At 53.6% G+C, this 115,343-nt stretch carries 83 protein-coding genes, 1 other RNA gene, 2 pseudogenes and 1 other annotated feature (1 of these 87 running past the window's edge); of the genes and pseudogenes, 41 read left to right on the forward strand and 45 right to left on the reverse strand.

All coding sequences use genetic code 11. The annotated features are described in order from the left end of the window. From ACJHX3_RS16215 to ybbA, 3 genes are all read right to left on the reverse strand, one after another. Positions 1–939: DUF6531 domain-containing protein (locus ACJHX3_RS16215; RefSeq protein ID WP_407631326.1), on the reverse strand; the 939-nt coding region annotated here is incomplete at its 3' end. Positions 940–1,367: 428 nt separating this feature from the next. After that, positions 1,368–3,782 carry a putative ABC transporter permease subunit YbbP gene (gene ybbP / locus ACJHX3_RS16220; protein WP_000561852.1) on the reverse strand — a complete coding sequence of 805 codons (2,415 nt, stop codon included), beginning with the start codon at positions 3,780–3,782 and terminating at the stop codon, positions 1,368–1,370. Then, entirely contained in the window at positions 3,779–4,465 is a 687-nt protein-coding gene (gene ybbA, locus ACJHX3_RS16225) for a putative ABC transporter ATP-binding protein YbbA (protein WP_001110573.1), read from the reverse strand. Before ybbA ends, ybbP begins: the two co-directional genes overlap by 4 nt. Here ybbA and tesA point away from each other — a divergent pair. The 3 genes from tesA to cnoX are packed head-to-tail and all read left to right on the forward strand — an operon-like array spanning position 4,436 to position 6,773. Next, positions 4,436–5,059: a multifunctional acyl-CoA thioesterase I/protease I/lysophospholipase L1 gene (gene tesA / locus ACJHX3_RS16230; protein WP_001295836.1), complete on the forward strand. Its 624-nt coding sequence runs from the start codon at positions 4,436–4,438 to the stop codon at positions 5,057–5,059. The genes ybbA and tesA overlap by 30 nt on opposite strands. Further along, positions 5,049–5,858: an NADP(+)-dependent aldehyde reductase gene (ybbO, locus tag ACJHX3_RS16235; RefSeq protein ID WP_000148930.1), complete on the forward strand. Its 810-nt coding sequence runs from the start codon at positions 5,049–5,051 to the stop codon at positions 5,856–5,858. Before tesA ends, ybbO begins: the two co-directional genes overlap by 11 nt. A 60-nt stretch (positions 5,859–5,918) precedes the next feature. Continuing rightward, a complete protein-coding gene (gene cnoX, locus ACJHX3_RS16240) occupies positions 5,919–6,773 on the forward strand; it encodes a chaperedoxin (protein WP_063086088.1) in 855 nt (284 codons plus the stop codon). Between the two features lie 62 nt (positions 6,774–6,835). Here cnoX and fetB read toward each other — a convergent pair whose 3' ends face one another. Next, positions 6,836–7,615, reverse strand: coding sequence for an iron efflux ABC transporter permease subunit FetB (fetB, locus tag ACJHX3_RS16245; RefSeq protein WP_001295323.1), 780 nt, complete (start codon positions 7,613–7,615; stop codon positions 6,836–6,838). After that, a complete protein-coding gene (gene fetA / locus ACJHX3_RS16250; RefSeq protein WP_001157538.1) occupies positions 7,602–8,279 on the reverse strand; it encodes an iron efflux ABC transporter ATP-binding subunit FetA in 678 nt (225 codons plus the stop codon). The genes fetB and fetA overlap by 14 nt, the downstream gene beginning before the upstream one ends. 145 nt (positions 8,280–8,424) lie before the next feature. Between fetA and ACJHX3_RS16255 the strand changes: the two genes are divergently transcribed. Together ACJHX3_RS16255 and ACJHX3_RS16260 are read left to right on the forward strand one after the other, a co-directional pair. Further along, entirely contained in the window at positions 8,425–9,342 is a 918-nt protein-coding gene (locus tag ACJHX3_RS16255; RefSeq protein ID WP_000904502.1) for an SPFH domain-containing protein, read from the forward strand. Next, the gene (locus ACJHX3_RS16260; protein WP_094308360.1) at positions 9,339–9,797 is read left to right on the forward strand and encodes an NfeD family protein; all 459 of its coding nucleotides are present in this window, start codon (positions 9,339–9,341) and stop codon (positions 9,795–9,797) included. Before ACJHX3_RS16255 ends, ACJHX3_RS16260 begins: the two co-directional genes overlap by 4 nt. Positions 9,798–9,982: 185 nt before the next feature. Here ACJHX3_RS16260 and ACJHX3_RS16265 read toward each other — a convergent pair whose 3' ends face one another. Next, positions 9,983–10,345 carry a hypothetical protein gene (locus ACJHX3_RS16265; RefSeq protein ID WP_001001643.1) on the reverse strand — a complete coding sequence of 121 codons (363 nt, stop codon included), beginning with the start codon at positions 10,343–10,345 and terminating at the stop codon, positions 9,983–9,985. A 1,470-nt stretch (positions 10,346–11,815) separates the two neighbouring features. Here ACJHX3_RS16265 and ACJHX3_RS16270 point away from each other — a divergent pair. From ACJHX3_RS16270 to ACJHX3_RS16280, 3 genes are all read left to right on the forward strand, one after another. Next, a complete protein-coding gene (locus ACJHX3_RS16270) occupies positions 11,816–12,865 on the forward strand; it encodes a YadA-like family protein (RefSeq protein WP_251302193.1) in 1,050 nt (349 codons plus the stop codon). Positions 12,866–12,950: 85 nt separating this feature from the next. Beyond that, the gene (locus ACJHX3_RS16275; protein WP_001301626.1) at positions 12,951–13,373 is read left to right on the forward strand and encodes a lipoprotein; all 423 of its coding nucleotides are present in this window, start codon (positions 12,951–12,953) and stop codon (positions 13,371–13,373) included. Next, complete coding sequence (locus ACJHX3_RS16280; RefSeq protein WP_000664216.1) at positions 13,370–13,573, forward strand: hypothetical protein; 204 nt, start codon at positions 13,370–13,372, stop codon at positions 13,571–13,573. The genes ACJHX3_RS16275 and ACJHX3_RS16280 overlap by 4 nt, the downstream gene beginning before the upstream one ends. A gap of 3 nt (positions 13,574–13,576) precedes the next feature. Here the strand turns inward: ACJHX3_RS16280 and cueR are convergent, their stop codons facing one another. From cueR to glsA, 7 genes and pseudogenes are all read right to left on the reverse strand, one after another. After that, positions 13,577–13,984, reverse strand: coding sequence for a Cu(I)-responsive transcriptional regulator (gene cueR, locus ACJHX3_RS16285; protein WP_001026747.1), 408 nt, complete (start codon positions 13,982–13,984; stop codon positions 13,577–13,579). Next, complete coding sequence (locus ACJHX3_RS16290) at positions 13,981–15,156, reverse strand: HlyD family type I secretion periplasmic adaptor subunit (RefSeq protein WP_094321866.1); 1,176 nt, start codon at positions 15,154–15,156, stop codon at positions 13,981–13,983. The genes cueR and ACJHX3_RS16290 overlap by 4 nt, the downstream gene beginning before the upstream one ends. Next, the gene (locus tag ACJHX3_RS16295; protein ID WP_000739064.1) at positions 15,153–17,315 is read right to left on the reverse strand and encodes a type I secretion system permease/ATPase; all 2,163 of its coding nucleotides are present in this window, start codon (positions 17,313–17,315) and stop codon (positions 15,153–15,155) included. The genes ACJHX3_RS16290 and ACJHX3_RS16295 overlap by 4 nt, the downstream gene beginning before the upstream one ends. A 3-nt stretch (positions 17,316–17,318) precedes the next feature. After that, positions 17,319–38,104: pseudogene (siiEA, locus tag ACJHX3_RS16300) on the reverse strand (BapA-related adhesin SiiEA). A 108-nt stretch (positions 38,105–38,212) separates the two neighbouring features. Further along, positions 38,213–39,568: pseudogene (locus ACJHX3_RS16305) on the reverse strand (TolC family outer membrane protein). Between the two features lie 337 nt (positions 39,569–39,905). Next, complete coding sequence (locus ACJHX3_RS16310) at positions 39,906–41,198, reverse strand: APC family permease (protein WP_000982142.1); 1,293 nt, start codon at positions 41,196–41,198, stop codon at positions 39,906–39,908. A gap of 2 nt (positions 41,199–41,200) precedes the next feature. Then, positions 41,201–42,133 (reverse strand): glutaminase A, encoded by a 933-nt coding sequence (gene glsA / locus ACJHX3_RS16315; RefSeq protein WP_000883024.1) that lies wholly within the window; start codon positions 42,131–42,133, stop codon positions 41,201–41,203. Positions 42,134–42,395: 262 nt separating this feature from the next. Here glsA and copA point away from each other — a divergent pair, with 262 nt between their 5' ends. The 3 genes from copA to ybaK all read left to right on the forward strand — a co-directional run bounded on the left by copA (position 42,396) and on the right by ybaK (position 46,549). Beyond that, positions 42,396–44,900 (forward strand): copper-exporting P-type ATPase CopA, encoded by a 2,505-nt coding sequence (gene copA, locus ACJHX3_RS16320; RefSeq protein ID WP_000083991.1) that lies wholly within the window; start codon positions 42,396–42,398, stop codon positions 44,898–44,900. A gap of 171 nt (positions 44,901–45,071) precedes the next feature. After that, positions 45,072–45,866: a TraB/GumN family protein gene (locus ACJHX3_RS16325; protein WP_024044650.1), complete on the forward strand. Its 795-nt coding sequence runs from the start codon at positions 45,072–45,074 to the stop codon at positions 45,864–45,866. A gap of 203 nt (positions 45,867–46,069) precedes the next feature. Continuing rightward, the gene (gene ybaK, locus ACJHX3_RS16330; RefSeq protein ID WP_000186631.1) at positions 46,070–46,549 is read left to right on the forward strand and encodes a Cys-tRNA(Pro)/Cys-tRNA(Cys) deacylase YbaK; all 480 of its coding nucleotides are present in this window, start codon (positions 46,070–46,072) and stop codon (positions 46,547–46,549) included. A 36-nt stretch (positions 46,550–46,585) separates the two neighbouring features. On the opposite strand, the gene ushA is transcribed toward ybaK, so the two are convergent. Further along, positions 46,586–48,238 (reverse strand): bifunctional UDP-sugar hydrolase/5'-nucleotidase, encoded by a 1,653-nt coding sequence (gene ushA, locus ACJHX3_RS16335; protein ID WP_024044651.1) that lies wholly within the window; start codon positions 48,236–48,238, stop codon positions 46,586–46,588. 217 nt (positions 48,239–48,455) lie between these two features. On the opposite strand from ushA, the gene fsr reads away from it, so the two are divergent. Beyond that, positions 48,456–49,676 (forward strand): fosmidomycin MFS transporter, encoded by a 1,221-nt coding sequence (fsr, locus tag ACJHX3_RS16340; RefSeq protein ID WP_001251634.1) that lies wholly within the window; start codon positions 48,456–48,458, stop codon positions 49,674–49,676. A 237-nt stretch (positions 49,677–49,913) separates the two neighbouring features. Beyond that, a complete protein-coding gene (gene ybaL / locus ACJHX3_RS16345) occupies positions 49,914–51,590 on the forward strand; it encodes a YbaL family putative K(+) efflux transporter (protein WP_000546224.1) in 1,677 nt (558 codons plus the stop codon). Between the two features lie 129 nt (positions 51,591–51,719). On the opposite strand, the gene gsk is transcribed toward ybaL, so the two are convergent. Beyond that, the gene (gene gsk / locus ACJHX3_RS16350; RefSeq protein ID WP_000671570.1) at positions 51,720–53,024 is read right to left on the reverse strand and encodes an inosine/guanosine kinase; all 1,305 of its coding nucleotides are present in this window, start codon (positions 53,022–53,024) and stop codon (positions 51,720–51,722) included. Between the two features lie 151 nt (positions 53,025–53,175). On the opposite strand from gsk, the gene aes reads away from it, so the two are divergent. Continuing rightward, complete coding sequence (aes, locus tag ACJHX3_RS16355) at positions 53,176–54,135, forward strand: acetyl esterase (protein ID WP_000801806.1); 960 nt, start codon at positions 53,176–53,178, stop codon at positions 54,133–54,135. Here the strand turns inward: aes and hemH are convergent. The 8 genes from hemH to ACJHX3_RS16395 all read right to left on the reverse strand — a co-directional run bounded on the left by hemH (position 54,132) and on the right by ACJHX3_RS16395 (position 62,163). Then, complete coding sequence (gene hemH / locus ACJHX3_RS16360; protein ID WP_001250117.1) at positions 54,132–55,094, reverse strand: ferrochelatase; 963 nt, start codon at positions 55,092–55,094, stop codon at positions 54,132–54,134. The two genes, aes and hemH, sit on opposite strands and share 4 nt — an antisense overlap. A gap of 131 nt (positions 55,095–55,225) precedes the next feature. Then, positions 55,226–55,870, reverse strand: coding sequence for an adenylate kinase (gene adk, locus ACJHX3_RS16365; RefSeq protein WP_001220233.1), 645 nt, complete (start codon positions 55,868–55,870; stop codon positions 55,226–55,228). Between the two features lie 180 nt (positions 55,871–56,050). Then, complete coding sequence (gene htpG, locus ACJHX3_RS16370) at positions 56,051–57,925, reverse strand: molecular chaperone HtpG (protein ID WP_000678197.1); 1,875 nt, start codon at positions 57,923–57,925, stop codon at positions 56,051–56,053. 109 nt (positions 57,926–58,034) lie between these two features. After that, a complete protein-coding gene (gene recR, locus ACJHX3_RS16375; RefSeq protein ID WP_001195025.1) occupies positions 58,035–58,640 on the reverse strand; it encodes a recombination mediator RecR in 606 nt (201 codons plus the stop codon). Beyond that, positions 58,640–58,969, reverse strand: a complete 330-nt coding sequence (locus tag ACJHX3_RS16380) for a YbaB/EbfC family nucleoid-associated protein (protein ID WP_000467098.1) — start codon at positions 58,967–58,969, stop codon at positions 58,640–58,642. Before ACJHX3_RS16380 ends, recR begins: the two co-directional genes overlap by 1 nt. A 52-nt stretch (positions 58,970–59,021) precedes the next feature. Then, on the reverse strand, positions 59,022–60,953 hold the full coding sequence (dnaX, locus tag ACJHX3_RS16385; protein ID WP_000122015.1) for a DNA polymerase III subunit gamma/tau: 1,932 nt from the start codon (positions 60,951–60,953) through the stop codon (positions 59,022–59,024). Further along, positions 59,625–59,689: a sequence feature (DnaX frameshifting element), on the reverse strand. It overlaps the preceding gene by 65 nt. Positions 60,954–61,081: 128 nt before the next feature. Then, positions 61,082–61,633, reverse strand: a complete 552-nt coding sequence (gene apt, locus ACJHX3_RS16390; RefSeq protein ID WP_000127356.1) for an adenine phosphoribosyltransferase — start codon at positions 61,631–61,633, stop codon at positions 61,082–61,084. Positions 61,634–61,785: 152 nt separating this feature from the next. Continuing rightward, positions 61,786–62,163 (reverse strand): DUF454 family protein, encoded by a 378-nt coding sequence (locus ACJHX3_RS16395; RefSeq protein WP_001188905.1) that lies wholly within the window; start codon positions 62,161–62,163, stop codon positions 61,786–61,788. 69 nt (positions 62,164–62,232) lie between these two features. On the opposite strand from ACJHX3_RS16395, the gene priC reads away from it, so the two are divergent. Further along, complete coding sequence (gene priC / locus ACJHX3_RS16400; protein WP_000844861.1) at positions 62,233–62,760, forward strand: primosomal replication protein N''; 528 nt, start codon at positions 62,233–62,235, stop codon at positions 62,758–62,760. 13 nt (positions 62,761–62,773) lie between these two features. Continuing rightward, entirely contained in the window at positions 62,774–62,935 is a 162-nt protein-coding gene (rsmS, locus tag ACJHX3_RS16405; RefSeq protein ID WP_000051157.1) for a pleiotropic regulatory protein RsmS, read from the forward strand. Positions 62,936–63,146: 211 nt separating this feature from the next. Here rsmS and mscK read toward each other — a convergent pair whose 3' ends face one another. Further along, positions 63,147–66,509 (reverse strand): mechanosensitive channel MscK, encoded by a 3,363-nt coding sequence (gene mscK, locus ACJHX3_RS16410; protein ID WP_094308356.1) that lies wholly within the window; start codon positions 66,507–66,509, stop codon positions 63,147–63,149. A gap of 127 nt (positions 66,510–66,636) precedes the next feature. Further along, positions 66,637–67,284, reverse strand: coding sequence for a multidrug efflux transporter transcriptional repressor AcrR (gene acrR, locus ACJHX3_RS16415; protein ID WP_000101737.1), 648 nt, complete (start codon positions 67,282–67,284; stop codon positions 66,637–66,639). Positions 67,285–67,425: 141 nt separating this feature from the next. On the opposite strand from acrR, the gene acrA reads away from it, so the two are divergent. From acrA to pdeB, 7 genes are all read left to right on the forward strand, one after another. Then, positions 67,426–68,619 (forward strand): multidrug efflux RND transporter periplasmic adaptor subunit AcrA, encoded by a 1,194-nt coding sequence (acrA, locus tag ACJHX3_RS16420; RefSeq protein WP_001295833.1) that lies wholly within the window; start codon positions 67,426–67,428, stop codon positions 68,617–68,619. A 22-nt stretch (positions 68,620–68,641) separates the two neighbouring features. Further along, a complete protein-coding gene (gene acrB / locus ACJHX3_RS16425; protein WP_001132480.1) occupies positions 68,642–71,791 on the forward strand; it encodes an efflux RND transporter permease AcrB in 3,150 nt (1,049 codons plus the stop codon). Positions 71,792–72,336: 545 nt separating this feature from the next. After that, positions 72,337–72,711, forward strand: a complete 375-nt coding sequence (gene tomB, locus ACJHX3_RS16430; RefSeq protein WP_000344800.1) for an Hha toxicity modulator TomB — start codon at positions 72,337–72,339, stop codon at positions 72,709–72,711. 25 nt (positions 72,712–72,736) lie between these two features. After that, the gene (locus ACJHX3_RS16435) at positions 72,737–72,955 is read left to right on the forward strand and encodes an HHA domain-containing protein (protein WP_001291435.1); all 219 of its coding nucleotides are present in this window, start codon (positions 72,737–72,739) and stop codon (positions 72,953–72,955) included. A 171-nt stretch (positions 72,956–73,126) separates the two neighbouring features. Beyond that, entirely contained in the window at positions 73,127–73,678 is a 552-nt protein-coding gene (gene maa, locus ACJHX3_RS16440) for a maltose O-acetyltransferase (RefSeq protein ID WP_000102564.1), read from the forward strand. A 115-nt stretch (positions 73,679–73,793) separates the two neighbouring features. Further along, a complete protein-coding gene (locus ACJHX3_RS16445) occupies positions 73,794–74,264 on the forward strand; it encodes a YlaC family protein (RefSeq protein ID WP_000136192.1) in 471 nt (156 codons plus the stop codon). 163 nt (positions 74,265–74,427) lie between these two features. Beyond that, positions 74,428–75,978 (forward strand): cyclic-guanylate-specific phosphodiesterase PdeB, encoded by a 1,551-nt coding sequence (pdeB, locus tag ACJHX3_RS16450; RefSeq protein WP_001366446.1) that lies wholly within the window; start codon positions 74,428–74,430, stop codon positions 75,976–75,978. Positions 75,979–76,019: 41 nt separating this feature from the next. Here the strand turns inward: pdeB and ACJHX3_RS16455 are convergent, their stop codons facing one another. Beyond that, positions 76,020–76,373 (reverse strand): DUF1428 domain-containing protein, encoded by a 354-nt coding sequence (locus tag ACJHX3_RS16455; protein WP_000878140.1) that lies wholly within the window; start codon positions 76,371–76,373, stop codon positions 76,020–76,022. Positions 76,374–76,492: 119 nt separating this feature from the next. After that, an RNA gene (gene ffs / locus ACJHX3_RS16460) (signal recognition particle sRNA small type) lies at positions 76,493–76,589 on the reverse strand. Between the two features lie 162 nt (positions 76,590–76,751). On the opposite strand from ffs, the gene ACJHX3_RS16465 reads away from it, so the two are divergent. Then, positions 76,752–77,063: an MGMT family protein gene (locus ACJHX3_RS16465; protein WP_000409911.1), complete on the forward strand. Its 312-nt coding sequence runs from the start codon at positions 76,752–76,754 to the stop codon at positions 77,061–77,063. A gap of 30 nt (positions 77,064–77,093) precedes the next feature. Here ACJHX3_RS16465 and ACJHX3_RS16470 read toward each other — a convergent pair whose 3' ends face one another. Further along, positions 77,094–77,666 (reverse strand): YbaY family lipoprotein, encoded by a 573-nt coding sequence (locus tag ACJHX3_RS16470; protein WP_000779831.1) that lies wholly within the window; start codon positions 77,664–77,666, stop codon positions 77,094–77,096. Between the two features lie 217 nt (positions 77,667–77,883). Between ACJHX3_RS16470 and tesB the strand changes: the two genes are divergently transcribed. Then, positions 77,884–78,744: an acyl-CoA thioesterase II gene (tesB, locus tag ACJHX3_RS16475; protein ID WP_001305492.1), complete on the forward strand. Its 861-nt coding sequence runs from the start codon at positions 77,884–77,886 to the stop codon at positions 78,742–78,744. Positions 78,745–78,792: 48 nt separating this feature from the next. On the opposite strand, the gene amtB is transcribed toward tesB, so the two are convergent. The 6 genes from amtB to cof all read right to left on the reverse strand — a co-directional run bounded on the left by amtB (position 78,793) and on the right by cof (position 85,633). Continuing rightward, complete coding sequence (amtB, locus tag ACJHX3_RS16480; protein ID WP_000685029.1) at positions 78,793–80,079, reverse strand: ammonium transporter AmtB; 1,287 nt, start codon at positions 80,077–80,079, stop codon at positions 78,793–78,795. A gap of 29 nt (positions 80,080–80,108) precedes the next feature. Continuing rightward, positions 80,109–80,447, reverse strand: coding sequence for a P-II family nitrogen regulator (glnK, locus tag ACJHX3_RS16485; RefSeq protein ID WP_000780338.1), 339 nt, complete (start codon positions 80,445–80,447; stop codon positions 80,109–80,111). Positions 80,448–80,627: 180 nt separating this feature from the next. Further along, positions 80,628–82,409: a SmdB family multidrug efflux ABC transporter permease/ATP-binding protein gene (locus ACJHX3_RS16490; RefSeq protein WP_001256201.1), complete on the reverse strand. Its 1,782-nt coding sequence runs from the start codon at positions 82,407–82,409 to the stop codon at positions 80,628–80,630. Beyond that, positions 82,402–84,174 carry a SmdA family multidrug ABC transporter permease/ATP-binding protein gene (locus ACJHX3_RS16495; RefSeq protein ID WP_001235589.1) on the reverse strand — a complete coding sequence of 591 codons (1,773 nt, stop codon included), beginning with the start codon at positions 84,172–84,174 and terminating at the stop codon, positions 82,402–82,404. Before ACJHX3_RS16495 ends, ACJHX3_RS16490 begins: the two co-directional genes overlap by 8 nt. Positions 84,175–84,203: 29 nt before the next feature. Next, positions 84,204–84,662: a DNA-binding transcriptional regulator DecR gene (gene decR, locus ACJHX3_RS16500; protein ID WP_000884589.1), complete on the reverse strand. Its 459-nt coding sequence runs from the start codon at positions 84,660–84,662 to the stop codon at positions 84,204–84,206. A 152-nt stretch (positions 84,663–84,814) separates the two neighbouring features. Continuing rightward, a complete protein-coding gene (gene cof, locus ACJHX3_RS16505; RefSeq protein ID WP_057698921.1) occupies positions 84,815–85,633 on the reverse strand; it encodes an HMP-PP phosphatase in 819 nt (272 codons plus the stop codon). 99 nt (positions 85,634–85,732) lie between these two features. On the opposite strand from cof, the gene ACJHX3_RS16510 reads away from it, so the two are divergent. Continuing rightward, on the forward strand, positions 85,733–87,433 hold the full coding sequence (locus tag ACJHX3_RS16510) for an SgrR family transcriptional regulator (protein ID WP_001238251.1): 1,701 nt from the start codon (positions 85,733–85,735) through the stop codon (positions 87,431–87,433). Between the two features lie 64 nt (positions 87,434–87,497). Next, a complete protein-coding gene (gene queC, locus ACJHX3_RS16515) occupies positions 87,498–88,193 on the forward strand; it encodes a 7-cyano-7-deazaguanine synthase QueC (RefSeq protein ID WP_000817245.1) in 696 nt (231 codons plus the stop codon). 51 nt (positions 88,194–88,244) lie between these two features. Here the strand turns inward: queC and fadM are convergent, their stop codons facing one another. The 9 genes from fadM to bolA all read right to left on the reverse strand — a co-directional run bounded on the left by fadM (position 88,245) and on the right by bolA (position 98,573). Continuing rightward, on the reverse strand, positions 88,245–88,643 hold the full coding sequence (fadM, locus tag ACJHX3_RS16520) for a long-chain acyl-CoA thioesterase FadM (protein WP_053877762.1): 399 nt from the start codon (positions 88,641–88,643) through the stop codon (positions 88,245–88,247). Between the two features lie 93 nt (positions 88,644–88,736). Further along, positions 88,737–89,108: a helix-hairpin-helix domain-containing protein gene (locus ACJHX3_RS16525; protein WP_094308354.1), complete on the reverse strand. Its 372-nt coding sequence runs from the start codon at positions 89,106–89,108 to the stop codon at positions 88,737–88,739. A gap of 150 nt (positions 89,109–89,258) precedes the next feature. Next, on the reverse strand, positions 89,259–91,130 hold the full coding sequence (gene ppiD / locus ACJHX3_RS16530; protein ID WP_000969372.1) for a peptidylprolyl isomerase: 1,872 nt from the start codon (positions 91,128–91,130) through the stop codon (positions 89,259–89,261). 191 nt (positions 91,131–91,321) lie between these two features. Next, complete coding sequence (gene hupB, locus ACJHX3_RS16535) at positions 91,322–91,612, reverse strand: nucleoid-associated protein HU-beta (RefSeq protein WP_254892905.1); 291 nt, start codon at positions 91,610–91,612, stop codon at positions 91,322–91,324. 190 nt (positions 91,613–91,802) lie between these two features. Beyond that, a complete protein-coding gene (gene lon / locus ACJHX3_RS16540; RefSeq protein WP_001295325.1) occupies positions 91,803–94,157 on the reverse strand; it encodes an endopeptidase La in 2,355 nt (784 codons plus the stop codon). A 187-nt stretch (positions 94,158–94,344) separates the two neighbouring features. Beyond that, complete coding sequence (gene clpX, locus ACJHX3_RS16545) at positions 94,345–95,619, reverse strand: ATP-dependent protease ATP-binding subunit ClpX (protein WP_000130305.1); 1,275 nt, start codon at positions 95,617–95,619, stop codon at positions 94,345–94,347. 125 nt (positions 95,620–95,744) lie between these two features. Further along, positions 95,745–96,368: an ATP-dependent Clp endopeptidase proteolytic subunit ClpP gene (clpP, locus tag ACJHX3_RS16550; protein ID WP_000122253.1), complete on the reverse strand. Its 624-nt coding sequence runs from the start codon at positions 96,366–96,368 to the stop codon at positions 95,745–95,747. 245 nt (positions 96,369–96,613) lie between these two features. Beyond that, positions 96,614–97,912 carry a trigger factor gene (gene tig, locus ACJHX3_RS16555; protein WP_001198386.1) on the reverse strand — a complete coding sequence of 433 codons (1,299 nt, stop codon included), beginning with the start codon at positions 97,910–97,912 and terminating at the stop codon, positions 96,614–96,616. Between the two features lie 343 nt (positions 97,913–98,255). Further along, complete coding sequence (gene bolA / locus ACJHX3_RS16560; RefSeq protein WP_000973448.1) at positions 98,256–98,573, reverse strand: transcriptional regulator BolA; 318 nt, start codon at positions 98,571–98,573, stop codon at positions 98,256–98,258. A gap of 304 nt (positions 98,574–98,877) precedes the next feature. Between bolA and ACJHX3_RS16565 the strand changes: the two genes are divergently transcribed. The 8 genes from ACJHX3_RS16565 to ACJHX3_RS16600 all read left to right on the forward strand — a co-directional run bounded on the left by ACJHX3_RS16565 (position 98,878) and on the right by ACJHX3_RS16600 (position 107,743). Continuing rightward, positions 98,878–99,456: a lipoprotein gene (locus ACJHX3_RS16565; RefSeq protein WP_000473501.1), complete on the forward strand. Its 579-nt coding sequence runs from the start codon at positions 98,878–98,880 to the stop codon at positions 99,454–99,456. A gap of 43 nt (positions 99,457–99,499) precedes the next feature. Continuing rightward, positions 99,500–100,975, forward strand: a complete 1,476-nt coding sequence (gene ampG, locus ACJHX3_RS16570) for a muropeptide MFS transporter AmpG (RefSeq protein WP_000098434.1) — start codon at positions 99,500–99,502, stop codon at positions 100,973–100,975. A 459-nt stretch (positions 100,976–101,434) separates the two neighbouring features. Beyond that, on the forward strand, positions 101,435–102,382 hold the full coding sequence (gene cyoA / locus ACJHX3_RS16575; RefSeq protein WP_001239436.1) for a cytochrome o ubiquinol oxidase subunit II: 948 nt from the start codon (positions 101,435–101,437) through the stop codon (positions 102,380–102,382). A 21-nt stretch (positions 102,383–102,403) separates the two neighbouring features. After that, positions 102,404–104,395, forward strand: coding sequence for a cytochrome o ubiquinol oxidase subunit I (cyoB, locus tag ACJHX3_RS16580; protein WP_000467180.1), 1,992 nt, complete (start codon positions 102,404–102,406; stop codon positions 104,393–104,395). Beyond that, the gene (locus ACJHX3_RS16585; protein WP_000179819.1) at positions 104,385–104,999 is read left to right on the forward strand and encodes a cytochrome o ubiquinol oxidase subunit III; all 615 of its coding nucleotides are present in this window, start codon (positions 104,385–104,387) and stop codon (positions 104,997–104,999) included. Before cyoB ends, ACJHX3_RS16585 begins: the two co-directional genes overlap by 11 nt. Next, complete coding sequence (locus ACJHX3_RS16590) at positions 104,999–105,328, forward strand: cytochrome o ubiquinol oxidase subunit IV (RefSeq protein ID WP_000019869.1); 330 nt, start codon at positions 104,999–105,001, stop codon at positions 105,326–105,328. The genes ACJHX3_RS16585 and ACJHX3_RS16590 overlap by 1 nt, the downstream gene beginning before the upstream one ends. 11 nt (positions 105,329–105,339) lie before the next feature. Next, positions 105,340–106,230: a heme o synthase gene (gene cyoE / locus ACJHX3_RS16595; protein ID WP_000971336.1), complete on the forward strand. Its 891-nt coding sequence runs from the start codon at positions 105,340–105,342 to the stop codon at positions 106,228–106,230. 148 nt (positions 106,231–106,378) lie between these two features. Then, entirely contained in the window at positions 106,379–107,743 is a 1,365-nt protein-coding gene (locus tag ACJHX3_RS16600; RefSeq protein ID WP_001000955.1) for an MFS transporter, read from the forward strand. 122 nt (positions 107,744–107,865) lie between these two features. Here the strand turns inward: ACJHX3_RS16600 and yajQ are convergent, their stop codons facing one another. Beyond that, entirely contained in the window at positions 107,866–108,357 is a 492-nt protein-coding gene (yajQ, locus tag ACJHX3_RS16605) for a nucleotide binding protein YajQ (protein WP_001138904.1), read from the reverse strand. A gap of 167 nt (positions 108,358–108,524) precedes the next feature. Here yajQ and panE point away from each other — a divergent pair, with 167 nt between their 5' ends. Next, positions 108,525–109,436, forward strand: a complete 912-nt coding sequence (panE, locus tag ACJHX3_RS16610) for a 2-dehydropantoate 2-reductase (RefSeq protein ID WP_000705837.1) — start codon at positions 108,525–108,527, stop codon at positions 109,434–109,436. Continuing rightward, positions 109,399–109,989: a protein deglycase YajL gene (yajL, locus tag ACJHX3_RS16615; protein WP_001276309.1), complete on the forward strand. Its 591-nt coding sequence runs from the start codon at positions 109,399–109,401 to the stop codon at positions 109,987–109,989. The genes panE and yajL overlap by 38 nt, the downstream gene beginning before the upstream one ends. 53 nt (positions 109,990–110,042) lie before the next feature. On the opposite strand, the gene ACJHX3_RS16620 is transcribed toward yajL, so the two are convergent. After that, positions 110,043–111,491: a tRNA 4-thiouridine(8) synthase ThiI gene (locus ACJHX3_RS16620; protein ID WP_000668662.1), complete on the reverse strand. Its 1,449-nt coding sequence runs from the start codon at positions 111,489–111,491 to the stop codon at positions 110,043–110,045. Positions 111,492–111,696: 205 nt separating this feature from the next. On the opposite strand from ACJHX3_RS16620, the gene xseB reads away from it, so the two are divergent. The 4 genes in view from xseB to yajO are tightly spaced (at most 54 nt apart) and all read left to right on the forward strand, a layout consistent with a single transcriptional unit that may run on beyond the window. After that, positions 111,697–111,939: an exodeoxyribonuclease VII small subunit gene (gene xseB / locus ACJHX3_RS16625; protein ID WP_001124935.1), complete on the forward strand. Its 243-nt coding sequence runs from the start codon at positions 111,697–111,699 to the stop codon at positions 111,937–111,939. Next, complete coding sequence (ispA, locus tag ACJHX3_RS16630) at positions 111,939–112,838, forward strand: (2E,6E)-farnesyl diphosphate synthase (protein ID WP_000347217.1); 900 nt, start codon at positions 111,939–111,941, stop codon at positions 112,836–112,838. Before xseB ends, ispA begins: the two co-directional genes overlap by 1 nt. A 24-nt stretch (positions 112,839–112,862) precedes the next feature. After that, positions 112,863–114,725, forward strand: coding sequence for a 1-deoxy-D-xylulose-5-phosphate synthase (gene dxs / locus ACJHX3_RS16635; RefSeq protein ID WP_000006831.1), 1,863 nt, complete (start codon positions 112,863–112,865; stop codon positions 114,723–114,725). Positions 114,726–114,779: 54 nt separating this feature from the next. Further along, on the forward strand, positions 114,780–115,343 hold the 5' portion of the coding sequence (gene yajO / locus ACJHX3_RS16640) for a 1-deoxyxylulose-5-phosphate synthase YajO (RefSeq protein WP_001199800.1). 411 nt of this gene lie beyond the right edge of the window; only the first 564 of its 975 coding nucleotides appear in the window; its start codon is at positions 114,780–114,782; its stop codon lies beyond the right edge, outside the window.

Below are 115,343 nucleotides of genomic sequence, written 5' to 3' on the forward strand. Positions count from 1 at the left end.
CAGGCTCTCCGGGTATGCCGGGTCGTGCATCAGCCACACCGCCGAAAGACGGATGCCCCTGTCGGGGCCGTATTCGGTACCGGGCAGTGTGTCGGGGAACGCTGAGGCTGAAAGAGGGCGGGGGGTGTCAGGGGAAAATAAGGAAGCGGTGTGCTGTTTACGGGCCTCTTCCGCCCGCTGCGCCTGCGTGGTCAGCACCAGACGGAACTCCCGCCCGGCACCGTCCGTCACGCCGGTGATTTCCCCGGCCAGGTCACCGGCGGCCTCACGCCGGTACGTCAGCGTCCGCCCGAAGCGGTCCGCCAGCCCGGTAAGCACCCGGTACGGCGGCAGCGGCGCTGGCAGTACGTCCTCAGCACCCGGCACCCGCTCTGACCACCCCAGTATCCACCACGGTCCCTGTGCGCTGCTGGTCGCCAGGTAAAGATGCGGGCTTAACCGGATATCCGGCGACAGCGCCCCCCACAGCCGCGCCAGCGTGTGGCCGTCCGGCTGCGTTGCCTTACCGCCACGCACCAGCCACAGGGACTCGCTGCGGCTGTACACCGCCTCCCCCGGCAGCAGCGGCTCAAAGTGAATGCTCCGTCCGCCGTTGTCGTTGAGTACCAGTGCATCATCGCGTATCTGTAAGCGGATATCAGAAGGCGCTTTCCAGCCGGGGCCAAAAATCCCCACCGGCGCAGGCGTCTTCGTCCGGTAGCTGCTGTAGGTGCGGGAGAGAATGAACGGCAGCGGGCCGGGCAGCGCAAGGTCCGTCTCGCCGGGCAGCACCTTCGCCCCCAGCAGCGGATTTACCGGGTTGCCCGAAGTCATCCTGCCCGGACACACCGAGCACGCCACGCCGGTGGGCGCGCCAATTCTTACACCTGCCGAACCCTGGACAATGGGACCGCCATACTGAGTCATATCTCCCTGACGCGCCGCTGGTTTTCCGCTCATATAAAGTGCCCTTTTAGTTATTGTTCATATTCCTGTGTTAGCAACAAAAAAATAAAATGACACACAAGACCAGCTAATGTATTTATATATTTTTCACATAAACTTATTTGTTCTCAATCAACAACAACTGTTATTACAGGTCACTTTCAATATTTTATTAAACTAACATTTTTAGCACAGATGAATTCATCATCAACAAATTCACTATATGGATAATATCCATTCAACGCATATGGTTTATGATTTTATTAGTCTGAGTTATTTTTGTAGGGCTATATTTAAAATTATTAAACTCCACCGATTCAGATTAATATCACCAATAGAAAGATAGGAAATCACCAATTCAATAACATCATCAATGAAACATATTGTAGAATTAATTTAAACAAGGCGTTCCATTCAACCAGAACGCCCCTTATTTACTCTCATCACCCCGCAAACTGCCTGAACAGCGCCTTACCCTTAACCAGCCGCGCACCCAGCCAGCCGCCGAAAAGCGACAGCAGCAGCGCACCGCTGCACGGCAGCACAATCCACAATCGCCAGTCTGGCTCCCACGGGAAATCAAACACTTTCGCCTGCAACACTGCCAGCGCCGTTTCCGCACCAATTGCGGCCACCAGGCCAGAAACAAACCCGAGCATGGCGAACTCACACCACAACGTGGTGCGCAGCAGTTTTTTCCCCGCACCGAGTGTGCGCCACACCACCAGCTCCTGATGACGCTGACGCATTCCCACCTGCACCTGTGCCAGCAACAGCAACATACCGCAGGCGGTGACCAGCACCACCATCACCTCCAGCGCCCGACTTACCTGCTCCAGCACCTGGCCGACCTGTTTTAAAATCGCGCCAATGTCTAACAGGCTAATGGTCGGGAACTGGCGGTTGAGTTGCGTCAACATGCCGTTGCCATTCTCCCAGCGGAAACTGGTAAGCCAGCTCTGCGGTTGCCCGTCTAATGCCCCTTCAGGGAAAATAAAATAGAAATTAGGCCGCAGACTTTCCCAGTCAACTTTGCGCAGGCTGGTCACTTTAGCGCGGAACTCCTGGGTATCGCCCATAAAAGTCACAGTATCGCCGAGGGCAACGTTTAAGCGTTTCGCCAGCCCCTCTTCCATTGACACTTCATCGGCTTTTGGCGGCCAGTTACCGGCGACAATCGGATTATGATCGGGCCGCGTATTTTGCCAGGTAAGATTGAGTTCGCGGTTAAGCGCCTCATCTTCATTGCCTTCTGTCGGCTTGCCGTTAATCGCCGTCAGTCGCGCCCGCACCACCGGATAAAATGATTCCGGGACTATCTGATGTTCCGCGAGGAACGTTTTTAGCGGCATAATCTGTTCTGTGGCGATGTTGATTAAAAAGTAGTTCGGGCTTTCTGGCGGTAGCTGCTGTTGCCAGCGGTCGAGCAGATCGCCACGCAATACCAGCAACAGCGCCAGCAGCATAAAGGAGAGCGAAAATGCCGAAAGCTGGCTTAACGTTGACCACGGCTGACGTAACAGGCGGCTAACCGCCAGGCGCAGAGGTAGCGATCTCAGCGTCATGCGGCGAAGTACATTCAGCAGCATCCAGCCCAGCACACCGCATAGCAAAGCCAGTACTACCGCGCCCGCCAGCACCGCCCAGAGCAGCATACTGCCACCCATTAATCCGGCGAGCAGCAGCACAACCACCACACTGACAATCGGCAGATAAAACTTGAGCGGCCAGACGTTCGCGACCACATCATTACGTAATACGCGTAAAGGCTGCGTTGCCAACAACAGGCGGTACGGTCGTAGCCCCACCAGCAGCGAGATGACCGTCATGGTGCCCAGCGCCCACAACCACGGCCAGAGGCTGGCTGGCGGTAGTGCAGCAGGCAGAACGGGCTTGAGCAGCACCATCAACACGTTTTCGAACAACAGGCCTATCGCCCCACCGGTAACGGCTGAAAGCGCCAGCACCATCAACCACTGACCGACGATTAGCTTACGCAGTTGCGCTCGCCCTGCCCCCAGCGTTTTGAGGATCGCCACCAGATCGTAGCGACTGCGACAGTAATGATTCATCGCCACCGCCACCGCTGCCACTGCCAGCAGCAAGGTCAGAAGCGCCGAAAGCAGCAGGAACTGTTGCGAGCGTTCCATCGAGCGCCCCAGCGCGCCTTCGTCCTGTTCCAGACCGTACCAGCGTTGTTCGGGTTTAAGCTGGGGTAACAACCATTTCTCATAGCCGTCGAGCTGGTTCTCGTTGCCGCCGAATTTATAGCGCCAGGTGACCCGACTTCCCGGCTGCACGGCTCCGGTTTTATCGACATCCGCCAGATTCATCATCAGACGCGGAGCCATCTGGAAGGGGTTAAAACCGGAATCCGGTTCCTGAATCACTTCTCCGGCAATCCGCAAGGTGGCATCACCCACGTCGATGGTGTCGCCTGTTTTCAGGTTAAGCAGTGCCATCAGGCGTGGGGCCAGCAATACGCTGCCCGCCTGCGGTTTCAGGCCTGGGGGATTGGTTTGCAGATCGCCATACATCGGATAGATATCATCCACCGCTTTGACGTTCGCCAGCTGCGGTGTGTCGCCTGCAAATGTCATGGTGGCGAAAGTCAGCTGCTTGCCGACTTTCAGGCCGCGCTTTTGCGCTTCCTCCAGCCACGCTTGCGGCACTTCGCGCGAACTGCGCAACGCCCGATCGCCCGCCATAAACTCCCGGCTTTGCTGGCTTAAGCCCTTCTCCATGCGATCGCTGATATTGCCCAGCGCCAGCACGCAGGCCACCGCCAGGCTTAGCGCCAGCCAGACAATTAATAGCGACGGCGAGCGCCATTCGCGCCAGAACCAACGTGCAATCATGCTTCCTCCTGCAACTGCCCGTTCACCAGCCGTAAGCAGCGGTCGCAGCGTGCCGCCAGTTGCAGGTCGTGGGTCACCATAATCAACGTGGTGCCATGCTCACGGTTGAGGGAAAACAGCAAGTCGGCAATTTTATCGCCCGTCTGGCGGTCAAGGTTGCCGGTGGGTTCGTCGGCAAACAGCACATCAGGTCGACCATTAAAGGCTCGCGCCAGCGCCACTCGTTGCTGTTCGCCGCCGGAAAGCTGTGCCGGAAGATGATCAAGACGTTTACCCAGCCCTAACTGTTCGAGCAACGCTTTCGCCCCGTTACGACTTTCCGCGCTACTCTCACCGCGCAGCAGCGCCGGAAGCTCGACGTTTTCCAGCGCGTTAAGGGTAGGAATTAACATAAATGACTGAAAAACAAAGCCTACGTGCTTCGCGCGCAACTTTGCCCGCGCTTCTTCGTCCATATTATGTAGAGGTTGTCCCACCAGACTCACTTCGCCACTGCTGCCGTCATCCAGCCCGGCGAGGATCGCCAGTAAGGTTGACTTACCCGATCCCGACTCACCCACCAGTGCGATGGTCTCGCCACGTTTGACAACCAGCTCAACTCCGGTGAGGATGGAGAGTTCATGCTCCCCCTGACCGACGGACTTCTTAAGATGATGAACTTCAACAATGTTTTCCGCTGGCATTTGCCCTTCCTGTTCCTGGTCCTGTTAACCTTCCGTGCCGCCGCAGCGGACACGTTATTGATTCTGGGTGATAGCCTGAGCGCCGGGTATCGAATGTCTGCCAGCGCGGCCTGGCCTGCCTTGTTGAATGATAAGTGGCAGAGTAAAACGTCGGTAGTCAATGCCAGCATCAGCGGCGACACCTCGCAACAAGGGCTGGCGCGCCTTCCGGCTCTGCTGAAACAGCATCAGCCGCGCTGGGTGCTGGTAGAACTGGGCGGCAATGACGGTTTGCGTGGTTTTCAGCCACAACAAACCGAGCAAACGCTGCGCCAGATTTTGCAGGATGTCAAAGCCGCCAACGCTGAACCATTGTTAATGCAAATACGTCTGCCTGCAAACTATGGTCGCCGTTATAATGAAGCCTTTAGTGCCATTTACCCCAAACTCGCCAAAGAGTTTGATGTTCCGCTGCTGCCCTTTTTTATGGAAGAGGTCTACCTCAAGCCACAATGGATGCAGGATGACGGTATTCATCCCAACCGCGACGCCCAGCCGTTTATTGCCGACTGGATGGCGAAGCAGTTGCAGCCTTTAGTAAATCATGACTCATAAAGCAACGGAGATCCTGACAGGTAAAGTTATGCAAAAATCGGTCTTAATTACCGGATGTTCCAGTGGAATTGGCCTGGAAAGTGCGCTCGAATTAAAACGCCAGGGTTTTCATGTGCTGGCAGGTTGCCGGAAAGCGGATGATGTTGAGCGCATGAACAGCATGGGATTTACCGGCGTGTTGATCGATCTGGATTCGCCAGAAAGTGTTGATCGCGCAGCCGACGAAGTGATCGCCCTGACCGATAATTGTCTGTATGGGATCTTTAACAATGCCGGATTCGGCATGTATGGCCCCCTTTCCACCATCAGCCGTGCGCAGATGGAACAGCAGTTTTCTGCCAACTTTTTCGGCGCACACCAGCTCACCATGCGCCTGTTACCCGCGATGTTACCGCACGGTGAAGGGCGTATTGTGATGACCTCATCGGTCATGGGATTAATCTCCACGCCGGGTCGCGGCGCTTACGCAGCCAGTAAATATGCGCTGGAGGCGTGGTCGGACGCGCTGCGCATGGAGCTGCGCCACAGCGGAATTAAAGTTAGCCTGATCGAACCCGGTCCCATTCGTACTCGCTTCACCGACAACGTCAACCAGACACAAAGCGATAAACCGGTCGAAAATCCCGGCATCGCCGCCCGCTTTACGTTGGGGCCGGAAGCGGTGGTCGACAAAGTGCGCCATGCTTTTATTAGCGAGAAACCGAAGATGCGCTATCCGGTAACGCTGGTGACCTGGGCGGTAATGGTGCTCAAGCGCCTGCTGCCGGGGCGCGTGATGGACAAAATATTGCAGGGGTGAGTTGAAGCGCGCGCTTAAGCCCCCATGTCAAAGAAAATATCGACAACAGAGAGCGACTCCATGTCCGTAGAAAATATTGTCAACATTAACGAATCTAACCTGCAACAGGTTCTTGAACAGTCGATGACCACTCCGGTGCTGTTCTATTTTTGGTCTGAACGTAGCCAGCACTGTTTGCAGTTAACCCCAATTCTGGAAAGCCTCGCGGCGCAGTACAACGGGCAATTTATTCTGGCGAAGCTGGACTGCGACGCGGAGCAGATGATTGCCGCCCAGTTTGGTCTGCGCGCGATTCCGACAGTGTATCTGTTCCAGAACGGGCAACCGGTAGACGGCTTCCAGGGGCCGCAACCGGAAGAGGCGATCCGCGCCCTGCTGGATAAAGTGCTGCCGCGTGAAGAAGAGCTGAAAGCGCAGCAGGCGATGCAGCTGATGCAGGAAGGCAATTACACCGACGCCCTGCCATTGCTGAAAGACGCCTGGCAGTTGTCGAATCAGAACGGGGAGATCGGCCTGCTGCTGGCAGAAACGCTGATTGCGCTGAACCGTTCTGAAGATGCTGAAGCGGTACTGAAAACCATTCCGTTACAGGATCAGGACACCCGCTACCAGGGGCTGGTGGCGCAAATCGAACTGCTGAAGCAGGCGGCAGATACGCCGGAAATTCAACAGCTGCAACAGCAAGTGGCAGAGAATCCAGAAGATGCCGCACTGGCGACGCAACTGGCGCTGCAACTGCATCAGGTTGGGCGCAATGAAGAGGCGCTGGAGTTACTGTTTGGGCATCTGCGTAAAAATCTCACTGCCGCAGACGGTCAGACACGTAAAACATTCCAGGAGATCCTCGCTGCGCTGGGTACCGGTGATGCACTGGCGTCGAAGTATCGCCGCCAGTTATATGCGTTGTTGTATTGAGTTTCCGTTGATCGGCACATGAACCACAACGCCGGATGCGATGCTGCGCATCCGGCATTGCATCATTTCTTCTTCAATTGCGTCACCACCAACTGGTGGCGCGAATTGTAAAACTTACGATAGGTTAAATAGCAGGCAATAATGGTCGACAGGCTGGCGGTTGAGAGCAGCATAAAGGTCACCATAATCTGATATTTAATCGCCTTCACCGGATCAATCCCGGCAAATATCAGCCCGGACATCATTCCTGGTAAACTCACTAAGCCAACCGTTTTTGCTGAATCGACCGTCGGAATTAAAGCCGCGCGAATACTGTCGCGAATCAATATCGCTGAAGCCTGTTTCGGCGTCGCGCCAAGACTCAGTTTCTCCTGAATCTGTTGCTGTTCGCTAATCACCCGTTGCCCTAAATTGTTGTAACACAACCCCACCGCTACCATGGCGTTACCGGCTATCATCCCGGCGATAGGGATCACCTGCATCGGGATAAATTCAATCGACCCTGAGAGAATCAGCACCGCCAGGGTAATTCCCGCCCCGACCGTAATGGCAATAAACGATGAGATAAAAGCTTTAGCAATATATTTACTGCGTTTTTGCGCGTTCCACGCCGCATTAAAGCAGATAAATAACACCATCAATAATGTCAGGCTGGCATCATCCACGCTGAAAATATACTTCAGCACATAGCCGACAATAATCAGCTGAATTATCGCGCGCCCGACGCTCCAGAGAATATCTTTCTCCAGCGCCAGTTTTTCTTTATGGCTAATTAAGATTGCCACCACCACCAGCATTAATGCCAGTGCCAATGATTCGTTAGTAATATTATGCGAGTTCATAGCGTGCTTCCTGCATTTCTCCGGCATGCGGTTGCAGTGTAATCACTTTATCCGCATGATTAATTTCGTCTTTATCGTGTGTCACCCACAGCACGGCAATATTTTGCTCGCGCACATAGCGATGGATCATCTCATTAACGTTATGTTTATTACTTTCATCCAGCGCACTGGTGATTTCATCCAGCAATAAAACCTTCGGCATAAATTGCAGGTTACGAATCAATGAGATGCGTTGTTTTTCACCACCAGATAGCTCGGCGATATTCTTCGTCAAAATGGTGTCCGGTAAGGCGAAGCGTTCGAGAAAATCGAGAAAAATGGCTGGGTCAGGCTGCTGGTTACGGATCTGCCAGGGAAAGATCAGATTATCGTATACCGTATCGCCAAACAGCGTCGGCGTCTGGGCGCAGTAAGACACTTGCTGGCGGTAGATTTCTGGCTTTAGTGTGCTGACATCCTCACCTTCAAACAGTAACGTTCCGCTGGTTGGGCTGATCAATGAAGCAACTATTTTTAGCAGCGTACTTTTGCCACAACCAGAAGGACCGGTAATTAACTTAAATTCGCCAGCACGCAGCGAAAAATTGATGTTATTAAGAATCTTCGCATCACCCGCCAGATATCCTACGTTTTGTAGCTGAAGCAAAGGACTATTTTCCTGCATCGCTGTTCCCTTTTTCTGATTTTTACTAAAAACAGTTTATCCTTCCCAGGAATAAGGGGGAACTCTCTTTCAGTAATCAGGTATAATTTGTTTAATCAAGCAGCAATTTTGCTGATTATGGACGGTACAACAGGAGGTTTTTCCGATGCTTATCTTTATCCCGATTCTCATTTTTGTCGCGCTGGTCATTGTCGGCGCGGGCGTCAAAATCGTGCCGCAGGGCTATCAATGGACGGTAGAACGTTTTGGTCGCTATACCAAAACGTTACAGCCGGGGCTCAGTCTGGTGGTGCCGTTTATGGATCGCATTGGTCGCAAGATCAATATGATGGAGCAAGTGCTCGATATCCCTTCCCAGGAAGTTATCTCGAAAGATAACGCCAACGTTACCATCGACGCCGTGTGCTTTATTCAGGTGATTGACGCGCCGCGCGCGGCTTATGAAGTCAGCAATCTGGAGCTGGCGATCATCAACCTGACCATGACTAACATCCGTACCGTGCTGGGTTCAATGGAACTTGACGAAATGCTCTCTCAGCGCGACAGCATCAACTCACGCCTGCTGCGTATTGTCGATGAGGCCACCAACCCGTGGGGGATTAAAGTCACCCGTATTGAAATTCGCGACGTGCGCCCACCAGCAGAGCTTATCTCTTCAATGAACGCGCAAATGAAAGCGGAACGTACCAAACGCGCTTACATCCTCGAAGCGGAAGGGATCCGTCAGGCGGAAATCCTCAAAGCCGAAGGTGAAAAACAGTCGCAAATCCTGAAAGCGGAAGGCGAACGTCAGTCGGCGTTTTTACAGGCTGAAGCGCGTGAACGTTCCGCTGAAGCAGAAGCCCGCGCCACCAAAATGGTGTCTGAAGCCATCGCCTCCGGTGATATTCAGGCGGTGAACTACTTCGTCGCACAGAAATACACCGAAGCGTTACAGCAGATCGGTTCGTCCAGTAACAGCAAAGTAGTGATGATGCCATTAGAGGCCAGCAGCCTGATGGGGTCGATTGCCGGGATTGCCGAGCTGGTGAAAGACAGCGCCAACAAGCGGACTCAGCCATGATGGAGTTAATGGTCGTTCATCCACATATTTTCTGGCTCAGTCTCGGCGGGTTGCTGCTGGCAGCCGAGATGCTGGGCGGAAATGGTTATCTGTTGTGGAGCGGCGTGGCAGCGGTGATTACCGGCCTGGTGGTCTGGCTGTTGCCGCTGGGTTGGGAGTGGCAAGGGGTGATGTTTGCCGTCCTGACGCTGCTCGCCGCCTGGCTGTGGTGGAAATGGTTGTCGCGGCGGGTGCGCGAACAAAAGCACAGCGACAGTCATTTAAACCAGCGCGGGCGGCAGCTGATTGGCCGACGTTTTGTGCTGGAATCTCCGCTGGTCAACGGGCGCGGTCATATGCGCGTCGGTGACAGTTCATGGCCTGTCAGCGCCAGCGAGGATCTCGGCGCAGGTACGCATGTTGAAGTCATTGCGATAGAAGGGATAACGCTGATCATCCGTGCGGTCATCGCCTGATGCGACGCTGACGCGTCTTATCATGCCTCCAAAAATATGCCCGAATCGTAGGCCGGATAAGGCGTTTACGCCGCATCCGGCGGTTATGCGCTGATGCCTGATGCGGCGCGGGCGCGTCTTATCATGCCTGGAAGTCTGCGCCCGAATCGTAGGCCGCCTCCGCTATATTAACTGGCATTGGCAAATTACTCGTCACTACCTTTATTCATGTTTTTTTGGTCTTCATCCGGATAATGTTTTTTTAGATATTCCAGGACGTTTTTATTGACCTTGTGTTGCGTATACACCCACCCTTTCCAGTAATCAGGCTGGTCCAGGTAAACTTCTGGCGGAATGGTGAAATCAGAAAGCGTTAACCATTCGGCTAACAGATCGGGGTTTCGTTTCTGGATTAACTGCAACAGCATAATCAGTGACATAGCTGAGGCAGGAGCCGTACTATCACCACTCAAATATTTCCACACTGTTGACCGGTTCGAACGAAAAAGGATCGGTAGCAATGCCCGGTCCAGATTCATTTCATTAAAAATCTTCTCAAATTCATTCATTTAAATTTTCCTGCCTGGCGTAAACCTCTTAAAAATTGAGATTTATCAAAGAAACGCATTTTAGCACACATCAGGAACCGCTTCACGTTTAGTCCAGAAACAGAATTTATTTCGCTTATCAAAACAAGTCTTTACTCTTTTTTACATTGAAAGAGCACAAAATGATTTTCTATTTTATTTATATAAGAAACATTTTTTGTTTCTTATTGGTGATGTTTACGCTTACACCAGACAAAAATGCGCTTTACATCACACAAATGGCGGCGTAGATTTCGATCAAATTGCAACGCAGATTAATTCTTATAACAACGTTTTACGTTGCTTATAGAAACAAATATATGACTTACTTTGAAAGAGAAAAAATGCATGAAAACTGTAAAGCTGTCTTTACTGGCTGTCGTTGTTGCTACCGCGGTAAGTCCATCTGCGTTTGCGGGTGATACTGTTGAGGCGGCAACGACAGAATTAACGGCAATCCAGCCAGGAATGTCGCAATCGGAAATTGATCAGAAAATTGGTCGATTTTTAGAAAGGACAGGGAATAGTGCAGCCGCACAAAATTATCTGATTGCGCATGATTACCGGACAACGACACCTCAGGAAAATACAGCTGCCTCTCCCGTACAGCCCGCCAATACGCTGAACCCGATAACCAATCAAGCGCAGACCGACCGCGACAACGGGCAGGATACCGCCATTCAGGACGCACAACATGCCACCAACTGGGCTTCACTGAAAGCTGATGACGCGCAACACGCCATCACGGTGGCGCAGACGGATATTGATGCCAATAAAGCCGCCATCACCGACATCCGTAATGATGTCTCCGCAGTGCAGTCAGACGTCACCAACATAAAAGGCGATGTCGCACATGCCCAGTCAACGGCTGACCATGCCAACGCTAACGCCAACACCGCTCTGATGAACGGCGTCAAACTCTCCTCTGCTGTGACAGAAAACAAAAATAATATCGAACAGAACCGCAGCGATATTGCTGACCAGCAGAAACTGTTGGCATCAAACGAGCAAAAACAGATCGTCCGCGACAACGGGCAGGATACCGCCATTCAGGACGCACAACATGCCGCCAACTGGGCTTCACTGAAAGCTGATGACGCGCAGCACGCCATCACGGTGGCGCAGACGGATATTGATGCCAATAAAGCCGCCATCACCGACACCCGCAGTGATGTCTCCGCAGTGCAGTCAGACGTCACCAACATAAAAGGCGATGTCGCACATACCCAGTCAACGGCTGACCATGCCAACGCTAACGCCAACACCGCTCTGATGAACGGCGTCAAACTTTCCGGTGCTGTGACAGAAAACAAAAACAACATCGAACAGAACCGCAGCGATATTGCCGACCAGCAGAAACTGTTGGCATCAAACGAGCAAAAACAGATCGTCCGCGACAACGGGCAGGATACCGCCATTCAGGACGCACAACATGCCGCCAACTGGGCTTCAATGAAAGCTGATGACGCGCAGCACGCCATTATGGTGGCGCAGACGGATATTGATGCCAATAAAGCCGCCATCGCCGACACCCGTAATGATGTCTCCGCAGTGCAGTCAGACGTCACCAACATAAAAGGCGATGTCGCACATGCCCAGTCAACGGCTGACCATGCCAACGCTAACGCCAACACCGCTCTGATGAACGGCGTCAAACTCTCCTCTGCTGTGACAGAAAACAAAAACAATATCGAACAGAACCGCAGCGATATTGCTGACCAACAGCAACAACTCGACGAAACCCGGAAAACCGTTGCCGCCACCGGTGATGTACAGACTGCTGCCCGATATCAGAGCATGATTGACGCCAGACAGACAGCCGCTGCCAATGCGCAACAGGCACAAGCGGACACCCAGCAGCAACAAATGGACGATCAGCAGAAACAAATCGACGCGACGCAAAAAACGGTTTCCGCACTTGGCGATGCCCAGACCAACGCACATTATCAAGAGATGGTTAACGCCGGACTGAGAGCACAAAATGATGCGAATGCGCGTACTGCAGCAGAACAAAAACAAAAAATAGATACTCTGGCGACTAACCAGGCAACACAACAGCATATCGATAGTGTGCAGTACGGGGAACAAATTCAGCGTCTGGCGCAAGACTCAACGCAAACGCATGAACAAATTGACAGCCTGACACAAGACGTAACCCAAACGCATCAGCAGTTAAGCAACACGCAAAAACGAGTAGCGGATAATAGCCAGCAGATTACTACGCTCAATAACCATTTCAGTTCGCTGAAAAACGAAGTTGAGGACAACCGTAAAGAAGCCAATGCGGGAACTGCATCAGCCATCGCTATCGCCTCACAACCACAGGTGAAAGCCGGTGACTTTATGATGATGTCAGCGGGAGCGGGAACCTTCAACGGTGAATCTGCGGTGTCTGTCGGAACATCTTTTAATGCCGGAACGCATACCGTGATTAAAGCCGGTGTCTCTGCGGATACGCAATCTGATTTCGGCGCGGGTGTCGGCGTGGGATATTCTTTCTAATATTCCAATCCTCAATATAAATAAGAGCAAGGAAGCTTGCCGGGTTTCACCTCTTCATTAATTTGTACATTATTTAAGGTTAACAATGATGAATAGTTCCATTAAATCGTTTTCCCTGCTGGCGGTTATATTACTGGCTGGCTGTAGTTCACCCACTTCCCGCATCGCAGATTGCCAGGCGCAGGGCGTCAGCCATGATACCTGTTACCTCGCAGAACAGCAGCGTCAGGCGGCTATTTTAAGTGCATCCGAAGCGCAGGCATTTAAAAATGCAGAAGCCGCACAACATGCCCAGGCGGCAAAGAAAGCCATTTATAAAGGATTTGGCATGACCTTTAGAATGAGCAGTAAGAACTTTGCTTATCTCAATGATTCATTATGTGCAATTGATGAAGACAATAAAGATGCCACTGTTTATCAGTCAGGTCTTTATAACGTCATTGTTTATCACCACACGGGAAAAGTCGCCTTAATGAAGGAAGGTCAGTTTGTGGGTTATTTAAAATGAAGGAGCAAAGGAAAATCCCTCTGACGCATATTATGATTATCGGTGCGTTTATTTTTGCCTTCTTGCAAGTGGTGTTATTAGCCTCCCTGGTTCACGCTGTGAATGTTAACAATGAAATCCAGGAAGGCTTATTTCAATCGGGGCGCATAATGGTAGAAAGTTTGCAGCATATTCTTTCAGTGCAAACGGGGATTAACTGATTTTCACCCCGCCCGATGATGACAGCAGCCGGAGAGATTTTCGATAATTGGGCAGTCGGCGCTGTCATCACCGGGGCAGGCATTCGCCAGCGCCAGTAGCTGGTCGCGCATGGATTGCAGTTCTTCAATGTGCCGTTCGATCTCCGCCACTTTCTCCAGCGTGCGCCGTTTTACATCGGCGCTGTGACGCTGCGGGTCGTTAAACAGATTCACCAGTTCGCCGCTCTCTTCCAGGTTAAAGCCCACCTGGCGCGCCTGGCGCAGTAAGGTCAGTTCGTTGAGATGCTGCTGCGTGTAGGTTCGATAACCATTTTCGCTGCGCATCGGCGGCGTCACCAGACCCTTTTCTTCATAGAAGCGAATGGCTTTGCTGGTCAGGCCGGTAATTTTTGCTACATCGCTAATGTTCATCGTTCGCGCAACGCCTCCTGTGCTTTGTTAAAGGGTTTCAACAGATAATCCAGCACGCTTTTTTTGCCGGTGCGGATATCGACCGTCGCCACCATACCGGGGAATATCGGAAACTGCTGTTTGCTTTTATTTTCCAGATGGTTGCTGAAAGTGCGAATGTACACCCGATAGTAATAAACATCGCGCCGTACTTCATCCTGCACGGTGTCTGGTGATATCACCGCCACTTCTCCCGGCAGGCCGCCGTAGATGGAGTAATCGTAGGCAGTTATTTTCACCAGCGATTTTTGCCCCGGGTGGATGAACGCCACATCGCGCGGGGAGATTTTTGCCTCAATCAGCAGTTGCTCATCCAGCGGCACGATGGTCATCAGTTTACCACCGGGGGCAATGACGCCGCCAACCGTGGTGACGTCAATGTCCTGAACAATGCCTCGCACCGGCGCGGTAAAGTTGAGCCTGGTGAGGGAGTCTTCCCGTCCACGGATCACCGAACGCTGGGTTTCCACTTCCGCATTGGCTTTTGCTAACTCTTCGCGCGCCTGAACGTAGTATTGCGTGCGCACGTCGCTAAGTTTGTTTTCCAGTTCATTGGCCTGGCGTTGCAGGCGCAGCACTTCAACGCTGCTCGCCGCCCCCTGTTTTACCAGCGGCTGGGTCATCGCCAGTTCACGGTTGACCAGGCTAATCCCCTGCGTCAGCCCGGTGGTGGCTTTGTTCAACCCGTCGCGGCGAGTGTTGTACAACGCCGTTTCCGACTCGATAAGTTCGGGGAATTTATTCAGTTCGTCAGGGAAGACCAGCGGTTTATTACTCACTTCCGCCCGCAGCCGCGCCGAGGTTGCCAGCGCCGCGTACAGCCGCGACATTGCTTCCTGGACGTCGGATTCCGTTTTGGTGCGGTTAAGCTGCGCCAGCGACTGGCCCTGTTCAACAATATCGCCAACCTTGACGTCGAGATGATACAGAATTCCGCCTTCCAGCGACTGCACCACCTGTTCGCGCCCGGAGGGTTCTACCGTGCCGCTGCCGGTGGTGACTTCATCAAGCTGGAAGTACCACGCCCAGCCGAGAAAACAGAGCAGCATCACAGCGGTAACGCGTACCGCCAGCGCCGAACGCGGCAAGCGGGGTTCAGTCAGGCCACGGTTGTATTGCAGTTGTCCGTTCATGCGGCAGACCCCTTATTCTTCTCCTGCAACACCACCCGTCGCGCCGTGGGTTCGCTCTGTTCACGCAAAATGGCCTCTTTCGCGCCATCCATCACAATCCGCCCCTGATCCATCACGATGATCCTGTCCACCAGTTGCAGCATCGCCGTGCGGTGAGTAGCGATGACCAGCGTGCGATGCCCAATCCACTGTTTCAGTTGTTCGATTAAATACGCTTCCGCCATTTCGTCCAGCGAGGCGCTGGGTTCATCGAGCAGCACGATATTGGGTTGAGAGATGAGTAGCCGTGCCAGCAGCAGCGTTTGCCGCTGACCACCAGAGAGGCCAAATCCCCCTTCCTGAATCATGTAGTTGAGGCCGTTTTTCTGCTTCTGCACAAAGGGCAGCGCGCCACTTAGCGTTAACGCGCGTTCGATATCTTCATCGCTGGCTTCCGGCATCCCCATGGTGAGGTTTTCCCGCAGCGAACCGAAGAACAGTCGCCCGGTCTGGCTCAGCAGCCCCATGTCGCGGCGCAGATCCGCCGGATCAAGCTGACCGATGCTGATGTTATCCAGCAGCACCTGCCCCTGCTGTGCGATACGCATTCCGGCGAGCATTTGCAGTAGCGTTGATTTACCCGCGCCGTTGCGCCCAAGAATGGCGATTTTCTCTCCGGCCTGAATGTTGAGTTTGCCAATCGCCACATCGGCAATTTTCTCTTCTTCGTCGTAATAAAAGATAGCGTTGCTGAACTGATAATTGCCGTGTAGCACCGCTTTATGCACCAGTTTGCCGTGTTCCGGCTGATCCACCGGGCGCTTCATCAGTTCATCAAGTCCGTTGCGCGCCACTTTCGCCTGCTGCCAGCGCGAGAGCACGCCGGATATCTGCGACAGCGGCGCGATGGTGCGCGAAGCCAGGATCGTCGTCCCGACCAGTGCGCCGGTAGTCATGTCGCCGTTCATCACCATAAAGCAGCCCACCAGAAGCACCACCACGTAAACGATGGACTGCACTTCCTGGGTCCAGGTGAGCAGTAGCCCGGTGAGAAAACGTTGCCTCATGCTGATAGATGACGCCACGTCGTTGGTGTGGTTCCACTGATTCTGAAAACGCTGTTCGGCGCGCAGCAGTTTAATGTCTTCAATCGACTGCACGGCCTCCACCAGCGTAGCGTTGCGTACCGCTGATTCGCGCATCCCTTCGTTCGCCAGACGCGCCAGCGGGCGTTGCACCAGCAGGCCTGGGATCACCAGCAAGGGCAGCGCCAGTAAAACCACCAGCACCAGCCAACCGCCGATCATCCACAAAATAAAAACAAACAGCAGGAAGAACGGCAGATCCGCCACCGCGCCGATGGTGGTGGAAGTAATCAGCTCCCGCACCGATTCCAGTTCGCGGATCTGCGAGATAAACGATCCGGTGGATTTCGATCGCACGTTGTTTTTAAGCCGTAGCGCATGACCAAAAACGCGATCCGAAATACGCAGATCCGCCCGCTTGCCGATCACATCCGAAAGATGTGTGCGCACCATGCGCATACAGAACTCAAACAGGATCGCCATCATCACCCCGGCGAACAGCACCCATAGCGTCGGGTACGATTGCGCCGGAACGACGCGGTCGTAAACCTGCATCGAGAAAATCATCGCCGCAAGCGCCAGCACGTTCGCCACCAGTGACGCCAGCATAATATCGCCATAGCGCCGCCAGTCTTTTAGCGAGAGATTCCAGAACCAGTTCGCCTGATACGGGCGAATATAGTCGTCTACCCGCGCGTCAGGAATAGCGCTGAGCGGGCGCAACAGCGCCAGTTCGACGATGTTATCTTCAATATCCGTAACGTTAAGCGTGGTTTCCAGCCCTTCGTCACCGCTGAACTGAACGCTGATATTGTCGTGATTATCGCGGCGGGTGATCACGCCAATCTGCTGATTATCAAATACCGCGATCAGCGGCAGCCGCCAGGGGTTAAGCGAGTCGGCGGAGAACTCCACCAACCGTAACCCCATTCCCAACTGCCGCGCCATATCGGTGAGCAACTCTTCCCGCTTGCTGTCGCGCTCCCAGTTGACGGTTGCGCGCACGTTCTCCTGAGAAAAATCGAGGCGGTAATAACGCGCCACGGCGATCATCGCCTCCAGCCAGGCTTCCACGGACTGGGCATTTTTTTTCATTATCTACACCACCATCAACTGATGATTCGCCAGCAAAGTGGCGAGGTCGGTGTGCACGCCCGTCAGCGTGACCACGTTAGTTGTCGCAAAAGTGCCGCCCGTGCCGTCGCGGTCGATCTGTACGATGGTGTCGCTGCCGCTCTGGGTGACTTTGACAAAATCACCGATGTTTCCGGCCTGCGCATCCAGCGTTGCCACGCCGTTGACGTAGCTGGCTTTACCGTTGCCGGTGTAGCCGCTGCCCTGTAACAACTCGCGGATATCAATGCGATCGGTGTCGGCGGTGCCTTCCCATGTCCCTACCGTAAAGCCATTCACCACGTCTGAGCCGTTGCCGCCGGTCGCGTCGCTGGCGTTGAGCAGTTTATAGAGCAAGGTGTCGTGGCCGCCGTTGCCGATGTTGAGCGTGTCGTTACCGCCGCGCCCTTCCAGTTGGTTATCGCCGCTGCTGCCGGTCAGAGTGTCGTTAAAATTCGAGCCGGATATCCCTTCGATATTGGTAAATGTCGAGGTGTTAAAGCCGGTGGCCTGCGCGGCGGTGCTGCTTAAGTTCGCGGTCACGCCCACCGTCGAGAGGCGGAAATCAACCACATCCATGCCGCCGTTCGCAAGCCAGGTTCCGGTGCCGGAGCTGTACACCCAGCCGCCGGAGCCGTCGTAAGTGTCGGTGCCTGCGGTGGCAAAGAAGGTGTCGTTATAACCGGTGCCGACGAACTTGCCGTTGTTGCTCGCGGTACCCGCTTCGGCGCTGAGATCGTAAGCGTGAGTGGCATCGGTGGCCTGTAAACCGCCCCAGCTGGTGTTGACCGTCTGGTCGATATTGCTGGCGGTGGTGCCGGTGGATTTGATCAGCACCGCGTTGTAGGTTTCTCCGGCATTCAGCCCGTAGAAGTTGACCAGCGCCGAGGTGTCGTTAACCCCCATCCCCGACTGCGGGTTAATGATTTGCGTGGCGACCAGCACCCCCGCCGAGTTGTACAGCTTCACGGTATTGCCGTAATAGACGTTAATGCCGTTGGGATCGGTGATGCGCAGGTGTAGCGAAGTGCCGTAGCTCACCGTGTTGGTGTTGCGGATCAGGAACACGCTGCCCGACTGTTTGGTCACCAGCACATCCACCGCGCCGTCCCAGTCGTAGTCCATTGCCGCCACGCCGCTGGTGGTACCGCTCTGGCTGCCGCCGAGGGCTGATTGTGTCCAGTTGCTGGCACCACCAACGTTGGTGTAAAGATACGATTGTCCGGTCTGGGCGATACGGGCGATATCCATCAGGCCGTCGTGGTTCCAGTCCACCGCCACGCTAAACTGGCTGGCGTAGGTGGTTGCCGTTGCGCCCACCGCCACCGGACTGCCCAGCACGCCGTTGGTGTTGAATAACTGCGAGCCGTAGTTAGCTCTTCCCTGGCTGGCAGGCAGGAAGAGGTCCATATCGCCGTCGCCATCGAAATCGGCCCAGGTCATGGAGACAGACGTCGAGTTACCACCGCTGCCCGCCGTGCTGCCGTGCTGAGGAAGGTGTTAATGGTGTTCTGCCCCCAGACAAACGTCCCATTCCCCTGGTTGATGAGCGAAGATAGCGTGTAATAGTTGTTCAGGTTATAGGTGTGCTGAACCAGGTCGATCCTGCCGTCATTGTTCAGATCGACGCCAGAACCTTCGTTGAGCGAAAGATACCCCGTCACCGCCCCGCCCACCGTGGCGCTACCGCCGCTGTTCGACGTGGTGGAGTTACCTACCAGCGTACCTGCGTTGTTCCACAGGAAGGTGTTGGAGTCCGGCCCGCCCGCGTCACCAATCCAGAAGTCGAGATAGCCGTCGCCCTCTTTATCAAATGCCACAATCGAGCCGTACCACGTCAGGGTGCCGACGGTGACCTGAATAGCGCTGGAAAAGGTGCCATCGCCGTTATTGGTAAAGCCGTTGATATAGCCTGTACCGTAGTCATCACGGGTGATAAACAGATCGCCCGTACCGTTACGGTCGTAATCGGCGATGGAGCTGGTGGCATAGTTGTTGCCGCTCTGATACAGCGTCAGCGCGGTCTTCGACCAGGTGAGTGGGTCAGTCGATTGCATTACCTGCTGGTTTGCCAGCACCGTCCACATCCCGTGCGAGTCGAGGCCGTAGGTCAGCCCCCAGGCGGTGGTTTTGCTGGCGGTGGTCCAGGTCGGTGTGTAATCAATCGCCGCGTTAACCGTCACCGTGCCATTGCTAATATTGGCGTTATTGCCGTTGCCCGCCGAGCTTTTTACCTGCGCGGTGACGTTATAGGCGGTCGCAGAAGCCGCCAGCGCGTCGGTATCCGGCAACTGTACATACCAGGTGTTGTGCGCCGGATCGACCACCACCGCACCGCCCGGTTCAGAGGTGTAGGTTTTGCCGTTGATCACCACTTCAACATACTGCCCGCTGGCAAGCGCGGCGGTGATCACCCCGCTGATAATCGGCGTGGTATCGCGCGTGGTCTGGCTGGTAATTTGCGCCAGCGTGGTCGGAATAGAGGTATCGACCGTCAGGACAAAATCACTGGAGGAGGTGATATTCCCCGCCAAATCCACCACTCGCGCGCTGTAGGTGTAGGCACCGCTGACCAGCCCGCTGTCGCTGTAGGTCCAGTTCAGCGCGCCGACCATCGTCACCGCGCCTAACAGCAGGCCGTTGCGGTAGAGGTAAACCACTTCACCGCTGGCAAGCGGCGCGGAGAGCACGCCGTTCAGCAATGGCGTAGTGTCGTCGGTGGCCTGCGAACTGCTTAATGTCCCCTGCCGCTGCCCGACGTCATCAGTGTACGACACAATGGTCGGCGTCGCGGTGGGGTTAATCGTATCGACCACCACCGTTTTCGACACCACCGGACCGGTATTTCCCGCCAGATCCAGCACCCGCACCTGATAAACGTAGCTGCCGTCGGTCAGCGTGCGGCCGTCGGTGTAGGTCCACTGCGTGCCGTTGGTGGTGAGCGTGATCCAGGTCGCGCCGCCGTCGAGGCTAATCTGCGCCACTTCGCCGCTGGCAAGCCCCGCCCCCAGCGAACCAGTCAGCGTGAGCGAGGTATCGCTGGTGATAAAGTCAGTTGCCGAGCTACCCGTGTCGGTGCTGATGCTGGCGATGGTGAGCACCTGCGCCGGGTTCACGGTGTCAATCTGCGCCGACTGGCTGCCGGTTGCGCCAACGTTGCCCGCAAGATCGACTACCCGCACCTGCCAGGTGGTGGTGCCGTTGGTGAGCGTACGCCCGTCAACGTAACTCCAGTTAAGGCCGTCTGCGGCGACGGTCACGTTCACCCAGGTTGCGCCGTTGTCGGTACTGATTTGCGCGAACTCGTTAGCGCCGAGCGCCGCCCCCAATACGCCGCGCACGGTAAGCGAGGTGTCGCTGGTAATAAAATCGCTGCTGCTGGCTCCGGTGTCATCGCTGATACCGGTAATGGTGATACTTTTCGCCGCTTCCGGGCTGGTGGTGTCGACCACCACATTTTGCGTTGCGGTCTGCCCAACGTTCCCCGCCAGATCCACCACCCGCACCGTGTAGTTCCAGGTGCCGTCGGTCAGTGTGCGACCATCGGCATAGCTCCAACTGGTGCCGATAACGGTTAACGTGGTCCAGGTGACACCGCCGTCGAGGCTGATTTGCGCCCGTTCGTCTGCCGCCAGCGCCGCGCCGAGCGTGCCGCGCACGGTCAGCGTGGTGTCGCGAGTAACAAAATCGCTGCTGCTTAACCCGGTGTCATCGCTAATGCCCGCAATGGCGATGGTTTTGCTCGCCAGCGGCGCGGTGGTGTCCACAGTGACTATCTGGCTGGCGGTCGCGCCGATATTTCCGGCGGTGTCGATCACCCGCACCTGATAGTTGTAGTTGCCGTCGCTCAGCGTGCGCCCGTCAAGATATGTCCAGGTTAAGCCGCTTACCGAAAGATTCTGCCAGGTGGTGCCGCCGTCGATGCTGATTTGCGCGAACTCACCAGCAGAAAGCGCCGCGCCCAGCGTGCCGCTCACCGCAAGCGTCGTGTCGCTGGTGACAAAATCGTTAGTGATCAAGCCAGTATCGGTGGTGATCGCGCTAATGGCGATGGTTTTCACCGCTGGGTCTGGCGCGGTGGTGTCGATCACCACATTCTGGCTGTCGGTGGCACCGACGTTGCCCGCTGCGTCAATCACCCGCACCTGATAGAGATAGTTGCCATCGGTCAGCGTGCGGCTGTCGTTATAGCGCCAGGTCGTGCCGGTAACGGTGAGCGTGGTCCAGGTTACGCCGCCGTCGATACTGATTTGCGCCGTCTCGTTACTGGCAAGCGCGGCGGTGAGCGAGCCGTTGACCACCACCGGACTGACGCTGGTGATAAAGTCGCTGGCGCTAAGCCCAGTGTCGGCTTGCAGGGAATCGATATTAATGCCCATCGCCGGGGCGCTGAGATCGACAGTAATGGTGTGATTGCTGCTACCGGTATTGCCAATGGCGTTGCTCACCGAGGCGTTAATCACATAGGCATTGCCGTCCGCCAGCGCGGTGACATCGGCGCTGCCGAGGGTGTAGCTCCAGCTACCGCCCGTTTGCACCGTAGTGGTGTAGGTTTTGCCGTTTAAAGTCAGGGTCAGCGTCTGCCCGATGGGTGCGGTGGTGGTGCCGCTGATCACCAGCGACGAGCCGTGCTCCGCTGCATTCACCACATCATCGCCCGCAAAGGTGTTGATGGTGACGGAGGGGACGTCGCCGTTCAGCGTCACGCCACGGCTGGCGCTGCCGGGGTTTCCGGCCTGATCGCTAACCGTCGCGCTAATGGTGTAGCTGCCGTCGCTTAATCCGGCAAACTGCTGCGCCGGAATAAACATCGACCAGCTTCCGCCGCTGCCGACCGTTGCAGTCCAGCTCTGACCGTTAAAGGTGACGGTCACCGTCTGGCCCACTTCAGCGGTGGTGGTGCCACTGATGGTCTGCCCGGCAAGCTGCTCGGCGTTGTTGATAATATCGTCACCCGCCACCGTGGCGATGGTCACCGTGGGCGCAACGGTATCGACGGTCAGGGCGTGCGTGGTTTGACCGGGATTGCCCGCGCGATCGTTCACGCTGGCGGTAATAGTCTGCGCGCCCTGCCCGAGCGCGGCAAGATCCGCCGCAGGCACGTTAAGCGCCCAGGTGCCATTGGCGGCAACCGTGGCGGTATAGGTTTTGTCGCCAAAGGTGACGGTGACCGTCTGCCCTACTTCCGCGCTGGTCGAGCCGTTAAGGGTTAACGGCTGCTGTTGTTCGGCGGCGTTGAGTCGGTCGTCCGTCGAAACGGTGTTGATGCTGATAACCGGCGCGGTGAGATCCACCGCCACGCTGCGCGAGGCCGTGGCGCTGTTTCCGGCGCTGTCCTGCGCGGAGGCGCTAACCGTGTAGCTGGTGCCATCCGCCAGTGCTGCAACGTCCGCCGCAGGCACGTTCACACTCCAGCTCCCGTTGTTCTGAATGGTAGCGCTGTAGCCTTTGCCGTTAAGCAATACGGTCACTACTGTACCTGCGGCAAAGTTCGTTCCTGTGCCGATCAGGGTCAGCGCACTGCCCGCTTCGGCGGCGTTAATAATATTATCGCCGCTGATGGTGCTGACCGAGAGCGACACTGCCGCCGTGTTTACCTGCACGTTGTGCGTCTGCGTGCTGCTGTTGCCTGCGCTATCGGTAATGGTGGCGCTGATGGTCACCGTGCCGTCCGCAAGGCCGGAAATCACGCTGGCAGGCACGCCAACGCTCCAGTTGCCGCTGGCATCGGTGCTGGTGACATACTGCTGCCCGGCGATGGTCACCACCAGGCGGTCGCCCGCGACCGCACCCGAGGCGGTGCCGCTGATAATCTGCGCCTGAGTGTGTTCGACGTTGTTAATCACATCATCGCCCGCCACGGTGTTGAAACTGATCACCGGCGCAGTGGTATCAACGGTCACACCTTTGCTGGCGCTGCCAGGGTTACCCGCCTGATCGCTGACCGTGGCGGTCAGGGTGTAGCCGTTATTGGCAAGTGCGGTTAAGTCGCTGGCGGGCAGCGTTAAACTCCAGCTGCCGTCTGCCTGCACCGTGGTCTGGTAGTTAGTGCCGTTAAGCGTGACGGTCAGCGTCTGCCCCGTCTCCGCCGTGCTGGTGCCGGACACCGTTACGCCCGCCGCCGCTTCGCTGGCGTTGATGATGTTATCACTGGCAATGGTGTTGATGGTCACCGTTGGCGCGGCGCTATCGACGCTGTATTCATGCGTTGCCGTGGCGCTGTTGCCGTTGACGTTAGTCACCCGCACCTGGGCGCTGGCATCGCCGTCACGCAGGGCCGCCATATCCGCCGCCGGAACGGTGGTGCTCCAGCTACCGTTTGCCGCCACCGTGGTGGTGTAGGTTTTACCGCCAAAAGTAATGGTAACGGTTTGCCCCGCTTCGACGCCGGACGTGCTGCCGGAGAGCGTTAGCGCCGCGCCTTTTTCGGCGGCGTTAATCACATCATCGCTGGTGATGCTGTTTATGCTGACGGCGACGGTGGTGAGATCAACTGTCAGCGGATGGGTAATGCTGGTTTGCGTTCCGGCACTGTTCGCGCCGCTAACGGTAATGTTCAGCGTTCCCGCAGGCCAGTTGCTGACATCCGCCGCCGGAACGCCGACGCTCCAGCTGCCGTTCGCCAGTACCGTGGCGGCGTAAGTTTGGTTATTTATCACCACGGTCAGCGCCGTGCCTGCCGCAAAGCCGGAGCTGGTGCCGGTGATCACCTGCGCCTGAGCGTGTTCGATAATATTGACCACATCATCACCCGCGACGGTATCCACCCGCAGGCCGGGCAGACTGGCATCGATGGTGATATCGCGCGTGCCGCTGCCGGTGTTGCCAACGGCGTTGGTTACCGAGGCGTCAACGGTTAACTCACCGTTACCCAGCGCCTGCCAGTCGGCGGCAGGTACGCTCACACTCCAGCTTAAATCAGCCTGGACGGTGGCGGTGTAAGTTTTACCGCCCAGTTCAACGGTGACGGTGCTGCCCGCCGCCGCACCGGTTACCTGGCCGCTGATAGTTTGCGCGCTGCCTGCTTCTGCGGCGTTAATAATATCGTCCGTCGCCACCGGATTAATGGTAACGCCCGGTAGCGCGGTATTGACCTGCACGTTATGGCTGGCGGTGCTGCTGTTACCCTGAGCATTGGTGACGCTCGCCGTCACGCTGTAGGTGGCTTCGCCCAGCGCACTGACCGCCGAGGCGGGCACGGTTACGCTCCAGTTGCCGGAGGCGTCGGTAGTGGCGCTGTAGTTTTGTCCGTTCAGCGTAACGGTGATCGCCGTACCCGCAGGCTGATCGCTGGTGCCGGAAAGCGCCAGATCAGATCCTTTTTCCGTCGCGTTGATCACATCATCGCCCGCGATGGTGTTGATGCTAATCACTGGCGCGCTGAGGCTGACGGTCACGGTGCGGCTGGCGTCGTCGCTATTACCCGCCCGATCGCTGACGCTGGCTGTGATGGTCTGCGCACCGCTACCGAGTGCCGCAACATCCGCCGCTGGAACGCCAACGCTCCAGTTGCCGGAGGCATCCAGGGTGGTGGTGTAGGTTTTGCCGTTGAGCACAACGCTCACCACATCGCCCGCTTCCCCGCCCGTGCTGGTGCCGGAAATCACCAGCGCCTGAGCGTGTTCAGCGTCGTTGATGATGTCATCGCCTGCCACGGTGTTAATGGTAAGAACCGGCGCGGTGGTGTCTACCGCCAGATTATGGCTGGCGCTGCCGGGGTTGCCCGCTTTGTCGTTGACCGTAGCGCTGACGGTATAATTGCTTGCACTTAGCACGCCCAGGGCTGAAGTGGGAACGCTGACGCTCCAGCTACCGTCCGCCTGCACATTACCGCTGTAGGTTGCGCCGTTAAGGGTCACGGTGACCGTCTGCCCGGTTTCGGCGGTGCTGGTGCCGCTGATGGTGAGCGGGTTTCCCGCCTCCGTGGCGTTAAGAATATCGTCGCTGGCGATGGTGTTAATGGTGAGCGTCGGTGCGCTGGCGTCAACGCTATACGCATGGGTCGCCGAGGCACTGTTACCGCTCGCGCTGCTGACACTAGCCTGCACGTTCGCCGCGCCGTCTGGCAGGGTTGCCAGATCTGCCGCTGGAACGTTCACACTCCAGCTCCCGTTGGCGGCGACGCTTGCAGTGTAGGTTTTACCGCCAAAAGTGACGGTAACGGTTTGCCCGCTTTCAATTCCGCTGGTGCTGCCAGAAAGGGTCAGGTCGGCACCTTTCTCGGCGGCGTTAATTACGTCATCGCTGGCAACGGTGTTGATGCTGATTGCCACCGCCGTTAAATCGACGGTGAACGGATGGCTGACGCTGACCGGATTTCCGGCGCTGCTCTGGCCTGTCACGTCAACGGTTAACGCCCCCGCAGGCCAGGCGCTAACGTTTGCCGCTGGAATGCCGACACTCCAGCTCCCGTCTGCCTGTACCGTGGCGGCATAGGCCACACCGTTGATGGTGACCGTCAGCGCTGCGCCTGCATTCAGGCCGCTACTGCCGCCGGTGATTACCAGCGCCTGCCCGTGTTCAATGCTGTTGACAATATCATCGCCCGCCACCGTATCCACGCGCAGCCCTGGCAGGTTGGCATCGATGGTGATATCCCGCGTACCGCTGCCCGTATTGCCATTCGCGTTGGTAACCGAAGCGTTAATGGTCAAATCGCCATTGCCCAACGCCTGGAGATCGGCTGCCGGAACGCTGATACTCCAGCTTAAGTTGCCCTGTACCGTGGTGGTGTAAGTGTTGCCGCCCAGCGTCACGGTGACCGTATCGCCTGCCGCCGCGCCCGTCACCTGCCCACTGATGGTCTGGCCCGCACCCGCTTCGGCGGCGTTGATAATATCGTCGCCCGCGACGGTGTTAATGGTGACACCCGGCAGGCCGCTGTCGACCAGTAAATTCGCCTGGCTACTGGCGGTGTTGCCTGCCGCACTGGTGGCGCTGGCGCTGACGATATAGTTGGCCTGGCCTAGAGCCGCCAGATCGCTCACCGGCACGGTTAACGTCCAGTTGCCCGCCGCGTCGGTGGTAGCGCTGTAGTTATGACCGTTGAGTGTGACGGTAACCTCTGCGCCGGTCGCCAACCCCGTACTGCTACCGCTAATGGTCAACGGCTGGCCTTTTTCATCGGCGTTCAGGACGTTATCGCCGCTGATGGCGTTAAAGGTAATTGACGGCAGGCCAGTATTGACCATCACCTGATGCGTGGCGCTGCCGCTGTTTCCGGCGGCATCGGTGACGCTGGCGTTAATGGTCACCGTGCCGTTCGCCAGCGCCGAGACGACGCTTGCCGGGACGCCGACGCTCCAGTTACCGCTGGCATCCAGTACCGTGGTGAAGGTATTTGTGCCGATAGTCACCGTCACGGTGCTACCGGTTGTAGCACCCGTGGCGGAACCGCTGATAATCTGCGCCTGGGCGTGTTCCGTCGCGTTGATCACATCATCGCCTGCCACCGTGTTGATGGTGACGACCGGAACGGAAGTATCCACCGTCAGGTTGTGATTAACCGAGGCCGGGTTTCCGGCTTTGTCGCTCACCGCCGCACTAACGGTGTAGTTGCTGGCGGTCAGGGCGCTTAAGTCGGCTGGCGGTACGCTGACGCTCCAGCTACCGTCCGTTTGAACCGTGCCAGTATAGTTTTCGCCATTGAGGGTGACGGTCACCGTCTGCCCCGCTTCCGCCGTGCTGCTGCCAGTGATAGTCAGCGCAGCACCCGCTTCGGCGGCGTTAAGAATATCGTCGCCTGCAATAGTGTTAATGGCCACCGTTGGCGCGCTGGCATCGACGCTGTAAGCGTGAGTAGTGGTGGCGCTGTTGCCGTTAACATTGCTGACTCTGGCCTGTGCGCTGGCATCGCCATCACGCAGGGCCGCCATATCTGCCGCCGGAACCGAGGTGCTCCAGGAACCATTCGCAGCCACCGTGGCGCTGTAAGTTTTGCCGCCAAAGGTGACGGTGACCGTTTGCCCGGCCTCCACACCAGAAGTGCTGCCAGAGAGCGTTAACGCCGCGCCTTTTTCGGCAGCGTTAATCACGTCATCGGCAGTAATGGCGTTGATGCTGACCGCCACCGCAGTGAGATCGACAGTCACCGGATGCGTAACGCTGACCGGATTTCCGGCGGTGGTGTTGCCGCTCGCCGTAATTGTGACCGTCCCCGCAGGCCAGGCGCTGACATCTGCCGCCGGAACGCCGACGCTCCATGAGCCATCCGCCAGTACCGCCGCAACATAGGTTTGCCCGTTAATGGTCAGCGTGACGTTGCTGCCCGCTGCCAGATCGGAGCTGCTGCCGGTAATCACCAGCGCCTGTCCGTGCTCGATAATATTGACCACGTCATCGCCCGCCACGGTGTCAATCCGCAGACCGGGCAGATTCGCGTCGATGGTGATTTCACGCGTGCCGTTACCGGTATTGCCTACGCTGTTCGTTACCGAAGCCGAAATGGTCAGCTCACCGTTGCCCAACGCCTGTAGCGCGGAGGCCGGAACATCGACGCTCCAGCTTAAATTCGCCTGCACCGTGGCAGTGTAAGTCGCCCCGCCGAGCGTGACGGTCACCGTATCGCCTGCCGTAGCCCCCGTCACCTGCCCGCTGATAGTTTGATCTGTCCCTGCTTCGGCAGCGTTAATAATATCGTCCGTTGCCACCACGTTAATGGTGACGCCAGGCAGCGCGGTATTAACCTGTACGTTATGGCTGGCGGAACCGCTGTTGCCATCGGCGTCAGTGGCGGCGGCAGTCACCGTATAAGTGGCTTCACCGAGGGCGCTCACCCGTGACGCCGGAACGGTCACGCTCCAGTTCCCGGAAGCATCGGCAGTGGTGGTGTAATTTTGCCCGTTGAGCGTAACGGTAATCTGCGTGCCTGCAGGCTGGTCGCTGGTGCCGGAAATAGCCAGATCTGTGCCTTTCTCCGTGGCATTAATAATGTCATCGACGGCGATGGTGTTTATAGCGAGCACCGGCGAGCCGAGCGCCACGCTGACAACGTGCGAGGCTGTGCCGCTGTTGCCGGCGGAGTCGGTGACCGTGGCGGTAATGGTTACATCGCCCTGCGCCAGTGCGGAAATCACGCTGGCAGGCACGCCGATGCTCCAGTTGCCGTTGGCGTCCAGCACGGTGGTATAGGTAGTCGTGCCAATCGTCACGGAAACCGTGTTACCCGTCGTCGCGCCCGTTGCTGAGCCGCTGATAATCTGCGCCTGTCCGTGTTCCGTGGAGTTAATGATGTCATCGCCCGCTACCGTGTTGATGGTAACGACCGGCGCAACGAGATCCACCGTCAGGTTATGCGTCGCCGAAGCCGGATTTCCGGCTTTGTCGCTGACCGCCGCGCTCACCGTATAGGGGCTGGCGGTAAGGTTGGCTAAATCGCCAGTTGGTACGCTAACGCTCCAGCTTCCGTCTGCCTGCACGTTCCCGCTGTAATTAACGCCGTTTAGCGTCACGGTCACCGTCTGCCCGGCTTCCGCCGTGCTGGTGCCGCTGATGGTCAGCGCCGATCCGGCTTCGGCGGCGTTAAGAATATCGTCGCTGGCGATGGTGTTGATGGTAACGGATGGCGCGGTGGCATCGACGCTATAAACATGCGTTGCCTGGGCGATGTTGCCTGCGACGCTGCTGACGCTGGCCTGGACGTTTGCTGCGCCGTCCGGCAAGGTTGCGAGATCGGCGGCTGGAATCGTTAGCCCCCAGGTGCCACCCGTGGCAACCGTGGTGGTGTAGCTTTTGCCGCCGAAGATAACGGTGATGGTTTGCCCCGCTTCCACGCCGGAGGTGGTGCCGGAAAGCTGCAAATCGCTGCCTTTTTCGGCGGCATTAATTACATCGTCAGTGGAAAGTGTGTTGATGGTAATCGCCACGGTAGCGAGATCGACCGTGACCGGATGAGTAATGCTGGTTGTGGTTCCGGCAGTGTTAGTGCCAGAGACGGCAATATTGACCGTCCCCGCAGGCCAGTTTGTGACATCTGCCGCCGGAACACCGACGCTCCAGGTGCCATCGACGAGTACCGTTGCGCCATAGGTGACGCCGTTGATCACTACCGTCAACGCCGCCCCCACCGCCAGTCCGGTACTGCTACCGGTGACTACCAACGCCTGACCGTGCTCGATAATATTGACCACATCATCGCCTGCTACGGTATCGACGCGCAGACCTGGCAGGTTGGCGTCTATCACGATGTCGTGTGTTGTGGTGCCAGTATTACCCACGCCATTAGTCACCGAGGCGCTGATGGTCAGTTCACCGTTGCCCAGCGCCTGCAAAACGTTCGCAGGTACGCTGACGCTCCAGCTTAAATCTGACTGCACGGTGGCGGTGTATTGATTGCCGCCAATAGTGACCGTCACCGTGTTCCCCGCAGCCGCCGTTCCCGTGACCTGACCGCTGATGGTCTGCGCCACAACGATTTCAGCGGCGTTGATAATGTCATCGCCCGCCACGGTATTAATAATCACCCCAGGCAGGAGCGATTCGACATTCACCGTATGGGTGGTACTGCCGCTGTTGCCCGTGCTGTCGGTGGCGCTGGCGCTAATCTGATACACTGCCTCGCCCAGTGCGCCGACTGCCGAAGCAGGCACGGTAACGCTCCAGTTGCCGGAACCGTCGGTGGTGGCGCTGTACGCCAGGCCGTTCAACATCACGGTGACAGTGGTGCCTGCCGCCAGACCGCTGGAGCCGCCGCTGATGGTCAGATCCTGGGTTTTCTCCGCATTATTAATAATGTCATCGCCGGAGACGGTACTGATGGTCAGCGTCGGGCCGCTGAGATCAACGGTCACATCGTGAGTCGTGCTGTCGCTGTTGCCCGCGCGATCGCTCAGGCTGGCGGTAATCGTCTTGCTTCCGGTTGCCAGCGCCGTCACATCTGCCGCCGGGATACCGACGCTCCAGTTACCAGAGGCATCCAGCGTGGTGGTGTAGTTTTTGCCGTTGAGCGAGACGGTCACCACATCGCCTGCCGCCGCGCCCGTGCTGGTGCCGCTCACCACCAGCGCCTGCCCGTGTTCGATAGCGTTGATGATGTCATCGCCCGCGACGGTGTTAATGGTGAGATCCGGCGCGGTAACGTCCACCGCCAGCGCATGATCGGCGCTTGCCGGGTTGCCCGCTTTGTCGCTCACCGTCGCAGTCACGGTATAACTGCTGGCGGTTAATCCGCTTAAATCCGTTGCCGGAACATTCACGCTCCAGGTGCCATCCGCCTGGACGGTGGTCTGGTACGTGTTGTTATTGAGCGTGACGGTCAGCGTCTGCCCGGCCTGCGCCGTGGTGGTGCCGCTGATGGTGATCCCCGCACCCGCTTCACTCACGTTGAGAATATCGTCGCTGGCGATGGTGTTGATGGTCACAAGCGGCGCGGTGGCATCGACGCTGTACGAGCGATCGGCCTGGGCGCTGTTACCGTTAATGTTGCTGACGCTCGCCTGCACGTTGCCCGCGCCGTCCGGCAGCGAAGCGAGATCGGCAGGCGGCACATTCACCGTCCAGCTACCGTTAGATTCCACAGTGGTGGTGTAATTTTTGCCACCAAAGGTGACAGTCACCGTTTGCCCAGCTTCCACACCGCTGGTGCTGCCGCTTACGACCAGCGTTTCGCCTTTTTCGACGGCATTGATCACATCATCGCCGGACAGGGTGTTAATGGTGATGGCGACCGCCGTCAGATCGACAGTGACCGGATGGGTAATGGTGGAGGTTGTTCCGGCGCTGTTGATGCCGCTTACCGTAATATCCACCGTACCCGCAGGCCAGTTGCTGACGTCTGCCACCGGAATACCGAGGCTCCACGTGCCGTCGGCTAACACCGTCGCGGCGTAAGTGACGTTGTTGATCACAACCGTTAACGCGGTTCCTGCCGTCAGTCCGGTGCTGCTCCCGGTGATCACCAGCGCCTGATTGTGCTCAATGCTGTTAATAACATCATCGCCCGCCACGGTATCGACCCGTAAGCCAGGCAGATTGGCGTCGATCGTGATATCGCGCGAACCGCTGCCGGTATTGCCAACGCTATTGGTGACCGAGGCGTTAACTGTCAGGTCGCCGTTACCCAGCGCCTGAATATCCGCCGCTGGCACGCTAACACTCCAGCTTAAGTTGGCCTGCACCGTGGCGGTGTAGGTGTTGCCGCCCAGCGTAACGGTAACCGTATCGCCCGCCGCCGCACCCGTCACCTGGCCGCTGATGGTCTGCGCCACGCCCGATTCCGCAGCGTTGATAATATCGTCACTCGCCACCGGATTAATGGTGACGCCAGACAGCGCGCTGTTGACCAGCACGTTATGGCTGGCGGAATTGCTGTTGCCTGCGCTGTCGGTGACGTTCGCGGTTACCGTGTAGTTGGCCTCACCCAATGCACTGACCGCTGACGCTGGCACCGTGGCGCTCCAGTTGCCGGAAGCATCTGTTATGGCGGTGTAATTTTGCCCGTTCAGCGTCACCGTTATTGTGGTGCCTGCGGGCTGATTACTGGTGCCGGTAATTTGCAGATCCGCGCCTTTTTCCGTGGCGTTAATTACGTCATCCGTGGCGATAGTGTTGATACCAATGGTTGGCGCGGTCAGATTCACAGTGACCGTGCGGCTGGCGTCATCGCTGTTGCCTGCCGCGTCGGTAATTGCCGCAGTGATGGTATGCGGACCGCTGCCAAGCGCGGTGACATCTGCCAGCGGAACGCCGACGCTCCAGTTGCCGGAAGCGTCCAGCGTGGTGGTATAGGTTTTACTGTTTAGCGTGACGGTGATGACATCGCCCGCTTCGCCGCCAGTGCTGGAACCGGAGATCACCAGCGCCTGTCCGTGTTCGGCGGCGTTAATGATGTCATCGCCGGAGACGGTGTTGATGGTCAGCACCGGCACGGTGAGATCCACCGCCAGCCCGTGAGTGGTGGACGCCGGGTTGCCTGCTTTATCGCTTACCGAGGCGCTGACGGTGTACTGACTGGCGGTCAGATTGCTGAGATCTGCCGTCGGCACGCTGACGCTCCAGCTGCCGTCCGCCTGGACAGTGCCAGTGTAAGTCACACCATTAAGCGTGACGGTTACCGTCTGCCCCGCTTCGGCGCTACTGCTGCCGCTGATGGTTAGCGGATTGCCCGCCTCGGCGGCGTTCAGAATATCGTCGGTGGCGATAGTGTTAATGGTAAGCATCGGGGCCGTGGCATCGACGCTGTAGGCGTGGGTTGCCGAAGCCGTATTGCCGTTAACGTTACTGACGCTGGCCTGCACCGAGGCGTCGCCGTCGCGTAACGCGCTGAGATCGGCGGCAGGCACGGTGGTTGTCCAGCTACCATCGCCCGCTACGGTAGCGGTGTAGGTTTTCCCGCCAAAGGTAACGGTGACCGTTTGCCCCGGCTCCACGCCGGAGGTGCTGCCGGAAAGGGTTAAATCTGCCCCTTTTTCGGCGGCGTTAATCACATCATCGCCGGAAACGGTGTTAATGGAAATCGCCACCGCCGCCAGATCGACGGTGACCGGATGAGTGATAGTGACCGGGTTTCCGGCGCTAGTGGCACCTGAAACCGTGATATTCACCGTCCCCGCAGGCCAGTTGCCCACATCTGCCGCCGGAACACCAACGCTCCATGTGCCATCGGCTAATACTGTCGCAGCGTAAGTGACCGTGTTAATCACCACCGTCAGCGCCGCGCCCGCCGCCAGCCCGCTGCTGCTACCGGTTATCACCAGTGCCTGACCGTGCTCGATGCTGTTAACCACATCATCGCCCGCCACGGTGTCGACGCGCAGACCAGGCAAATTGGCGTCGATAGTAATATCTCGCGAACCGCTGCCAGTATTACCAACGCTGTTGGTCACCGAGGCATTAACTGTCAGGTCGCCATTGCCGATGGCCTGAATATCCGCCGCCGGAACGTCCACGCTCCAGCTTAAATTCCCCTGCACGGTAGCAGTGTAGGTTTTCCCGCCAAGCGTTACGGTAACCGTATCGCCCGCCGCCGCACCCGTCACCTGCCCGCTGATGGTCTGCGCCACGCCCGATTCGACGGCGTTAATAATATCGTCGCTCGCCACCGGATTAAGGGTGACACCAGGCAGCGCGGTATTGACCTGCACGTTATGGCTGGCGGAATTGCTGTTGCCTGCGCTATCGGTGACGTTCGCCGTCACCGTGTAGCTGGCTTCGCCCAGCGCACCGACAGAGGAAGCTGGCACTGTGGTGCTCCAGTTGCCGGAAGCATCGGTCGTGGCGGTGTAATTTTGCCCGTTCAGCGTCACCGTAATTGTGGTGCCCGCTGGCTGATTACTGGTGCCGGAAATTTGCAGATCCGCGCCTTTTTCGGTGGCGTTAATCACGTCATCGGTGGCGATGGTGTTGATGCCAATGGTCGGCGCGGTAAGGTTGACGATGACCGTGTGCGTCTCACTATCGCTGTTGCCTGCCGCATCGGTCACCGTGGCGGTAACAATTTGCGGGCCGCTGCCCAGCGCGGTGACATCCGCCGCCGGAACGCCGACGCTCCAGTTACCGGTGGCATCCAGCGTCGTGGTGTAGGTTTTACTGTTTAGCGTGACGCTGACGACATCTCCCGCCTCTCCACCGGTGCTGGAACCGGAAATCACCAGCGCCTGCCCGTGTTCGGCGGCGTTAATAATATCGTCGCCCGCAATGGTGTTGATGGTGAGTACCGGAACGGTGAGATCCACCGCCAGATTATGCGTGGTGCTCGCCGGGTTGCCCGCTTTGTCATTGACCGTGGCGGTCAGGGTGTGGCTGCCATCGGTCAATGCCGCAAGGTCTGCCGCCGGAATATTAATACTCCAGCTGCCATCGGCCTGTACCGTTGCCTGATAGGTCTGCACGGTTGGACTATTGAGCGTTATCGTAACAATCTGCCCCGCTTCAGCGGTGGTGGTGCCGCTCACCGTCACACCCGCATCGGCTTCGCTGGCGTTGACGATATTGTCGCTGGCAACGGTATTGATAATGATGGTCGGGGCACTGCTGTCGACGCTGTAGTTATGCACCGCCGAGGCGCTATTGCCGTTTATATTGCTGACGCTGGCCTGCGCGGAGGCGCTGCCATCGGTTAATAACGCTAAATCGGCAGCGGGAACGGTGGCGCTCCAGCTACCATCGCTCGCCACGCTGGCGGTGTAATTTTTCCCGCCAAAGGTGACGGTGACGGTTTGACCGGGTTCTACGTTAGTGGTGGTGCCGGAAAGGGTTAAATTAGCGCCTTTTTCTGCGGCGTTAATCACGTCGTCCGTGGCGATGGTGTTGATTGTGATCGCCGCTGGCGTGAGATCCACCGTTACCGGATGCGTAATGCTTATCGGATTTCCGGCGCTACTTTCCCCGGATACAGCAATAGACACCGTCCCCGCAGGCCAGGCGCTAACCTGCGCCGCCGTGACGCCCACGCTCCAGCTACCATCGGCCTGCACCGCAGTGGTGTATTCCACATTATTAATCGTAACTGTAAGCGGCGTGCCTTCAGCCAGCCCCGAGCTGCTGCCGCTGACCACCAGCGCCTGCCCGTGTTCGATGATATTGACCACATCATCGCCCGCCACCGTATCGACCCGCAGACCGGGCAGATTGGCGTCGATGGTGATATCCCGCGCGCCACTGCCGGTGTTGCCGTTTTGATTGGTGACCGAGGCGCTCACCGTTAAATCGCCATTACCCAGCGCCTGAATATCTGCCGCCGGAACGCTCACGCTCCAGGTGAGATTGCTGCCCACCGTCGCCGTATAAGTATTACCGCCCAACGTAATAGTTACCGTGTCGCCATCTTCCGCGCCAGTCACCTGCCCGCTGATGGTTTGCGCGACGCCCGCTTCGGCGGCGTTAATAATATCGTCGGTTGCCACCGGGTTAATGGTCACGCCGGGCAGCGCGCTGTCGACCAGCACGTTATGGCTGGCGGTGTTGCTGTTGCCGATATTACTCGTCACCGCCGCCGTTACCGTGTAGTTGGCCTGGCCCAGTGCGGTGACCGCCGATGCGGGAACGGTGACGCCCCAGTTGCCGGAGGCGTCGGTCGTGGTGGTGTAATTTTGCCCGTTCAGCGTCACGGTGATGGCGGTATTGGCTGGCTGATCGCTGGTACCGGTAATCTGGAGATCGGCCCCTTTTTCGCTGGCGTTTATCACATCATCGCCAGCAATGGTGTTAATACCAATTACTGGCGCGGCGGTATCGACCGTGACGGTCAGTGACTGACTGCCCGTGTTTCCAGCTTTGTCGGTTACTGAGACGCTGACAGGATAACTGCCCTCCGCCAGCCCACTGACCACCGAGGCCGGAACGCCCAGACTCCAGTTGCCAGAAGCATCCACCACGGTGGTGTAATTCACATTATTCAACGTCACGGTGACGATATCGCCAGCCTGTGCACCAGTAACCGTGCCGCTGATGATTTGTGCCTGGGTATGTTCCGGCGTGTTAATAACGTTATCTGTCGCCACCGGATTAATGGTCACCACCGGCGGCGTGGCATCCACCAACGCCACGCGTGAGACGCTGGTCGGGTTACCGGCGATATCGTTCACGCTGGCGGTGACCGTGGCGTTGCCGTCAGCCAGTGCGTCAACGTTGGCGGCGGGAACGGTCACGCTCCAGGTGCCGTCGGACTGCACGACGCCCTGATAGGTCTGCCCATTCAACGTAACGGTCACCGTCTGCCCCGGCTGGGCGTCGGTGGTGCCGGTGATTTGCAGATCCTGCCCACTTTCGGCGGCGTTAATGATGTTATCAGCGGTCAGTGGATCGATGCTCAACGCCGGGGCCTGGCTGTCGACGGTAATGGTGCGGGAGGTGTTGCCGGTATTGCCGCTGAGATCCGTCACAGAAGCGGTAATCGCCACCGCGCCGTCAGGCAGATTTCCCATCGCGGCGGCAGGTATCGTCAGACTCCAGGAGCCATCGGCCTGTACGGTAGTGGTAAAACTCTGTCCAGCCAGGGTTACCGTGACGGTTTGTCCTGTCTCGGCCTGTTGAGTGCTACCGGTAAGGGTCAGTGGCGCACCTTTTTCTGCGCCACTGATAATGTCATCGCCGGAGACGGTGTTAATGGTGATTAACGGAGAAACACCGACCAGCGTGATTGCTCGAGACGCCGCGCCGGTATTTCCTGCAGTATCTGTCACGGTGACGAAAATCGTATTGGCTCCGCGATCCAGCGTGCGGGTTACCGCTGGGTCCAGCGCCACATTCCAGCTGCCATCTGCCAGCACAATGCCCGTCAGGACATGAGTGCCCAATTTCACCGTTACCGTATCGCCTGGAGAAGCACCGCTGACTTGTCCGGAGATGATCTGCGCGACGGCCTGCTCAGCATTATTAAGAATATCGTCGCCCGCTACGGTATTAACACTGACCACGGGTGCTGAGGTATCTACCGTGAAATTCGCGCTGTGGCTGGTGCTGTTCCCTGCCCGATCGCTGACACTGGCATTGACAGCGTAATTACCCTCCGCCAGCGCCTGGACTTCCGTGGCAGGCAGCGTCACTTGCCAGGTTCCGTCGCTACCGACGGTTGCTGTATGGCTTTTCCCGTTGACGGTCAGTGTTACGGTTTGCCCCGCTTCTGCATTCGACGTGCCGCTCAGTACCAGCGCGACGTTATGTTCCGCAGCACTGATGATGTTGTCCTGAGCGATGGTGTTGATGGCAAGCGTTGGCGGTTGGGTATCGACCGTTAAAAGCTGCGCGCCGGTGACCGTATTGCCTGTGGCGTCTTTCCCGCTGACCAGCACTGCCTGATTCCCTTCGCCTAACGCCTGTGCATCGGCGGTCGGCACCTGCACGCTCCAGGCACCGTTAGCGCCTACGCTGGTGGTGTAGGTTTTGCCGTTTAGCGTAACGGTGAGTTCTGTTCCCTGGGCCAGATGGCTACTGGTACCAGAAAGCGTAAACCCGGTGGCCTGTTCGCTGGCGTTAATAATGTTATCGCCTGCGGTGGTGGCAACCTGCACGCTGGCCTGACTATTGTCGATGGTTAACGTTATCGAACCGGCGTCAGTGATGGTACTGCCGACAATTTGCACCACTGACCAGGTATGTTCACCTGCACTTTGCGTGGGTAACGAGACACTCCAGTGACCGTTGTTGTCTACCTGAGTACTGGCAATAGTATTGCCGTTACTGTCTTTAATCTGAATAGTCGCCCCCGCCTGCCCGCTGCCGCTAAAGGTTGGCGTGGTATCATCGGTGATGTCATTGGTGGCGAGAATGCCGCGCTGATCGCCCTGATTATCGGTAACTAAAAATGATGGAGTGGCGTTGCCAGGCTCAGCGGGTGGCGTAGGGTTATTAATCACTTCCGTTTTCGAGTCGCCATCGCCACCGCTTGCCAGCAGTGCACCAAGCGCACCACCACCTACCGCCGCCCCCGCCAGCCACCCCCACGGGAAGGCGCTGGTCTGAGCAACGGTATCAAGAAATGGCGCAATGCTTTCAATCGCGGTGGTCTGGGCAGTCAGTTCTACGGGGGCTAATCCACCCGCAGCAGTATCGGCAAAGGTGACGTGGGTGAGCTGTTGTCCATCGGCAAACACCAGTTCCGATTGTTCAGCGGTATTCGCCGCTTGCAGGAAATAACCGTTGCAACGGATCACCGTGCCGTCCTGCATATAGATCAGCAGGTCATTTCCTTCACGGACGTAACGCGCAACGGCAGAGGCCTGAGCATGAACCTGCACCACGGAAGGCTCATAAATAACAACCGTGACGTCGCCAGGATTAATCAGCGTTTGTTTGACGGATGTTTTACGCGAAATAACATCAATAATCAGGCTCATAATGGCATTCCTGATAAATGGCGCATATCCTTAGCGAGTCCATTTATCTAAATAAGACAAAGGTAATCACTTAACAACGAGGCATACCTGATATTAATAATGGCAGGATTATTTCAAGTCGGGTAAGTCGTTGTATAAGCCCTGTTTAATTCCCGCTAATGGAATAAGGTTATTCACCGCAGCGGCATAATTTACGGCGGCGACCCAGCCATCATAATTGGCATTTATTTCAGCCGATTGCGCCTGAAAGACATCTTGCTCGACGGTTAATAGATCATTCAGACTGCGTTTGCCCAATTTATATTCATTTTGGTACACATCTCGCGTTTTGTGCGCACTTTCGGATTGTGCTAAACCGGCTTCTTCGCGACCCCGTGCGCCTGTCCAGTTGGCATATGCCACAGACGCTCGTTGCAGCACATCCAGTTTTGCCTGTTCGACCTGCGAGGCAGAGATTTTTTGTTGCCCTTCAGCCTGTTGCACCTAGGCTGAAACTGCGCCGCCCTGATACAGCGGCGCGTTAACGTTCAGTTGTAGCTGATCATCCCAATACGAGCGGTCGCTGGTCTGGTAGCGCGTTTTACCCCCCTGAATACTGAGCGTTGGCCAGTATTGCGCTTTCGTTTTTTCCACGCCGTACTGTGCTGACTGGCGTAAGTTTTCTGCCGCCAGCACCAGCGGGATGGACTGGTAATCAATATTCTTCAGCGATACCGGCTGCTCGGCTAATTCAGCAGGTGGCGCGGCTATCGCCTCCGGCTGTACGCCAGTGAGCACCGCCAGTTGCGCTTTGGCGCTTGCCATCTGCGCCTGATATTGCTCCAGCGTTGAGCGCATTCCGGCAATGCGCGTCTGGGCTTGTAATTCATCCGACGATGAGTTCAGGCCAGCGTTAGCGCGCAATGCCGCCATGTTGTAGACGTTTTCCAGCGAGTGAATATTGCGTTGAGCCGCATCGCACAAAGCCTGATAACGACTGACTTCCATATAGGCAGTCGCCGTTTTCTCTGCAACATCGGTTAAGGTTGCCATCAATTTAAAGCGGTAGCTGTCACGGGCGGCAGTTTGCAGATTGATATCGTTGTTTGTTTTACCAAAGTCATACACCAGCTGTGTCAGGGTTATGCCATACGAAACGTTGTTATCAAGCCTGCCGCTGGAATCCGTTTGTCGGGACGGCCCCGCGTTGCCGGTTAATCCAACGTGCGGATACCAGGCACTTTTGGCTTCATCAATTTGCGCTTCGCCAATGCCTATCTGCGCCGCCTGTTGAGTGACGTCGGGATTTCGCGCAAAGGCGCGTAATATACTTTCCTGTAAAGATAATCGGGCAACTGGCGTTACCGCTGGGGCGTTCGCCCATTGTGGCAGCGGTGCAGCAATTGTAGCTTCTCCCATCACCATAAAACTTATTAAAAAAATAAACCCATTATTTTTACGGCTTTTAAACTGGAATCGCGCCATAGATAAGTCACTTCCTTCCAGGTCATTATTTTAACTGGTTTTTATAACCAGTCTCATTTTATTAAGAAGGGTAATAACTTGTGCATCTCTTTTGTCGATCATTGATATGGGCAAAGAAATGCAGCTAAAAAGCTTATACGTTATTTATTTAGAATACACTACGACTTTTAGATTACCATCATACACATTAAGAATAATCCACGGTAATAAGTGATTAGCATCACAGATTTATCGCGTATATATCATTTTTTTGTGACTTATTTATTAAAGGAGTAAGAAAGGAAATTTGAATTAAAGACAAAGGCGCAGTACAGGCTGTACTGCGCACAGAGAGGTGTTATACGGTTTTATTGCGCTTCATGACCATTGCCACAATAAGGCTGAGTAAGATTGCGCCAATAATCCATATCAACGCACGGCTGCCCTGGGACCACAGGCTGTAGATAAAGCCAACGATCACCAGCAACATAACCAACGTACCAACAATAAGAATCGGCAACGAGGCGTGAATATCATGACGCAGGCGGATCGCCACCACAAACACCGCCAGATAACAGATCAAAAAGGTGGCGCTGGCAACGCTGGCGAGTGAGCCTAAATTCAGCGCCGCCGTCATCAGCATAATCAGCACCACGACAATGATGTTGCCCCAGGTACTCTGCCGCCACAGGGATTTATTCATTAGCTTCGGCAGTTCGCGTTCGCTGCCCATGTTGTCCATGATGTTAAACACGGCGAACAGGTTCGCGTTGATGGCTGAAGCCGTCGCCAGTAAAGCGCCGATGACGACGATCACATAACCCACATGCCCGAGCAGCGGAGAAGCAGCCTGCGCTACGGCGGTATCGGCATATTTTTCTAACTCTAATGCCGATACATCGCTAAGCAAAACCAGCGCCAGCGAGATATAAAGCAATGTGGTAACGCCAATCGCCACCAGAAACGCCCGTGGCATAATGATCTGCGGATCTTTCACTTTATCCGCCGCGTTCGCCATCATGCCAAAGCCCGCATAGGCAAGGAAGGTTATCCCGATACAGGAGAAGAACGCACCGGAGCTGGGGGGCGCAGAGACGGAAATATGCGCCGGTTGCAGCGACCAGACACCGGCAATAATCAGCAATAACAGGATCATCATTTTAATGCCGACGAGGATCACTTCCAGCCGCCCTACCGCATGGTTGCTTAAGGAGTTGAAAAGCGTCATCACCGCAATGATCCCCAACGCGTAGAGCAATATAAGGTGCTCCTCCTGACTGCCTTCATGCAAAAACTGCACGGCATAAGCGCCAAAAGCACGGGCGACCATGGCGATGCTCACCGCCAGCGTCAACAGGTACAATAACGAGAGTGCCAGCGAAAAGACGCCGTTGCCTAATCCGCGACGAAAGAAGTCGATAATACCGCCATTGCTGGGATAGCTCGCCCCCAGGCGCGCATAGGCATAACCGGAAAACATCGCCACAATACCGCCAAAAGCAAAGGCGACCCAGGTCGAGGCTTCCATTAGCAACGCAGCCTGCCCCAGCAGCGCGAAGATCCCCGCCCCCACCATTGCCCCAATACCGATGGAAACGACGTTCCATAGACCGAGGGGTTTGTTATCGTTATTACCTTCCGTGTTCATCATGATCAGCCCTTAAACACGTTATAGCCGAGTTGCTTAGCGACCGATGCCACCATTTTTTGACCGCGAACACTGTTGCCTTCTTCGTCCAGCGGTGGTGAGAACGCGGCAATTCCCATCACGCCAGGGACGACCGCCAGAATACCGCCACCTACACCGCTTTTGCCCGGTAAACCAACGCGATACGCCCAGTCACCGGAGCGACCATACAGCCCTTCCATCATCATTTCAGCCAGAATGTACGGCACGTTGTCGGCCTGAAGAACGCGTTTATGCGTCAGCGGATTCACACCACCCGCCGCCAGCGTCGCGCCAAGCGTTGCCAGTTCAACAGTATTGATGAGCGTGGAGCACTGACGGGTGTACACGTCACAGGCTTCCATTGCATCACAATAGAGATATCCGGCGGAGTACAGCAGCCAGGCAATGGCCCGGTTATGGAAGTTGGTTGTTTGTTCCGACTGGTTTACTTCGTCAGAGAGCGCTACCTGCTCACCAGCCAGTTGTTGTTGGATATGTAAAATTCGCTGCCAGCGTTGTTCGGCATTTTCAGCGTTAATCAGGCTGGTGGTGGCAATAGCGCCAGCATTTACCAGTGGCGACAGCGGTTTGCCGCCATGCAACTCTAAGGCGATAACTGAGTTAAAGGGCAATCCGGTCGGGTCAGCGCCAACTTTGTCCTGTACCGCCTGCGGGCCGACATCTTCTAACGCAAGGGCTAACGTACAGACTTTCGAGATGGATTCCAGCGCAAAGCGGTAATCACTATCACCCGCGCGATATATGTTGCCATCGCAGGTCACAATAGCCACTGCTGCCAGTTGACCAGGTACATTCGCCAGAAAGGGAATGTAGTCGGCATTTTGTCCGCCGTTAAGTGAGTGAAATTGGGTGTAAGCCTGATCCACTGCCTGCTGTAATTTGTTTGCATCTAACATCTTTTGTTAACTCCTTTTTATAGATGCGGGAGGTAATTCCTCACCCCGGTACCGATTTTCAGGCATCCTGATTTAACTTAGCACCCGCAACTTAACTACAGGAAAACAAAGAGATAAATGTCTAATCCTGATGCAAATCGAGCCGATTTTTTAATCTTTACGGACTTTTACCCGCCTGGTTTATTAATTTCTTGACCTTCCCCTTGCTGGAAGGTTTAACCTTTATCACAGCCAGTCAAAACTGTCTTAAAAGGAGTGTTTTATGTCACAAACTATCGACCTGACCCTGGACGGCCTGTCCTGCGGTCACTGCGTTAAACGCGTGAAAGAAAGTCTCGAACAGCGCCCGGATGTTGAGCAGGCGGATGTGTCTGTCACTGAAGCGCACGTTACCGGGACTGCCAGTGCAGAACAGCTGATCGAAACCATCAAACAAGCGGGTTATGACGCATCTGTAAGCCACCCAAAGGCTAAACCGCTGGCGGAGTCATCAATCCCGTCGGAAGCACTGACAGCGGTTTCTGAGGCGCTTCCGGCAGCGACCGCCGATGACGATGACAGCCAGCAGTTGCTGCTGAGCGGCATGAGCTGCGCCAGCTGTGTCACCCGCGTACAAAATGCGCTGCAAAGCGTACCGGGCGTCACTCAGGCACGGGTAAACCTGGCGGAGCGTACTGCGCTGGTGATGGGCAGTGCCTCCCCACAAGATTTAGTGCAGGCGGTGGAAAAAGCGGGCTACGGCGCGGAAGCGATTGAAGATGACGCTAAACGCCGCGAGCGCCAGCAAGAAACCGCCGTCGCTACGATGAAGCGCTTCCGCTGGCAGGCGATTGTCGCACTGGCGGTGGGTATACCGGTGATGGTCTGGGGGATGATCGGCGATAACATGATGGTCACCGCCGACAACCGCAGCCTGTGGTTGGTTATCGGCCTGATAACCCTGGCGGTAATGGTTTTCGCCGGCGGGCATTTTTACCGCAGCGCATGGAAAAGCCTGCTGAACGGTGCAGCGACGATGGATACGCTGGTGGCGCTAGGTACTGGCGTGGCGTGGCTCTATTCGATGAGCGTCAACCTGTGGCCGCAGTGGTTCCCGATGGAAGCGCGACATCTTTATTACGAAGCCAGCGCGATGATTATCGGTCTGATCAATCTCGGTCATATGCTGGAAGCGCGCGCACGTCAGCGTTCTTCAAAGGCGCTGGAGAAATTACTCGATTTAACCCCACCGACGGCGCGCCTGGTCACCGACGAAGGTGAAAAAAACGTGCCGCTGGCAGATGTTCAGCCAGGTATGTTACTGCGCCTGACGACCGGCGACCGTGTGCCGGTAGATGGTGAGATTACCCAGGGCGAAGCGTGGCTGGATGAAGCGATGCTGACGGGCGAACCTATCCCGCAGCAAAAAGGCGAAGGCGATAGCGTCCATGCCGGGACAGTGGTACAGGACGGCAGTGTGCTGTTTCGTGCCAGTGCGGTCGGCAGCCATACTACGCTGTCACGGATCATTCGCATGGTGCGACAGGCCCAGAGCAGCAAGCCAGAAATCGGTCAACTGGCGGATAAAATCTCCGCCGTGTTTGTGCCGGTAGTGGTAGTCATTGCGCTGATCAGTGCGGCAATCTGGTATTTCTTTGGTCCGGCACCGCAGATTGTCTATACCCTGGTGATTGCCACCACGGTGCTGATTATCGCCTGTCCGTGTGCGCTGGGACTGGCGACGCCGATGTCGATTATTTCGGGCGTCGGGCGGGCGGCTGAGTTTGGTGTGCTGGTGCGGGACGCCGACGCGCTGCAACGCGCCAGTACGCTCGACACCGTGGTGTTCGATAAAACCGGGACGCTGACCGAAGGGAAGCCGCAGGTTGTCGCAGTAAAAACATTTGCTGATGTTGATGAAGCGCAAGCATTGCGTCTGGCGGCGGCGCTGGAGCAAGGTTCCAGCCACCCGCTGGCACGGGCGATCCTCGATAAAGCAGGTGATATGCAGCTACCGCAGGTCAACGGTTTCCGCACATTGCGCGGGCTGGGTGTGAGCGGTGAAGCTGAAGGTCATGCGGTATTGCTGGGCAATCAGGCGCTGTTAAATGACCAGCAAGTTGATACTAAAGCGATTGAGGCAGATATTTCAGCTCAGGCATCGCAAGGGGCAACGCCTGTGCTGCTGGCGGTTGACGGGAAAGCGGTGGCCTTGCTGGCAGTACGCGATCCGTTGCGTAGTGATAGCGTGGCGGCGCTGCAACGTCTGCATAAAGCGGGATATCGTCTGGTGATGTTGACCGGGGATAACCCAACCACCGCCAATGCGATCGCCAAAGAAGCAGGGATTGATGAGGTGATCGCCGGGGTGCTGCCGGACGGTAAAGCCGAAGCGATCAAACGTCTGCAAAGTGAAGGACGTCAGGTGGCAATGGTGGGCGACGGCATTAACGACGCGCCAGCGCTGGCCCAGGCGGATGTCGGTATTGCGATGGGTGGCGGCAGTGATGTTGCCATTGAAACCGCGGCGATTACCCTGATGCGCCATAGCCTGATGGGTGTTGCAGATGCGCTCGCGATTTCCCGCGCAACGCTGCGCAATATGAAGCAGAACCTGCTCGGTGCGTTTATCTACAACAGCATTGGTATTCCGGTCGCCGCCGGTATTTTGTGGCCGTTCACTGGAACACTGCTTAACCCGGTGGTTGCCGGAGCGGCAATGGCGCTCTCGTCGATTACCGTAGTGAGTAACGCCAACCGATTGCTGCGGTTTAAACCGAAGGAATAAGTGCATCATTGCGGATGCGCTGCTTTAGGGTGGCGCATCCGTTATAGGGAAATTATTCTACGCGACCTTTTTTGCACGCATACAAACACATCAAACAAGTCCCCAACTCCATTTGCGATTTGCGCCATCCCTCCCCGCGCGCTAGCATGATATTTCACAAAGGGAGGTCGTATGGATCTGTTGTACCGGGTAAAAACGCTTTGGGCCGCGCTGCGCGGTAATCATTACACCTGGCCTGCTATCGATATCTCTCTTCCCGGCAATCGCCATTTTCATCTGATTGGCAGTATTCATATGGGTAGCCACGATATGGCTCCGCTGCCCACCCGTTTGCTCAAAAAGCTCAAAAACGCCGATGCGCTGATCGTCGAGGCGGATGTTTCCACCAGCGATACGCCTTTTGCTAATTTGCCTGCCTGCGAGGCGCTGGAAGAGCGCATTAGCGAGGAGCAATTACAAAACCTGCAACACATTAGCCAGGAGATGGGCATTTCTCCATCGCTCTTTTCTACCCAACCGCTGTGGCAAATCGCGATGGTTCTTCAGGCGACGCAGGCACAAAAACTGGGGCTGCGGGCAGAATACGGTATCGATTACCAGCTATTGCAGGCGGCGAAGCAACAACATAAACCCGTGATTGAACTGGAAGGGGCAGAAAACCAGATTGCCATGTTGCTCCAGCTCCCTGACAACGGACTGGCGCTGCTGGACGATACGCTGACCCACTGGCACACCAACGCACGGTTGCTGCAACAAATGATGAGCTGGTGGTTGAATACGCCGCCGCAAAATAATGAAATAACGCTGCCTAATACGTTCAGTCAGTCGCTGTACGATGTACTGATGCATCAGCGAAATCTCGCCTGGCGGGACAAATTATGCGCCATGCCGCCGGGGCGCTATGTGGTCGCAGTCGGTGCACTACACCTGTATGGAGAAGGGAATTTGCCGCAGATGTTGCGATAAAAAAATGGCCAATATCGCTATTGGCCCGTCAAAGAGGAATTTCATTTTTTTATTATTATGCCGTCACATTAAGCGACGGTGTAACTCGATTGTCGCTCAATCTCACCATCCTGCCAATACTCTTAGGCAAGATGACTCTTTTTTTTGGACCGCCATCAGGCGTATGCTTGCTTCGTTTTTTTGTTTAAGGCAGGAAAATTACCATGACACCCGCAGTTAAATTACTCGAAAAAAACAAGATTTCGTTTCAAATCCATACCTACGAGCACGATCCGGCTGAAACCAATTTTGGCGATGAAGTCGTCAAAAAATTAGGTTTGAATCCGGATCAGGTCTACAAAACGCTGCTGGTCGCAGTGAACGGTGATATGAAACACCTTGCCGTGGCCGTTACGCCGGTCGCAGGTCAACTGGATCTTAAAAAAGTAGCAAAAGCGCTGGGTGCCAAGAAAGTTGAGATGGCCGATCCGATGGTTGCGCAGCGTTCGACGGGATATCTGGTTGGGGGGATTAGCCCACTGGGGCAGAAAAAACGTCTGCCAACGATTATCGACGCCCCCGCACAAGAATTTGCCACTATTTATGTTTCCGGCGGCAAGCGCGGACTGGATATCGAACTGGCGGCAGGCGATCTGGCAAAGATCCTCGATGCCAAATTTGCTGATATCGCCCGCCGCGATTAAGCATTGTGCCGGATGCGAACATCCGGCACTTTCGGATTACTGCCAGCTCACCTCACCTTTCGGTTCATAGACACTCACATCCAGCGGCGAGCTCTTCTGGATATACGCTTTCAGCACTTCGGCATCAATAAAGCCGGTATTCACATAGCCCGGTTTGTTATCAAGGCGCGGATAGCCATCACCGCCGGTGGCATTGAAGTTTAATGTCGCCATGCGGTAAGTTTTCGCCGGATCGACCGGTTCGCCTTTGATTTTCAGGTCGTTGAGTTTGCCGTCTTTCGCCACAAAGCTAACGTTGGCAAATTGCGGGTAGGCTCCTGAATCTGGCTTCATTTGTGCGACGGCGGTCAGGTAATCAATCACCTCTTTACCGGTCATGTCGGCATACACCACCACATTGCCGAATGGCTGCACTTTCAGCACGTTTTTATAGCTGATATCGCCTGCTTCGATAGAATCACGAATTCCGCCTCCGCTCATCACCGCAAAGTCGGCACCAGTGCGATCCATTTGTGCTGCCAGAATCAACCGCCCCATATTGGTCTGAACAAAACGCACTTTGTCACGATCGCCTTCCAGACGACCATTGGTTTCGCCTATTTTCACTTCCAGCTGCGCTTTGCCTTTGTTCTGGAACGGCGATAATAGCGAGATCATTTGCTGGTTTTCAGCGATTTCAGGGGTGTAAAGCACACGCTCGCTTTTCCCGTCTTCCCAGGTCACTTTCTTCTTCAGGTTCACTGGAATCAGCTGGTAGTTAACCATTTTCATTTCGCCATTACGAAACTCAAAATCGGCCCGCCCCACGTACTTGCCCCACTCATGCGCTTGTACAATCCAGATGCCGTTTTGTTGATCTGGTTTGCATGGCGTACCCGGCACGTAATCGACCTGTTTTTTGTTTTCTGCCGCCATGCAGACCGGATCTTGCGAGTGGCCACCGACGATCATCGCCAGCGATCCGGCAGGCAGCGCGCGTGCCATTTCCACATCGCCCGCTGCGTTAGAGCCGTGCTCACCGTTGTCGTAATGCCCCATATGGGTCGCCGCGATAATAATGTCTGGCTTTTCTGTCTGTTGCAGCTCCTGAATCACCAGCTTCGCTTCATCGGCGGGCTTACGGAACTCAATATCGGTGAAGTTTTCTGGGTTGCCTAACTTCGCTGTGTCATCCGTCGTCAGGCCAATAACGGCGATTTTCAGATCCTGACGCTTAAACAGCGCCCATGGTTTAAACAGGCGCTCGCCGGTACTTTTCTGGTAGATATTGGCAGAAAGTAACGGGAACTTTGCCCACTTTTCCTGCTGGCGTAATACGGTGAGCGGGTTATCAAATTCATGATTACCGATTGCCATCGCATCGTAGCCCACCAGATTCATGCCGCGAAAATCAGGTTCGGCATCCTGTAAGTCAGACTCGGGCACGCCAGTGTTAATGTCGCCACCGGAAAGTAGCAGCACGCTACCGCCTTCAGCCGCAACCTCTTTGCGGATACCATCCACCAGCGTTTTTTGCGCCGCCAGACCATATTCGCCATATTCATTGCGCCAAAAATGCCCATGATGATCATTGGTGTGCAGAACTGTAATTTTGTAGGTTTTATCCTGCTCATACGCCAGAGCAGTTTCACTCGCCAGTGTAAATGTGGTTAACAGTGCTAACGCCACGCCCCGCTGCAATAATTTCATACTTCTCTCCCTGACCTGATTTCAACGTGTTGAAAAATAGTATGACGCGACATCATAGACAAGTCTGCGTCCGGTGAAGATAAATCTGTATCCAGATTAGAAATTCTGTATTCAGCGTTGAGACTTCCTTCAGGCGACGCATACAGGTATGTTAGTCGGGTAATAATCACAAATAAGATCATTCTTTACATCGCAACCCTGAAAAAGTGACTTTCCTATGGCAATGAGTGAACAAACCCAGCCTGTGGCGGGCGCGGCTGCGTCAACGACCAAGGCCCGAACATCGTTTGGTATTTTAGGTGCTATCAGCCTCTCACATCTGCTGAACGACATGATCCAATCGCTGATTCTGGCGATTTATCCTCTGCTTCAGTCAGAATTTTCTCTGACATTTATGCAGATTGGCATGATAACCCTCACCTTCCAGCTCGCCTCTTCGCTACTGCAACCGGTGGTCGGCTACTGGACCGATAAATATCCGATGCCGTGGTCGTTGCCAATTGGCATGTGCTTTACCTTAAGTGGTCTGGTGCTGCTTGCGCTGGCGGGCAGTTTTGGCGCAGTTCTGCTGGCGGCGGCGCTGGTCGGTACCGGTTCATCGGTCTTTCATCCGGAATCTTCTCGCGTGGCCCGTATGGCTTCCGGCGGGCGTCATGGCCTGGCGCAATCTATCTTTCAGGTCGGCGGCAACTTTGGCAGTTCCCTGGGGCCCTTGCTGGCAGCGGTGATTATCGCGCCTTATGGCAAAGGCAACGTAGCCTGGTTTGTGCTTGCAGCACTGCTGGCGATCGTGGTGCTGGCGCAAATCAGCCGTTGGTACTCGGCACAGCACCGAATGAATAAAGGAAAACCCAAAGCGACGATTATCAATCCACTGCCGCGCAATAAAGTGGTACTGGCGGTCAGCATTCTGTTAATCCTCATTTTCTCGAAATATTTCTATATGGCGAGCATCAGCAGCTATTACACCTTTTATCTGATGCAAAAATTCGGATTATCTATCCAGAATGCCCAGCTTCATCTGTTTGCCTTCCTGTTTGCCGTTGCGGCAGGTACGGTGATCGGCGGGCCTGTAGGGGATAAAATTGGGCGAAAATATGTGATTTGGGGCTCTATCCTCGGCGTTGCGCCGTTTACGCTGATTTTACCCTACGCCAGCCTGCACTGGACGGGGGTTTTAACGGTGATTATTGGATTTATCCTCGCTTCGGCATTCTCTGCCATTCTGGTCTACGCTCAGGAGCTACTTCCGGGACGTATCGGTATGGTTTCTGGACTCTTTTTCGGTTTTGCTTTTGGCATGGGAGGTCTGGGAGCGGCAGTTCTGGGGCTTATCGCCGATCACACCAGCATCGAGTTAGTCTATAAAATCTGTGCTTTCCTGCCACTATTGGGGATGTTGACCATATTCCTGCCTGATAACCGGCATAAAGACTGATTTCATTGCAGCCAAAGGCAAACTTTGGCTGCATCGTTTTACAGTCGCCATAAGCCTTTCCTCTGTTAAACCGCCTTCTGTTTTCCGATCCGTGCTTTTTTTGCAGCTAATTCCATTTTTCTGCAAAATTCAACAATTATTCATAAACATCTTCAATGAAATTGTCATAAACTATTACCTGTAATTTTGGTTTTCCCGGCCAAAAATGGACAATAACCACCAGGAAAAGGAGACGGAATGCATCACGCCACCCCGCTTATCACCACCATTGTTGGCGGCCTTGTGCTCGCCTTTATCCTCGGCATGCTGGCCAATAAACTACGTATTTCTCCTCTGGTGGGATATCTGTTAGCGGGTGTGCTGGCAGGACCATTCACTCCGGGCTTTGTTGCCGATACCAAGCTTGCGCCGGAACTGGCTGAACTGGGCGTCATTCTGTTGATGTTTGGCGTGGGTCTGCACTTTTCGCTGAAGGATTTGATGGCGGTAAAGGCCATCGCCATTCCCGGTGCGATCGCCCAGATAGCCGTGGCGACGCTGCTGGGTATGGCGCTCTCCGCCGTGCTGGGCTGGTCGTTAATGACCGGTATCGTGTTCGGCTTATGTCTTTCCACCGCCAGTACCGTGGTGTTACTGCGCGCACTTGAAGAACGGCAATTAATTGACAGTCAGCGTGGGCAAATCGCCATCGGTTGGTTGATTGTGGAAGATCTGGTCATGGTTCTGACGCTGGTGTTGCTGCCCGCAGTGGCAGGAATGATGGAACAGGGCGATGTGGGCTTTGCCACTCTTGCAGTCGATATGGGGATCACCATCGGCAAGGTGATCGCATTTATCGCCATTATGATGTTGGTAGGCCGCCGTCTGGTGCCGTGGATTATGGCACGCAGCGCAGCAACCGGTTCCCGTGAGCTGTTTACCCTGTCGGTGCTGGCGCTGGCGTTAGGGATTGCCTTTGGTGCGGTGGAGCTGTTTGATGTCTCCTTTGCACTCGGTGCGTTCTTTGCCGGGATGGTACTGAACGAGTCTGAACTGAGTCACCGTGCCGCCCACGATACGCTGCCATTGCGCGACGCGTTTGCGGTGCTGTTTTTTGTCTCCGTCGGGATGTTGTTTGATCCGTTAATTCTGATTCAGCAACCGCTGGCAGTGCTGGCGACGCTGGCGATTATTCTGTTTGGTAAGTCGTTAGCCGCGTTTTTCCTGGTGCGACTGTTTGGTCACTCCCAACGTACGGCATTAACTATCGCCGCCAGCCTGGCGCAAATTGGTGAGTTCGCGTTTATCCTGGCGGGACTGGGCATGGCGCTGGATCTGTTGCCGCAAGCCGGGCAGAACCTGGTACTGGCAGGGGCGATTTTGTCGATTATGCTCAACCCGGTCCTGTTTGCGCTGCTGGAGAAATATCTGGCGAAGACCGAAACGCTGGAAGAGCAGACGCTGGAAGAGGCTATCGAAGAAGAGAAGCAGATCCCAGTGGATATTTGCAACCATGCGCTACTGGTAGGTTACGGTCGTGTAGGCAGCCTGCTGGGGGAGAAATTGCTCGCCTCTGATATTCCTTTAGTGGTGATTGAGACGTCACGAACCCGTGTTGATGAACTGCGAGAGCGCGGGGTCCGCGCAGTATTGGGCAATGCGGCGAACGAAGAAATTATGCAACTGGCGCATCTGGAATGTGCAAAATGGCTGATCCTGACGATTCCCAACGGTTATGAAGCAGGCGAGATTGTGGCGTCTGCCCGCGCGAAAAATCCGGATATTGAGATTATTGCCCGCGCCCATTATGACGATGAAGTGGCGTATATCACCGAACGTGGCGCGAATCAGGTAGTGATGGGTGAGCGTGAAATTGCTCGTACTATGCTGGAACTGCTGGAAACGCCACCGGCGGGTGAAGTGGTGACGGGGTAAACGGTGGTTGCCGGATAATAGGCGCGGATATGTAGGCATGATAAGACGCGCCAGCGTCGCATCAGGCATTGAGAGCAAAATGCCAGATACGGCGTGAACGCCTTATCTGGCCTACGAACCGACGATAACTTAACGATCCCAGTAAGACTCTTCCAGGCTGTCTTCACGCTCCGGCAAGCCGCGCGTTAAACGAGGTGAATGCTGGTTCAGTACCTGATAGCTCACACGGTTAGCATATTTACACACCTGCGCTAACGATGAATAAGTTAACCAGGTGAATTTATGTTTGCTGGAGTTTGGTACGTTGCTACGGTGGTAGCTGTTGGCGGTAATATCATGCAGCAACGCTGCCAGTGCGCCATCCCCTGCTCCGTTGGTGTTCATGATTTTTTCCGGCCCGCCCATGTACGGCGCAATGTGCGAATAAACACGCAGCGGATTCTGGCAATCCTTGTGGCGCATGGCACGGCTAAACTCATACTGGTTAAATTCCGCTATAGCGCCCGGCAGCAACGGATGCTGGGTTTTACGTTTCGCTTCGTCTTCGGTAAAGCCCGCCATATACAAGCCGATTGGCCCTGCGGTGCACAGCACCAGATCAACCCAGTCCAGCGCCTTGTCAGATGCTAACAACGGATCGCTTTCTCCGGTCAACGCTTCGGCTTCATCTTCGTTCATCGCAAGGATAGAAACGTGGTCTTCGAGGAATTGCTGCCACCACTGCGGATTCTCTGCAATGACAAACTTGGTGCCCAGCGTCAGCACCACCGGTACGTTATATTTCTTCGCGTACTCAATGGCTTTCATGGTTGCTTCCGGCATGGGTTCACCCGGCTTGCAACGCACCAGATAAGAAGTGAGAACCAGTGCCGAGGCTCCGGCAATCACATCTTCCGGAATACTTTCAGCCCGCAGCTGGTTCATGTGGCCAGGGCTGATAGCAAAGGTACGTTCCCCGGACTCGCCAATCAGCGTAAAGCAACGACCAATCGGGCCATCCACGCCTTGTAGATAGTTAAGATCGGTACGGCTGGAGGTGTTACACAGGTAACGATAGGCATAGCTGCCAATTTCAATATTGCTACACATGACGCCCAGCAGCACCGAACGGTCGTCCGCGAGCACCGAGTAGTTGTGCATGGTGTTACCAATAGTGCCACCCGCAAATTGATGGGTAATCAGGTTTTTCTGTTTTAGTTCCTGATAAAGCGCTTCGGCTACGTCATCCTCAATCACCAGTGAATGCCCGGCGCTTAATCCATAACGCTCAATGAATTCGTCATCCACTTTCGCTTCAATATCGACCAGCGTTTGATCGATACCCACTACCCAGGCGGCGCTGGTTTCGTTTTCTGGCTGGAACTGCTGAAGCAGCGGATCGCGTGCATTTACAGGGAAGTAATGTTTGGATTTACGTTTACCGGGAAATTTCATGGTTGTTTTTACGGGTGGTTAACTGAGCGGCGAATGTTAACACAATCTGACGGGAGCGCGCGAGACGCAGCCAGTTTCAATATCAGCAGGCGGGATCGCATTTTCATGGCAGTGGTTCCTTACAATGACGTAATTTGAAAGGAGTTTTTGCATGAAGCCGGAAAACAAATTACCCGTTCTGGACCTTATTTCTGCTGAAATGAAGACTGTTGTGAATACTCTTCAGCCGGATTTACCGCCCTGGCCCGCAACGGGAACGATTGCTGAGCAACGACAGTATTACACGCTTGAGCGCCGATTCTGGAATGCGGGCGCTCCAGAAATGGCAACCAGAGCTTACATGGTTCCAACAAAATATGGGCAGGTGGAAACACGTCTCTTTTGTCCGCAGCCAGATAGCCCGGCGACGCTATTTTATTTGCATGGCGGCGGTTTTATTCTCGGCAATCTTGATACCCACGATCGCATCATGCGCCTGCTGGCAAGCTACAGCCAATGTACGGTGATTGGCATTGATTACACCCTTTCACCTGAAGCGTGTTTTCCGCAAGCGATAGAGGAAATTGTGGCTGCCTGTTGTTATTTCCACCAGCAGGCGGAAGATTATCAAATCAATATGTCCCGCATTGGCTTTGCCGGTGATTCCGCAGGTGCCATGCTGGCGCTCGCCAGTGCGTTGTGGTTGCGTGATAATCAGATCGATTGCGGTAAAGTTGCGGGCGTTTTGCTGTGGTATGGGCTTTACGGATTACGGGATTCCGTGACTCGTCGTCTGTTGGGCGGTGTCTGGGATGGCTTAACGCAACAGGATTTACAGATGTATGAAGAGGCGTATTTAAGCAACGACGCGGACCGCGAGTCGCCGTATTACTGCCTGTTTAATAATGATCTCACTCGCGAAGTTCCGCCCTGTTTTATTGCCGGGGCGGAGTTCGATCCGCTGCTGGATGACAGCCGTCTGCTTTACCAGACGTTAGCGGCGCATCAGCAGCCCTGTGAGTTCAAACTCTACCCAGGCACGCTGCACGCCTTTTTGCATTATTCACGGATGATGAAAACCGCCGACGAGGCTCTTCGTGACGGCGCTCAGTTCTTTACCGCTCAGCTTTAGCGATACGCGGCAACAAGATTAGCCATCATCTCGATATGTTCCGGCGTGGCATTAAGCGCCGGAATATATTCATATTTTTTCCCGCCCGCACCGAGGAAGACCTCACGGTTTTGCTCGGCAATCTCTTCCAGCGTCTCCAGACAATCCGCAGCAAAGCCCGGGCACATCACCTGTATATGACCTACGCCTTTTTCTCCGAGCATTTTCAGCGTTTCGTCGGTATAAGGCATCAGCCAGGGTTCCCGCCCAAAGCGCGACTGAAAGGTCATCATCACTTTTTCCGGTGCCATCCCCAGTGCGGAAGCCAGTTCGCGAGTCGTTGTGCGGCAACGTTGCGGATAATCATCGCCTTCATCGGCATAACGCTGGGGAATGCCATGATAAGAGAGCAGCAGCAGATCCGGTTCGCCATGTTTGGCAAAAGAAGCACGTACGCTGTTCGCCAGTGCATTAATGTAATCGTGGTTATCGGCGTAATCACGAATAAACGATATCCCCGGAATGCTACGTTTGCGCGCCAGAATGCGTGCCAGTTCATCCCATACCGCACCGACCGTTGAACAGGAGTATTGCGGATAAAGCGGCAGCACCACAATATGATCTACATGCTCTGCCAGGAGTTCATCTACGGCGCTTTCCAGTGATGGCGAGCCGTAGCTCATTCCCAGCGCTACGGGCGTCTCCGGTAAACGTTGTGCCAGCGCCTGCTGTTGCTGGCGGCTGTAAACCATCAGCGGCGAGCCACCTTCCATCCAGACAGAGGCATACAGCTTCGCCACACGTGGCGAGCGCAGCGGCAAAATCACGCCGCGCAGCAACGGCCACCATAACAACCGTGAGGTATCAACCACGCGTCTGTCGCTTAAAAATTGTTTCAGATAGCGTTTTACCGCTTCAGGTGTGGGGGCATCGGGCGTACCCAGGTTTGCCAGCAGGATACCGGTTTTAGTCTGACGCATTACCGCCTCTTATCGATTCAACTTGTTGATAATTGTAGCGGAAAAGTGAAGAAGAAGAACTAATTGCTGTGAGAGGTATTGCCTGAGGAGGATGAGCAGACCTGCCCGAAAGCAGATCTGCTGCGGCTTGATTAGCCGAGGATTTTTTCCAGATCAGCGCGAACTTCAGCAACCGGCTTGGTGCCGTCAACTTTCGCGTATTTGGTGTTACCCGCTTCCGCTTCTTTGGAGTAGTAGCCGATCAGCGGTGCAGTCATCTGATGGTATTCAACCAGACGTTTACGCACGGTTTCTTCCTGATCGTCTTTACGGGTAGTCAGTTCTTCACCGGTAACGTCGTCTTTGCCTTCTACTTTAGGCGGATTGAATTTAACGTGATAAACACGACCAGACGGCGCATGAACGCGGCGACCGACGATACGGTCAACGATCAGTTCGTCCGGTACGTCGAATTCCAGAACGTAATCAACATTGATGCCCGCTTCTTTCATCGCGTCTGCCTGCGGAATGGTACGCGGGAAGCCGTCCAACAGGAAACCATTACGGCAGTCTTCCTGAGCAATGCGCTCTTTAACCAGCGCGATCACCAGTTCGTCGGTAACCAGTTTGCCAGCATCCATAATGTCTTTTGCTTGTTTACCCAGCTCGGAGCCAGATTTGACCGCAGCACGCAGCATATCGCCAGTGGAGATTTGCGGAATACCATATTTCTCCATGATGAACTGAGCCTGAGTCCCTTTCCCCGCGCCCGGAGCGCCAAGCAGAATGATACGCATTGCGAAAATCCCCTTAAAATGTGTCGAATTTTTTGAAAAAGCGATAAACGATACCACCAACAAGCGATTGCCTCAAGAAAGGCACCTGGGGCTGAAACGGTTAATGGCGAGATAATTTGCGGAAAGTGCAGATAATGAAAAGAAAAATGCCGGATGACACGAAGGTCATCCGGCATGACATCAGGAAACCAGCAGCTGGTTCATACGACGAATAAACAGGTTCGGATCTTCCAGCGTGCCGCGTTCTGCCAGCAGCGCCTGATCCAGCAGCAGTTCTACCCACTCGCTGAACTTCGCTTCATCTTCAGTATCTGCCGCACGTTTCACCAGTACGTGATCCGGGTTCAGTTCAAAGATGTATTTCACTTCTGGCACTTTCTGGCCCGCCGCAGCGAACAGTTTCGCCATCTGAGTGCTCATTTCGTCCGCGTCGGTAGAAACAATCGCTGGCGTATCGGTCAGACGGTGAGTCAGACGGACATCTTTCACGCGCTCGCCGAGCAGGGCTTTCACACGGTCGATGAACGGAGTCAGGGCTTTCTCCGCTTCTTTCGCGCTCTCATCAACTTCGTCAGCCAGTTTTTCCAGCGACTCGTCAACTTTAGACACAGACTGGAACGGTTTACCGTCGAACTCAGTCAGATAGTTCATCATCCACTCATCGATGCGGTCGGAAAGCAGCAGAACTTCGATGCCTTTCTTACGCAGCAGTTCCAGGTGCGGGCTGCTCTTCGCTGCCGCATAGCTGTCTGCGGTAATGTAGTAGATTTTCTCCTGCCCTTCTTTCATGCGGGAAACGTAGTCTTCCAGAGACACGGTCTGCGCAGAAGAAGCGGTATGAGTAGACGCAAAACGCAGCAGTTTGGCGATCGCTTCCTGGTTAGCGAAATCTTCCGCCGGACCTTCTTTCAGTACCAGGCCAAACTGTTGCCAGAAGGTCTGGTATTTTTCCGCGTCGTCTTTCGCCAGTTTTTCCAGCATTTGCAGCACACGCTTGGTCAGCGCATTGCGCAGGTTACGCGTTACCGTGCTGTCCTGGAGGATTTCACGGGAAACGTTCAGCGGCAGATCGCTGGAGTCAATCAGACCACGCACGAAGCGCAGATAGTTCGGCATGAACTGTTCTGCGTCGTCCATGATGAACACACGCTGGACGTACAGTTTCAGGCCATGTTTATGATCGCGGTTCCACATATCCCACGGAGCCTGGGACGGAATGTACAGCAGGCTGGTGTACTCCTGCTTACCTTCAACACGGTTGTGGCTCCAGGTCAGCGGATCGTTAAAGTCGTGGGCGATGTGTTTGTAGAACTCTTTGTACTCTTCATCGGTGATTTCCGACTTGTTACGAGTCCACAGCGCCTGCGCTTTGTTGATTTTCTCCCAGGAGATAACGGTTTCGCCGTCTTTCTCTTCGCGTTTTTCGATCTCTACCGGCAGCGCGATATGGTCGGAATATTTGCTGATGATGGAACGCACACGCCAGTCATCGAGGAACTCGTCTTCGCCTTCACGCAGATGCAGGGTGATTTCAGTACCACGATCTTCTTTAGTGATGTCGGCAACGGTGTATTCACCTTCGCCAGCCGATTCCCAGAAGACGCCGTTTTCTGGTTTTTCGCCTGCCGCGCGAGTACGCACGGTCACTTTGTCAGCCACGATAAACGCAGAGTAGAAACCAACACCAAACTGACCGATCAGCTGGCTGTCTTTCGCCTGGTCAGAACCCAGGGATTCGAGGAATGATTTGGTGCCGGATTTAGCGATAGTCCCCAGATGGTCAATCACTTCGTCGCGGGTCATCCCCACGCCGTTATCGGAGATGGTCAGCGTACGCTTGTCTTTATCGAAAGAGACACGAACGCGCAGTTCGCCATCACCTTCATACAGGTCCGGGTTAGATAGCGCGCGGAAACGCAGCTTGTCCGCCGCATCGGAGGCGTTAGAGATAAGCTCACGCAGGAAGATTTCTTTATTGGAATAGAGAGAATGGATCATCAGGTGCAGAAGCTGCTTCACTTCTGACTGAAAACCACGAGTTTCTTGTCCTTTCATGTAGGTCTACCTCAATAATGCCATTTTAAGGTTAAAAACAGGATGAGGGAGAGATGGGGACAAGGGGGAATAATTTCAAGCGAGAGCAGGTGATCCTGCTCTCGTTTGCTTAAAAACGAATCTTATGACGCCCGGCAAGGGAGTGTGACAGCGTGGTGCCATCGACCATTTCCAGTTCGCCGCCAACCGGTACGCCATGAGCGATTCGGCTGGCTTCCACGTCATATTGCGCGCAAAGCTCGGCAATGTAGTTAGCGGTAGCTTCACCTTCAACCGTGGGGTTGGTGGCGAGGATCACTTCAGTGATTTTTTCCTCTGCCAGACGCTGTTCCAGACGATCAAGCCCGATATCATCCGGACCGATGCCGTCCAGCGGTGACAGGTGCCCCATCAACACAAAATAACGGCCTGAAAACTGCCCCGTCTGCTCAATGGCGTAGATGTCCGCCGGACTCTCCACCACGCAGATTTGACCGTTTTCCTGACGACGCGGATTCGAACAGATGTTACAGACTTCCTGTTCGGTGAAGGTGCGGCAATCGGCGCAGTGGCCGATTTCCGACATCGCCCGGGTGAGCGCCTGCGCCAGACGCATCCCGCCGCTACGATCGCGCTGAAGCAGCGTGAACGCCATACGCTGCGCCGACTTCGGGCCAACGCCCGGCAGACAGCGCAGTGCTTCCATAAGCTGTGTTAACAGCGGGCTGGTTTGCATCAGAACGGCATCTTAAAGCCAGGCGGCAGCTGCATTCCGGAGGATACAGAGGCCATTTTTTCTTTCTGCGTTTCTTCAATACGACGTGCTGCGTCGTTGAATGCTGCAGCCACCAGGTCTTCCAGCATCTCTTTGTCGTCTTCCAGCAGGCTCGGGTCGATCTCTACGCGACGGCAGTTGTGTGCACCGTTGATGGTCACTTTTACCAGACCTGCGCCAGATTCGCCGGTGACTTCCAGCTGCGCGATCTCTTCCTGCATTTTCTGCATTTTTTCTTGCATCTGCTGGGCTTGCTTCATCAGGTTACCCAGACCGCCTTTACCAAACATAGGTTTCTCTCTCAATCACGTTAAGGATGACGAACGTAAGCTGTGCTTACGATCAAATGGGGCGGATACTTTCTTCATCCAGCTCCGCATCGAAGAATCGACGCAGGGTCTGAATATTATTATCCGCAATAATGGACTCGCGCGCCTGCGCAAGTTTTTCTTCGTATATCGCCTGACGCCATTCCAGCGGCGTACGCACCGCGGGATTATCATCTTCAACGATAGTCAGTTCAACCGTTGAACCTTTTAACGTGCTCAACGCTTCAGCCAGTTTTTGCTGTGCGCCGCGGTTGTTCAAATGCCGCTGAGAGGAGCGCAAATGCAGACATACTGCGTTGTCGCTCTCCTCTTTCCAGGCATTTAAGGCCACCTGTTCGACCAGTTTTGGTAGCGAAAGTTGGCTCACCTGTGCCGCCCACGGGTCGCGCTCAATGGCTTCTGCCGCCAGCTTCGCCGCCAGTTCCGGCGTTTTTTCATGTTCCAGCGCTTTTTTTAGCGCCTTCGGCGTGGCGACCACTTCTTTTTGCTGCATCACTGGAGTGGTGGCCTTCCAGCGATACGCTTCTTTTTTGGCTGGCGCTTTTTCCAGCGCCGATGGCACCGGACGCGCCTGAACGCGATCGGTGACCGAAGCCAGTCTTTCCAGCGCAGCGTTATTCACCGGCCGCGCGCGGGTAGCGGCTGCCGGTTCACTCTTTTTTGCTTTGGTTGCTCCCTGCACGCGCTGCAACTGCTGGCGCGCCGCCAGCACCTGGCTGGTGGTTTCCGGGAGCGGTACAGTCGGTGCCTGCTGCGGCGCTGATTGCGGTTGCGGCGGCACCTGGGTTGGCGTCATTACTGCCGTTGGCGCGACGGGCGCAAAGGACTGGCGTGGCACTTCTGGCTCAGGCAGCGGCATACGCGGATGGAACGCCAGCGCACGAAGCAGCGTCATCTCAACGCCCATACGGCGGTCTGGCGCATACGGTAATTCTTTGCGACCAATCAACAGCGTCTGATAGTAAAGCTGAATATCCGTCGGCGGTATGGTGCGCGCCAGTTCACGCATCCGCAGCTCGATGGCGGCCATGTCGTTGCCAAGTGCAGCAGGCGAAAGTTGTACCATCGCAATACGATGCAACAGACCGAGCATTTCCACCAGCAACGCTTCCCACTCGATACCACGGGCAGCGGCTTCATTAATCAGCGCCATTACGCGCTCGCCGTTGGCCTCGACCATCGCTTCAACCAGCGACAGCGCCTGATCGTCGTCAAGCGTACCCAGCATCGCACTGACCGCCTGAGTTGAAACCTGGCCGTCACCGCTGGCAATCGCCTGGTCGGTCAGACTTAAGGCATCTCGCAGGCTGCCTTCAGCGGCGCGCGCCAGCAATTGCAGCGCCCGCGGCTCGTGAGCGATATGTTCTTCGTTGAGGATGTGTTCAAGCTGATGGCGAATTTGCTCGACATCCAGCGCCTTGAGATGGAATTGCAGACAGCGCGACAAAATCGTCACCGGCAATTTCTGCGGATCGGTCGTCGCCAGCAGAAACTTAACGTGCTCCGGCGGCTCTTCAAGGGTTTTTAACAGTGCGTTAAAGCTGTGGCGCGACAGCATATGCACTTCGTCGATCAGATAAACTTTGAAACGACCACGCGCCGGAGCGTACTGGACGTTATCCAGCAGGTCGCGAGTGTCTTCAACTTTGGTGCGCGAGGCGGCGTCGATTTCAATCAGATCGACAAAGCGCCCCTGCTCGATTTCACGACAGTTATCGCACACGCCGCACGGCGTCGCGGTAATGCCGGTTTCGCAGTTTAGCCCCTTCGCCAGCAGTCGGGCGATAGAGGTTTTTCCGACGCCACGGGTGCCGGAAAAAAGATAAGCATGATGAATACGCCCTAACGACAAGCCGTTCGCCAGTGCGGTCAGCACATGTTCCTGGCCGACGACGTCAGCAAAGGTTTGTGGGCGCCATTTTCGGGCTAAGACCTGATAACTCATTGGCAGGCTCTGAAACGCTGGAAGGTGGATTCACGAAGGGGTAATGCTAACACAGCCCCGTCAGAACGGCGAGGCTGAATGCACATCTTGTGCTGTCCGTAGCGTGGGCAGCACAAGACTGGCGATAATTAATGGCCCGGGAACGGGACTAGGCTGTAGCTGGTAATGCCCTGTTTTTCGAGACGCTGCTCGCCGCCGAGATCGAACAGGTTGATAATGAACGCAGCATCAGCCACTTCACCACCCAGACGACGGATCAGTTTAACGGTCGCTTCGATAGTGCCGCCGGTTGCCAGCAGATCGTCCACCACCAGAACTTTGTCGCCCGGTTTGATGGCATCAACGTGGATTTCCAGCTGATCGGTGCCGTATTCCAGATCGTAAGTTTCACTGATGGTCTCACGCGGCAGTTTGCCCGGTTTACGGACCGGTACAAAGCCAACGCCCAGACCCAGAGCTACCGGAGCGCCAAACAAGAAGCCACGCGCTTCGGTGCCGACAACTTTGGTAATGCCCGCATTTTTGTAACGCTCAACCAGCAAGTCGATGCTGAGAGCGTAAGCTTTCGGGTCTTCCAGTAAGCTGGTGACATCACGGAAAAGAATGCCGGGTTTTGGGTAGTCCTGAATGCTTTTGATGCTATTTTTGAGATACTCAAGCTGCTGTGCAGTCGCGGTCATAAGTGTATGCCTGCTTGTTACGGTGGTACTCACGGCGCGTTTTAAACGTATCAAAAGTAACAGTTGTTTAACCTTTGACCGCCTGCGCCTGTGCTCGAAAACGCCAGAATGTACTGGCTGTACGCAATAATTGCAACTGCGATTGTTGTGCTTCAGTGCTTTTCTTGCTTTTCATCAATCACCGGAATTCGCCACATATAAAAAAGCAAACAGGCGAGAATTACCAGCAACATGATGCGCACCCATGGCATCTGGACGAACCACAGAGAAATGGCAAACGTGAGCAAAATAAGCAAAATCGCCCGCGGTTTGACGCCGCGCGGCATCGCATGATGTTTCTGCCAGAAACGTAGATAGCTGCCAAACCATGAGCGGTACAGCAACCAGGCGTGAAAGCGCGGGGAAGAACGGGCAAAGCACCAGGCCGCCAGCAGGATAAACGGCGTCGTCGGTAATACCGGTAATACCACGCCCAGCGTACCCAGCACTACCGCCAGCCAGCCAATGATGATTAAAATGATTCGTTGCATATTGAGTGTTGTCAGCTTACAGAGTTGCTACTTTAGCATAACAATTATCATTTTCATTGAGGTCTTATCGTGAAAACCGCCCTGCTGCTGGAAAAACTGGAAGGACAGCTCGCTACGCTGCGTCAGCGTTGTGCCCCGGTAGCGCAATTTGCCACGCTAAGTGCCCGTTTTGACAGGCACCTTTTTCAGACTCGTGCGACAACACTGCAGGCTTGTCTCGATGAGGCGGGCGATAACATGGCTGCGCTTCGTCATGCGGTTGAGCAGCAACAGCTGCCGCAAGTGGCCTGGCTGGCAGAACATCTGGCGGCACAACTGGAAGCCATCGCGCGTGAAGCCTCCGCCTGGTCATTGCGCGAGTGGGATAGCGCACCACCGAAAATTGCCCGCTGGCAGCGTAAACGTATTCAGCATCAGGATTTTGAGCGGCGGCTACGTGAGATGGTTGCCGAACGCAGAGCCCGCCTGGCGCGGGTGACCGATCTCGTGGAACAGCAAACGCTGCATCGTGAAGTGGAAGCCTATGAAGCGCGCCTGGCACGCTGCCGCCATGCGCTGGAAAAAATCGAAAACAGGCTAGCGCGCTTAACCCGCTAGCAATGGAGAGAGTATGTCACTGGAAAATGCCCCTGACGATGTCAAACTGGCTGTCGATTTGATTGTGCTGCTGGAAGAAAATCAGATCCCAACCCGCACCGTGCTGCGCGCGCTGGATATTGTAAAACGCGATTATGAAAAGAAATTAACGCGCGATGATGAGGCGGAAAAGTGAGAAATAAATGGGGCCGATAAATGTCCCCTAAGATTGTGGGCAAACGCAAAACTGCCTGATGCGCTACGCTTATCAGGCCTACACCGCTCCTGCAATATATTGAATTCTTGCGGTTCCGTAGGCCGGATAAGGCGGTCACGCCGCATCCGGCATGAACAACGCGCACTTTGTCAGTAATCTCGGGGCAACTAAATGTCGCCCCCTTTGGTTATTACCCAACCGCTGGTGTCGGATCGTCGCCTTTGTAGTCGCGTTTTACTTCCGTCACCTCATCGCCCTTCTCGTTGTGCAGATGCACTTCAAGCTGGTTAAAGGCAATGTTGATGTCGTTTTCACGGCACAGCTGATCGATAGTACGGTTCAGCTCATCGACAGTACGGCTACGGTCACGCAGTTCACGCACATACAGACGCAGCTCATGATCCAACGTGCTGGCACCAAACGCCGTAAAGAAGACTTCCGGCATTGGTTCGTGCATCACCCTTGGGTGCTCAGTCGCCGCCTTCAGTAACACTTTACGCACTTTTTCCAGATCGGAGCCATAGGCCACGCCGAGACAGATCACCAGACGCGTAGTAGTGTCAGTCAACGACCAGTTGATCAGACGCTCGGTAACAAACGCTTTATTCGGGATGATCACTTCTTTGCGATCGAAATCGGTAATCGTTGTCGCACGAATACGGATCTTACTTACTGTCCCCGAGAAGCTACCAATGGTTACCGTATCGCCAATACGCACCGGACGTTCGAACAGAATGATCAAACCGGAGACGAAGTTACCAAAAATTTCTTGTAAACCAAAACCAAGACCTACGGATAATGCTGCGGCCAGCCACTGGAGTTTATCCCACGAGACGCCCAGCGATCCGAACACCGTCATCGCACCAACGGCAATAATGATGTAGTTAAGGATGGTAGTAATGGCATACGACGCGCCCTGGCGCATATTCAGTCGCGAGAGCACCAGCACTTCCAGCAAACCAGGCAGGTTGCGAATCAACGCCCAGGCCACCATTGAGGCGATAATCGCAAACAACAGACTGCCCATGGTGACGTTTTTCACCACCGCAGCACCAGCTTCAGTACCGTTGTAATGCCAGAGCGTGATGCTGTCCAGATAGCTGAACACGGTGATCAAATCGGACCAAATTGCCCAGAACATGACACCGAACAGCGCAAACATCAGCAACATGGTAATACGCAGCGTCTGCTGGTTAACCTGCTCCAGTGCAATGGTGGGTTCTTCCGGCGGTTCGGCACCTTCTGCGCCCTCTTTCACCAGATTCTGCCGACGCGCCAGCGCACGACGCCAGGCGATACGCCGCGCCGCTACGCTTAAGCCGCGCAATACCGTCTGGTACAGCAGGTTCCAGATGATCACCAAATAAACGGTTTCAATCCAACGCCCGGAGAGGCGCAGCGTGGTGTAGAAATAACCCGTGGCGGTCAGCACCATCAACGCAATCGGGATAATCGACAGTACGGTAATGGTGACCAGTCGCATGGTGTGCGACTCTTTATCACGCCAGCTTTCGCGGCACATCGGCCATACCAGGAAGGCAATCAGCAGCAGGTTGAAGAAAATCATCGCCTGCCCCAGCACATCATCCATCAGATGCAGCGGGGAAAGTTCTGCCACCACAGACCAGAAATGGATAGGCAGCAATGCGAGACTGATGCGGACAATTTGCCGACGCCAGTGGCTGGTCTGCTGTTCCGGCATACCAAAGTGACGCACGGCAACGCCGTTTTTCTCCAGTACCTTCCAGCACAGGCCAAACACCAGCCAGAAAATCGCCAGTTTTTTACTGAACGACCATAGCAGTTCGCTGATGTTGAGCTGCATGGTCAACAGAATCAGGCCAACCGCGAGAATAATCAGGCACACCGGCAGCGCACGGATCAGGTCGATAAGGATCGCTTTTGGTGTGTTGAGCTGGCTGTCGTTACGCAGGGAACCCACAGCGGAAGCCAGTTTTTGTTGATACGCTTTCAGCCAGCCCAGACGCCAGTGGATCAGCCCGGCAATCAACAGCAGCGGCAAACCGGCGAGGAAAGCGATAAAAACGGCAGGCCAGGCTTTTTCCCAGTTCACCGTGATTTTCATCGACTTAAATTCATCTTTCAGGCTTTGTGGGAACGCTTTGATCCAGTCCCAGTCCATTGGACGGTTACTGTTCACCCAAAAGATTTGCTGAGTCAGGATGGATTTCAGGTTTTTCGACACACTCATCAACTGCTGCTGGTTGATTTGCAGGTTAATGGCCATCATCAGCTGGTTACCCAACTGTTTGTTAAGCTGATCCAGCAATTCGCGACGCATATCAACCACTTGCAATAACGCATCGTGAACTTCGCTGTTGACTTCGTTGGCGTGACCTTCTTCCAGTTTGTTGACGAACGCATCGCTCTGGAAGAGTGCATCACGCTGCTGGTTGACTTCAAACTGTTCGAGACGCAAATCCGCGATGCGGTTGGTCATGTTTTCCAGTTCATCCGCCGAGGGCAGCGTTTGTTGTTGCTGGTAAAGGATACGAGACAACAGCAGGCTGCCCTTCAGGACGGCAATCTGCTCTTTAATATTGCGTTCCGATTGCAGCGCCCGCTCCAGCCAGTTTTTGACTTTAATGTTTTGCTGCATCAACTGATTACCGTTTTCAGTCGCGGTAATCAGACGCTGACTTAACTGCTGGTTAATTTCCAGTTCCTGCTTCACCAGCGGATTAGCCTGAATACGCGCGGCTTCATCCGGGGAGACGGCTTCCTGCGCCGTTTTTTCGGTTAAAGTCAGGCGCTTGCTGTTTACTGCTTCTTGCAACAGCTGCAACTGATGCTCCAGACGGGCGCTGTTCGCCGTCACGTAATCCCGTTGCTTTTGCAAGGTATCCTGTAAGACTGTGTTCCCTTCCAGGCTTTTACGCTGCTGGTCAATCTCGGCATTCAGCAAAGCCTGCTGAGCCTGCATTAACACTTTCTGGCTGGGACGTAAGGCAGTCTCGCCGACATCAGTCCCATCCAGACGACTGCGAATTTGTTGCAGCTGCTGCGAAGCGTTATACATCGCATTTTGCACGCGTTCGGGCTGCGTCTGTAACGAAACCAGCTGGCTGTTATAAGACGCCAGATCGTTTTGTGCGTTTTGCAAATCGTCCAGCGCCTGGGCAACGCGAGTTTCCAGCTGGCGCAACGAAAGCGTGCTCAGAATTTTGCGCGTTTCTTCGTCGTTATCGACATCGCTAAGTGCTGTTAACGCCGCGGTCGCCTGGCGCATTTTTTCCGGCGCTTCAGCGACTTTTTGCCGTAGCTGAACTGTCTCTTCTTTTACGCGATCGATTTTATCGAGGGTGGCTAATGTATCTGTCAGATCCTGCTGCACCAGTTTGTCCTGAGCAGAAAGATCTTTTTGTTTATTTAGTGAGTCAAGTTGCGCCTGCAGGTCCGCTTTTGTCGGCAGATCACCATTCGATGACGCCCGCGCAAACGCCGTGTTCTGGCATAACAAGACAAAAACAAAAGCAATAAATGCTGAAAAAACAAAATGCCGTGATCGTTTGTAATACTGGAACATAGTCATGATGAATGAAGGTTTCTGAACCTGAAGAACGACCTGAAAAAGTCAAACCGCAAGAATATCACGACGCAGTGAACCAGAATAGCAACGACGAAAATGTCCAGGAAAAATCCTGGAGTCAGATTCAGGGTTATTCGTTAGTGGCAGGATTACGAAGCGTGGGGCACAGGAGATACATCTCCAGTAAGATGGCAACGTAATCGCGGGCTTCTTTTTTAAGATCAAAAGATTGCGGGGCAAAGAGCCAGTTTTCCATCAGGCCGGAAATATAGCCGCGCATAATAATTGCTGCGCGACGCGTCATTAAATCCGCAGGCAACATTTTCGCTTCAATACAATGTTTTAACGTTTGTTCTATACGGTCATAACTTTCCAGACAGAGATTACGTTGTGCCTGTTGCACAACAGCCATTTCTCCGACAAATTCGCATTTGTGGAATATAATCTCCATCAATAATCGACGCCGTTCTTCTGTCACCGTGGATTCAAGAACATGAATTAATATCTCTCTTAATACTGAGAGTGGATCGCCAGGGAATTTTGCCTGATACTCAAGCTCTAGTTCACCAATATTGGATTCTGACAGTTCCCAGATCTCACTGAACAAATCCGACTTGTCTTTAAAATGCCAGTAGATTGCACCGCGCGTAACGCCAGCTGCTTTTGCAATCTCGCCCAGCGAGGTGGATGATACCCCCTGCTGTGAGAAAAGACGTAGAGCCACATCGAGGATGTGTTGGCGCGTTTCTTGCGCTTCTTGTTTGGTTTTTCGTGCCATATGTTCGTGAATTTACAGGCGTTAGATTTACATACATTTGTGAATGTATGTACCATAGCACGACGATAATATAAACGCAGCAATGGGTTTATTAACTTTTGACCATTGACCAATTTGAAATCGGACACTCGAGGTTTACATATGAACAAAAACAGAGGGTTTACGCCTCTGGCGGTCGTTCTGATGCTCTCAGGCAGCTTAGCCCTAACAGGATGTGACGACAAACAGGCCCAACAAGGTGGCCAGCAGATGCCCGCCGTTGGCGTAGTAACAGTCAAAACTGAACCTCTGCAGATCACAACCGAGCTTCCGGGTCGCACCAGTGCCTACCGGATCGCAGAAGTTCGTCCTCAAGTTAGCGGGATTATCCTGAAGCGTAATTTCAAAGAAGGTAGCGACATCGAAGCAGGTGTCTCTCTCTATCAGATTGATCCTGCGACCTATCAGGCGGCATACGACAGCGCGAAAGGCGATCTGGCGAAAGCCCAGGCTGCAGCCAATATCGCGCAATTGACGGTGAATCGTTATCAGAAATTGCTCGGTACTCAGTACATCAGTAAGCAAGAGTACGATCAGGCTCTGGCTGATGCGCAACAGGCGAATGCTGCGGTAACTGCGGCGAAAGCTGCCGTTGAAACTGCGCGGATCAATCTGGCTTACACCAAAGTTACCTCTCCGATTAGCGGTCGCATTGGTAAGTCGAACGTGACGGAAGGCGCATTGGTACAGAACGGTCAGGCGACTGCGCTGGCAACCGTGCAGCAACTTGATCCGATCTACGTTGATGTGACCCAGTCCAGCAACGACTTCCTGCGCCTGAAACAGGAACTGGCAAATGGCACGCTGAAACAAGAGAACGGCAAAGCCAAAGTGTCGCTGATCACCAGTGACGGCATTAAGTTTCCGCAGGACGGTACGCTGGAATTCTCTGACGTTACCGTTGATCAGACCACTGGGTCTATCACCCTACGCGCTATCTTCCCGAACCCGGATCACACTCTGCTGCCGGGTATGTTCGTACGTGCACGTCTGGAAGAAGGGCTTAATCCAAACGCTATTTTAGTCCCGCAACAGGGCGTAACCCGTACGCCGCGTGGCGATGCCACCGTACTGGTGGTTGGCGCGGATGACAAAGTGGAAACCCGTCCGATCGTTGCAAGCCAGGCTATCGGCGATAAGTGGCTGGTGACAGAAGGTCTGAAAGCAGGCGATCGCGTAGTAATAAGTGGGCTGCAGAAAGTGCGTCCTGGTGTCCAGGTAAAAGCACAAGAAGTTACCGCTGATAATAACCAGCAAGCCGCAAGCGGTGCTCAGCCTGAACAGTCCAAGTCTTAACTTAAACAGGAGCCGTTAAGACATGCCTAATTTCTTTATCGATCGCCCGATTTTTGCGTGGGTGATCGCCATTATCATCATGTTGGCAGGGGGGCTGGCGATCCTCAAACTGCCGGTGGCGCAATATCCTACGATTGCACCGCCGGCAGTAACGATCTCCGCCTCCTACCCCGGCGCTGATGCGAAAACAGTGCAGGACACGGTGACACAGGTTATCGAACAGAATATGAACGGTATCGATAACCTGATGTACATGTCCTCTAACAGTGACTCCACGGGTACCGTGCAGATCACCCTGACCTTTGAGTCTGGTACTGATGCGGATATCGCGCAGGTTCAGGTGCAGAACAAACTGCAGCTGGCGATGCCGTTGCTGCCGCAAGAAGTTCAGCAGCAAGGGGTGAGCGTTGAGAAATCATCCAGCAGCTTCCTGATGGTTGTCGGCGTTATCAACACCGATGGCACCATGACGCAGGAGGATATCTCCGACTACGTGGCGGCGAATATGAAAGATGCCATCAGCCGTACGTCGGGCGTGGGTGACGTTCAGTTGTTCGGTTCACAGTACGCGATGCGTATCTGGATGAACCCGAATGAACTGAACAAATTCCAACTAACACCGGTTGATGTCATTACCGCCATCAAAGCGCAGAACGCCCAGGTTGCGGCGGGTCAGCTCGGTGGTACGCCGCCGGTGAAAGGCCAACAGCTTAACGCCTCTATTATTGCTCAGACGCGTCTGACCTCTACTGAAGAGTTTGGCAAAATCCTGCTGAAAGTGAATCAGGATGGTTCCCGCGTGCTGCTGCGTGATGTGGCGAAAATTGAGCTGGGTGGTGAGAACTACGACATCATCGCAGAGTTTAACGGCCAACCGGCTTCCGGTCTGGGGATCAAGCTGGCGACCGGTGCAAACGCGCTGGATACCGCTGCGGCAATCCGTGCTGAACTGGCGAAGATGGAACCGTTCTTCCCGTCAGGTCTGAAAATTGTTTACCCGTACGACACCACGCCGTTCGTGAAAATCTCTATTCACGAAGTGGTTAAAACGCTGGTCGAAGCGATCATCCTCGTGTTCCTGGTTATGTATCTGTTCTTGCAGAACTTCCGCGCGACGTTGATTCCGACCATTGCCGTACCGGTGGTATTGCTGGGGACCTTTGCCGTCCTTGCCGCCTTTGGCTTCTCGATAAACACGCTAACAATGTTCGGGATGGTGCTCGCCATTGGCCTGTTGGTGGATGACGCCATCGTTGTGGTAGAAAACGTTGAGCGTGTGATGGCGGAAGAAGGTTTGCCGCCAAAAGAAGCCACCCGTAAGTCGATGGGGCAGATTCAGGGCGCTCTGGTCGGTATCGCGATGGTACTGTCGGCGGTATTCGTACCGATGGCCTTCTTTGGCGGTTCTACTGGTGCTATCTATCGTCAGTTCTCTATTACCATTGTTTCAGCAATGGCGCTGTCGGTACTGGTGGCGTTGATTCTGACTCCGGCTCTTTGTGCCACCATGCTGAAACCGATTGCCAAAGGCGATCACGGAGAAGGTAAAAAAGGCTTCTTCGGCTGGTTTAACCGCATGTTCGAGAAGAGCACGCACCACTACACCGACAGCGTAGGCGGTATTCTGCGCAGTACAGGGCGTTACCTGGTGCTGTATCTGATCATCGTGGTCGGCATGGCCTATCTGTTCGTGCGTCTGCCAAGCTCCTTCTTGCCAGATGAAGACCAGGGCGTATTTATGACCATGGTTCAGCTGCCAGCAGGTGCAACGCAGGAACGTACGCAGAAAGTGCTCAATGAGGTAACGAATTACTATCTGACCAAAGAAAAGAACAACGTTGAGTCGGTGTTCGCTGTTAACGGCTTCGGCTTTGCGGGACGTGGTCAGAATACCGGTATTGCGTTCGTTTCCTTGAAGGACTGGGCCGATCGTCCGGGTGAAGAAAACAAAGTTGAAGCGATTACCATGCGTGCAACACGCGCTTTCTCGCAAATCAAAGATGCGATGGTTTTCGCCTTTAACCTGCCCGCAATCGTGGAACTGGGTACTGCAACCGGCTTTGACTTTGAGCTGATTGACCAGGCTGGCCTTGGTCACGAAAAACTGACTCAGGCGCGTAACCAGCTGCTTGCAGAAGCAGCGAAGCACCCTGATATGTTGACCAGCGTACGTCCAAACGGTCTGGAAGATACCCCGCAGTTTAAGATTGATATCGACCAGGAAAAAGCGCAGGCGCTGGGTGTTTCTATCAACGACATTAACACCACTCTGGGCGCTGCATGGGGCGGTAGCTATGTGAACGACTTTATCGACCGCGGTCGTGTGAAGAAAGTTTACGTCATGTCAGAAGCGAAATACCGTATGCTGCCGGATGATATCGGCGACTGGTATGTTCGTGCTGCTGATGGTCAGATGGTGCCGTTCTCGGCGTTCTCCTCTTCTCGTTGGGAGTACGGTTCGCCGCGTCTGGAACGTTACAACGGCCTGCCATCCATGGAAATCTTAGGCCAGGCGGCACCGGGTAAAAGTACCGGTGAAGCAATGGAGCTGATGGAACAACTGGCGAGCAAACTGCCTACCGGTGTTGGCTATGACTGGACGGGGATGTCCTATCAGGAACGTCTCTCCGGCAACCAGGCACCTTCACTGTACGCGATTTCGTTGATTGTCGTGTTCCTGTGTTTGGCGGCGCTGTATGAAAGCTGGTCGATTCCGTTCTCCGTTATGCTGGTCGTTCCGCTGGGGGTTATCGGTGCGTTGCTGGCTGCCACCTTCCGTGGCCTGACCAATGACGTTTACTTCCAGGTAGGCCTGCTCACAACCATTGGGTTGTCGGCGAAGAACGCGATACTTATCGTCGAATTCGCCAAAGACTTGATGGATAAAGAAGGTAAAGGTCTGATTGAAGCGACGCTTGATGCGGTGCGGATGCGTTTACGTCCGATCCTGATGACCTCGCTGGCGTTTATCCTCGGCGTTATGCCGCTGGTTATCAGTACTGGTGCTGGTTCCGGCGCGCAGAACGCAGTAGGTACCGGTGTAATGGGCGGGATGGTGACCGCAACGGTACTGGCAATCTTCTTCGTTCCGGTATTCTTTGTGGTGGTTCGCCGCCGCTTTAGCCGCAAGAATGAAGATATCGAGCACAGCCATACTGTCGATCATCATTGATACAACGTGTAATCACAAAGGCCGCGCAAGCGGCCTTTTTTATGCATAACCGACGAACATTAAGAAGTCATTGAACCACCAACTCAGGATCTCATACGAAAACCAGTATTAAACACGTTTAAAATTCATAAAAAATACTGATTGTTAGTTAATTTATATTAAGTAGCGCTAATAGATTTAATAATCCATAATCATTTAGAGGCTATTCTTAATTATTTGCGGTAATTCTTTATTCATTCCTCGGTTATTACGTCATATTCAGAGCAATCCTGGTATTAGTGTTACCAATTTCATCTGGCGATAATCCTGAAATGTTATGAACAGTTCGAGCAAACTGCTTTTACCTGCTGCGGGTTAGTGCTAGTATGAAAAAGTAAGTCCTGTCCCGCTTCCTTCCTAATTGTAATTTTTCGTAATAATGCGATGAAAACCTGCAAAGAGTGGCTTATAGTTAAGCTAACAAACGAGAGGGCAAGTCCAGGTCAGTAAGTTTTTTCCATCCCGAAAGGTGTCCGTTAGTTCAACCACTAAGAAGGGGACGCGTTATGGATGAATACTCACCCAAAAGACATGATATCGCACAGCTTAAGTTTCTCTGTGAAACCCTGTATCATGACTGTCTTGCAAACCTTGAAGAAAGCAATCATGGCTGGGTTAACGACCCAACCTCGGCGATCAACCTCCAGTTGAATGAACTGATTGAGCATATTGCGACCTTCGCACTTAATTACAAAATTAAGTATAATGAAGACAATAAGCTCATTGAGCAGATCGACGAATATCTGGATGACACCTTTATGTTGTTCAGCAGTTATGGTATTAATATGCAGGATCTTCAGAAATGGCGGAAGTCAGGTAATCGACTATTCCGTTGTTTTGTCAATGCGACGAAAGAGAATCCTGCGAGTTTATCTTGTTAGAATTATTACAACCATGGGTAGAAGTATGTCCGAAAAACCTTTAACGAAAACCGATTATTTAATGCGTTTACGTCGTTGCCAGACAATTGACACGCTGGAGCGTGTTATCGAGAAAAATAAATACGAATTATCAGATAATGAACTGGCGGTATTTTACTCAGCCGCAGATCACCGCCTCGCCGAATTGACCATGAATAAACTGTACGACAAGATCCCTTCCTCAGTATGGAAATTTATTCGCTAATAAATAATTCGCTTTCGGAGCTATAACCGGCTGTTTATTAAGAATTTTATACTTTTTCGCCATGAAGACATACCCTATGTGATCTTTATCACACAGATGTAATGGGAACGTTCTCTTCACTGACTTTTCGTCTTACTGTGTTGCCGCATTTTCAGCAACCGGAGGTCAGTAATGAGCACAGAAAAAGAAAAGATGATTGCTGGTGAGTTGTATCGCTCGGCAGATGAGACGTTATCTCGCGATCGCCTGCGCGCTCGTCAGCTTATTCACCGATACAATCATTCCCTGGCGGAAGAGCACACATTACGCCAGCAAATTCTCGCTGATTTATTCGGTCAGGTGACAGAGGCTTATATTGAGCCAACGTTTCGCTGTGATTATGGCTATAACATTTTTCTCGGCAATAATTTTTTCGCCAACTTCGATTGCGTGATGCTTGATGTCTGCCCTATTCGCATCGGTGATAACTGTATGTTGGCACCAGGCGTTCATATCTACACGGCAACACATCCCATCGACCCTGTAGCACGTAATAGCGGTGCTGAACTGGGGAAACCCGTCACCATCGGTAATAACGTCTGGATTGGCGGACGCGCGGTCATTAACCCTGGTGTGACCATTGGTGATAACGTCGTGGTAGCCTCAGGTGCAGTTGTCACAAAAGATGTCCCGGACAACGTTGTCGTGGGCGGTAATCCAGCCAGAATAATTAAAAAATTGTAATCGGTTTTTCGCAACTGCTATGCAAAATTGTGGTAAATCTGTTACTTTCCCTCTACTATTCCCACGTTAAAATAGGGTGTTCCCTGGAAAGTTGCAGATACCACGAAGGCAAACGATGACCGAAATACAACGCCTGCTGACCGAAACGATTGAGTCTCTGAATACCCGCGAAAAACGCGACAACAAACCCCGCTTTAGTATCAGTTTTATCCGTAAACATCCGGGGCTGTTTATCGGTATGTATGTTGCTTTTTTTGCCACCCTGGCGGTGATGTTGCAGTCCGAAACGCTTTCAGGCTCTGTCTGGCTACTGGTGGTATTATTTATCCTGCTTAATGGTTTCTTCTTTTTCGATGTCTACCCACGCTACCGCTATGAAGATATCGACGTGCTGGATTTCCGCGTTTGCTATAACGGCGAATGGTACAACACGCGCTTTGTACCTGCCGCGCTGGTTGAAGCCATCTTGAACTCTCCGCGTGTCGCGGATGTTCATAAGGAACAACTGCAAAAAATGATCGTCCGTAAAGGTGAACTGTCTTTTTACGATATTTTTACCCTCGCTCGCGCCGAATCAACATCTTAAATTAGGGTTACATACCAGGCGTAAAGCTCTGCGCCTGGTCAAATGACAACGATCGTTTCCACCCATCACTTCATGAAATCCCGGCTCTACCTCCTTATCTCCTGCCAGCCTTTTTCCACAATCAGATATACTTTCCCTACACTGTGTTAATAAGGATATGCTGGTGAGAACACGACATCTGGTCGGCCTTATTTCGGGAGTACTGATTCTTTCAGTATTGCTGCCTGTCGGCTTAAGCATCTGGCTGGCCCATCAGCAGGTAGAAACATCATTTATTGAAGAGCTGAATACGTATTCCTCCCGCGTCGCTATTCGGGCCAATAAGGTGGCGACACAAGGGAAAGATGCGCTGCAAGAGCTGGAAAGATGGCAAGGCGCTGCCTGTAGCGAAGCCCATCTCATGGAAATGCGTCGGGTATCTTACAGTTATCGCTATATTCAGGAAGTGGTTTATATCGATAACAACGTTCCCCAGTGTTCGTCTCTGGAGCATGAAAGCCCGCCCGATACCTTCCCCGAGCCAGGTAAAATTTCGAAAGATGGTTATCGTGTCTGGTTAACATCGCATAACGATTTAGGCATTATCCGTTACATGGTCGCCATGGGAACGGCACATTATGTCGTCATGATCGACCCTGCTTCCTTTATTGATGTCATTCCCTATAGTTCATGGCAAATTGATGCCGCCATTATTGGCAATGCCCATAACGTTGTCATAACCAGCAGCGATGAAATTGCTCAGGGAATTATTACCAGACTACAAAAAACACCCGGTGAGCATATCGAAAATAATGGAATCATTTACGATATCCTGCCCTTCCCGGAAATGAATATTTCGATCATCACCTGGGCTTCAACGAAAATGTTGCAGAAAGGCTGGCATCGGCAAGTCTTTATTTGGTTACCGCTCGGGTTGGTGATTGGCCTGCTGGCAGCGATGTTTGTGCTGCGTATTTTGCGCCGTATCCAGTCACCGCATCATCGGCTGCAGGATGCTATCGAAAATCGTGATATTTGCGTGCACTATCAGCCGATTGTCTCCTTAGCCAATGGCAAAATTGTCGGTGCTGAGGCACTGGCGCGCTGGCCGCAGACAGACGGTAGTTGGTTATCACCAGATAGTTTTATTCCGCTGGCACAGCAAACGGGCCTTTCTGAGCCATTGACGCTACTGATTATAAGAAGCGTCTTTGAAGATATGGGCGACTGGCTGCGTCAGCATCCGCAGCAGCATATTTCGATCAATCTTGAATCCACCGTGCTCACCTCGGAAAAAATCCCGCAATTGCTGCGTGAAATGATCAATCACTATCAGGTTAATCCCAGACAGATCGCGCTTGAACTCACTGAACGCGAGTTTGCCGATCCGAAAACCAGCGCCCCGATAATTTCTCGCTACCGGGAGGCGGGCCATGAAATTTATCTTGATGATTTTGGTACGGGGTATTCAAGTTTAAGTTATTTACAGGATCTGGATGTCGACATTCTGAAGATAGATAAATCTTTCGTTGATGCGCTGGAATATAAAAATGTCACGCCGCATATCATCGAAATGGCAAAAACACTGAAACTGAAAATGGTAGCGGAGGGAATCGAAACCAGTAAACAAGAAGAGTGGTTACGCCAGCATGGCGTGCACTACGGTCAGGGCTGGCTCTACAGCAAGGCATTACCGAAAGAAGATTTCTTACGCTGGGCCGAGCAACATTTGTGAATTGTAGGGCTGACGGCACGCCGCACAGCCCGTCACGCTACCTATTCGTCGATGATTGACTCGAATCCGCCATAGATCATTCGCTTACCATCAAACGGCATGGACTCGCCGAACTCTTTCATCCGTGGGTCCGACATCATCTTTTGATTAGCAGCGTCGCGGACCTCTTTTGAAGGGTATTCAATCCAGCTAAAGACAACCTCTTCATTCTCTTCCGCTTTCACCGCCATACGAAAATCGGTCACTTTGCCATCCGGTACATCGCTGGCCCAGCATTCGACAATACGAAGCGCGCCAAACTCTTTAAACAATGGCGCGGCCTTAGCGGCCATTTCCCGATAGGCATCCTTTTTATCGGCAGGAACGGCAACCACAAAACCATCAACATACTTCATCAGACATACCTCCGAAGCGTACTGCGCAGCCAGAAAATTCTTGCGACGTCAGTCGTGGTTAAAGTTTAGCCATATTGGGATTTTTTGACGAAACGCTGGGAGGCAGAAATGGGTGGGGGCCCTGCCAGCTACATCCCGGCACACGCGTCATCTGCCTTGGCTGCTTCCTTCCGGACCTGACCTGGTAAACAGAGTAGCGTTGCGGGAGAACCAACAGAGCCCCCATTGAGAGCGTTGAGAACCAACGCGCAGGCGCATTATCACTGCTGCCCCGGCTAATTGCAACCCATTGCGTGCCGGATGCTGGTTTCTTGCGCAATGCGACTTCACTCGGGCGTTTTTCCAGATTATGCTGAAAAATTACCTCAGGAAAAAAAGATGGAAAAAGAAGATTCATTTCCCCAACGCGTCTGGCAAATCGTCGCCGCTATTCCCGAAGGCTATGTCACCACTTACGGTGATGTGGCGAAACTGGCAGGATCGCCCCGCGCCGCGCGCCAGGTGGGCGGTGTGTTAAAGCGTCTCCCTGAAGGCAGCACCTTGCCCTGGCACCGGGTGGTTAATCGCCACGGCACAATTTCGCTAACCGGACCGGATTTACAGCGTCAACGACAGGCATTACTGGCAGAAGGTGTGATGGTATCGGGAAGCGGGCAAATCGACTTGCAGCGTTATCGCTGGAACTACTAACCCTCTCCGGGCGGAGAGGGTTAACTGCGCTTAATATTGCGTAGGAGCTGGAACTGCCGAAGACGGATTCACCTGGGTTGGTGAAGTTGAAGGTACGGTAGTCGTTGCGCCACCGCTGGCCTGAACCGGCACGGCGGTTTGCTGTACCGGCACCAATGTCAGGTCGGCTTTCGTTCCGCCCTGGTTGATCACCGGCTGAACGGTATCGGTAATAAATACCAGTTTGTCATTCACGGTAATCGCCGCACTCAACAGAATACGCGCATTCGGCTGAACATCTGCCGGGTTAAATGGCAGAACAAAGCTGAATGGTGACTGTTTGCCTTCGGTACGCACCGCTTTCTGCGCCAGTACTTTTGACGGTGCATCGGCTAACGACGCGTCAGAAAGTGTCACGGTCAGCACAGCATCAGGCGGCAGTGCGACTTTCTGACGGATCCAGACGGTACCGGAGACATTCGGTTGCTGGATAGCAGGTTGTTGTGTTGCTGAAATAGACGTATTTGCAGCCGGTGCTGGCGTCTGAATATCCGCGCTTTTATCTGCGCAAGCCGCCAACGCAATCGCAACCGCTAAACCACTGGCCATGTGCACGAGTTTCATTCACTTCTCCTTATTATCAATGCACCAGCGGGCTAACTTTCCTCGCCGGAAGAGTGGTTAACAAAATAGTAACGTCAACAAGTGTGGCACACATCACGCATTTCTGCCTGTAATTAGCCCGTAATTCAGACCATTGCACCCATCGGACCAGTGGCAAATTTGCGTTATACTCAACTCACTTTGGCTTGCTGCGGCAGCTTTGTTACTGGAGAGTTATATGAGTCAGGCGCTAAAAAATTTACTGACATTGTTAAATCTGGAAAAAATTGAGGAAGGACTCTTTCGCGGCCAGAGTGAAGATTTAGGTTTACGCCAGGTGTTTGGCGGCCAGGTCGTGGGTCAGGCCTTGTATGCTGCAAAAGAGACCGTCCCTGAAGAGCGGCTGGTACATTCGTTTCATAGCTACTTTCTTCGCCCTGGCGATAGTAAGAAGCCGATTATTTATGATGTCGAAACGCTGCGTGACGGTAACAGCTTCAGCGCCCGCCGGGTTGCTGCTATTCAAAACGGCAAACCGATTTTTTATATGACTGCCTCTTTCCAGGCACCAGAAGCGGGTTTCGAACATCAAAAAACAATGCCGTCCGCGCCAGCGCCTGATGGCCTGCCTTCGGAAACGCAAATCGCCCAATCGCTGGCGCACCTGCTGCCGCCAGTGCTGAAAGATAAATTCATCTGCGATCGTCCGCTTGAAGTCCGTCCGGTGGAGTTTCATAACCCACTGAAAGGGCACGTCGCAGAACCGCATCGTCAGGTGTGGATCCGCGCAAATGGTAGCGTGCCGGATGATCTGCGCGTTCATCAGTATCTGCTCGGTTACGCTTCTGATCTTAACTTCCTGCCGGTAGCTCTACAGCCGCACGGCATCGGTTTTCTCGAACCAGGAATTCAGATAGCGACCATCGACCATTCCATGTGGTTCCATCGCCCGTTTAATTTGAATGAATGGCTGCTGTATAGCGTGGAGAGCACCTCGGCGTCCAGCGCTCGCGGCTTTGTGCGCGGTGAGTTTTATACCCAGAATGGCGTGCTGGTTGCCTCGACCGTTCAGGAAGGGGTAATGCGTAATCATAATTAAAAAAATAGCCGGAGGTGAAAACCGTCCGGCTGTTTTTTGCAGTGCTTGTTACGCGTTATAGGCATTCTCGCCGTGGCTGTTGACGTCCAGCCCTTCTCGCTCCTGTTCTTCAGGCACACGCAGACCAACCGTCAGATCCGCCAGTTTGTAGCCAATAAACGCCACCACACCGGACCAGACAATCGTAATGGCAATGCTTTCCAGCTGTACCAGCAACTGATGGCCCATCGTCACACCTTCAGCGAAGCCCACGCCGCCCAGCGAGCTGGCGGCAAAAATCCCGGTCATGATACAGCCGACAATGCCACAAACGCCGTGCACACCAAAGACATCGCAGGGATCATCCACCCGCAGCAAGCGTTTGAGCATGGTAACGCCCCACAAGCCCGCTAGACCCGCTACCACGCCGATAATCAACGCGCCGCCAACACCAATGTAGCCACAGGCTGGCGTCACGCCGACCAGACCGGCAATCGCGCCAGAACACGCTCCCAGCAGTGAAGGCTTACCACGCAGCGCCCATTCACCGAAGATCCAGCCAAGAATCGCCGCCGCCGTTGCGACCACAGTATTCACAAATGCCAGTGCTGCGATTTCATTCGCCGTGCCCGCTGACCCGGCGTTAAAGCCAAACCAACCGATATAGAGAATGGCAGTCCCGGTGAAGACCATCGGCAGGTTGTGCGGTTTAAACGCCTCTTTGCCGAAGCCCACGCGTTTGCCTATCAGATACGCGCCCACCAGACCGGCGATTGCGGCGTTAATGTGCACCACCGTGCCACCCGCGAAATCCAGCGCACCGTGAGAAGCCAGCAAACCACCGCCCCACACCATATGCGCAATCGGAATGTAGGAGAGCGTCAGCCATACCACCACGAAAATCAACACAGCTGAGAAGCGGATTCGTTCCGCCAGCGCCCCAACTATCAAGCCTACGGTAATGCAGGCAAACGATCCCTGAAACGCTACGTGAATATACTGATAAATGCTGCCCATCACCGCCGTCAGTTCGATGTTTTTCAGCATCAGCCAGTTAATGTTGCCGAAGAAGTTGTTGCCCTCACCAAACGCCAGCGAGTAACCGTAAACCACCCAGAGAATACAGACCAGTGCAAACGTCACCGTCACCTGCGTCAGCATCGACAGCACGTTTTTGCCGCGAATCAACCCACCGTAAAACAGGGCAATCCCCGGAATAGTCATAAACAGCACCAGCGCAGTACAGATCATCATAAACGCATTGTCGGCTTTATCGGCCACCGCAGGTGCAGCCATTACCAGTCCCGGCAGCATCGCCAGTGAAGCAAGCCCAGTTTTTATCGTCGCTATCTTCATTTTTCGTTCCTGTTGCTGTGTGCCAGAGATTACAGCGCCGCTTCGTCGGCTTCGCCGGTACGAATACGAATGACGCGTTGCAATTCAGCGACAAAGATTTTGCCGTCGCCAATTTTTCCGGTGTAAGCCGCCTTACTGACGATATCGATCACTTCATCGAGTTGGTCATCAGCAATCGCCACATCAATTTTTACTTTTGGCAGAAAGTTGACGCTGTATTCCGCTCCCCGGTACAGCTCGGCATGCCCTTTCTGACGCCCGAAACCTTTCACTTCGGTGACGGTCAGGCCCTGAATACCAATGGAAGATAACGCTTCACGAACGTCTTCCAGCTTGAATGGTTTGATTATCACGGTCACCAGCTTCATAGATCCCCTCCGGTCAGAATTCGGTAATGGTTCTGCTACACGAAGAAGGTATTGCAAGCGGTGTGCCAGAAATGAAAAACGAGAAGGAGAGCAGGAAGTTAAGAAGATTGAAAACAAAAACGCACTATGACAGTGCACAGTGCGTTACATTTTTGCACCAACGATGAAATATTGCGCTATTCAGGCGCTCAATGATTCCTCTTCACGCACGCTGGCTGCCAGCTCTTCGCCCGCAAGTTGCAGTTGATACATCTGCCAGTAGCGACCCTGGGCCGCCAGCAGTTGCTGGTGAGTGCCCTGCTCCACGGCTTGCCCACGATGAAGCACCAGAATGGTGTCGGCATCAACAATGGTCGATAAGCGGTGAGCAATCACCACCAGCGTGGTATGTTCACGCACCGCCGCCAGAGCATGTTGAATCGCCTGTTCAGTACCGGAGTCAATGCTGGCGGTTGCCTCATCAAGGATCAGGATTTGCGGCGTCTCCACCAGCACGCGTGCCAGTGCCAGTAGTTGCTTTTGCCCGACGGAGAGATTATTCCCCTGCTCTCCCAGCGGCGTATAAATACCATCACTCATGCTGCGCGCCAGCTCCGCCAGTTGCACGGTTTCCAGCGCCTGCCAGACGCGTTCTTCGGAGATATCACGTCCCAGCGTCACGTTGGCGAGAAAGGTATCCGCCAGCACTACCGGATCTTGCTGCACCATCGCCACGCCCTGACGCAGCGCGCTGTGACTTAACGAACTTAATGGACGACCATCAAGGCGAATCTCACCTTCCGTTAGCGGGTAATAGCCCATCAATAAACTGGCGAGGGTACTTTTACCACTGCCGGTATGCCCGACCAGCGCCACAAAGTTGCGCGAAGGCACCGAGAGATTAATGTTCTTCAGTACCAGATTGTCATCGCGATAAGCAAATGACACGTTATCGACTTCAATGGTGCCGCTCTGTAAGGGGCGATCATCATTACCATATTGCTGGCGCGGTCCGTCCATCAGCTCAAACACGCGCTCACCAGCAACAACAGCCTGTTGCAGCATCGCCTGTTGCGTGGTCAGTTCGATTAAGGGTTCGTTAAGTCGCCCAAGATAGCTGATAAACGCATACAGTACGCCCACTTCAATGGTGCCGCTGGCAGAGAAGCCAAACAGCATCAACAATCCACAAAGAATGAGCGATGAAAACAGACTCAGCAGCGGACGCAGCAGAAAACCGTCGAGGCGCAGGGTTTGCATCCTCGCCATATAGTGTGAACGACTGGCCTCACCCATACGTTCGCCAAATCGCGCCTGCTGACGGAACTGCTGGATGACGCTCATGCCATTGATGATTTCGTTAAAGCCGTCGTTAATATCCGCCAGATAGGCGCGCACACGACGGACAATTGGCGTGCTGTAACGCTGGTATATCACCATTACCACCAGCACCACCGGGAAAATCATTATCGCCACCAGCGCCATTCGCCAGTCGAGACTAAACATCGCCACCAGCATCGCACCCACCAGGGCGGCGCTACGCAGGACCGTTGCCACTACGGTAACGTAGAGGTCGCGGATCACTTCAGTATCATTAGTGACGCGGGAAATCACCTGCCCGACAGGTTGGGTATCAAACTCGCTTAATGGCTGGCGTAACGCAGCATCCATCACGTCGGTACGCAACTGTTGCACTACGCCTACTGCCGCCCGATTAAACAGCAGCGACTGCGCGTAATGTAGCCCGGCGGCAAACAGTTGTAGCCCAACATACGCCGCAGCCAGCCCTGCAACCACTTTCAACGGCAGGTTATTTTTCGCTACCATATTGTCGATAAAATAGCTGATAAGCAGCGGCCCACTGACTTCTGCCGCTGCCGCAACCCACATCATCAGGACTGCAATCCCCAGCGGTTTACGCCACGGCGAACCGTACGCTAACAGACGCTTGAGAGTCGGCCACAGTTGGCTAAAACTACGCATCGACGGCCTCCTCGCGAATTTCCGGAGCGTCGTCGAGCGCCGCCTCCAGTTGTTGATAGCGATACATATCGCGATACCAGCCGCTTTGTTGCGCCAGCTCATCATGATTGCCACGCTGAGCGATATGTCCGTGCTGCATCACAATAATGTCACTGGCTTCCGTCAGTGCCGAAAGGCGATGGGCACTGATGATTACCGTTCTTCCCTGCCCCCACTGCCGCAGGTTATGCAGGATCTGGTGCTCTGTGCGTCCGTCCACCGCTGAAAGCGCATCATCAAGGATGAGGATTTCCGCGTTGACTAATAACGCTCGAGCAATGGAGATACGCTGTTTTTGTCCGCCAGAAAGCATCACACCGCGCTCGCCCACCTCTGTATCGTAACCTTGCGGTAGACGCAAAATATCGTCATGTACGCTGGCTAACCGCGCGACATGCTCAATCTCTTGCTGTGTGGCATTCGGGCAACCCAGCGCGATGTTGTTCGCCACGGTGTCGGAAAAAAGAAATGGCGTCTGGCTGACCACCGCCAGGCGGCTACGCCAGCTATCGAGTTGTAACTTCGTCAGAGGAATATCATGAAAGCGAATATCCCCCTCGCTGACGTCGAAATGACGCTGAATGAGCGACAACAGGGTACTTTTGCCGGAACCAGTCGGCCCGCAGATACCCAGCATCTGACCGGGTTTCAGGGCGAAATTGACGTTTTCCAGCGCAGGATGGTCAGTCTGCGGATACGTGAACTGGTGAATATTTACATCCAGTTCGCCACGACCTTCTGGCACGGGTTCGCTACCATCGTTCACCACCGGCGCTTCCGCCAGCATCGCGCGAATACGGCTGTACGCAGCACTACCACGCTCCACTATGTTAAACATCCATGCCAGCGCCAGCATTGGCCAAATCATCAGACCTAAATACATCATAAAACTGGTGAGCTGGCCCAGCGTTAAACTGCCCTGCACCACCATCCAACTACCGCCGCCAATCGCCAGCAAGTTCGCCATACCAATCGCGATATAGATGGTCGGGTCGAAACGAGCATCAATACGCGCCACCCGCATGTTTTTTTTGCCGGTATCTTCGGCATCCGCGGCAAATAACGCCGACTGGCGATCTTCCAGACCAAAGGCTTTGATCATGCGGATACTGGTGAGGCTTTCCTGGGTGCGGTCATTAAGACTGGAAAACGCCGCCTGTGCCAGCTTAAAGCGTTCATGCAAAGCATCGCCGTTGCGCTTAATCATGATCGCCATCACTGGCATCGGCAACAGGGCAAATAAGGTCAACTGCCAGCTAATTTGCGTAGACATCATAATCAACACAGCGCAGCCCATTACCAGTGAATCCACCAGCGTCAGCACCCCTTCTCCGGCGGCAAACACGACGCGATCGACGTCATTGGTCGCACGAGCCATGAGGTCACCCGTGCGATGACGCAGGTAAAACTCAGGATGCTGCCGGCTTAGCTGACGGTAATAATCTTCACGCAGTTCGACAGCCAGTTGATAAGACGCGCCAAACAGCAATATGCGCCAGACATAACGCAGGAGATAAACCACAACGGCAATCAGCACCATGGTGGCGATCCACATCAGGATCTGCCCGGTAGTAAAGTGTTGTTCTGTCACGCCATCGACAACAATACCAACCACTTTTGGCGGAACCAGTTGCAGCATCGCGATAATGACAAGCAAGGCGACAGCCCCGAGATAGCGACGCCATTCCCGACGGAAATACCAGCTTAATTGAGCAAATAATCGCACGCGTTGTGTCCTGACCTGATTCTGGATATTTATTCGATGGGTAAAGAAGTGGTGTATTTAATCTGTTCCATCGCGAAGCTGGAAGTGACGTCCGACAGCCCCGGCACGCTGTTTACCAGACGCTTATAAAACTCGTCGTAGCGTTTCATGTCGGCAACCTGGACGCGCATCAGATAATCGTATTCACCGGCCATGCGCCAGAACCCCAGCACTTCTGGCATTTCGGTAACCACCGTGACAAAGCGGCAATACCATTCGCTGCTGTGATGTTGCGTTTTTATCAGCACAAAGGCAGTCAGGCCGAGGCCTATTTTTTCCGGATCCAGCAGGGCGACTTTGCCGATAAGAATACCGTCGTCCTCCAGCCGTTTCAGACGCTTCCAGCAGGGGGTAGTTGTCAGATTAACGGCTTCAGCCAGTGCCTGCAAAGAGAGGGTGCAATCCTGCTGTAGTAAGGCCAGCAGCTTACGGTCAATTTTATCTAACATAGCCCTTCCACGGAGAATTTTTTTCTCTTTTAATTCTATTTTAAAGGTGAAATCGCGACAATTTATTCTGTGCGGTTTAAACACCACGGCACAAAATGACAAATTCAACGCAAAAAAAACCGGGCAATTGCCCGGTGCTGGAAGGGATCTCGTTATTCGGGGGAATAAGGTAGATGTGGATAGTCCAGCCAGTGCGTCAAATAGTGAGAGACAGCCTGATTTCGGCAATGTCCAATCACCGGTAAATGCGGGAGCTCCGCGCGCAATTGCGGCATCGCATTGCCCATAATAAATCCGCTACCGACGCTGCCTAACATTTCGCGATCGTTCATCGCATCACCAAAGGCCATGCAATCGCGCAACGATAAACCTAAATGTTGGGTCAGCACCGTCAATGCAGCGCCTTTATTGCAGCCCACCGGCAGCACTTCGAGGCAATCCGTGGCGGAAAAACACAAATGTGCACGCTCGCCTAATGCTTCGTATAGCTGGATCTGCAAGCGTGTAAGATCGTCGTGATCGCCACAGAAGCAGATCTTGGTGACGCTGCCGAGTGGCATTTTTTTGACATCGATTATCTGATAACGAAAACCGCTATAGACAAATGCCTGCAACAACGCAGGGATCTCTTTCCCGGTAAACCAACCGTCGTCATTGAAGATATGCATGCTGGCTCGGGTATCCCATTGCTGATACAGCACCAGCTCCGCGACATCCGCAGGTAAATCATCACGATGTAAAAGTTCACCTTCCAGAGAATGCACGCGCGTTCCGTTGCCGGTAATCAAATATGCATCCAGCGATAGCGCCCCGAGAATATGCTGCATCTCCAGCGCATGACGCCCCGTGGAAAAAGTGAGGGTAATGTCGCGTTCACGCAGTCGCGCCAAAGTAGAGAGGGTTTTCTCACCTAAATGATGGTCAGGCATCAATAAAGTGCCATCCATATCAAATGCTGCCAGACGAGCCATTTCTTTCTCCACTCTGTGACACGGTTAATGGTGATTGAGTATCACCTGATATATACGGAAGTAATAGTGAATAGTTAAATAATATTGTTCCGGGTTTATATGCGACTGCTCAACCGTCTTAACCAGTATCAACGTCTGTGGCAACCTTCCGCCGGAAAGCCGCAAACCGTCACCGTCAGCGAACTGGCCGAACGCTGTTTTTGCAGCGAACGCCATGTTCGTACGCTGTTACGCCAGGCACAGGAGGCGGGATGGCTGGAGTGGCAGGCGCAGTCAGGACGCGGAAAGCGCGGGCAACTACGCTTTCTGGTCACGCCAGAATCGCTACGCAATACGATGATGGAACAGGCGCTGGAAACCGGAAAGCAGCAAGATGTGCTGGAGCTGGCGCAACTGGCCCCAGGTGAGCTGCGCACTCTGTTACAGCCGTTTATGGGCGGACAATGGCAAAACGATACACCCACGTTGCGTATTCCATACTATCGCCCGCTCGAACCGCTACAACCGGGCTTTTTGCCCGGCCGTGCCGAGCAGCATCTCGCCGGACAGATATTTTCCGGCCTGACCCGCTTCGATAATAATACCCAGCGCCCGATTGGCGATTTAGCGCATCACTGGGAAACCTCTGCTGACGGGTTACGCTGGGACTTTTATCTTCGTTCAACCCTACACTGGCATAACGGCGATGCAGTAAAAGCCTCACACTTACACCAGCGATTATTGATGCTGTTACAACTGCCAGCACTGGATCAATTATTTATTAGCGTGAAGCGTATTGAAGTCACCCATCCGCAGTGTCTGACCTTCTTTTTACATCGCCCTGATTACTGGCTTGCGCACCGGCTGGCGAGCTATTGCAGCCATCTGGCGCATCCGCAATTCCCACTGATCGGCACGGGTCCTTTTCGCTTAACACAATTCACAGCGGAGCTGGTGCGCCTGGAAAGCCATGATTATTACCATTTACGTCATCCGCTGCTTAAAGCGGTTGAGTACTGGATAACTCCGCCGCTTTTCGAAAAAGATTTGGGAACCAGTTGTCGGCATCCCGTGCAAATCACCATCGGCAAACCGGAGGAGCTGCAACGGGTCAGCCAGGTCAGTAGTGGCATCAGTTTAGGTTTTTGCTATTTAACGTTGCGCAAAAGTCCCCGACTGTCCCTCTGGCAGGCGCGAAAAGTGATCTCCATTATTCATCAATCCGGTTTATTACAAACGTTAGAAGTCGGAGAAAACCTGATCACCGCCAGTCATGCATTACTGCCAGGCTGGACTATTCCGCAATGGCAAGTACCGGATGAGGTCAAACTACCGAAAACCTTGACGCTGGTTTATCACCTACCGATAGAACTTCATACCATGGCAGAACGTCTACAGGCGACACTGGCAGCGGAAGGCTGTGAACTCACAATTATTTTTCATAACGCAAAAAACTGGGACGACACGACCCTACTGGCACACGCAGACCTCATGATGGGCGACAGATTAATTGGCGAAGCACCGGAATATACCCTGGAGCAATGGCTGCGTTGCGATCCACTATGGCCACATGTTTTCGACGCTCCAGCATACGCACATCTACAATCGACACTGGATGCCGTGCAAATAATGCCTGATGAAGAAAACCGATTTAATGCCCTGAAAGCGGTTTTTAGCCAGTTAATGACAGATGCGACGCTGACGCCGCTGTTCAACTATCACTATCGCATTAGTGCCCCTCCCGGCGTGAACGGTGTGCGACTGACACCGCGCGGCTGGTTTGAATTTACCGAAGCCTGGCTTCCCGCGCCGTCGCAATGAATAGCTGGTCCGGGTTAATCGCAGGCGTTACCATAACGCTTTTATTGTTCAAGCAGGATTATCTATGAAACGTGCTGTCGTTGTGTTCAGTGGAGGCCAGGATTCCACCACCTGTCTGGTGCAGGCATTACAACAATATGATGAAGTCCATTGCGTAACGTTCGATTACGGTCAGCGGCATCGCGCAGAGATCGACGTGGCACGCGAGCTGGCCCTGAAACTGGGCGCTCGTGCACATAAAGTGCTGGATGTGACACTGCTCAACGAACTGGCGGTCAGTAGCCTGACGCGTGACAGCATTCCGGTGCCTGATTATGAACCTGAAGCCGATGGCATCCCGAATACGTTTGTCCCAGGGCGTAATATTTTGTTCCTGACACTGACGGCGATATATGCGTATCAGGTAAAAGCAGAAGCCGTCATTACCGGCGTCTGCGAAACGGATTTCTCCGGCTACCCGGATTGTCGTGATGAGTTTGTGAAAGCACTGAACCATGCCGTCAGTCTGGGTATGGCGAAAGATATTCGTTTTGAAACGCCGCTGATGTGGATTGATAAAGCGGAAACCTGGGCGCTGGCTGATTATTACGGCAAACTGGATTTAGTGCGTAACGAAACGCTGACCTGTTATAACGGCATTAAAGGTGACGGTTGCGGTCATTGCGCAGCATGTAATTTACGCGCCAATGGTTTGAATCATTATCTGGCCGATAAACCGACGGTGATGGCAGCGATGAAGCAGAAAACCGGGTTGAGGTAATTATTCCGGGTGTCGCCGGATGCGGCTTGAGCATCCGGCACCACAAAACGTTTACTTAACCATCTGCTCCAGCTTTTCGCGCAATTCCCCTTCCAGAGCTAATGCTTTCTGCGTTTTAAGATCAATACAAACAAACGTAATAAGCGCATCCGCTACCACCTGCCCTTCCGGCTCCAGTGTAATGACCTGGCTTAGGATGCCGCTTTTACCGTTTAATTGCTGCAACTGACTGGTAATGGTTAACAGGTCGCTTAATACCGCCGGGCGACGATAGTTAATATTGATATTGACCACCACGAAAGCGATGTTATGGGCCGTCATCCACTGAAAACTGTCGCTATTTTCCACCCCATCCCAGCGGGCTTCTTCGAGAAACTCAAGGTAGCGAGCGTTGTTAACGTGCTGGTAAACATCGAGATGATATCCACGAACTTTGATTTGTGTTTGCATAGCGCGAGAACCTTACGTTGTTGTTATAAGTACGGAGGTCATAACTGGTATGACCTCTTCAGTCTGGCAAAAAATTGCCACTATGCAAATTAATTACAGGGTTAATACCGCCAGATTACGCTCCACCAGCGAATTGCCCATCCCCGGCACCTGCTTTAGATCCTCCACCGTTTTAAACGGACCGTACTCTTCGCGATAACTGACAATCGCCTGCGCTTTCTTCAGGCCAACGCCATTCATCGCGCGGGCTAACTCTTCCGCGCTGGCATTATTAATGCTGACCCGGATGCCTTCTTCGTCACTGGCTTTCGCCGGTACTGCTGCTTTACTTTGTGCTGCAGGAGCTTCCGCTTTGGTTTCTACCGTTGTCGGTTTCGCCGCAGGAGCTGCCGCCAGAGCACTATGAGACATTCCGGCACAGGCCAGGGACAGGGTAATGAGCAGTGCTTTAATTCCGTGTTTCATACTGTTTTCTCCTTGTTTGTTAACAGTGGAATCACCTTAACGGCAGTGAAAACAGGAAACAAATGGCAATGTTCAGAAATGGAAAAGGCCGCGAAAGCGACCTTTTCTTGTTACAGCTGCAAAGCATTTTTTTGCGAGGCGGCTTCAGGATTATTGCTGTTCCAGCGCATCGCCAATTTTGATTTTCGCCTCTTTACGCAGGTTACTCATCAGCGCTTCAAAGACGATTTGTGCGTTGTTCTGGGTGATACCCTGCACCATCGCTTTTTTCTGATCTTCCGGCATTGAACCTTGTTTCACTTCGTCCAGCGCCAGCAGAACCACATTACCTTGCATATCGGTCGCCATACCGTAGCTCGGTTTGTCTTTCGCTGGCAGTGGTAGTGCAAACGCCGCCTGGCTAATCGGGTCACGACCGGAACGGCTTAAGGTTTTCGGCTCGCCAAATTTCAGACCGGCAGCCTGCATAGCTTCCGCACCTTTGCCGGCTTTCAAATCAACCAGCAGTTTCTCAGCATCCACTTTCGCCTGTTGTTCAGCTTTGTTGTGCTGAACCAGTGCCTTAACTTGTTCCTGAACATCTGCCAACGGTTTCACCGCTTCCGGTTTGTGCTCGCTGATGCGCAGCACGAATGCGCGGTCGCCGTCTACGGTGATGATGTCAGAGTTGATGCCCGGCGCGCCGTTTTCACCTACCAGACCGCCGTTAAAGATAGCGTCGGCAACCGGCTTGAAGTTCAACTCTTCCGGCAGGTTATCTTTGCTGAACCAACCCGTCTGAGTGGCTTTAACGCCGGCTGCTTGCTCTGCACCGGCCAGAGACTCGGTGTCGTTGCTTGCCGCATCGCTCACTTTCTGCTGCAGCGCATAGTACGCATCGAGGGCTTTTTCGTGTTTCACTTTCGCCGCAATGTCGTCACGTACTTCGTCTAACGATTTCACTTTCGCTGGCTGAATGTCGTCCAGACGTACAATCAGGAAACCGACCGAAGATTTGATGACACCAGACAGTTGGCCTTTCTCTTTCAGACCAGCATTTTTCAGTTCGTCCGGGATAGTGGCATCTTCTAACCAACCCATATCGCCGCCGTTACGAGCAGAGATAATATCGGCAGATTTTTCTTTGGCTAATGCAGCAAAATCACCGCCTTTATTCAGCTCATCAAGTACCGCTTTCGCTTCATCTTCAGTTTTGGTCTGGATGATGCTGTAGCGGGTACGCTGCGGCTGGGTGAATTGATCCTGATGCTGATCGTAGTAGCTCTGGATATCCGCATCGCTAACCGGTTGCTGCATCGTTGCGGCATCCAGCTTGATGTAACTCACGCGGAATTGTTCCGGCGTCATGAAATTGTTTTTGTTTTGTTCGTAGTAGCTGGCAATTTCCTGTTCGGTCACAGGCTGCTTCGCCGCCAGCGCGTTAACATCGATAGTCGCTTCACGCACCACGCGTTGTTGAGCTACCAGTGCCGCCAGCTCGTCGGTTTCACCTTTCAGCATAAAATCGGTACCGGCAACGCCGTTAATCAGCTGTTGGGTAGTGAGCTGGTTACGCAGCGCCTGGGCGTACTGATCGGCGGTCATCCCCATCTGGTTGAGGATACCGTTATAGCGGCTGTTATCAAATTTGCCGTCAACCTGGAAGGCTGGGGTCGCGAAAATCGCCTGTTTAACCTGCTCATCGCTGATACCCAGTTTCAGCTCACGAGCGTACTGATCCAGCAGCGCCTCGTCGATCAGACGATTCAGCACCTGTTGACGCAGGGTTTTCATATAGCCTTCGTTCGCTGCAAGCTCAGAGTATTGATCGCCCAGCTGTTGCTGCATGCGATTACGCTCGCTGTTGAAGGCGTTCTCGAATTGCCCACGGCTGATTTCCTGGTCATTCACTTTTGCGGCGTAGTTATTGCCTCCGCCAATCAGGTAACCACTCACGCCGGTCAATATGAACGACACGATAATGATACCGAAAATAATCTTGAGCACGAGACTGTTTGCAGCCGTGCGTAAGCTGTCCATCATGGTGTAACAACACTCCGCTGTAGATGACTGTGTACCTCACGCAACGTATCGATGCGCGCAAAGGCCTATTGTGACAAGAAACGGGGGCAATTGTCAGCCCACAAGACGCAGAAAGTCACCGAATACAAATAAAAAAGGCACATCAGTAGATGCGCCCTTGAACTTCGTCACATCCCCACTGGGGACAACGCTTAGTTTACCGCGTCTTTCAGTGCTTTACCTGCACGGAAGCTCGGTACTTTAGCGGCAGCGATGGTGATCTCTTTACCGGTCTGCGGGTTGCGGCCAGTACGGGCAGCACGCTCTTTAACGGCAAAAGTACCAAAACCTACCAGTGCTACATCATCCCCTTCTTTCAGAGATTCAGTTACGGAAGCAATAATAGCATCTAACGCACGGCCAGCCGCAGCTTTAGAGATATCAGCCCCTGCAGCAATCTTGTCGATCAATTGAGATTTATTCACTCTTCTCTTCCTCTTTATAATTTATATCGCACTTGAATCCTTCAAGGTACGAACGCGCAGCAGTTATATCAGGCCAGCCATCCCCTTACAACACCCCTTAATAAGGGCAAGCCCGATCCGCCATCTAACTTAGCGAGACAAAAAAAGGCTGGCAAGCCCGAATTAGCCTGCCAGCCCTGTTTTTATTAGTGCATTTTGCGCGAGGTCACTATTTTGCAGTCACAACCTGCATGCCAGACGGTTCATTTTGCAGCGCCAGAGTCAGAACTTCCTCAATGCGCTTCACAGGATGAATGTCCAGATCGGCAATTACGTTGTCAGGAATCTCTTCCAGATCGCGTTTATTTTCGAACGGAATTAGCACTGTTTTAATCCCGCCGCGATGCGCTGCCAGTAGTTTTTCTTTCAAACCACCGATCGGCAGTACCTGACCACGCAGAGTGATCTCACCGGTCATTGCCACATCGGCACGAACCGGGTTACCGGTCAGGCAAGAAACCAGCGCGGTGCACATAGCAATACCGGCACTCGGACCATCTTTCGGCGTCGCACCTTCCGGTACGTGGACGTGGATGTCGCGTTTTTCGTAAAAATCAGGGTTGATCCCCAGTTTTTCCGCACGCGCACGAACCACCGTTAACGCCGCCTGAATGGACTCCTGCATCACTTCACCGAGCGAACCGGTATAGGTCAGTTTGCCTTTCCCCGGAACGCACGCGGTTTCAATGGTCAGCAAGTCACCGCCCACTTCCGTCCACGCCAGACCGGTTACCTGACCGACACGGTTTTCGTTATCCGCGCGTCCATAGTCGAAACGCTGAACACCGAGATAGTCATGCAAGTTATCGCCGTTAATTTCGATATGTTTTAATGACTTATCGAGCAGTAACTGCTTAACCGCTTTGCGACACAGTTTGGAGATTTCACGCTCCAGACCACGCACGCCCGCCTCACGGGTGTAGTAACGAATAATGCCGATAATGGCGCTATCGTCGACGGTCAGCTCACCTTTTTTCAGTGCATTACGTTCAATCTGCTTCGGCAGCAGGTGACGTTTGGCGATGTTCAGTTTTTCATCTTCGGTATAACCGGAGAGGCGAATCACTTCCATACGATCCAGCAGCGGTGCCGGAATGTTCATGGAGTTCGACGTCGCGACAAACATCACGTCGCTAAGGTCGTAATCCACTTCCAGGTAGTGGTCGCTGAACGCTACGTTCTGCTCTGGATCCAGCACTTCAAGCAGTGCGGAAGCCGGATCGCCTCGCATGTCAGAAGACATTTTGTCGATCTCATCGAGCAGGAACAGCGGGTTTTTCACGCCCACTTTCGCCATTTTCTGGATCAGTTTACCCGGCATAGAACCGATGTAAGTACGGCGGTGACCACGGATTTCCGCTTCATCACGCACGCCGCCCAGCGCCATACGGACATATTTACGCCCGGTGGCTTTGGCGATGGACTGACCCAGGGAGGTTTTACCTACCCCCGGCGGCCCTACCAGGCAGAGGATCGGTCCTTTGATTTTGTTGACACGGCTTTGAACCGCAAGATACTCAAGGATACGATCTTTCACGCGCTCCAGACCATAATGGTCGGTATCAAGGATTTCCTGCGCCTGACGCAGGTCTTTTTTGACCTTGCTACGCGCATTCCACGGCACCTGTACCATCCAGTCGATATAACCACGCACTACGGTCGCTTCTGCCGACATCGGAGACATCATTTTCAGCTTCTGCAACTCTGCTTCCGCTTTCTCTTTTGCCTCTTTCGGCATTTTCGCCGCGTCAATTTTGCGCTTCAGGGCTTCGTTTTCGTCCGGCGCGTCGTCCATTTCACCGAGTTCTTTCTGAATAGCTTTCATTTGCTCGTTCAGATAGTACTCACGCTGGGATTTCTCCATCTGCTTTTTAACGCGGTTGCGAATGCGTTTCTCAACCTGCAGCAGATCGATTTCCGATTCCATCATTGCCATCAGATATTCCAGACGTTCGTTAACGTCGGACATCTCCAGAACGGACTGTTTGTCAGCCAGTTTCAGCGGCATATGTGCAGCAATGGTATCCGCCAGACGCGCCGGGTCGTCGATGCTATTCAGCGACGTCAGCACTTCTGGTGGGATTTTTTTGTTCAGCTTGATGTAGCCTTCGAACTGGCTGATTGCAGTACGCACCAGCACTTCCTGTTCCCGCTCATCAATGGTCGGCGACTCCAGATACTCCGCCTTCGCAGAAAAGTGTTCGCCATTGTCAGAGAGCGCAGAAATACGCGCGCGCTGTAACCCCTCGACCAGCACTTTGACGGTGCCGTCAGGCAGTTTCAGCATCTGCAATATAGAGGCCACGGTCCCGACGGTGAAAAGATCGTTTACACCCGGCTCATCCGTTGAAGCTTCTTTCTGCGCGACCAGCATAATTTTTTTATCATGGTCCATCGCCGCTTCCAGACAACGGATAGATTTTTCCCGCCCGACAAATAAGGGGATGACCATGTGCGGATAAACCACCACATCGCGCAGCGGCAATACGGGGATTTCAATGCGTTCAGAACGCTCAGGATTCATAGAGCTCTCTCTTAGTTTAATTTCCGCCAGGTAATCAGATGACACGACTGTGCTTCACGCCATCTATTAACATGTACGTCAGTATATGGGGATGTTTCCCCCACATTCAACGCCGAGAATAGAGGAAAAATTAAAGGGGAGATAAAATCCCCCCTTTTTGGTTAACTAATTGTATGGGAATGGTTAATTATTCACCAGATGCCTGTTGCGCTTCCGGCTTGCCATAAATCAGCAACGGTTTGCTTTGACCATCAATTACCGACTCGTCGATAACCACTTTCTCGACATCTTCCATGGACGGCAGATCGTACATGGTATCGAGCAGTGCGGCTTCTACGATGGAACGCAGGCCACGGGCACCGGTTTTACGCGCCATCGCTTTCTTAGCGATAGCATCCAGCGCCTCGTCACGGAATTCCAGATCCACGCCTTCCAGATTAAACAGCGCCTGATACTGCTTGGTCAGGGCGTTTTTCGGCTCTTTGAGGATCTGAATCAGAGCTTCTTCGCTCAGTTCATTCAACGTTGCGACAACCGGCAGACGACCAATGAACTCAGGGATCAGACCAAACTTGATCAGATCTTCCGGTTCAACCTGCGCCAGCAGCTCGCCTTCGCTTGCTTTGTCGGACTTCGCTTTTACCGTCGCGCCAAAACCAATGCCGGAGCCAGTTTCTACACGATGGGAAATCACTTTATCCAGACCGGCAAACGCACCGCCACAGATAAACAGGATCTTAGAGGTATCAACCTGCAAGAATTCCTGCTGCGGATGTTTACGCCCACCTTGCGGTGGAACAGCAGCTACCGTACCTTCGATCAGTTTCAACAGTGCCTGCTGTACGCCTTCACCGGAAACGTCTCGGGTAATGGACGGGTTGTCTGACTTACGAGAAATCTTGTCGATTTCATCGATGTAGACAATCCCGCGCTGCGCTTTCTGTACGTCGTAATCGCACTTCTGCAACAGCTTCTGAATGATGTTTTCAACGTCTTCGCCCACATAACCGGCTTCGGTCAGCGTGGTTGCGTCGGCCATGGTGAACGGGACGTCCAGCAGGCGCGCCAGCGTTTCAGCCAGCAGCGTTTTACCGGAACCGGTCGGACCGATCAGCAGAATGTTACTTTTGCCCAACTCGACACCATTGCTGGTATCACCGTTGCGCAGACGTTTGTAGTGGTTGTATACCGCGACCGCCAGCACTTTTTTCGCCTGTTCCTGACCGATAACGTAATCGTCCAGGTGGTTGCGAATTTCATGCGGCGTCGGTAGCGCACTGCGTTCACGATGCGGTGCAACTTCTTTAATCTCTTCGCGAATGATGTCGTTACATAAATCAACACATTCGTCGCAGATATACACGGATGGACCGGCAATCAGCTTGCGCACTTCATGCTGGCTTTTGCCGCAAAAAGAGCAATACAGCAATTTGCCTGAGCCATCTTTGCGTTTATCTGTCATGGGTCAAAACCTCTTCTTTGTTCTTTGTGCCGCACACGACGACGCAAATGCCATTCTCAGGCGCAAGCCGCTTACAGCGTTGTGCCGCCCTGGATAAGTATAGCGGCACAGTTGCGCCTCTGGCATCAATTACGATGGGTCAGAATCGAATCGACCAGACCGTATTCCACCGCTTCAGGGGCGGAAAGGAAGCGATCGCGCTCGGTATCACGTTCAATCTGTTCTAATGATTGACCCGTATGAAGCGCCATAAGTTCATTCATACGCCCTTTAACTTTCAGAATTTCACGGGCATGAATTTCGATATCGGTCGCCTGGCCCTGGTAGCCGCCCAACGGCTGGTGAATCATCACGCGCGAATTCGGCAGGCAGAAACGTTTACCTTTTGCCCCTGCAGTCAGCAAGAAAGCGCCCATCGAAGCCGCCTGGCCCATACAGATGGTGCTGACATCAGGCTTGATAAACTGCATGGTGTCATAGATAGACATCCCGGCAGTGATCACCCCGCCTGGGGAGTTAATGTACAGATAGATATCTTTTTCTGGGTTTTCTGCTTCCAGGAACAGCATCTGCGCCACAATCAGGTTAGCCATGTGGTCTTCAACCTGGCCAGTCAGAAAAATGACGCGTTCCTTAAGTAGACGAGAATAGATATCAAAAGAGCGCTCACCACGTGAGGTCTGTTCAATGACCATCGGCACCAGCGCCATATGGGGTGCAAAGTTATCTCGTTCGCCGCTGTATGACATTTCCGTCTCCTGGATAAAATTGAAAAAACCTGCTGTACCGATTGTAACCTTATGGACGGATTATCAGCTAGTCCCTGTGTTATGGGTACGGCATCACCATATTTCAAGCATAACAATCTTTTGTTGTTACGCTAACACCGAAAGAGGCTTTTCGCACGGTTCCATGCAAAATTCATGACAAAAAAAAGCCCACCACCTGGCGGTGACGGGCCTTTGTGCGAATTTAGCGCGTTATGCTGCGTAAATTACGCCTGCTGGTTCATCAGCTCGTTGAAAGTGGTTTCTTTTTCAGTCACTTTCGCTTTCGCCAGTACAGCTTCAACAGCCTGTTCTTCCAGAGCAACATTGCGCATGTTGTCCATCAGTTCTTTGTTTTTGCTGTAGAACTCGATAACTTCTTTCGGATCTTCGTACGCAGAAGCCATCTCTTCGATCAGGCCTTTCACGCGCTCTTCGTCAGCTTTCAGCTCGTTGGTGCGGATAACTTCGCCCAGCAGCAGGCCAACAACTACGCGGCGTTTAGCCTGTTCTTCGAACAGTTCGCGCGGCAGTTCCAGAGCTTGTTTTTCGTTGCCACCGAAACGCTGTGCAGCCTGGCGACGCAGAACGTCGATTTCGCTGTCGATCAGCGCAGCCGGTACGTCGATGTCGTTAGCTTTTACCAGACCTTCGATCGCCTGAGACTTAACGCGGTTACGGATGGCGCTCTTCAGCTCGCGCTCCATGTTTTTACGCACTTCAGCGCGCAGACCTTCTACGGAACCATCTTCAACGCCGAAACGTTTGATGAATTCTGCAGTCAGTTCCGGCAGTTCACGCTCTTCAACTTTCTTCAGGTTGATAGCGAATTTCGCTGCTTTACCTTTCAGGTTTTCTGCGTGGTATTCTTCCGGGAAGGTCACGTCGATGGTGAACTCTTCGCCAGCTTTGTGGCCTTTGATACCGTCTTCAAAGCCCGGGATCATACGACCCTGGCCCATCGCCAGTACGAAATCAGACGCTTTACCGCCTTCGAACTCTTCGCCGTCTACAGAACCGGTGAAGTCGATGGTTACGCGGTCTTCTGCTTCAACAGCGCCGTCTTTTTCTTTCCAGGTCGCCTGCTGTTTACGCAGAGTATCCAGCATACCGTCAACGTCAGCGTCGGTCACTTCAACGATCGGTTTTTCAACTTCGATCGCTTCCAGACCCTGCAGTTCAACTTCCGGATAAACTTCAAACTCTACAGAGTAGGTGAAGTCTTCACCCAGCTTGTATTCGCCCGGAACATAAGTCGGTGCGCCAGCCGGATTGATTTTTTCTTTAATGATGGCGTCAATGAAGTTACGGCTCATCAGGTCACCCAGAACGTCCTGGCGTACAGACGCGCCATAACGCTGAGCAACGATATTCATTGGCACTTTGCCTTTGCGGAAGCCGTCAATACGTACTTTTTTCGCAACGTTGACCAGCTCGCTTTTAACAGCGGTCTCGATGCTGTCAGCAGCGATAGTAATCGTTACACGGCGGCCAAGGCCTTGAGTGGTTTCAACTGAAACTTGCATCTTGTTACCTCAAAAAATCACAGTGCTCGGTCAACTCTTACCCCGCAAGCACAGGTTGTTGGCTTCGCGGAACCGGGATGTTCTTATAATCAATCACATTCCCTGTTACCAGAATCATCCCGAAAGCATTCAAATAGGACGCGGCATTATAGCGGCATCACTTTTATGAGTCGAGAACGGTTATTGCGCGCTGTCGCGTATTTTTTCACAATTCCCGGGCAATTTTCGTCTGAATGCTGGGCAATAAGCGCAAAATCCAGACAAAACAAAACGGCCCGCAGGCCGTTTTTCATAAAATCTTTAGCAACATACTGGAAAAGCGCCGACAGTTGCAAATGCGTTTTTACGCGATGCTTCCTGCTCCACGACAGGGAGGAGAGGCAAAGACGGTGTCCTGCAACCCTTCCCACTCCTTAATAGTGTAAGTATGCAGAGCCAGCGCATGAACGGTAGTAGAGAGTTCCTCCGCTAAAGTACTGTAAATCATTCGATGACGATTCAGAAAACGTTCACCCGTAAAACGATCGCTGACCAGCACAACTTTAAAATGGCTTTCAGAGCCGGCTGGGACATTGTGACGATAGCTTTCATCCACTACTTCGAGGAATACGGGTTGGAACGCCGCCCTTAATTTTTCTTCTATCCGCTCACGTATCATCATGAAATATCTCCTCCGACAACGCTGAGATGTCATCCATCCCTTTAAATACTAGCCGCTTTTACCGTTTCCATTGCAGCTTAACAACAAATATTTAGGTTTCGTCCTGGTTTTTCTGTCAAGCGTATGAAGTTTACTGATTTAAAGATTGAAACACAGGCCTCGCATCAGCGTTTCTTTTACCAGGGGCGATTATTTCGTCAACATGATGAATTTACATGCCTTACCCACTTCCCCTCGCCGTTGGCAATGTTATGATGGCGGGAATTTTTACCAAACACGCTTAAGAGTCTCTGAGAGCCCGAACATGTTCAAAAAAATCCTCTTCCCGTTAGTTGCTCTGTTTATGCTTGCAGGATGCGCAAAACCGCCAACAACTATTGAAGTTTCACCGACGATGACACTGCCACAGCAGGATCCAAGCCTGATGGGCGTCACCGTAAGCATTAATGGTGCCGATCAGCGTACCGATCAGGCGCTGGCAAAAGTCACCCGCGATAATCAAATCGTTACCCTGACCGCCTCCCGCGATCTGCGTTTCCTGCTGCAAGAAGTGCTGGAAAAACAGATGACCGCGCGTGGTTACATGGTTGGTCCGAATGGCCCGGTTAATCTGCAAATCATCGTTAGCCAACTGTATGCTGATGTGTCCCAGGGCAACGTGCGCTATAACATCGCGACCAAAGCGGATATCGCCATCATCGCTACCGCGCAGAATGGCAACAAAATGACCAAGAACTATCGTGCCAGCTACAACGTTGAAGGTGCGTTCCAGGCCTCCAACAAAAATATCGCCGATGCGGTTAACAGTGTGCTGACCGATACCATCGCTGATATGTCTCAGGACACCAGCATCCACGAATTCATCAAGCAGAACGCGCGTTAATTTCTGCCCTCTGGCCCGGTGCAAGCCGGGCCTGTAGACGCCCATGTCCAGTCAATATTTACGTATTTTTCAACAGCCGCGTTCAGCCATATTGCTGATCCTGGGTTTTGCTTCCGGGCTACCGCTCGCCCTGACGTCCGGCACCTTACAGGCCTGGATGACGGTCGAGAATATCGATCTCAAAACCATTGGTTTCTTCTCTCTGGTAGGCCAGGCTTACGTTTTTAAATTCCTCTGGTCACCGCTGATGGACCGCTACACGCCCCCATTTTTTGGGCGGCGGCGCGGTTGGCTGCTCGCCACGCAAATCCTGTTATTAGTCGCCATTGCGGCGATGGGTTTTCTCGAACCTGGCACCCAACTCCGCTGGATGGCGGCACTGGCAGTGGTGATCGCTTTTTGCTCTGCCTCCCAGGATATTGTCTTCGATGCGTGGAAAACCGATGTGCTCCCGGCAGAAGAACGTGGTGCGGGCGCGGCAATCAGCGTGCTGGGTTACCGTTTAGGGATGCTGGTTTCCGGCGGCTTAGCCCTGTGGCTGGCAGATAAATGGCTGGGCTGGCAGGGCATGTACTGGTTGATGGCGGCGCTGTTGATCCCCTGTATTATCGCGACGTTACTTGCACCAGAACCCACCGACACCATTCCTGTGCCCAAAACGCTGGAACAAGCGGTTGTTGCACCTCTGCGCGATTTCTTTGGTCGCAATAATGCCTGGCTTATTTTGCTTCTTATCGTGCTGTATAAGCTGGGCGACGCATTCGCCATGAGCCTGACAACCACGTTTTTAATTCGCGGCGTCGGGTTTGATGCAGGTGAAGTAGGCGTGGTTAACAAAACGCTTGGCTTACTGGCGACCATTGTTGGCGCATTGTACGGTGGGATTTTGATGCAGCGCCTGTCGCTGTTCCGTGCACTGCTGATTTTCGGCATTTTACAAGGTGCATCTAACGCCGGTTACTGGCTGCTGTCGATTACTGATAAGCATCTCTACAGCATGGGCGCAGCCGTCTTTTTCGAAAACCTCTGTGGCGGGATGGGTACATCAGCCTTTGTCGCGCTGTTAATGACGCTGTGTAATAAGTCATTTTCCGCTACTCAATTTGCCCTGCTCTCAGCGCTTTCTGCTGTAGGGCGAGTTTATGTCGGCCCCGTGGCGGGTTGGTTTGTTGAAGCACACGGCTGGTCGACATTCTATCTGTTCTCCGTCGCCGCTGCCGTACCAGGGCTTATTTTGCTGCTGGTTTGTCGCCAGACGCTTGAATATACACGAGTAAATGACAACTTTATCTCCCGTACCGAATATCCGGCAGGTTATGCCTTTGCCATGTGGACACTGGCGGCGGGCATCAGCCTGTTGGCCGTGTGGTTACTGCTGTTGACGATGGACGCGCTGGATTTGACGCACTTCTCTTTCCTGCCTGCTCTGCTGGAAGTCGGGGTTTTAGTCGCCCTTTCTGGCGTCGTGCTTGGTGGTTTGCTGGATTATCTGGCGCTACGAAAAACGCATCTGACGTAATCTGTAAATATTATTTAGCTGTAGTAATCACTCGCCGTAATTATTACGGCTAAATAAACATCAGCATCGCTTATTAATATTTGTTCTTTTGTGCGGCTTAGCGTCTGGAAATTATTGACGCCATTTATGAATTCTATTTTTCTTACACGATTCAGCTAATGAGTCTTTATTTTCTCACCACCAAGTTGTCATCTTAATGATAATTATTTGTTAAATAATTGTTTTATTCCGCATTGGTTATACCAATTGCCCGCCCAGACTCCTTCTGCACTCCCCTTTTGTTATAACGCCCTTTTGCAACAGCTTCTTAAAATCAACCTGATATGTTTTGCAACATATGTGACCTGTAAGCCAAATCCAAGTAACAGGAATTTAATCATGTTTACAGTAATGTAACCTTCCCGTAAAATGCCCACACACTTTAAACGCCACCAGATCCCGTGGAATTGAGGTCGTTAAATGAGACTCAGGAAATACAATAAAAGTTTGGGATGGTTGTCATTATTTGCAGGCACTGTATTGCTCAGTGGCTGTAATTCTGCGCTGTTAGATCCCAAAGGACAGATTGGTCTGGAGCAACGTTCACTGATACTGACGGCATTTGGCCTGATGTTGATTGTCGTTATTCCCGCAATCTTGATGGCTGTTGGTTTCGCCTGGAAGTATCGTGCGAGCAATAAAGATGCTAAGTACAGCCCGAACTGGTCACACTCCAATAAAGTGGAAGCTGTGGTCTGGACGGTACCTATCTTAATCATCATCTTCCTTGCGGTACTGACCTGGAAAACCACTCACGCTCTTGAGCCTAGCAAGCCGCTGGCACACGACGAGAAGCCCATTACCATCGAAGTGGTTTCCATGGACTGGAAATGGTTCTTCATCTACCCGGAACAGGGCATTGCTACCGTGAATGAAATCGCTTTCCCGGCGAACACTCCGGTGTACTTCAAAGTGACCTCCAACTCCGTGATGAACTCCTTCTTCATTCCGCGTCTGGGTAGCCAGATTTATGCCATGGCCGGTATGCAGACTCGCCTGCATCTGATCGCCAACGAACCCGGTACTTATGACGGTATCTCCGCCAGCTACAGCGGCCCGGGCTTCTCAGGCATGAAGTTCAAAGCTATTGCAACACCGGATCGCGCCGCATTCGACCAGTGGGTCGCAAAAGCGAAACAGTCGCCGAACACCATGTCTGACATGGCAGCGTTCGAAAAACTGGCCGCGCCTAGCGAATACAACCAGGTGGAATATTTCTCCAACGTGAAACCAGACTTGTTTGCTGATGTGATTAACAAGTTTATGGCTCACGGTAAGAGCATGGACATGACCCAGCCAGAAGGTGAGCACAGCGCACACGAAGGTATGGAAGGCATGGACATGAGCCACGCGGAATCCGCCCATTAAAGGGGTTGAGGAAGAATAAAGATGTTCGGAAAATTATCACTTGATGCAGTCCCGTTCCATGAACCTATCGTCATGGTTACGATCGCTGGCATTATTTTGGGAGGTCTGGCGCTCGTTGGCCTGATCACTTACTTCGGTAAGTGGACCTACCTGTGGAAAGAGTGGCTGACCTCCGTCGACCATAAACGCCTCGGTATCATGTATATCATCGTGGCGATTGTGATGTTGCTGCGTGGTTTTGCTGACGCCATTATGATGCGTAGCCAGCAGGCCCTTGCCTCTGCGGGCGAAGCGGGCTTCCTGCCACCTCACCACTACGATCAGATCTTCACCGCGCACGGCGTGATTATGATCTTCTTCGTGGCGATGCCTTTCGTTATCGGTCTGATGAACCTGGTGGTTCCGCTGCAGATCGGCGCGCGTGACGTTGCGTTCCCGTTCCTCAACAACCTAAGCTTCTGGTTTACCGTTGTTGGTGTGATTTTGGTTAACGTTTCTCTCGGCGTGGGCGAATTTGCGCAGACCGGCTGGCTGGCCTATCCACCGCTATCGGGAATAGAGTACAGTCCGGGAGTCGGTGTCGATTACTGGATATGGAGTCTCCAGCTATCCGGTATAGGTACAACGCTTACCGGTATCAACTTCTTCGTTACCATTCTGAAGATGCGCGCACCGGGCATGACCATGTTCAAGATGCCAGTATTTACCTGGGCATCACTGTGCGCGAACGTACTGATTATTGCTTCCTTCCCAATTCTGACGGTTACCGTTGCGTTGTTGACCCTGGATCGCTATCTGGGTACCCATTTCTTTACCAACGATATGGGTGGCAACATGATGATGTACATCAACCTGATTTGGGCCTGGGGCCACCCGGAAGTTTACATCCTGATCCTGCCTGTTTTCGGTGTGTTCTCCGAAATTGCGGCAACCTTCTCGCGTAAACGTCTGTTTGGTTATACCTCGCTGGTATGGGCAACCGTCTGTATCACCGTGCTGTCGTTCATCGTCTGGCTGCACCACTTCTTTACGATGGGTGCGGGCGCGAACGTAAACGCCTTCTTTGGTATCACCACCATGATTATCGCCATCCCGACCGGGGTGAAGATCTTCAACTGGCTGTTCACCATGTATCAGGGCCGCATCGTGTTCCATTCTGCGATGCTGTGGACCATCGGTTTTATCGTCACCTTCTCGGTAGGCGGTATGACTGGCGTGCTGCTGGCAGTACCGGGCGCGGACTTCGTTCTGCATAACAGCCTGTTCCTGATTGCGCACTTCCATAACGTGATCATCGGCGGCGTGGTCTTCGGCTGCTTCGCAGGGATGACCTACTGGTGGCCTAAAGCGTTCGGTTTCAAACTGAACGAAACCTGGGGTAAACGCGCGTTCTGGTTCTGGATCATCGGCTTCTTCGTTGCCTTTATGCCACTGTATGCGCTGGGCTTCATGGGCATGACCCGTCGTTTGAGCCAGCAGATTGACCCGCAGTTCCACACCATGCTGATGATTGCAGCCAGCGGTGCAGTACTGATTGCGCTGGGTATTCTCTGCCTCGTTATTCAGATGTACGTTTCTATTCGTGACCGCGACCAGAACCGTGACCTGACTGGCGACCCGTGGGGTGGCCGTACGCTGGAGTGGGCAACCTCTTCCCCGCCTCCGTTCTATAACTTTGCCGTTGTGCCGCACGTTCACGAGCGTGATGCATTCTGGGAAATGAAAGAGAAAGGCGAAGCGTACAAAAAGCCTGACCACTATGAAGAAATTCATATGCCGAAAAACAGCGGTGCAGGTATCGTCATTGCAGCTTTCTCCACCATCTTCGGTTTCGCCATGATCTGGCATATCTGGTGGCTGGCGATTGTTGGCTTCGCAGGCATGATCATCACCTGGATCGTGAAAAGCTTCGACGAGGACGTGGATTACTACGTGCCGGTGGCAGAAATCGAAAAACTGGAAAACCAGCATTTCGATGAGATTACTAAGGCAGGGCTGAAAAATGGCAACTGATACTTTGACGCACGCGACTGCCCACGCGCACGAACACGGGCACCACGATGCAGGCGGAACCAAAATCTTCGGATTTTGGATCTACCTGATGAGCGACTGCATTCTGTTCTCTATCCTGTTTGCTACCTATGCCGTTCTGGTTAACGGCACCGCAGGCGGCCCGACAGGTAAGGACATTTTCGAACTGCCGTTCGTTCTGGTTGAAACTTTCTTGCTGTTGTTCAGCTCCATCACCTACGGCATGGCGGCTATCGCCATGTACAAAAACAACAAAAGCCAGGTTATCTCCTGGCTGGCGTTGACCTGGTTGTTTGGTGCTGGATTTATCGGGATGGAAATCTATGAATTCCATCACCTGATTGTTAACGGCATGGGTCCGGATCGCAGCGGCTTCCTGTCAGCGTTCTTTGCGCTGGTCGGCACGCATGGTCTGCACGTCACTTCCGGTCTTATCTGGATGGCGGTGCTGATGGTGCAAATCGCCCGTCGCGGCCTGACCAGCACTAACCGTACCCGCATCATGTGCCTGAGCCTGTTCTGGCACTTCCTGGATGTGGTTTGGATCTGTGTGTTCACTGTTGTTTATCTGATGGGGGCGATGTAATGAGTCATTCTACCGATCACAGCGGCGCGTCCCATGGCAGCGTAAAAACCTACATGACAGGCTTTATCCTGTCGATCATTCTGACGGTGATTCCGTTCTGGATGGTGATGACAGGAGCTGCCTCTCCGGCCGTAATTCTGGGAACAATCCTGGCAATGGCAGTGGTACAGGTTCTGGTGCATCTGGTGTGCTTCCTGCACATGAATACCAAATCAGATGAAGGCTGGAACATGACGGCGTTTGTCTTCACCGTGCTAATCATCGCTATCCTGGTTGTAGGCTCCATCTGGATTATGTGGAACCTCAACTACAACATGATGATGCACTAAGAGCGGCGGTTATGATGTTTAAGCAATACCTGCAAGTAACGAAACCAGGCATCATCTTTGGCAACCTGATCTCGGTGATTGGGGGATTCCTGCTGGCCTCAAAGGGCAGCATTGATTATCCCCTGTTTATCTACACGCTGGTTGGGGTGTCACTGGTTGTGGCGTCGGGTTGTGTGTTTAACAACTACATCGACAGGGATATCGACAGAAAGATGGAAAGGACGAAGAATCGGGTGCTGGTTAAAGGCCTGATCTCTCCTGCTGTCTCGCTGGTGTACGCCACCTTGCTGGGTATTGCTGGCTTTATGCTGCTGTGGTTTGGCGCGAATCCGCTGGCCTGCTGGCTGGGGGTGATGGGCTTTGTGGTTTACGTCGGCGTTTATAGCCTGTACATGAAACGCCACTCAGTCTACGGCACATTGATTGGTTCGCTCTCCGGCGCTGCGCCGCCGGTGATCGGCTACTGTGCAGTAACCGGCGAGTTCGATAGTGGCGCAGCGATCCTGCTTGCTATCTTCAGTCTGTGGCAGATGCCTCACTCCTATGCCATCGCCATTTTCCGCTTTAAGGATTACCAGGCGGCAAACATTCCGGTATTGCCAGTGGTAAAAGGCATTTCGGTGGCGAAGAATCACATCACGCTGTATATCATCGCCTTTGCCGTTGCCACGCTGATGCTCTCTCTTGGCGGTTACGCTGGGTATAAATATCTGGTAGTCGCCGCGGCGGTGAGCGTCTGGTGGTTAGGCATGGCTCTGCGCGGTTATAAAGTTGCTGATGACAGAATCTGGGCGCGCAAGCTGTTCGGTTTCTCTATCATCGCCATCACTGCCCTCTCGGTGATGATGTCCGTTGATTTTATGGTGCCGGACTCGCATACGCTGCTGGCTGCTGTGTGGTAACACAATCTCTCTATTAAAAAGGTGCTACGGCACCTTTTTTCTTAGCATTAGAATCATATCCCTCTCGAAATATTTACTAAAAAATCCGCATGTTTACCCCATTCGTTTGCCGCTTTACACTAGTCGCGAATTTAAAACAGAGGTGGTAATGAACGATTATAAAATGACGCCAGGTGAGCGACGCGCGACCTGGGGTTTAGGGACCGTATTCTCGTTGCGCATGCTGGGCATGTTCATGGTTCTGCCGGTTCTGACCACGTACGGCATGGCTCTGCAAGGTGCCAGCGAAGCATTAATCGGTATTGCCATTGGTATTTATGGTCTGACTCAGGCCGTTTTTCAGATTCCGTTTGGCCTGCTTTCCGACCGCATTGGTCGCAAACCATTAATTGTCGGTGGGCTGGCAGTGTTTGCCGCCGGTAGCGTTATCGCTGCGCTCTCTGACTCCATCTGGGGAATTATTCTGGGCCGGGCGCTACAAGGCTCCGGTGCGATTGCCGCTGCCGTTATGGCGCTGCTTTCCGATCTCACGCGCGAACAAAACCGCACCAAAGCAATGGCGTTTATCGGCGTGAGCTTTGGCATTACCTTTGCCATTGCGATGGTGCTTGGCCCGATCATCACTCACAAACTTGGGCTGCACGCGCTGTTCTGGATGATCGCTATTCTGGCAACGACCGGCATTGCGTTGACCATTTGGGTTGTGCCCAACAGTAGCACTCACGTACTTAATCGTGAGTCCGGAATGGTGAAAGGCAGTTTCAGTAAAGTGCTGGCGGAACCGCGGCTGCTGAAACTCAACTTTGGCATTATGTGTCTGCATATTTTGCTGATGTCGACGTTTGTTGCCCTGCCCGGACAACTGGCTGATGCGGGATTTCCAGCCGCTGAACACTGGAAGGTCTACCTGGCGACGATGTTAATCGCCTTTGGCTCGGTCGTGCCTTTCATTATCTACGCTGAAGTTAAGCGCAAAATGAAGCAAGTCTTTGTCTTCTGCGTCGGGTTGATCGTGGTTGCGGAAATTGTGTTGTGGAACGCACAAACGCAGTTCTGGCAACTGGTGGTCGGCGTGCAGCTTTTCTTTGTGGCGTTTAATTTGATGGAAGCCCTTCTGCCTTCACTTATCAGTAAAGAGTCGCCTGCAGGTTACAAAGGTACGGCGATGGGTGTTTACTCCACCAGCCAGTTTCTTGGCGTGGCGATTGGCGGTTCGCTGGGTGGCTGGATTGACGGCATGTTTGACGGTCAGGGTGTATTTCTCGCTGGCGCAATGCTGGCCGCAGTGTGGCTGGCAGTCGCCAGTACCATGAAAGAACCGCCGTATGTCAGCAGCTTGCGCATTGAAATCCCGGCGGACATTGCCGCAAACGAAGCGTTAAAAGTGCGTTTGCTGGAAACTGAAGGCGTCAAAGAAGTGTTGATTGCAGAAGAAGAACATTCAGCTTATGTGAAAATCGACAGCAAAGTGACGAATCGCTTTGAGGTTGAACAGGCAATTCGTCAGGCATAAAAAACGCGGCGAATTGCCTGCTACGCTTACCAGGCCTACTAAGTTCTTGAGTTACAAATCGTTGTAGGCCGAATTAGCTGTTCATGCTGCATTCGGCATGAACAAAACGCACATTGTCGCGATTAATCGCGGAAGTTTTTGAACTGGAACGGCTGACCGAGATCGCCACCACGTACCATCGCCATGACAGCCTGCAAATCATCACGAGATTTACCCGTTACGCGGATCTCATCGCCCTGAATTTGCGCCTGCACTTTCAGTTTGCTGTCTTTGATCATCTTGACGATTTTCTTCTGGGTCGCACTCTCAATGCCCTGTTTCAGTTTCGCTTCCACAAACCAGGTTTTACCGCTATGAACGATATTTTCCGGTACATCCAGCGAACTGCCTTCAATGCCGCGCTTCAGCAGCTTGGCACGCAGAATATCCAGCAACTGATTGACCTGGAAATCGGACTCGCTCAACACTTTGATGGTTTTGCTGGCGTCGTTCAGCTCAAATGAGGCTTCAACATTACGGAAGTCAAAACGGGACTCCACTTCGCGGCTCGCGTTATCGACCGCGTTACGTGCTTCCTGAAGATCAACTTCAGAGACAATATCGAAAGATGGCATCTTTTCCTCTCCCTTCATTTTTGATGCGAAGCATAATACCTGCAAAGTTAAATAACCAACAGTCCTGCACCAGGACGTATCCCTTAATTGTGCATAGTCGCAACAGCATGCACAATTAAGGGATAGCCTTATTGAACACCCGGAGTGGTTGCGGGTGAGGAGGAACAATGAAAATTACCGTATTGGGATGCGGTGCCTTAGGGCAATTATGGCTTACAGCACTTTGTAAACAGGGTCACGACGTTCAGGGCTGGCTGCGCGTACCGCAACCTTATTGTAGCGTGAATCTGGTTGAGACAGATGGTTCGATATTTAACGAATCGCTGACCGCCAACGATCCCGATTTTCTCGCCACCAGCGATCTGCTCCTGGTGACGCTGAAAGCATGGCAGGTTTCCGATGCCGTCAAAAGCCTCGCGTCCACACTGCCTGTAACTACGCCAATACTGTTAATTCACAACGGCATGGGCACCATCGAAGAGTTGCAAAACATTCAGCAGCCATTACTGATGGGCACCACCACCCATGCCGCTCGCCGCGACGGCAATGTCATTATTCATGTGGCAAACGGTATCACGCATATTGGTCCGGCACGGCAACAGGATGGCGATTACAGTTATCTGGCGGATATTTTGCAAACCGTGTTGCCTGACGTTGCCTGGCATAACAATATTCGCGCCGAGCTGTGGCGCAAGCTGGCAGTCAACTGTGTGATTAATCCACTGACTGCCATCTGGAATTGCCCGAACGGTGAATTACGTCATCATCCGCAAGAAATTATGCAGATATGCGAGGAAGTCGCGGCAGTGATCGAACGCGAAGGACATCATACTTCAGCAGAAGATTTGCGTGATTACGTGATGCAGGTGATTGATGCCACAGCGGAAAATATCTCGTCGATGTTGCAGGATATCCGCGCGCTGCGCCACACCGAAATCGACTATATCAATGGTTTTCTCTTACGCCGCGCCCGCGCGCATGGGATTACCGTACCGGAAAACACCCGCCTGTTTGAAATGGTAAAAAGAAAGGAGAGTGAATATGAGCGCATCGGCACTGGTTTGCCTCGCCCCTGGTAGTGAAGAGACTGAAGCCGTCACCACTATCGATCTGCTGGTTCGCGGCGGTATCAAAGTCACCACTGCCAGCGTCGCCAGCGATGGCAACCTGGCGATTACCTGCTCGCGCGGCGTGAAGCTGCTGGCGGATGCGCCGCTGGTCGAAGTAGCTGATGGCGAATATGACGTGATCGTGCTGCCTGGAGGCATTAAAGGCGCAGAGTGTTTTCGCGATAGCACCCTGCTGGTTGAAACCGTTAAACAGTTCCACCGTTCCGGGCGTATCGTCGCGGCTATTTGCGCCGCACCAGCCACCGTGCTGGTCCCGCACGATATCTTCCCGATTGGCAATATGACCGGCTTCCCGACGCTGAAAGACAAAATACCCGCCGAACAATGGCAGGACAAGCGCGTCGTCTGGGATGCACGGGTAAAATTGCTGACCAGTCAGGGGCCGGGTACAGCTATCGACTTTGGTCTGAAAATTATCGACCTGCTGGTTGGGCGTGAAAAAGCCCATGAAGTGGCATCACAACTGGTGATGGCGGCAGGGATTTATAATTATTACGAGTAGTGGCGGATGCGGCAAACGTCGCATCTGACCAGATGCGACGTAAAAACCACAAATTACGGGCGATATACCTTCACATTGTTAAAGCCCTGCTCGCGCAGATAGAGCGCCTGCAGGCGGCTCATCACCCCGCGCTCACACCACAACAGCCAGGTTTTGTTCTGGTCGAGATCGCCAAATTTGGTGCTCAGTTTATAGAACGGCAGAGAAACCACATCAATCCCTTCGACTTTCAGCGGCTTATCTTCCTGTTCATCGATAGAACGGATATCGAGGATCACGTCGTTCGGGCCGAAGCCATTGACGGTTTCCACTTCCACCACTTCCTGCTCGGTCTGCTGGGCGATTTCGCGGATATCAACGTTATTCGCTTCCTCAACCACTTTATCGAGAATGCTGAAGTCGAACTTCTCTTCTTCCGCTTCAATCTTCGATTTAACCGCTTTCACCGTCGGGCTTTTGGAGATCACACCGCAATATTCGGGCATCGTGCGGGCAAAGTCTTCAGTGCCAATCTGGCGAGCCAGGTTGATGATGTGCTCTTTGTCGTAAGAAATCAGCGGACGCAGGATCAGCGTGTCGGAGACGTTATCAATCAGGCGCAGGTTAGTCAGCGTCTGGCTGGACACCTGGCCCAGTGCTTCGCCAGTGACCAGCGCCTGTACACCGTAACGTTCAGCCACTTTAGACGCGGCACGCACCATCATACGTTTGAGGATAACACCCATCTGACCGTCGTCGATTTTCTCGAGAATTTCCCCGACGACAGGTTCGAAATTAATAGCGACAAAACGCACGCGGTGGGAGCTGCCAAAGCGGTTCCACAGATAATGCGCCACCTGACGCACGCCAATTTCATGCGCCGCGCCGCCGAGGTTAAAGAAGCAGTAATGCACGCGGCAGCCGCGACGCATCAACATATAGCTGGAAACGCCGGAGTCGAAACCACCGGAAATGAGCGACAGCACATCTTCCTGGGTACCAATCGGGAAACCGCCAATACCTTCATAGCGACCTTTAATCAGCAGGAGACGATCGTCTTCCACTTCCAGATGGACAGTGACATCCGGGTTAGTCAGCTTCACGCGCGCGGATTCAATATGCTGATTTAAACCGCCGCCGACGTAACGTTCCACATCAATCGAGCTAAAATCATGTTTGCCGCGGCGCTTCACGCGTACGCAGAAGGTTTTCCCTTCCAGCTGATCGCGATACTGAACCAACGCTTTCTCAAAAATATCGTGCATGTCGGTAAACGGCACGTCTTCGACTTCGAGAATATGGTGGATACCCGGAATACGGGTCAGGGCGTCGCGAATGGCCAGACGCTGGTTTTCATCTTTTGCGCGAACTTCGATGTTATCCCAGTGGCGGACGACAGCGAGCGTCTCATCATAGTGCTTTAAAACGTTACGAATGTTCCCGGTAAGGATTTTTATAAAGCGCAAGCGCACAGATTGGCTTTTGATGGTGATTTCCGGGAACAATTTAATGATAAACTTCATGGCGGCAATGGTTCGTTGGCAAGCCTTAAGCGACTTGTATAGGGAAAAATACAGCAGCCCACACCTGCGGCTGCATCCAGGCGCGGAAGTATACCACTAACATCGCTTTGCTGCGCACATCACCTTACCATTGCGCGTTATTTGCTATTTGCCCTGAGTCCGTTACCATGACGGGGCGAAAAATATTGAGAGTCAGACATTCATTATGCCGAAGAAAAATGAGGCGCCCGCCAGCTTTGAAAAGGCGCTGAGCGAGCTGGAACAGATTGTAACCCGTCTGGAAAGTGGCGACCTGCCGCTGGAAGAGGCGCTGAACGAGTTCGAACGCGGCGTGCAGCTGGCACGTCAGGGGCAGGCCAAATTACAACAAGCCGAACAGCGCGTACAAATTCTGCTGTCTGACAATGAAGACGCCTCTCTAACCCCTTTTACACCGGACAATGAGTAATGGACTTTCCGCAGCAACTCGAAGCCTGCGTTAAGCAGGCCAACCAGGCGCTGAGCCGTTTTATCGCCCCACTGCCCTTTCAGAACACTCCCGTGGTCGAAACCATGCAGTATGGCGCATTATTAGGTGGTAAGCGCCTGCGACCTTTCCTGGTTTATGCCACCGGTCATATGTTCGGCGTTAGCACAAACACGCTGGACGCACCCGCTGCCGCCGTAGAGTGTATCCACGCTTACTCATTAATTCATGATGATTTACCGGCAATGGATGATGACGATCTGCGTCGCGGTTTGCCAACCTGCCATGTGAAGTTTGGCGAAGCAAACGCGATTCTCGCTGGCGACGCTTTACAAACGCTGGCGTTCTCGATTTTAAGCGATGCCGATATGCCGGAAGTGTCGGATCGCGACAGAATTTCGATGATTTCAGAACTGGCGAGCGCCAGCGGTATTGCCGGAATGTGCGGTGGTCAGGCATTAGATTTAGATGCGGAAGGCAAACACGTACCTCTGGACGCGCTTGAGCGTATTCATCGTCATAAAACCGGCGCATTGATTCGCGCCGCCGTTCGCCTTGGTGCATTAAGCGCCGGAGATAAAGGACGTCGTGCTCTGCCAGTACTCGACAAGTACGCAGAGAGCATCGGCCTTGCCTTCCAGGTTCAGGATGACATCCTGGATGTGGTAGGAGATACTGCAACGTTGGGAAAACGCCAGGGTGCCGACCAGCAACTTGGTAAAAGTACCTACCCTGCACTTCTGGGTCTTGAGCAAGCCCGGAAGAAAGCCCGGGATCTGATCGACGATGCCCGTCAGTCGCTGAAACAACTGGCTGAACAGTCACTCGATACCTCGGCACTGGAAGCGCTAGCGGACTACATCATCCAGCGTAATAAATAAACAATAAGTATTAATAGGCCCCTGATGAGTTTTGATATTGCCAAATACCCGACCCTGGCACTGGTCGACTCCACCCAGGAGTTACGACTGTTGCCGAAAGAGAGTTTACCGAAACTCTGCGACGAACTGCGCCGCTATTTACTCGACAGCGTGAGCCGTTCCAGCGGGCACTTCGCCTCCGGGCTGGGCACGGTCGAACTGACCGTGGCGCTGCACTATGTCTACAACACCCCGTTTGACCAGTTAATCTGGGATGTGGGGCATCAGGCTTATCCGCATAAAATTTTGACCGGACGCCGCGACAAGATCGGCACCATCCGTCAGAAAGGCGGTCTGCACCCGTTCCCGTGGCGCGGCGAAAGCGAATATGACGTATTAAGCGTCGGGCATTCATCAACCTCCATCAGTGCCGGAATTGGTATTGCGGTTGCTGCCGAGAAAGAAGGCAAAAATCGCCGTACCGTCTGTGTCATTGGCGATGGCGCTATTACCGCTGGCATGGCGTTTGAAGCGATGAATCACGCGGGCGATATCCGCCCTGATATGCTGGTGGTTCTCAACGACAATGAAATGTCGATTTCCGAAAATGTCGGTGCGCTCAACAACCATCTGGCGCAGCTGCTTTCCGGTAAGCTTTACTCTTCACTGCGCGAAGGCGGGAAAAAAGTTTTCTCTGGCGTTCCGCCCATTAAAGAGCTGCTCAAACGTACCGAAGAACATATTAAAGGCATGGTGGTGCCTGGCACATTGTTTGAAGAGCTGGGCTTTAACTACATCGGCCCGGTGGACGGTCACGATGTGCTGGGGCTTATCACCACGCTGAAGAACATGCGCGACCTGAAAGGCCCGCAGTTCCTGCATATCATGACCAAAAAAGGTCGTGGTTATGAACCGGCAGAAAAAGACCCAATCACCTTCCACGCCGTGCCTAAATTTGATCCCTCCAGCGGTTGTTTGCCGAAAAGTAGCGGCGGTTTACCAAGCTATTCAAAAATCTTTGGCGACTGGTTGTGCGAAACGGCAGCGAAAGACAACAAGCTGATGGCGATTACTCCGGCGATGCGTGAAGGTTCCGGTATGGTTGAGTTTTCTCGTAAATTCCCGGATCGCTACTTCGACGTGGCAATTGCCGAGCAACACGCAGTGACCTTTGCGGCGGGTCTGGCGATTGGTGGGTACAAACCCGTTGTCGCGATCTACTCCACTTTCCTGCAACGCGCCTATGATCAGGTGCTGCATGACGTGGCAATTCAAAAGCTTCCGGTCCTGTTCGCCATCGACCGCGCGGGCATTGTTGGTGCTGATGGTCAAACCCACCAGGGCGCTTTTGATCTCTCTTACCTGCGCTGCATACCGGAAATGGTCATTATGACCCCGAGCGATGAAAACGAATGTCGCCAGATGCTCTATACCGGCTATCACTATAACGATGGCCCGTCAGCGGTGCGCTACCCGCGTGGCAACGCGGTAGGCGTGGAGTTGACGCCGCTGGAAAAACTGCCAATTGGCAAAGGCATTGTGAAGCGTCGTGGCGAGAAACTGGCGATCCTTAACTTTGGTACGCTGATGCCAGAAGCGGCGAAAGTCGCTGAATCGCTGAACGCTACGCTGGTCGATATGCGTTTTGTGAAACCGCTTGATGAAGCGTTAATTCTGGAAATGGCCGCCAGCCATGAAGCGCTGGTCACCGTAGAAGAAAACGCCATTATGGGCGGCGCAGGCAGCGGCGTGAACGAAGTGCTGATGGCCCATCGTAAACCAGTACCCGTGCTGAACATTGGCCTGCCTGACTTCTTTATTCCACAAGGAACGCAGGAAGAAATGCGCGCCGAACTCGGCCTCGATGCCGCTGGTATGGAAGCCAAAATCAAGGCCTGGCTGGCATAATCCCTACTCCACTCCTGCTATGCTTAAGAAATTATTCATGGCAGGAGTGGCAGCATGCAATACAACCCCTTAGGAAAAACCGACCTTCGCGTTTCCCGACTTTGCCTCGGCTGTATGACCTTTGGCGAGCCAGATCGCGGTAATCACGCATGGACACTGCCGGAAGAGAGCAGCCGTCCCATCATTAAACGCGCGCTGGAAGGCGGCATAAATTTCTTTGACACCGCCAATAGCTATTCCGATGGCAGCAGCGAAGAGATCGTCGGTCGCGCACTGCGGGATTTCGCCCGTCGTGAAGACGTGGTCGTTGCCACCAAAGTGTTCCATCGCGTTGGTGATTTACCGGAAGGATTATCCCGTGCGCAAATTCTACGTTCTATTGACGACAGCCTGCGCCGTCTCGGCATGGATTATGTTGATATCCTGCAAATTCATCGCTGGGATTACAACACGCCGATCGAAGAGACGCTGGAAGCCCTCAACGACGTGGTAAAAGCCGGAAAAGCGCGTTATATCGGCGCGTCATCCATGCACGCTTCGCAGTTTGCTCAAGCACTGGAACTACAAAAACAGCACGGCTGGGCGCAGTTTGTCAGTATGCAGGATCACTACAATCTG

This window comes from Escherichia sp. WS1265 (assembly GCF_046487585.1).
GTDB lineage: Bacteria > Pseudomonadota > Gammaproteobacteria > Enterobacterales > Enterobacteriaceae > Escherichia > Escherichia coli.

Coding starts and splice junctions, on each gene's coding strand:
- gsk (WP_000671570.1), bottom strand. CDS start 53,024: ATGAAATTTCCCGGTAAACGTAAATCCAAACATTACTTCCCTGTAAAT.
- acrR (WP_000101737.1), bottom strand. CDS start 67,284: ATGGCACGAAAAACCAAACAAGAAGCGCAAGAAACGCGCCAACACATC.
- queC (WP_000817245.1), top strand. CDS start 87,498: ATGAAACGTGCTGTCGTTGTGTTCAGTGGAGGCCAGGATTCCACCACC.
- bolA (WP_000973448.1), bottom strand. CDS start 98,573: ATGATGATACGTGAGCGGATAGAAGAAAAATTAAGGGCGGCGTTCCAA.
- ACJHX3_RS16290 (WP_094321866.1), bottom strand. CDS start 15,156: ATGAACGGACAACTGCAATACAACCGTGGCCTGACTGAACCCCGCTTG.
- ACJHX3_RS16295 (WP_000739064.1), bottom strand. CDS start 17,315: ATGAAAAAAAATGCCCAGTCCGTGGAAGCCTGGCTGGAGGCGATGATC.
- panE (WP_000705837.1), top strand. CDS start 108,525: ATGAAAATTACCGTATTGGGATGCGGTGCCTTAGGGCAATTATGGCTT.
- ACJHX3_RS16380 (WP_000467098.1), bottom strand. CDS start 58,969: ATGTTTGGTAAAGGCGGTCTGGGTAACCTGATGAAGCAAGCCCAGCAG.
- ACJHX3_RS16310 (WP_000982142.1), bottom strand. CDS start 41,198: ATGATGAACACGGAAGGTAATAACGATAACAAACCCCTCGGTCTATGG.
- ACJHX3_RS16435 (WP_001291435.1), top strand. CDS start 72,737: ATGTCCGAAAAACCTTTAACGAAAACCGATTATTTAATGCGTTTACGT.
- lon (WP_001295325.1), bottom strand. CDS start 94,157: ATGAATCCTGAGCGTTCTGAACGCATTGAAATCCCCGTATTGCCGCTG.
- ACJHX3_RS16270 (WP_251302193.1), top strand. CDS start 11,816: ATGAAAGCTGATGACGCGCAGCACGCCATTATGGTGGCGCAGACGGAT.
- fetA (WP_001157538.1), bottom strand. CDS start 8,279: ATGCAGGAAAATAGTCCTTTGCTTCAGCTACAAAACGTAGGATATCTG.
- rsmS (WP_000051157.1), top strand. CDS start 62,774: ATGTCACTGGAAAATGCCCCTGACGATGTCAAACTGGCTGTCGATTTG.
- ACJHX3_RS16585 (WP_000179819.1), top strand. CDS start 104,385: ATGGCAACTGATACTTTGACGCACGCGACTGCCCACGCGCACGAACAC.
- tomB (WP_000344800.1), top strand. CDS start 72,337: ATGGATGAATACTCACCCAAAAGACATGATATCGCACAGCTTAAGTTT.
- apt (WP_000127356.1), bottom strand. CDS start 61,633: ATGACCGCGACTGCACAGCAGCTTGAGTATCTCAAAAATAGCATCAAA.
- cueR (WP_001026747.1), bottom strand. CDS start 13,984: ATGAACATTAGCGATGTAGCAAAAATTACCGGCCTGACCAGCAAAGCC.
- aes (WP_000801806.1), top strand. CDS start 53,176: ATGAAGCCGGAAAACAAATTACCCGTTCTGGACCTTATTTCTGCTGAA.
- fadM (WP_053877762.1), bottom strand. CDS start 88,643: ATGCAAACACAAATCAAAGTTCGTGGATATCATCTCGATGTTTACCAG.
- ACJHX3_RS16470 (WP_000779831.1), bottom strand. CDS start 77,666: ATGAAACTCGTGCACATGGCCAGTGGTTTAGCGGTTGCGATTGCGTTG.
- hemH (WP_001250117.1), bottom strand. CDS start 55,094: ATGCGTCAGACTAAAACCGGTATCCTGCTGGCAAACCTGGGTACGCCC.
- yajQ (WP_001138904.1), bottom strand. CDS start 108,357: ATGCCATCTTTCGATATTGTCTCTGAAGTTGATCTTCAGGAAGCACGT.
- ACJHX3_RS16395 (WP_001188905.1), bottom strand. CDS start 62,163: ATGCAACGAATCATTTTAATCATCATTGGCTGGCTGGCGGTAGTGCTG.
- tesB (WP_001305492.1), top strand. CDS start 77,884: ATGAGTCAGGCGCTAAAAAATTTACTGACATTGTTAAATCTGGAAAAA.
- copA (WP_000083991.1), top strand. CDS start 42,396: ATGTCACAAACTATCGACCTGACCCTGGACGGCCTGTCCTGCGGTCAC.
- ACJHX3_RS16590 (WP_000019869.1), top strand. CDS start 104,999: ATGAGTCATTCTACCGATCACAGCGGCGCGTCCCATGGCAGCGTAAAA.
- dxs (WP_000006831.1), top strand. CDS start 112,863: ATGAGTTTTGATATTGCCAAATACCCGACCCTGGCACTGGTCGACTCC.
- mscK (WP_094308356.1), bottom strand. CDS start 66,509: ATGACTATGTTCCAGTATTACAAACGATCACGGCATTTTGTTTTTTCA.
- ACJHX3_RS16445 (WP_000136192.1), top strand. CDS start 73,794: ATGACCGAAATACAACGCCTGCTGACCGAAACGATTGAGTCTCTGAAT.
- glsA (WP_000883024.1), bottom strand. CDS start 42,133: ATGTTAGATGCAAACAAATTACAGCAGGCAGTGGATCAGGCTTACACC.
- glnK (WP_000780338.1), bottom strand. CDS start 80,447: ATGAAGCTGGTGACCGTGATAATCAAACCATTCAAGCTGGAAGACGTT.
- ACJHX3_RS16465 (WP_000409911.1), top strand. CDS start 76,752: ATGGAAAAAGAAGATTCATTTCCCCAACGCGTCTGGCAAATCGTCGCC.
- ACJHX3_RS16280 (WP_000664216.1), top strand. CDS start 13,370: ATGAAGGAGCAAAGGAAAATCCCTCTGACGCATATTATGATTATCGGT.
- clpX (WP_000130305.1), bottom strand. CDS start 95,619: ATGACAGATAAACGCAAAGATGGCTCAGGCAAATTGCTGTATTGCTCT.
- ybaK (WP_000186631.1), top strand. CDS start 46,070: ATGACACCCGCAGTTAAATTACTCGAAAAAAACAAGATTTCGTTTCAA.
- tig (WP_001198386.1), bottom strand. CDS start 97,912: ATGCAAGTTTCAGTTGAAACCACTCAAGGCCTTGGCCGCCGTGTAACG.
- adk (WP_001220233.1), bottom strand. CDS start 55,870: ATGCGTATCATTCTGCTTGGCGCTCCGGGCGCGGGGAAAGGGACTCAG.
- ppiD (WP_000969372.1), bottom strand. CDS start 91,130: ATGATGGACAGCTTACGCACGGCTGCAAACAGTCTCGTGCTCAAGATT.
- cyoB (WP_000467180.1), top strand. CDS start 102,404: ATGTTCGGAAAATTATCACTTGATGCAGTCCCGTTCCATGAACCTATC.
- fsr (WP_001251634.1), top strand. CDS start 48,456: ATGGCAATGAGTGAACAAACCCAGCCTGTGGCGGGCGCGGCTGCGTCA.
- ACJHX3_RS16275 (WP_001301626.1), top strand. CDS start 12,951: ATGATGAATAGTTCCATTAAATCGTTTTCCCTGCTGGCGGTTATATTA.
- htpG (WP_000678197.1), bottom strand. CDS start 57,925: ATGAAAGGACAAGAAACTCGTGGTTTTCAGTCAGAAGTGAAGCAGCTT.
- ACJHX3_RS16490 (WP_001256201.1), bottom strand. CDS start 82,409: ATGCGTAGTTTTAGCCAACTGTGGCCGACTCTCAAGCGTCTGTTAGCG.
- ACJHX3_RS16600 (WP_001000955.1), top strand. CDS start 106,379: ATGAACGATTATAAAATGACGCCAGGTGAGCGACGCGCGACCTGGGGT.
- yajL (WP_001276309.1), top strand. CDS start 109,399: ATGAGCGCATCGGCACTGGTTTGCCTCGCCCCTGGTAGTGAAGAGACT.
- ACJHX3_RS16255 (WP_000904502.1), top strand. CDS start 8,425: ATGCTTATCTTTATCCCGATTCTCATTTTTGTCGCGCTGGTCATTGTC.
- ACJHX3_RS16325 (WP_024044650.1), top strand. CDS start 45,072: ATGGATCTGTTGTACCGGGTAAAAACGCTTTGGGCCGCGCTGCGCGGT.
- xseB (WP_001124935.1), top strand. CDS start 111,697: ATGCCGAAGAAAAATGAGGCGCCCGCCAGCTTTGAAAAGGCGCTGAGC.
- fetB (WP_001295323.1), bottom strand. CDS start 7,615: ATGAACTCGCATAATATTACTAACGAATCATTGGCACTGGCATTAATG.
- acrA (WP_001295833.1), top strand. CDS start 67,426: ATGAACAAAAACAGAGGGTTTACGCCTCTGGCGGTCGTTCTGATGCTC.
- ybbP (WP_000561852.1), bottom strand. CDS start 3,782: ATGATTGCACGTTGGTTCTGGCGCGAATGGCGCTCGCCGTCGCTATTA.
- amtB (WP_000685029.1), bottom strand. CDS start 80,079: ATGAAGATAGCGACGATAAAAACTGGGCTTGCTTCACTGGCGATGCTG.
- cnoX (WP_063086088.1), top strand. CDS start 5,919: ATGTCCGTAGAAAATATTGTCAACATTAACGAATCTAACCTGCAACAG.
- maa (WP_000102564.1), top strand. CDS start 73,127: ATGAGCACAGAAAAAGAAAAGATGATTGCTGGTGAGTTGTATCGCTCG.
- clpP (WP_000122253.1), bottom strand. CDS start 96,368: ATGTCATACAGCGGCGAACGAGATAACTTTGCACCCCATATGGCGCTG.
- ybbO (WP_000148930.1), top strand. CDS start 5,049: ATGACTCATAAAGCAACGGAGATCCTGACAGGTAAAGTTATGCAAAAA.
- dnaX (WP_000122015.1), bottom strand. CDS start 60,953: ATGAGTTATCAGGTCTTAGCCCGAAAATGGCGCCCACAAACCTTTGCT.
- ACJHX3_RS16565 (WP_000473501.1), top strand. CDS start 98,878: ATGTTCAAAAAAATCCTCTTCCCGTTAGTTGCTCTGTTTATGCTTGCA.
- cof (WP_057698921.1), bottom strand. CDS start 85,633: ATGGCTCGTCTGGCAGCATTTGATATGGATGGCACTTTATTGATGCCT.
- decR (WP_000884589.1), bottom strand. CDS start 84,662: ATGTTAGATAAAATTGACCGTAAGCTGCTGGCCTTACTACAGCAGGAT.
- ybaL (WP_000546224.1), top strand. CDS start 49,914: ATGCATCACGCCACCCCGCTTATCACCACCATTGTTGGCGGCCTTGTG.
- ispA (WP_000347217.1), top strand. CDS start 111,939: ATGGACTTTCCGCAGCAACTCGAAGCCTGCGTTAAGCAGGCCAACCAG.
- ACJHX3_RS16260 (WP_094308360.1), top strand. CDS start 9,339: ATGATGGAGTTAATGGTCGTTCATCCACATATTTTCTGGCTCAGTCTC.
- recR (WP_001195025.1), bottom strand. CDS start 58,640: ATGCAAACCAGCCCGCTGTTAACACAGCTTATGGAAGCACTGCGCTGT.
- ampG (WP_000098434.1), top strand. CDS start 99,500: ATGTCCAGTCAATATTTACGTATTTTTCAACAGCCGCGTTCAGCCATA.
- ACJHX3_RS16620 (WP_000668662.1), bottom strand. CDS start 111,491: ATGAAGTTTATCATTAAATTGTTCCCGGAAATCACCATCAAAAGCCAA.
- ACJHX3_RS16510 (WP_001238251.1), top strand. CDS start 85,733: ATGCGACTGCTCAACCGTCTTAACCAGTATCAACGTCTGTGGCAACCT.
- ACJHX3_RS16265 (WP_001001643.1), bottom strand. CDS start 10,345: ATGAATGAATTTGAGAAGATTTTTAATGAAATGAATCTGGACCGGGCA.
- acrB (WP_001132480.1), top strand. CDS start 68,642: ATGCCTAATTTCTTTATCGATCGCCCGATTTTTGCGTGGGTGATCGCC.
- ACJHX3_RS16455 (WP_000878140.1), bottom strand. CDS start 76,373: ATGAAGTATGTTGATGGTTTTGTGGTTGCCGTTCCTGCCGATAAAAAG.
- ybbA (WP_001110573.1), bottom strand. CDS start 4,465: ATGCCAGCGGAAAACATTGTTGAAGTTCATCATCTTAAGAAGTCCGTC.
- tesA (WP_001295836.1), top strand. CDS start 4,436: ATGAACTTCAACAATGTTTTCCGCTGGCATTTGCCCTTCCTGTTCCTG.
- cyoE (WP_000971336.1), top strand. CDS start 105,340: ATGATGTTTAAGCAATACCTGCAAGTAACGAAACCAGGCATCATCTTT.
- cyoA (WP_001239436.1), top strand. CDS start 101,435: ATGAGACTCAGGAAATACAATAAAAGTTTGGGATGGTTGTCATTATTT.
- ushA (WP_024044651.1), bottom strand. CDS start 48,238: ATGAAATTATTGCAGCGGGGCGTGGCGTTAGCACTGTTAACCACATTT.
- ACJHX3_RS16525 (WP_094308354.1), bottom strand. CDS start 89,108: ATGAAACACGGAATTAAAGCACTGCTCATTACCCTGTCCCTGGCCTGT.